Origin of the sequence: Nonomuraea terrae, from assembly GCF_044465245.1 — a bacterium.
GTDB classification, from domain to species: Bacteria; Actinomycetota; Actinomycetes; order Streptosporangiales; family Streptosporangiaceae; genus Nonomuraea; species Nonomuraea terrae.
In genome coordinates, this window is sequence record NZ_JBITLL010000004.1 from 1 (window position 1) to 110,386 (window position 110,386).

Annotated in this window: 113 protein-coding genes, 1 pseudogene and 2 riboswitches (1 of these 116 cut by a window edge); of the genes and pseudogenes, 43 read left to right on the top strand and 71 right to left on the bottom strand. The window is 71.8% G+C overall.

Going from position 1 to position 110,386, the window contains the following annotated elements; translation table 11 throughout:
• Positions 1–798: 798 nt before the first annotated feature.
• Positions 799–1,521: an SAV_6107 family HEPN domain-containing protein gene (locus ACIBP6_RS18045; protein WP_397053435.1), complete on the bottom strand. Its 723-nt coding sequence runs from the start codon at positions 1,519–1,521 to the stop codon at positions 799–801.
• Between the two features lie 565 nt (positions 1,522–2,086).
• Between ACIBP6_RS18045 and ACIBP6_RS18050 the strand changes: the two genes are divergently transcribed.
• Entirely contained in the window at positions 2,087–2,620 is a 534-nt protein-coding gene (locus tag ACIBP6_RS18050; protein ID WP_397053437.1) for a hypothetical protein, read from the top strand.
• A 509-nt stretch (positions 2,621–3,129) separates the two neighbouring features.
• Here ACIBP6_RS18050 and ACIBP6_RS18055 read toward each other — a convergent pair.
• Positions 3,130–3,321, bottom strand: a complete 192-nt coding sequence (locus ACIBP6_RS18055) for a ferredoxin (RefSeq protein ID WP_397053439.1) — start codon at positions 3,319–3,321, stop codon at positions 3,130–3,132.
• 6 nt (positions 3,322–3,327) lie between these two features.
• Positions 3,328–4,518 (bottom strand): cytochrome P450, encoded by a 1,191-nt coding sequence (locus ACIBP6_RS18060; RefSeq protein WP_397053441.1) that lies wholly within the window; start codon positions 4,516–4,518, stop codon positions 3,328–3,330.
• 95 nt (positions 4,519–4,613) lie between these two features.
• Here ACIBP6_RS18060 and ACIBP6_RS18065 point away from each other — a divergent pair, with 95 nt between their 5' ends.
• Positions 4,614–5,243, top strand: coding sequence for a TetR/AcrR family transcriptional regulator (locus tag ACIBP6_RS18065; protein WP_397053443.1), 630 nt, complete (start codon positions 4,614–4,616; stop codon positions 5,241–5,243).
• 68 nt (positions 5,244–5,311) lie between these two features.
• Complete coding sequence (locus ACIBP6_RS18070) at positions 5,312–5,836, top strand: hypothetical protein (protein ID WP_397053445.1); 525 nt, start codon at positions 5,312–5,314, stop codon at positions 5,834–5,836.
• Positions 5,837–5,878: 42 nt separating this feature from the next.
• Here ACIBP6_RS18070 and ACIBP6_RS18075 read toward each other — a convergent pair whose 3' ends face one another.
• Positions 5,879–6,739 (bottom strand): L,D-transpeptidase family protein, encoded by an 861-nt coding sequence (locus ACIBP6_RS18075; protein ID WP_397053447.1) that lies wholly within the window; start codon positions 6,737–6,739, stop codon positions 5,879–5,881.
• Between the two features lie 91 nt (positions 6,740–6,830).
• Here ACIBP6_RS18075 and ACIBP6_RS18080 point away from each other — a divergent pair, with 91 nt between their 5' ends.
• Together ACIBP6_RS18080 and ACIBP6_RS18085 are read left to right on the top strand one after the other, a co-directional pair.
• Positions 6,831–7,307, top strand: coding sequence for a YbaK/EbsC family protein (locus ACIBP6_RS18080; protein WP_397053449.1), 477 nt, complete (start codon positions 6,831–6,833; stop codon positions 7,305–7,307).
• A gap of 10 nt (positions 7,308–7,317) precedes the next feature.
• Entirely contained in the window at positions 7,318–7,890 is a 573-nt protein-coding gene (locus tag ACIBP6_RS18085) for a GNAT family N-acetyltransferase (RefSeq protein WP_397053451.1), read from the top strand.
• A 155-nt stretch (positions 7,891–8,045) separates the two neighbouring features.
• Here ACIBP6_RS18085 and metF read toward each other — a convergent pair whose 3' ends face one another.
• Positions 8,046–8,966 carry a methylenetetrahydrofolate reductase [NAD(P)H] gene (gene metF / locus ACIBP6_RS18090; RefSeq protein ID WP_397053453.1) on the bottom strand — a complete coding sequence of 307 codons (921 nt, stop codon included), beginning with the start codon at positions 8,964–8,966 and terminating at the stop codon, positions 8,046–8,048.
• 93 nt (positions 8,967–9,059) lie between these two features.
• Here metF and ACIBP6_RS18095 point away from each other — a divergent pair, with 93 nt between their 5' ends.
• A complete protein-coding gene (locus ACIBP6_RS18095) occupies positions 9,060–10,127 on the top strand; it encodes a polyprenyl synthetase family protein (RefSeq protein WP_397053455.1) in 1,068 nt (355 codons plus the stop codon).
• A 52-nt stretch (positions 10,128–10,179) separates the two neighbouring features.
• Here the strand turns inward: ACIBP6_RS18095 and thiE are convergent, their stop codons facing one another.
• The 3 genes from thiE to ACIBP6_RS18110 are packed head-to-tail and all read right to left on the bottom strand — an operon-like array spanning position 10,180 to position 12,364.
• On the bottom strand, positions 10,180–10,818 hold the full coding sequence (thiE, locus tag ACIBP6_RS18100; RefSeq protein ID WP_132609492.1) for a thiamine phosphate synthase: 639 nt from the start codon (positions 10,816–10,818) through the stop codon (positions 10,180–10,182).
• On the bottom strand, positions 10,796–11,170 hold the full coding sequence (locus ACIBP6_RS18105; protein WP_132609494.1) for an Rv2175c family DNA-binding protein: 375 nt from the start codon (positions 11,168–11,170) through the stop codon (positions 10,796–10,798). The genes thiE and ACIBP6_RS18105 overlap by 23 nt, the downstream gene beginning before the upstream one ends.
• Positions 11,171–11,200: 30 nt before the next feature.
• Complete coding sequence (locus tag ACIBP6_RS18110; protein WP_397053458.1) at positions 11,201–12,364, bottom strand: NAD(P)/FAD-dependent oxidoreductase; 1,164 nt, start codon at positions 12,362–12,364, stop codon at positions 11,201–11,203.
• A gap of 59 nt (positions 12,365–12,423) precedes the next feature.
• Positions 12,424–12,539: riboswitch (TPP riboswitch) on the top strand.
• Between ACIBP6_RS18110 and ACIBP6_RS18115 the strand changes: the two genes are divergently transcribed.
• The 4 genes from ACIBP6_RS18115 to pknB all read left to right on the top strand — a co-directional run bounded on the left by ACIBP6_RS18115 (position 12,508) and on the right by pknB (position 16,710).
• Positions 12,508–13,713, top strand: coding sequence for an FAD-dependent oxidoreductase (locus ACIBP6_RS18115; RefSeq protein WP_449594577.1), 1,206 nt, complete (start codon positions 12,508–12,510; stop codon positions 13,711–13,713). It overlaps the preceding riboswitch by 32 nt.
• Positions 13,710–13,910, top strand: a complete 201-nt coding sequence (thiS, locus tag ACIBP6_RS18120; protein ID WP_397053462.1) for a sulfur carrier protein ThiS — start codon at positions 13,710–13,712, stop codon at positions 13,908–13,910. The genes ACIBP6_RS18115 and thiS overlap by 4 nt, the downstream gene beginning before the upstream one ends.
• On the top strand, positions 13,903–14,658 hold the full coding sequence (locus tag ACIBP6_RS18125; RefSeq protein WP_111177076.1) for a thiazole synthase: 756 nt from the start codon (positions 13,903–13,905) through the stop codon (positions 14,656–14,658). Before thiS ends, ACIBP6_RS18125 begins: the two co-directional genes overlap by 8 nt.
• A 126-nt stretch (positions 14,659–14,784) precedes the next feature.
• A complete protein-coding gene (gene pknB / locus ACIBP6_RS18130; RefSeq protein ID WP_397053464.1) occupies positions 14,785–16,710 on the top strand; it encodes a Stk1 family PASTA domain-containing Ser/Thr kinase in 1,926 nt (641 codons plus the stop codon).
• 27 nt (positions 16,711–16,737) lie between these two features.
• Here pknB and alc read toward each other — a convergent pair whose 3' ends face one another.
• The 3 genes from alc to ACIBP6_RS18145 are packed head-to-tail and all read right to left on the bottom strand — an operon-like array spanning position 16,738 to position 20,150.
• Positions 16,738–17,682: an allantoicase gene (alc, locus tag ACIBP6_RS18135; RefSeq protein WP_397053466.1), complete on the bottom strand. Its 945-nt coding sequence runs from the start codon at positions 17,680–17,682 to the stop codon at positions 16,738–16,740.
• A complete protein-coding gene (allB, locus tag ACIBP6_RS18140) occupies positions 17,683–18,993 on the bottom strand; it encodes an allantoinase AllB (protein ID WP_397053468.1) in 1,311 nt (436 codons plus the stop codon). It lies immediately after the preceding gene.
• Entirely contained in the window at positions 18,990–20,150 is a 1,161-nt protein-coding gene (locus ACIBP6_RS18145; RefSeq protein WP_397053470.1) for a glycerate kinase, read from the bottom strand. Before ACIBP6_RS18145 ends, allB begins: the two co-directional genes overlap by 4 nt.
• Positions 20,151–20,291: 141 nt before the next feature.
• Here ACIBP6_RS18145 and ACIBP6_RS18150 point away from each other — a divergent pair, with 141 nt between their 5' ends.
• Positions 20,292–21,452: a winged helix DNA-binding domain-containing protein gene (locus ACIBP6_RS18150; RefSeq protein WP_397053472.1), complete on the top strand. Its 1,161-nt coding sequence runs from the start codon at positions 20,292–20,294 to the stop codon at positions 21,450–21,452.
• 27 nt (positions 21,453–21,479) lie between these two features.
• On the opposite strand, the gene ACIBP6_RS18155 is transcribed toward ACIBP6_RS18150, so the two are convergent.
• From ACIBP6_RS18155 to ACIBP6_RS18195, 9 genes are all read right to left on the bottom strand, one after another.
• The gene (locus ACIBP6_RS18155) at positions 21,480–21,722 is read right to left on the bottom strand and encodes an EF-hand domain-containing protein (RefSeq protein ID WP_246075660.1); all 243 of its coding nucleotides are present in this window, start codon (positions 21,720–21,722) and stop codon (positions 21,480–21,482) included.
• 24 nt (positions 21,723–21,746) lie between these two features.
• On the bottom strand, positions 21,747–23,138 hold the full coding sequence (locus tag ACIBP6_RS18160) for an 8-oxoguanine deaminase (RefSeq protein WP_397053474.1): 1,392 nt from the start codon (positions 23,136–23,138) through the stop codon (positions 21,747–21,749).
• Positions 23,131–23,613, bottom strand: coding sequence for a (2Fe-2S)-binding protein (locus ACIBP6_RS18165; protein ID WP_397055358.1), 483 nt, complete (start codon positions 23,611–23,613; stop codon positions 23,131–23,133). The genes ACIBP6_RS18160 and ACIBP6_RS18165 overlap by 8 nt, the downstream gene beginning before the upstream one ends.
• Positions 23,613–24,467 carry an FAD binding domain-containing protein gene (locus ACIBP6_RS18170; RefSeq protein WP_397053476.1) on the bottom strand — a complete coding sequence of 285 codons (855 nt, stop codon included), beginning with the start codon at positions 24,465–24,467 and terminating at the stop codon, positions 23,613–23,615. Before ACIBP6_RS18170 ends, ACIBP6_RS18165 begins: the two co-directional genes overlap by 1 nt.
• A 3-nt stretch (positions 24,468–24,470) precedes the next feature.
• A complete protein-coding gene (gene pucL, locus ACIBP6_RS18175; RefSeq protein ID WP_397053478.1) occupies positions 24,471–25,331 on the bottom strand; it encodes a factor-independent urate hydroxylase in 861 nt (286 codons plus the stop codon).
• Positions 25,332–25,631 carry a hydroxyisourate hydrolase gene (gene uraH / locus ACIBP6_RS18180; protein ID WP_132622637.1) on the bottom strand — a complete coding sequence of 100 codons (300 nt, stop codon included), beginning with the start codon at positions 25,629–25,631 and terminating at the stop codon, positions 25,332–25,334.
• Complete coding sequence (uraD, locus tag ACIBP6_RS18185; RefSeq protein WP_397053481.1) at positions 25,628–26,128, bottom strand: 2-oxo-4-hydroxy-4-carboxy-5-ureidoimidazoline decarboxylase; 501 nt, start codon at positions 26,126–26,128, stop codon at positions 25,628–25,630. The genes uraH and uraD overlap by 4 nt, the downstream gene beginning before the upstream one ends.
• 104 nt (positions 26,129–26,232) lie before the next feature.
• Entirely contained in the window at positions 26,233–26,868 is a 636-nt protein-coding gene (locus ACIBP6_RS18190; protein ID WP_397053483.1) for a zinc-binding dehydrogenase, read from the bottom strand.
• Positions 26,823–27,176 (bottom strand): alcohol dehydrogenase catalytic domain-containing protein, encoded by a 354-nt coding sequence (locus tag ACIBP6_RS18195; RefSeq protein ID WP_397053485.1) that lies wholly within the window; start codon positions 27,174–27,176, stop codon positions 26,823–26,825. The genes ACIBP6_RS18190 and ACIBP6_RS18195 overlap by 46 nt, the downstream gene beginning before the upstream one ends.
• Positions 27,177–27,343: 167 nt before the next feature.
• Here ACIBP6_RS18195 and ACIBP6_RS18200 point away from each other — a divergent pair, with 167 nt between their 5' ends.
• Positions 27,344–28,183 carry a deoxyribonuclease IV gene (locus ACIBP6_RS18200; RefSeq protein ID WP_397053487.1) on the top strand — a complete coding sequence of 280 codons (840 nt, stop codon included), beginning with the start codon at positions 27,344–27,346 and terminating at the stop codon, positions 28,181–28,183.
• A 734-nt stretch (positions 28,184–28,917) separates the two neighbouring features.
• On the opposite strand, the pseudogene ACIBP6_RS18205 reads toward ACIBP6_RS18200, so the two are convergent.
• The 4 genes and pseudogenes from ACIBP6_RS18205 to ACIBP6_RS18220 form a co-directional block, all read right to left on the bottom strand.
• Positions 28,918–29,762 (bottom strand): annotated as a pseudogene (locus tag ACIBP6_RS18205) (IS5 family transposase).
• Positions 29,763–30,368: 606 nt separating this feature from the next.
• Entirely contained in the window at positions 30,369–31,109 is a 741-nt protein-coding gene (locus ACIBP6_RS18210) for a LytR/AlgR family response regulator transcription factor (protein WP_132612910.1), read from the bottom strand.
• A gap of 69 nt (positions 31,110–31,178) precedes the next feature.
• The gene (locus ACIBP6_RS18215) at positions 31,179–32,330 is read right to left on the bottom strand and encodes a sensor histidine kinase (RefSeq protein WP_397053489.1); all 1,152 of its coding nucleotides are present in this window, start codon (positions 32,328–32,330) and stop codon (positions 31,179–31,181) included.
• Between the two features lie 55 nt (positions 32,331–32,385).
• Positions 32,386–32,997 (bottom strand): sulfite oxidase-like oxidoreductase, encoded by a 612-nt coding sequence (locus ACIBP6_RS18220; RefSeq protein ID WP_246074876.1) that lies wholly within the window; start codon positions 32,995–32,997, stop codon positions 32,386–32,388.
• Positions 32,998–33,236: 239 nt separating this feature from the next.
• Here ACIBP6_RS18220 and aroF point away from each other — a divergent pair, with 239 nt between their 5' ends.
• Positions 33,237–34,268 (top strand): 3-deoxy-7-phosphoheptulonate synthase, encoded by a 1,032-nt coding sequence (aroF, locus tag ACIBP6_RS18225; RefSeq protein WP_397053492.1) that lies wholly within the window; start codon positions 33,237–33,239, stop codon positions 34,266–34,268.
• Positions 34,269–34,271: 3 nt separating this feature from the next.
• On the opposite strand, the gene thiI is transcribed toward aroF, so the two are convergent.
• Positions 34,272–35,468 carry a tRNA uracil 4-sulfurtransferase ThiI gene (thiI, locus tag ACIBP6_RS18230; protein WP_132612890.1) on the bottom strand — a complete coding sequence of 399 codons (1,197 nt, stop codon included), beginning with the start codon at positions 35,466–35,468 and terminating at the stop codon, positions 34,272–34,274.
• Between the two features lie 217 nt (positions 35,469–35,685).
• On the opposite strand from thiI, the gene ACIBP6_RS18235 reads away from it, so the two are divergent.
• Positions 35,686–36,540, top strand: a complete 855-nt coding sequence (locus tag ACIBP6_RS18235) for an MHYT domain-containing protein (RefSeq protein ID WP_165969740.1) — start codon at positions 35,686–35,688, stop codon at positions 36,538–36,540.
• A 130-nt stretch (positions 36,541–36,670) separates the two neighbouring features.
• On the opposite strand, the gene ACIBP6_RS18240 is transcribed toward ACIBP6_RS18235, so the two are convergent.
• Entirely contained in the window at positions 36,671–37,696 is a 1,026-nt protein-coding gene (locus tag ACIBP6_RS18240; protein ID WP_132612888.1) for a 6-phosphofructokinase, read from the bottom strand.
• 131 nt (positions 37,697–37,827) lie between these two features.
• On the opposite strand from ACIBP6_RS18240, the gene ACIBP6_RS18245 reads away from it, so the two are divergent.
• Positions 37,828–39,300: an FGGY family carbohydrate kinase gene (locus ACIBP6_RS18245; protein WP_397053495.1), complete on the top strand. Its 1,473-nt coding sequence runs from the start codon at positions 37,828–37,830 to the stop codon at positions 39,298–39,300.
• Here ACIBP6_RS18245 and ACIBP6_RS18250 read toward each other — a convergent pair.
• Positions 39,293–40,195 (bottom strand): lactonase family protein, encoded by a 903-nt coding sequence (locus ACIBP6_RS18250; RefSeq protein ID WP_397053497.1) that lies wholly within the window; start codon positions 40,193–40,195, stop codon positions 39,293–39,295. The two genes, ACIBP6_RS18245 and ACIBP6_RS18250, sit on opposite strands and share 8 nt — an antisense overlap.
• A 31-nt stretch (positions 40,196–40,226) precedes the next feature.
• Here ACIBP6_RS18250 and ACIBP6_RS18255 point away from each other — a divergent pair, with 31 nt between their 5' ends.
• The gene (locus tag ACIBP6_RS18255; protein ID WP_397053499.1) at positions 40,227–41,150 is read left to right on the top strand and encodes a bifunctional helix-turn-helix transcriptional regulator/GNAT family N-acetyltransferase; all 924 of its coding nucleotides are present in this window, start codon (positions 40,227–40,229) and stop codon (positions 41,148–41,150) included.
• On the opposite strand, the gene ACIBP6_RS18260 is transcribed toward ACIBP6_RS18255, so the two are convergent.
• Positions 41,107–43,281, bottom strand: coding sequence for an MMPL family transporter (locus ACIBP6_RS18260; RefSeq protein ID WP_397053501.1), 2,175 nt, complete (start codon positions 43,279–43,281; stop codon positions 41,107–41,109). The two genes, ACIBP6_RS18255 and ACIBP6_RS18260, sit on opposite strands and share 44 nt — an antisense overlap.
• A gap of 127 nt (positions 43,282–43,408) precedes the next feature.
• Here ACIBP6_RS18260 and ACIBP6_RS18265 point away from each other — a divergent pair, with 127 nt between their 5' ends.
• Positions 43,409–44,002: a TetR/AcrR family transcriptional regulator gene (locus tag ACIBP6_RS18265; RefSeq protein ID WP_397053503.1), complete on the top strand. Its 594-nt coding sequence runs from the start codon at positions 43,409–43,411 to the stop codon at positions 44,000–44,002.
• Positions 44,003–44,034: 32 nt separating this feature from the next.
• Here ACIBP6_RS18265 and ACIBP6_RS18270 read toward each other — a convergent pair whose 3' ends face one another.
• From ACIBP6_RS18270 to ACIBP6_RS18285, 4 genes are all read right to left on the bottom strand, one after another.
• The gene (locus tag ACIBP6_RS18270) at positions 44,035–45,057 is read right to left on the bottom strand and encodes an alkaline phosphatase PhoX (protein ID WP_397053505.1); all 1,023 of its coding nucleotides are present in this window, start codon (positions 45,055–45,057) and stop codon (positions 44,035–44,037) included.
• A gap of 185 nt (positions 45,058–45,242) precedes the next feature.
• On the bottom strand, positions 45,243–45,869 hold the full coding sequence (locus ACIBP6_RS18275; protein ID WP_397053507.1) for a class I SAM-dependent methyltransferase: 627 nt from the start codon (positions 45,867–45,869) through the stop codon (positions 45,243–45,245).
• Positions 45,866–46,522 carry a TIGR04282 family arsenosugar biosynthesis glycosyltransferase gene (locus ACIBP6_RS18280; protein WP_397053509.1) on the bottom strand — a complete coding sequence of 219 codons (657 nt, stop codon included), beginning with the start codon at positions 46,520–46,522 and terminating at the stop codon, positions 45,866–45,868. Before ACIBP6_RS18280 ends, ACIBP6_RS18275 begins: the two co-directional genes overlap by 4 nt.
• A gap of 189 nt (positions 46,523–46,711) precedes the next feature.
• Positions 46,712–47,179, bottom strand: coding sequence for a Dps family protein (locus ACIBP6_RS18285; RefSeq protein WP_397053511.1), 468 nt, complete (start codon positions 47,177–47,179; stop codon positions 46,712–46,714).
• A gap of 111 nt (positions 47,180–47,290) precedes the next feature.
• Here ACIBP6_RS18285 and ACIBP6_RS18290 point away from each other — a divergent pair, with 111 nt between their 5' ends.
• Positions 47,291–48,079, top strand: coding sequence for a helix-turn-helix domain-containing protein (locus tag ACIBP6_RS18290; protein ID WP_397053513.1), 789 nt, complete (start codon positions 47,291–47,293; stop codon positions 48,077–48,079).
• On the top strand, positions 48,076–50,481 hold the full coding sequence (locus ACIBP6_RS18295; protein WP_397053515.1) for a VIT domain-containing protein: 2,406 nt from the start codon (positions 48,076–48,078) through the stop codon (positions 50,479–50,481). Before ACIBP6_RS18290 ends, ACIBP6_RS18295 begins: the two co-directional genes overlap by 4 nt.
• Positions 50,482–50,491: 10 nt before the next feature.
• On the opposite strand, the gene ACIBP6_RS18300 is transcribed toward ACIBP6_RS18295, so the two are convergent.
• Positions 50,492–50,755, bottom strand: coding sequence for a YciI family protein (locus ACIBP6_RS18300; protein WP_132612868.1), 264 nt, complete (start codon positions 50,753–50,755; stop codon positions 50,492–50,494).
• A 74-nt stretch (positions 50,756–50,829) separates the two neighbouring features.
• On the opposite strand from ACIBP6_RS18300, the gene ACIBP6_RS18305 reads away from it, so the two are divergent.
• Both ACIBP6_RS18305 and mmuM read left to right on the top strand, forming a co-directional pair.
• The gene (locus ACIBP6_RS18305) at positions 50,830–51,489 is read left to right on the top strand and encodes a Crp/Fnr family transcriptional regulator (protein ID WP_397053517.1); all 660 of its coding nucleotides are present in this window, start codon (positions 50,830–50,832) and stop codon (positions 51,487–51,489) included.
• A gap of 44 nt (positions 51,490–51,533) precedes the next feature.
• On the top strand, positions 51,534–52,400 hold the full coding sequence (gene mmuM / locus ACIBP6_RS18310; RefSeq protein WP_397053519.1) for a homocysteine S-methyltransferase: 867 nt from the start codon (positions 51,534–51,536) through the stop codon (positions 52,398–52,400).
• A gap of 12 nt (positions 52,401–52,412) precedes the next feature.
• Here the strand turns inward: mmuM and ACIBP6_RS18315 are convergent, their stop codons facing one another.
• Entirely contained in the window at positions 52,413–52,841 is a 429-nt protein-coding gene (locus ACIBP6_RS18315) for a DoxX family protein (RefSeq protein ID WP_397053521.1), read from the bottom strand.
• Positions 52,842–52,924: 83 nt separating this feature from the next.
• Here ACIBP6_RS18315 and ACIBP6_RS18320 point away from each other — a divergent pair, with 83 nt between their 5' ends.
• Positions 52,925–53,383 (top strand): MarR family winged helix-turn-helix transcriptional regulator, encoded by a 459-nt coding sequence (locus ACIBP6_RS18320; RefSeq protein WP_397053523.1) that lies wholly within the window; start codon positions 52,925–52,927, stop codon positions 53,381–53,383.
• Positions 53,384–53,386: 3 nt separating this feature from the next.
• On the opposite strand, the gene ACIBP6_RS18325 is transcribed toward ACIBP6_RS18320, so the two are convergent.
• Entirely contained in the window at positions 53,387–54,094 is a 708-nt protein-coding gene (locus ACIBP6_RS18325; protein ID WP_397055360.1) for a lysophospholipid acyltransferase family protein, read from the bottom strand.
• A 159-nt stretch (positions 54,095–54,253) separates the two neighbouring features.
• On the opposite strand from ACIBP6_RS18325, the gene ACIBP6_RS18330 reads away from it, so the two are divergent.
• The gene (locus tag ACIBP6_RS18330; RefSeq protein WP_132612858.1) at positions 54,254–55,012 is read left to right on the top strand and encodes an alpha/beta hydrolase; all 759 of its coding nucleotides are present in this window, start codon (positions 54,254–54,256) and stop codon (positions 55,010–55,012) included.
• A 46-nt stretch (positions 55,013–55,058) separates the two neighbouring features.
• Positions 55,059–55,565 (top strand): hypothetical protein, encoded by a 507-nt coding sequence (locus tag ACIBP6_RS18335; RefSeq protein WP_397053525.1) that lies wholly within the window; start codon positions 55,059–55,061, stop codon positions 55,563–55,565.
• Between the two features lie 4 nt (positions 55,566–55,569).
• On the opposite strand, the gene ACIBP6_RS18340 is transcribed toward ACIBP6_RS18335, so the two are convergent.
• The 7 genes from ACIBP6_RS18340 to ACIBP6_RS18370 all read right to left on the bottom strand — a co-directional run bounded on the left by ACIBP6_RS18340 (position 55,570) and on the right by ACIBP6_RS18370 (position 61,349).
• Entirely contained in the window at positions 55,570–56,679 is a 1,110-nt protein-coding gene (locus ACIBP6_RS18340; RefSeq protein WP_397053527.1) for a hypothetical protein, read from the bottom strand.
• Between the two features lie 37 nt (positions 56,680–56,716).
• The gene (locus ACIBP6_RS18345; RefSeq protein ID WP_397053529.1) at positions 56,717–57,412 is read right to left on the bottom strand and encodes an endonuclease/exonuclease/phosphatase family protein; all 696 of its coding nucleotides are present in this window, start codon (positions 57,410–57,412) and stop codon (positions 56,717–56,719) included.
• Positions 57,413–57,424: 12 nt separating this feature from the next.
• Positions 57,425–58,357, bottom strand: coding sequence for an ROK family glucokinase (locus ACIBP6_RS18350; RefSeq protein WP_397053531.1), 933 nt, complete (start codon positions 58,355–58,357; stop codon positions 57,425–57,427).
• A 14-nt stretch (positions 58,358–58,371) separates the two neighbouring features.
• A complete protein-coding gene (locus tag ACIBP6_RS18355; protein ID WP_397053533.1) occupies positions 58,372–58,824 on the bottom strand; it encodes a DUF5304 family protein in 453 nt (150 codons plus the stop codon).
• Between the two features lie 42 nt (positions 58,825–58,866).
• Complete coding sequence (locus ACIBP6_RS18360; protein ID WP_132612848.1) at positions 58,867–60,072, bottom strand: ArsA family ATPase; 1,206 nt, start codon at positions 60,070–60,072, stop codon at positions 58,867–58,869.
• The gene (locus ACIBP6_RS18365; protein WP_397053535.1) at positions 60,069–60,512 is read right to left on the bottom strand and encodes an SRPBCC family protein; all 444 of its coding nucleotides are present in this window, start codon (positions 60,510–60,512) and stop codon (positions 60,069–60,071) included. Before ACIBP6_RS18365 ends, ACIBP6_RS18360 begins: the two co-directional genes overlap by 4 nt.
• Positions 60,513–60,581: 69 nt before the next feature.
• Positions 60,582–61,349 carry a metallophosphoesterase family protein gene (locus ACIBP6_RS18370; protein ID WP_397053537.1) on the bottom strand — a complete coding sequence of 256 codons (768 nt, stop codon included), beginning with the start codon at positions 61,347–61,349 and terminating at the stop codon, positions 60,582–60,584.
• Between the two features lie 128 nt (positions 61,350–61,477).
• Here ACIBP6_RS18370 and ACIBP6_RS18375 point away from each other — a divergent pair, with 128 nt between their 5' ends.
• From ACIBP6_RS18375 to ACIBP6_RS18385, 3 genes are all read left to right on the top strand, one after another.
• Positions 61,478–63,220 (top strand): AMP-dependent synthetase/ligase, encoded by a 1,743-nt coding sequence (locus ACIBP6_RS18375; RefSeq protein WP_397053539.1) that lies wholly within the window; start codon positions 61,478–61,480, stop codon positions 63,218–63,220.
• 125 nt (positions 63,221–63,345) lie between these two features.
• Positions 63,346–63,615, top strand: coding sequence for a hypothetical protein (locus tag ACIBP6_RS18380; protein ID WP_397053541.1), 270 nt, complete (start codon positions 63,346–63,348; stop codon positions 63,613–63,615).
• Between the two features lie 451 nt (positions 63,616–64,066).
• The gene (locus ACIBP6_RS18385) at positions 64,067–64,387 is read left to right on the top strand and encodes a hypothetical protein (protein ID WP_397053543.1); all 321 of its coding nucleotides are present in this window, start codon (positions 64,067–64,069) and stop codon (positions 64,385–64,387) included.
• Between the two features lie 53 nt (positions 64,388–64,440).
• Here the strand turns inward: ACIBP6_RS18385 and ACIBP6_RS18390 are convergent, their stop codons facing one another.
• Positions 64,441–65,484: an aldo/keto reductase gene (locus tag ACIBP6_RS18390; protein ID WP_397053545.1), complete on the bottom strand. Its 1,044-nt coding sequence runs from the start codon at positions 65,482–65,484 to the stop codon at positions 64,441–64,443.
• A gap of 165 nt (positions 65,485–65,649) precedes the next feature.
• Here ACIBP6_RS18390 and ACIBP6_RS18395 point away from each other — a divergent pair, with 165 nt between their 5' ends.
• Positions 65,650–66,333, top strand: a complete 684-nt coding sequence (locus ACIBP6_RS18395) for a TetR/AcrR family transcriptional regulator (RefSeq protein ID WP_397053547.1) — start codon at positions 65,650–65,652, stop codon at positions 66,331–66,333.
• Here ACIBP6_RS18395 and ACIBP6_RS18400 read toward each other — a convergent pair.
• Both ACIBP6_RS18400 and ACIBP6_RS18405 read right to left on the bottom strand, forming a co-directional pair.
• A complete protein-coding gene (locus ACIBP6_RS18400; RefSeq protein WP_397053549.1) occupies positions 66,307–66,531 on the bottom strand; it encodes a hypothetical protein in 225 nt (74 codons plus the stop codon). The genes ACIBP6_RS18395 and ACIBP6_RS18400 overlap by 27 nt on opposite strands.
• A complete protein-coding gene (locus ACIBP6_RS18405; RefSeq protein ID WP_397055392.1) occupies positions 66,471–66,641 on the bottom strand; it encodes a hypothetical protein in 171 nt (56 codons plus the stop codon). The genes ACIBP6_RS18400 and ACIBP6_RS18405 overlap by 61 nt, the downstream gene beginning before the upstream one ends.
• Positions 66,642–66,848: 207 nt before the next feature.
• Between ACIBP6_RS18405 and ACIBP6_RS18410 the strand changes: the two genes are divergently transcribed.
• The 3 genes from ACIBP6_RS18410 to ACIBP6_RS18420 are packed head-to-tail and all read left to right on the top strand — an operon-like array spanning position 66,849 to position 69,888.
• Positions 66,849–68,126 (top strand): ABC transporter substrate-binding protein, encoded by a 1,278-nt coding sequence (locus ACIBP6_RS18410; protein ID WP_397053551.1) that lies wholly within the window; start codon positions 66,849–66,851, stop codon positions 68,124–68,126.
• The gene (locus tag ACIBP6_RS18415; protein ID WP_397053553.1) at positions 68,126–68,998 is read left to right on the top strand and encodes a carbohydrate ABC transporter permease; all 873 of its coding nucleotides are present in this window, start codon (positions 68,126–68,128) and stop codon (positions 68,996–68,998) included. The genes ACIBP6_RS18410 and ACIBP6_RS18415 overlap by 1 nt, the downstream gene beginning before the upstream one ends.
• Entirely contained in the window at positions 68,995–69,888 is an 894-nt protein-coding gene (locus tag ACIBP6_RS18420) for a carbohydrate ABC transporter permease (protein ID WP_397053555.1), read from the top strand. The genes ACIBP6_RS18415 and ACIBP6_RS18420 overlap by 4 nt, the downstream gene beginning before the upstream one ends.
• Positions 69,889–69,895: 7 nt before the next feature.
• Here the strand turns inward: ACIBP6_RS18420 and ACIBP6_RS18425 are convergent, their stop codons facing one another.
• The 4 genes from ACIBP6_RS18425 to ACIBP6_RS18440 all read right to left on the bottom strand — a co-directional run bounded on the left by ACIBP6_RS18425 (position 69,896) and on the right by ACIBP6_RS18440 (position 73,854).
• Positions 69,896–70,981: a glycosyltransferase family 4 protein gene (locus ACIBP6_RS18425; protein WP_397053557.1), complete on the bottom strand. Its 1,086-nt coding sequence runs from the start codon at positions 70,979–70,981 to the stop codon at positions 69,896–69,898.
• Positions 70,982–71,001: 20 nt separating this feature from the next.
• A complete protein-coding gene (locus ACIBP6_RS18430) occupies positions 71,002–72,282 on the bottom strand; it encodes a M48 family metallopeptidase (RefSeq protein ID WP_397053559.1) in 1,281 nt (426 codons plus the stop codon).
• Positions 72,283–72,434: 152 nt separating this feature from the next.
• The gene (locus ACIBP6_RS18435) at positions 72,435–73,253 is read right to left on the bottom strand and encodes a hypothetical protein (protein ID WP_397053561.1); all 819 of its coding nucleotides are present in this window, start codon (positions 73,251–73,253) and stop codon (positions 72,435–72,437) included.
• 85 nt (positions 73,254–73,338) lie between these two features.
• Entirely contained in the window at positions 73,339–73,854 is a 516-nt protein-coding gene (locus ACIBP6_RS18440; protein WP_397053563.1) for a C40 family peptidase, read from the bottom strand.
• 79 nt (positions 73,855–73,933) lie between these two features.
• Positions 73,934–74,098: riboswitch (cyclic di-AMP (ydaO/yuaA leader) on the bottom strand.
• Between the two features lie 544 nt (positions 74,099–74,642).
• Between ACIBP6_RS18440 and ACIBP6_RS18445 the strand changes: the two genes are divergently transcribed.
• The gene (locus tag ACIBP6_RS18445; RefSeq protein ID WP_397053565.1) at positions 74,643–75,416 is read left to right on the top strand and encodes an NAD(P)-binding domain-containing protein; all 774 of its coding nucleotides are present in this window, start codon (positions 74,643–74,645) and stop codon (positions 75,414–75,416) included.
• Between the two features lie 188 nt (positions 75,417–75,604).
• On the opposite strand, the gene ACIBP6_RS18450 is transcribed toward ACIBP6_RS18445, so the two are convergent.
• Positions 75,605–76,531 (bottom strand): C40 family peptidase, encoded by a 927-nt coding sequence (locus ACIBP6_RS18450; protein WP_397053567.1) that lies wholly within the window; start codon positions 76,529–76,531, stop codon positions 75,605–75,607.
• Positions 76,532–76,662: 131 nt separating this feature from the next.
• Entirely contained in the window at positions 76,663–77,985 is a 1,323-nt protein-coding gene (locus tag ACIBP6_RS18455) for an NYN domain-containing protein (RefSeq protein ID WP_132612820.1), read from the bottom strand.
• A 154-nt stretch (positions 77,986–78,139) separates the two neighbouring features.
• Between ACIBP6_RS18455 and ACIBP6_RS18460 the strand changes: the two genes are divergently transcribed.
• Positions 78,140–79,201, top strand: coding sequence for a phosphotransferase family protein (locus tag ACIBP6_RS18460; protein ID WP_397053569.1), 1,062 nt, complete (start codon positions 78,140–78,142; stop codon positions 79,199–79,201).
• A 4-nt stretch (positions 79,202–79,205) separates the two neighbouring features.
• Here the strand turns inward: ACIBP6_RS18460 and ACIBP6_RS18465 are convergent, their stop codons facing one another.
• Together ACIBP6_RS18465 and ACIBP6_RS18470 are read right to left on the bottom strand one after the other, a co-directional pair.
• Positions 79,206–79,871: a response regulator gene (locus ACIBP6_RS18465; protein ID WP_397053571.1), complete on the bottom strand. Its 666-nt coding sequence runs from the start codon at positions 79,869–79,871 to the stop codon at positions 79,206–79,208.
• Positions 79,868–81,091 (bottom strand): sensor histidine kinase, encoded by a 1,224-nt coding sequence (locus ACIBP6_RS18470; RefSeq protein WP_397053573.1) that lies wholly within the window; start codon positions 81,089–81,091, stop codon positions 79,868–79,870. The genes ACIBP6_RS18465 and ACIBP6_RS18470 overlap by 4 nt, the downstream gene beginning before the upstream one ends.
• 110 nt (positions 81,092–81,201) lie before the next feature.
• On the opposite strand from ACIBP6_RS18470, the gene ACIBP6_RS18475 reads away from it, so the two are divergent.
• The 3 genes from ACIBP6_RS18475 to ACIBP6_RS18485 are packed head-to-tail and all read left to right on the top strand — an operon-like array spanning position 81,202 to position 83,575.
• Positions 81,202–81,429 (top strand): hypothetical protein, encoded by a 228-nt coding sequence (locus ACIBP6_RS18475; RefSeq protein ID WP_397053575.1) that lies wholly within the window; start codon positions 81,202–81,204, stop codon positions 81,427–81,429.
• Positions 81,426–81,917: a PH domain-containing protein gene (locus tag ACIBP6_RS18480; protein WP_397053577.1), complete on the top strand. Its 492-nt coding sequence runs from the start codon at positions 81,426–81,428 to the stop codon at positions 81,915–81,917. Before ACIBP6_RS18475 ends, ACIBP6_RS18480 begins: the two co-directional genes overlap by 4 nt.
• Positions 81,914–83,575 carry a PH domain-containing protein gene (locus tag ACIBP6_RS18485; RefSeq protein ID WP_397053579.1) on the top strand — a complete coding sequence of 554 codons (1,662 nt, stop codon included), beginning with the start codon at positions 81,914–81,916 and terminating at the stop codon, positions 83,573–83,575. The genes ACIBP6_RS18480 and ACIBP6_RS18485 overlap by 4 nt, the downstream gene beginning before the upstream one ends.
• Positions 83,576–84,018: 443 nt before the next feature.
• Here the strand turns inward: ACIBP6_RS18485 and ACIBP6_RS18490 are convergent, their stop codons facing one another.
• The 6 genes from ACIBP6_RS18490 to ACIBP6_RS18515 all read right to left on the bottom strand — a co-directional run bounded on the left by ACIBP6_RS18490 (position 84,019) and on the right by ACIBP6_RS18515 (position 89,318).
• Positions 84,019–84,648: a cysteine hydrolase gene (locus tag ACIBP6_RS18490; protein ID WP_397053581.1), complete on the bottom strand. Its 630-nt coding sequence runs from the start codon at positions 84,646–84,648 to the stop codon at positions 84,019–84,021.
• A 307-nt stretch (positions 84,649–84,955) separates the two neighbouring features.
• The gene (locus ACIBP6_RS18495) at positions 84,956–85,654 is read right to left on the bottom strand and encodes an SDR family oxidoreductase (RefSeq protein ID WP_397053583.1); all 699 of its coding nucleotides are present in this window, start codon (positions 85,652–85,654) and stop codon (positions 84,956–84,958) included.
• 154 nt (positions 85,655–85,808) lie between these two features.
• The gene (locus ACIBP6_RS18500) at positions 85,809–86,579 is read right to left on the bottom strand and encodes an NADPH-dependent F420 reductase (RefSeq protein WP_397053585.1); all 771 of its coding nucleotides are present in this window, start codon (positions 86,577–86,579) and stop codon (positions 85,809–85,811) included.
• Positions 86,580–86,617: 38 nt separating this feature from the next.
• Positions 86,618–87,682 (bottom strand): LLM class flavin-dependent oxidoreductase, encoded by a 1,065-nt coding sequence (locus ACIBP6_RS18505; protein WP_397053587.1) that lies wholly within the window; start codon positions 87,680–87,682, stop codon positions 86,618–86,620.
• Between the two features lie 138 nt (positions 87,683–87,820).
• Complete coding sequence (locus ACIBP6_RS18510; protein ID WP_397053589.1) at positions 87,821–88,384, bottom strand: NADPH-dependent FMN reductase; 564 nt, start codon at positions 88,382–88,384, stop codon at positions 87,821–87,823.
• A 511-nt stretch (positions 88,385–88,895) separates the two neighbouring features.
• Positions 88,896–89,318, bottom strand: a complete 423-nt coding sequence (locus ACIBP6_RS18515) for a winged helix-turn-helix transcriptional regulator (RefSeq protein ID WP_132616410.1) — start codon at positions 89,316–89,318, stop codon at positions 88,896–88,898.
• A gap of 185 nt (positions 89,319–89,503) precedes the next feature.
• On the opposite strand from ACIBP6_RS18515, the gene ACIBP6_RS18520 reads away from it, so the two are divergent.
• Positions 89,504–90,616, top strand: a complete 1,113-nt coding sequence (locus ACIBP6_RS18520) for a serine/threonine-protein kinase (protein WP_397053591.1) — start codon at positions 89,504–89,506, stop codon at positions 90,614–90,616.
• A 242-nt stretch (positions 90,617–90,858) separates the two neighbouring features.
• On the opposite strand, the gene ACIBP6_RS18525 is transcribed toward ACIBP6_RS18520, so the two are convergent.
• From ACIBP6_RS18525 to ACIBP6_RS18545, 5 genes are all read right to left on the bottom strand, one after another.
• Complete coding sequence (locus tag ACIBP6_RS18525) at positions 90,859–91,731, bottom strand: aldo/keto reductase (protein ID WP_397053593.1); 873 nt, start codon at positions 91,729–91,731, stop codon at positions 90,859–90,861.
• A gap of 409 nt (positions 91,732–92,140) precedes the next feature.
• Positions 92,141–92,602, bottom strand: coding sequence for a winged helix-turn-helix transcriptional regulator (locus ACIBP6_RS18530; RefSeq protein ID WP_397053595.1), 462 nt, complete (start codon positions 92,600–92,602; stop codon positions 92,141–92,143).
• 429 nt (positions 92,603–93,031) lie between these two features.
• The gene (locus ACIBP6_RS18535) at positions 93,032–95,020 is read right to left on the bottom strand and encodes a proline-rich domain-containing protein (protein ID WP_397053597.1); all 1,989 of its coding nucleotides are present in this window, start codon (positions 95,018–95,020) and stop codon (positions 93,032–93,034) included.
• Between the two features lie 71 nt (positions 95,021–95,091).
• A complete protein-coding gene (locus tag ACIBP6_RS18540) occupies positions 95,092–96,549 on the bottom strand; it encodes a serine/threonine-protein kinase (protein WP_397053598.1) in 1,458 nt (485 codons plus the stop codon).
• Positions 96,539–98,038: a serine/threonine-protein kinase gene (locus ACIBP6_RS18545; RefSeq protein WP_397053599.1), complete on the bottom strand. Its 1,500-nt coding sequence runs from the start codon at positions 98,036–98,038 to the stop codon at positions 96,539–96,541. The genes ACIBP6_RS18540 and ACIBP6_RS18545 overlap by 11 nt, the downstream gene beginning before the upstream one ends.
• A gap of 75 nt (positions 98,039–98,113) precedes the next feature.
• Between ACIBP6_RS18545 and ACIBP6_RS18550 the strand changes: the two genes are divergently transcribed.
• From ACIBP6_RS18550 to ACIBP6_RS18560, 3 genes are all read left to right on the top strand, one after another.
• The gene (locus ACIBP6_RS18550; RefSeq protein WP_397053600.1) at positions 98,114–99,838 is read left to right on the top strand and encodes a DEDD exonuclease domain-containing protein; all 1,725 of its coding nucleotides are present in this window, start codon (positions 98,114–98,116) and stop codon (positions 99,836–99,838) included.
• Between the two features lie 17 nt (positions 99,839–99,855).
• Entirely contained in the window at positions 99,856–100,143 is a 288-nt protein-coding gene (locus tag ACIBP6_RS18555) for an Lrp/AsnC family transcriptional regulator (RefSeq protein WP_111184801.1), read from the top strand.
• 125 nt (positions 100,144–100,268) lie between these two features.
• Positions 100,269–100,406 (top strand): hypothetical protein, encoded by a 138-nt coding sequence (locus ACIBP6_RS18560; RefSeq protein ID WP_397053603.1) that lies wholly within the window; start codon positions 100,269–100,271, stop codon positions 100,404–100,406.
• A 1,310-nt stretch (positions 100,407–101,716) separates the two neighbouring features.
• Here the strand turns inward: ACIBP6_RS18560 and ACIBP6_RS18565 are convergent.
• The gene (locus ACIBP6_RS18565; protein WP_397053605.1) at positions 101,717–102,205 is read right to left on the bottom strand and encodes a MarR family winged helix-turn-helix transcriptional regulator; all 489 of its coding nucleotides are present in this window, start codon (positions 102,203–102,205) and stop codon (positions 101,717–101,719) included.
• A gap of 90 nt (positions 102,206–102,295) precedes the next feature.
• Here ACIBP6_RS18565 and ACIBP6_RS18570 point away from each other — a divergent pair, with 90 nt between their 5' ends.
• Entirely contained in the window at positions 102,296–102,841 is a 546-nt protein-coding gene (locus ACIBP6_RS18570; RefSeq protein WP_397053607.1) for a YceI family protein, read from the top strand.
• 60 nt (positions 102,842–102,901) lie between these two features.
• Here ACIBP6_RS18570 and qcrB read toward each other — a convergent pair whose 3' ends face one another.
• Genes qcrB through ctaE form a run of 4 tightly spaced genes read right to left on the bottom strand, consistent with a single transcriptional unit; the run spans position 102,902 to position 107,167 of the window.
• Positions 102,902–104,581, bottom strand: coding sequence for a cytochrome bc1 complex cytochrome b subunit (qcrB, locus tag ACIBP6_RS18575; protein ID WP_397053609.1), 1,680 nt, complete (start codon positions 104,579–104,581; stop codon positions 102,902–102,904).
• Entirely contained in the window at positions 104,578–105,690 is a 1,113-nt protein-coding gene (gene qcrA, locus ACIBP6_RS18580; protein ID WP_397053611.1) for a cytochrome bc1 complex Rieske iron-sulfur subunit, read from the bottom strand. The genes qcrB and qcrA overlap by 4 nt, the downstream gene beginning before the upstream one ends.
• A complete protein-coding gene (gene qcrC / locus ACIBP6_RS18585; RefSeq protein ID WP_132616432.1) occupies positions 105,687–106,496 on the bottom strand; it encodes a cytochrome bc1 complex diheme cytochrome c subunit in 810 nt (269 codons plus the stop codon). The genes qcrA and qcrC overlap by 4 nt, the downstream gene beginning before the upstream one ends.
• Before the next feature lie 14 nt (positions 106,497–106,510).
• Positions 106,511–107,167, bottom strand: coding sequence for an aa3-type cytochrome oxidase subunit III (ctaE, locus tag ACIBP6_RS18590; RefSeq protein WP_397053613.1), 657 nt, complete (start codon positions 107,165–107,167; stop codon positions 106,511–106,513).
• 179 nt (positions 107,168–107,346) lie between these two features.
• On the opposite strand from ctaE, the gene ACIBP6_RS18595 reads away from it, so the two are divergent.
• Positions 107,347–107,772: a hypothetical protein gene (locus tag ACIBP6_RS18595; RefSeq protein WP_132616436.1), complete on the top strand. Its 426-nt coding sequence runs from the start codon at positions 107,347–107,349 to the stop codon at positions 107,770–107,772.
• Positions 107,773–107,778: 6 nt separating this feature from the next.
• Positions 107,779–108,825 (top strand): anthranilate phosphoribosyltransferase, encoded by a 1,047-nt coding sequence (trpD, locus tag ACIBP6_RS18600; protein ID WP_397053615.1) that lies wholly within the window; start codon positions 107,779–107,781, stop codon positions 108,823–108,825.
• Between the two features lie 157 nt (positions 108,826–108,982).
• On the opposite strand, the gene ACIBP6_RS18605 is transcribed toward trpD, so the two are convergent.
• The gene (locus tag ACIBP6_RS18605) at positions 108,983–110,194 is read right to left on the bottom strand and encodes a L,D-transpeptidase (protein ID WP_397053617.1); all 1,212 of its coding nucleotides are present in this window, start codon (positions 110,192–110,194) and stop codon (positions 108,983–108,985) included.
• 141 nt (positions 110,195–110,335) lie between these two features.
• Positions 110,336–110,386 carry the end of a cytochrome c oxidase subunit 4 gene (locus tag ACIBP6_RS18610; protein ID WP_132616442.1) on the bottom strand. The gene runs 363 nt beyond the window's last position, so the window shows 51 of its 414 coding nt (coding positions 364–414); its start codon lies beyond the right edge, outside the window; its stop codon occupies positions 110,336–110,338.

Genomic DNA, 110,386 nt, shown 5'->3' on the forward strand with positions numbered 1-110,386 from the left:
TCCCTTCCGGGGGTGGGGGTGCCGGGGTGTGCCCCCGCGCCGTGTCCGCGCCCGGGCGCGCTCGCCCGGGGGCTGTTCTGGTGGGGGGCCCCCCCCCGGGGCGGGGGCCCCCCCCCCCGCGCCCCCACGGCCACGTGCGACCCCTCATCGGCATGCCTGCGCCCCATGGGCGCCGAAGGCGGCGCCAAGGACCACACCGCGCGTGCACGCTGCGCCCAGCCGACCTGCCGTCGCCTCCTCCGGCGACATCCCGCACAAAGCCTGCGTAGGACGTCGACACAAGACGACGGGTGACAACCGACGCCGCACAGCAGCCCGACTGCGCCGCCGCGGGCTGACGTGCCCTTGAGGAAGAAGAACGCGTCCGGGGTGGAGAACGCCCCCGTGGGCCCCGCCTCTCGGCGGCTGGGCGCCCTGATCCGGTCCAGGGCCGACTATGGGCGTCGACGTAGAGCTCCGCACGACCCACCATGGCGATGTGGCGGACGGCAGCGTCACCCTGGCCGCCACGCAGACAACCGCCCCGGCCTCACGCAGGCATCGCCGTCGCGGCCTCACGCGGACCTCGCCGTCGCGGCCGGCGCGAGGCGTTTCGATCCGGGCCGCTCGAAGGTTTCCGCCGCTCTGGCGGAACGCGACCGGCGCACCGATCTGGTGCCCTGTGCTCATCCCTGACATGCGCTCGCCTCAGGCCGCGGCCTGTCCGAGGCGCGCGATCAGCCGGACTCTCGTACGGGATGTCCAGGCTCTCGGGGTGGTCCGGACTTGTGCGGCGAGGGTCGGGCGCTCCCGGCGAGGTCAGCCCGCGAGGGGGACGTTCGCCGGGAGCTGTGGCTGTGAGGGGACGCCCAGGAGGTCTTCGATGGTCTCCACGAACGTCTCCGCCTCGACCAGGATCTCCTCGGCCTCGGCGGCGCTGATGCGGCGCACCATGCCGGCCTCGGCGGCCGCGCGCTTGGCAGCGGTCGTCGAGAAATAGGCGGCCCACTCCGCCAGGCTCGGCTCGGCCTCGGGGAGCAGCTCCCACGCGCTGCGCAGCCGGCGCCGGCGACCCTCCAGAGGACGGGGACGTGCGGCCAGGAGCGCCGCGGCCGCACGCAGCGCCGCCAAGTGAGCGGCGACATATCGGGATGCCGGGGTGCGAGCGCCGGTCGCCTCCGCCAGGCACGAACGTGAATCGGTCAGATGTGCCCGAACCGCAGGCGACAGCCGGGGCCCGGGTGTGTCTCTAGGCCGTGGTGCCATCATGCGCGCCTCCTTGGAGTCGTGGGCGGCTGGCCGACGTCTCCGCCGGTGGAGCCAACAATCGCAGACCCCACCGACATTTCCGCCGGGCCGGCCGGACGAGGAGCTTCCCCTCTCCCCGTCCGGCCAGGACACGCCCGTTCGTCTCCGCCGACGACGAGGACATGCCCTTCGCCCGTGGAGCCTGGCCGCGGGTGTCGCTGGGGAAGCGAACGGCCCGCGACCAGGTCCTTGGTGACGCTGAGCCGCGAGCCTCACCGTCACTAGGTCGAACATAATTTCGATCACGCGCGGTGTCAACCAGTTCCACGAACACAGGTTCGATGACCATGAACGGAAACGCCCGCCTCACGCCGTACCGACCGACAAGAAGGCCCCGCACACGAACAGAAAGGACATACGAAACCCCGCCACCGCGAAAGCGTCCCGCCTCGGCGGCGAGAACGACACGCCGGGCGGCACCCCGAACACGCATGCTCGGGACACCACTCGGAACGCCTCACCCGCGACACCCTCGGACCCGTGATCGGGACGGGAGCACGCATGAAGCGGAGGAACGAAGAGCCGCGCCACGGCACGGGCTCGCGACGAAGGCGACCATGACGCACCGGGTGCCACCCCGGAACGCGCTCGCCCTGGGAGCCCCCGGAACGCCCTGCCCAGGCAACACCCGGAATCCCTCGCCGAACGTTCATCCCGGACGCCTCGCCCACGACGGCCTGGCGCATCCAACGGCTTGTCAGGGCGATAGCGGGCGGCACCGCACCGCGCCGGGTGGCATGCCCGTTCGGCGCGGGCCACGCGGGCGTCAAGCCTTGATTGAATGATCTAGGCCAGCTTCGTGGGGATCTACGGGGGCGTGATGGGGATATGGGATGTCAGGAAGGACGGGGATCGGGCGCAGTGGACATGCACTCCGCTCGTCAGCGTCGGGCCGCTGCGGTTGGGGATGAGCGCAGGTGAAGTCGTCGTAGCGCTCGACCATGCCGGGCCGGTGAGCGGCATTGGATACCCCGATACGCCCAGTGTGCAGTGGTTTCAGGAGCTAGGTGTGACGGCCTACTACGAGGGCGCCGGTCGCCTGGCAGGTGTTGCGGTTGACGCGCTGAACGGTCCCCAGGTCATGCTGGACGGCACGGCGCTGGTCGGACGCGTGCCGTCCGCCTTGGAAGCCTGGATTCACGATTACACGCAGGCGTACGGACTTGACCTGCACTACGTCCACGAAGGAAATCCGGGATCGGCGGACGTCGGCCTCCTCGTGCGCGCACAACGGGCAGGGGATGTCGTCCTCAGCCGGCCACTTTTCCTCATCCGCGAGTGGGCGATGGCAGAGTGGGACCACGTCCCCGCATCCGAGTGGAAGAAATTCTGATGCAACCGCCTGAGCCGCGGTGAGCAAGCTGACGACAACAGTGACGACGCAGTGACGACGACGTCGGCCACCATGAACGCGCACCGCCAGCCGTCCACGCCCGTCCGACCAGCGAGTGTCCGCCCCGGCGAGGGTGATTCCGCCGCGAGAAGCGACGATCAGTTCGTAGCCTCTGCCGGCGGACGGCAGGCGGGAGCCACCGAACCGGTGGCCTCCCACACACCCCTGGATACCTAGAGACCGCGGCGCCACCGCCCATTGCGGCCGTCGAGCCGGGCGGGCACAGACCGCCAGGACCTCCACGCTTCGGCATGTTTCCCATAAGCGGTGTCCACAGGGCCAGGGCCGTTCTCAGGCGTGTCCCGGCCGGCGCGGCCCACGGGGACAGCGCGTTCCCCAGGAGGTGCCGCCCGCGAAGGCGGCCTCTCCTGAAGGTGCGTTCGACGGCCGGCAACGGCCCGGGCGCTCAGTGGTGTTCCGGAGCGGCCCCCGTGGGATCCGCCGGGTGGTTACTCGAGTGACAGGGCGCCTGAGGGGCACAAAGTGACGGCGCGGCGGGAGGCCTCCTCCACATCCTCGGGTGGCGACTCCTGCAGGAGCACCACCGTGCCGTCCTCCTCACTCTGGTCGAACACCTCCGGGGCCGTCAGCGCGCACATGCCCGCGCCGATGCACACCGACGTATCTGCCTTGATCTTCATGGCGACCTACCAAGTGACAGGGAGGCGGTGCACTCCGTAAATGCTCATGTCGGATCGCATCGGCACCTCCTCCGGTGATACGGCCAAGCGTAGGCCAGGCAGCCGGCGCAGCAGCGCGGGGAAGGCGATGCGCATCTCGGCGCGGGCGAGCTGCTGGCCGAGGCACTGGTGGATGCCGTGGCCGAACGTCAGGTGCCCGCCGGCGGGCCTGGTGACGTCGAGGCGGTCCCCGTCGGGGAAGCGTTCGGGATCGCGGTTGGCGACCGGCAGGTGGACGGCCACCGTCTCGCCGGCCTTGATCACCTTGCCCTCGATCTCGACGTCCTCCAGCGCCGAGCGCAGCGGGCCGAGGTGGATGATCGTGAGGTAGCGCAGCAGCTCCTCGACGCCGTTCTCCGCCACCGACGGGTCGTCGCGCATGGCGGCGAGCTGGTCAGGGTTGGTGAGCAGCGCGTACGTCCCGAGCCCCAGCATGTTGGCGGTCGTCTCGTGCCCAGCTACCAGCAGCAGGAAGGCGACCCCGGTGAGCTCCTCGTCGTCGAGCTCGCCGCCCTCGACGAGCCCGCTGAGCAGGTCGTCGGCGGGCTCCTCGGGCTTGCGCCGGATGAGCTCGTACAGGTAGGCGGAGATGCGGCCCATCGCGGCCAGCGCCTTGTCTGCCTCGGTCTCCAGGTTCAGCAGGATCTCGGAGTCGGCCTGGAACTGCGCGCGGTCCTCGTACGGCACCCCGAGCAGCTCGCAGATCACCAGCGACGGGATCGGCAGCGCGAACGACTCGACGAGGTCGAGCGGCCCGCCGGCGGCCTCCATCTCGTCCAGGCAGGCGTCGGCGATCTCCGCGATCCTCGGCTCCAGCATCTTCATCCGGCGCACGGTGAACTGCCCGGTCAGCAGCTTGCGGTAGCGCGTGTGGCCGGGCGGGTCCATCCGCAGGAAGAAGCCGCGCGGCACCGGCATCTTCCCCCGCTTGGCCAGCTCCACCCGGTTCGGCACGAGCGGGTGCAACCGGTCGGGCCGGTTGCTGAAGTGCGGGTGCGCCAGCACCGCGCGGGCCGCCGCATACCCCGTCACCAGCCAGCCGAGGTGGCCGTCGGCGAACGTCATGCGGTGCATCGCGCCCTGTTGCCGCAGGCCGGAGACTTCGTCAGGCGGATCGAGTGGCCGCTGACGGGTGATGGGCAGGGACAGATGGGACATGTTCGGCTTCTTTCCTCGCTCCTCCCCCAGAAAACCTCAACGATTGCAAAATTTCAATGGACGAAAAAAATAAGGCGGTGCAGTATAGTTCCGGCATGGTCGGACTGCGGGAGCGCAAGAAGCAGCGCACGCGCCAGGCGCTGATCGAGGCCGCCCTCCGGTTGTTCAGCGAGAAGGGCTTCGAGGAGACGACGCTCGCGGAGATCGCGGCGGCGGCCGACGTCTCGACGCGGACGTTCTTCAGCTACTTCGCCGGCAAGGAGGACGTCGTCTTCCACGACTCGGCGAAGCGGCTGGACCTGGCCACGGCCATCCTGGCGGGCCGGCAGCCCGGCGACACGGTGACCGGCCTGCTGGTGCGGATCATCGACGAGAGCCTGCTCTGGGCGACCTCCGAGGAGAACATGACGTTCGAGGGCGCCCGGTTGCGGCTGCGGCTCGTCCTGGAGGAGCCGGCGCTGCAGGCACGGGCGCTGCTGGTGCTGTTCGACACCCAGCTGAAGCTGGCCAAGGCGCTGCACGAGGCGTTCCCCGAGGAGCTGACGCCGGTGGACGCGGCGGCCGCGGTCGGGGCGATGGTCGGCGCGGTCCAGGTGGCGGTCGTGGCCAACCTGGAGGAGGAGCGTTCGCAGCAGGCGATGTACGAGACCGGCCGCCGCGCGGCCGAGGTGGCTCTTTCCGGCCTGCGCTCCCCCGGCGGCGTCGAGAAGGACCCTGCGGGGTGATCCACCGCCGCCGATCATGGCAGCATGTGTCGTGACCATGCCGCGCAAGGCGGGCGGGAGGAGTGCGGATGGCGGGGAGCGATCGCGGCCGGCCGGCCGGGCTCGTCCTGCTGGCCCTGGGGCCGGTCCTGGCGGCGGCGTACGCGGGCGCCGGCCACGTGGCCGTCCAGGCGGCGGTGCGGGCGCAGATCTCGGGCCCCGGGTGGGAGGGCGGCCGCATCGACGCCGACGGGATGACGTCGCTGGGCCTCGACGCCTGGCGGGTGACCTGGTGGACGGCCCTGCTCGTGGGCGTGGTGGCGCTGGCCTACGTGGTGATCGGCCTCCTGCTGCGGCGCCACGGCCGAGGGCGAGCGTTCCTCCTGGTGCTCTCGGGCACCCTGATCGTCCCGTACGTGCTGGGCTTCGCCGTCGCGCTGGTCAACCCCGTGAAGCTGCTGGCGAGCCTGTACGACGTGCCCGACTTCGCCGCTGGCCTGCCCGCCTGGCATTCGGCCACGGCCTTCCTCCTGCTGGCCGCCGGGCTGGCCCAGGCCGTGGGCCTGCCGCTGGCGGCCGCCCAGGGCCGGCGGGCGGACTCGTCCCGCGCCTGAGACGTCGGCGAGCGCCCGGCCGGGCCTGGTGCGAGCGCGGCGTCAGGCGCCGCGGAACTTGCCTCTGACGTGGACCGGGACGCCCTTGCCGAGCTTGCCGGGGAGCTCCTCCGCGACGTTCATCGGCAGGCGTACGCAGCCGTGCGAGGCCGGGTGGAGCGGGACCGACAGCGCCCCGTGGAAGGCGATGCCGCCGTTGAAGAAGATCGGGTTGTACAGCTCGCCCAGGTAGGACCGGTGCCAGCCGCTCACCCGCCACGTCGTGCGGTAGTTGCCGGTGGGGGTACTGGCCGAACCGCAGAACTCCTGCTCACTGCCCTGCCAGGTGGCGGTCTCGCAGTAGGGGATGCCGCTGCCGGAGGAGATGTGGCTGATCAGCTCCACCTCGCCGCCGACGTACAGGACCATGATCTGCCGGGTGAGGTCGACCTCGGCGCGGGTCTCCCGGCCGCGCGGGGCCAGCACGCGCGGCGTCTTCGGGGTCTCCAGGGCCTCCCACGTGCGGCGGGCGACGGTGCTGGTCGGCTTGATGCCGTTGACCTTCTGGAACGCCCACACGGCCGCGAGCGTGGTGGGACCGTACTGGCCGTCGGCCTCGCCCGGGCGGTAGCCCAGCCCGATGAGGCGCTTCTGCAGCCAGGTGACGGCCTGCCCGTCGGCGCCCAGCCGTAACGTCCTGCGCGGCGCGGTGACCGGCGGGGGTGTGTCGCGCCCGGCGGCGCCGTCAGAGGCCGCGGACGGCGCGGGGAAGCCGTCAGGGGTTACGGACGGCGCGGCGGGGCCGAGCCGCATCGCGGCCGGTGACGCATCGGGGCGGTGCCCGGCCTGCGCCCCGCAGGCCGGGAGGGCGAGCAGGCCCGCCGCCAGGAGTGCGGCCACCCGGGGCAGCAGTCGAGCCACCATGCGCACCACCATCCATCACGAACAGATCAAATGACCTTACATCACTCACCATGAACCGGTAAGGCGTCGCCAATCCCTTTAGAGTGGCTCCATGTCTGAGAAGTTGCCGGCGAACGCCGTCCTCGTGGAGTCCGCGCTGCGTGAACGCGGAGCCAACGGCGAGATCGTGGTGCTGCCGGAGAAGGCGCCCACGGCCGCGGCCGCGGCGGCCCAGCTCGGATGCGAGGTCGGGGCCATCGCCAACAGCCTGATCTTCGACGCCGACGGCGAGCCGCTGCTGGTGCCCACCAGCGGCGCCCACCGCGTCGACGTCGAGCTGATCGCCCGCACGGCGGGCGTCCAGCGGGTACGCCGGGCGACGCCGGAGTTCGTCCGCGCCGCCACCGGGCAGCCCATCGGCGGCGTCGCCCCGGTCGGGCATCCCGCGCCCGTGCGCACCCTGGTGGACAACTGGCTGAGCAAGCACGACGTGGTCTGGGCGGCGGGCGGGCATCCGTCGACGGTGTTCCCCACGACGTTCGACGAGCTCGTGGGCATCACCGGGGGAACGCCGGTGGACGTCGAGTAGTGTGCGACGCGTGATCGAGTTTCGGGGTGCCGGCCCTGAGGAGTTCGCCGAGCGGCTGGAAACGGTGATCGGCATTTACGCGGCGGCGATGAGGCCGCCGGCCGAGCAGATCGCCGGCCGGATGAGCATCATGCGCAATCACGGAACATATCCCCGTTTCCAGTGCTATTTCGCGGAATTGCGTGAGTCATCCACCGACTGGCCGGCCCCGGAGCCCAAGGTCGTCGGCTTCGCGTACGGCTTCAGGGGCGAGCCCGGCCAGTGGTGGCACGACGTGGTCCACCGCGGGCTGGTCGACAAGATGGGCCGGGAGGCCGCCGACGCCTGGCTCGGGTACGCGTTCGAGCTGGCCGAGATCCACGTGCACCCCGACTACCAGGGCAAGGGCATCGGCCGCGCGATGATCCGCACGCTGTGCGCCGGCCGCCCCGAGCGCTCCGCCGTGCTGTCGACGCACGACCAGCCGACGGCCGCCCGCCACCTCTACGCCAGCATGGGCTTCACGGACCTGCTGACCAAGTTCGTCTTCCCGGGCGGCCACGAGGAGTACGTGATCGCGGGCCGTCCGCTCCCGCTCTCTTGAGCGTTTCCTGAGCAAGCTGTGACCGGCGGGTTTGCCGAGCGTGACCGAGGGGCACCATCCATGACAGATAGTGACCGCCCCTTTACCGAGAGGCTACGCTCCCTGCTCGTCACCCGCCCGGTCCCCCTGCGGGCGGGTGACGAGCACCCCAAGGCTCACGCCGACAGCGGCACGCGCTCCAGCCGCTGGAAGACCTCTCGCGAGGCGCTCGACCGGTTGAACGTGATGAAGTGGATCCCCGGCGCGCCCTCGTCGAGCAGCCGCTGGCACATCGCGGCGCCGTGGTCGATGCCGAGCCGCCGCACCGCCGCCGGGTCGTCCTCGACCTCCTCGAACCGGGCCGCCAGGCGGGCCGGGAACGGAGCCCCCGACAACTGCTCGGAGCGGGCGATCGTGCTCATCTGGGTGACCGGCATGATGCACGGGATGATCGGCGTCTCGCAGCCCCTGGCCGCCACCCGGTCGCGCAGCCGCAGGTAGTCGTCGGCCTCGAAGAACATCTGGGTGATCGCGTAGTCGGCCCCCGCCTCGCACTTGCGCACGAAGTATTCGGTGTCGGACTCGATGGACGGCGATCGCGGATGCTTGTAGGGGAAGGCCGCCACGCCCACGCAGAAGTCGCCGGCCTGCCTGATCAGCCGTACCAGCTCCTCGGCGTAGAGCACGCCCTCGGGGTGGGGCACCCACTCGCCCATCGGGTCCTCGGGCGGGTCGCCGCGCACGGCGAGCATGTTGCGCACCCCGGCGTCGGCGAAGCGGCCCACGAGGTGGCGCAGCTCGCGAACGGAGTGGTTGACCGCGGTGAAGTGAGCCACGGGGGTGAGCGTGGTGTCGTGGGCGATCCGCTCGACGATGTCGACCGTGCGGTCGCGCGTGGAACCGCCGGCGCCGTACGTCACCGAGACGAACGTGGGCCGCAGCGACTCCAGCTCCCTGATCGCGCGCCAGAGCTGGCGCTCGCCCTCGTCGGTCTTCGGCGGGAAGAACTCGAACGAGAACGAACGCCCACCGGAGGCGAGCAGCTCGCGGACGGTGGGAACCCGATCGGGCCGGATGGAAGGTCGACCAAGCGCCATGGGGCAAGGGTACAGGTACGTTCTCGCGGTGCACCGGGGCAAGGGGCCCGCTGTGGAGATCCCAATCCGGGATCCGACCATTAGTCTCAATACATGACCAACGACGCCGCCGGCATGGGCACCCTGCGCACGCACGTGGAACAGGTTCTCGGAGAGTTCGTCGAACGACAGCTGCCCTCGGGTGGCGAGCCGGAGTTCCGGCCCCTTCGTACCGCCGCGGACGAGCTGCTCGCGGGCGGCAAGCGGCTGCGGCCCGCGTTCTGCTACTGGGGCTGGCGCGGCGCCGGGGGCACGGACGAGCCCGGCATCTTCACCGCCGCCGCCTCGCTGGAGCTGCTGCAGGCCAGCGCTTTGGTGCACGACGACGTGATGGACAAGAGCGACCTGCGCCGCGGCATGCCGTCCGCGCACCGCCGCTTCCAGGCGATGCACGAGAAGTCCGGCTGGCACGGCTCCTCCGCGCAGTTCGGCGAGGGCGCGGCGATCCTGCTGGGCAACCTGCTGCTCATCTGGTCGGCCGACATGTGGCGGGCCAGCGGCCTGCCGCGTGAGGTGCTGGAGGCGGCCCAGCCGCTGCACGACCACATGCGCACCGAGCTGATGTGCGGCCAGTACCTCGACCTGCTGGAGCAGGCGCACGGCGAGAACACGTTCGAGTCGGCGCTGCGGGTGGCGCTGTACAAGAGCGGCAAGTACTCGGTGGAGCATCCGCTCCGCCTCGGGCTGGCGCTCGCCGGCCGCGGGCTGGAGCCGTGGATGGACGAGCTGTGCACCGGCTACGGGCAGCGGGTCGGGATCGCGTTCCAGCTGCGCGACGACATCCTGGGCGTGTTCGGCGACCCGGCGCAGACCGGCAAGCCGGCGGGCGACGACCTGCGCGAGGGCAAGCGCACGATGCTGGTGGCCCGCACCCTGGCGGCGGCCTCCGCCGAGGACGCGGCGACGGTGCGGCGGCTGCTCGGCGATCCCGCGCTGGACGAGAGCGGGGTGGAGACGCTGCGGCGGATCATCGGGGACACCGGGGCGCTGCGGGAGTGCGAGGAGCTGATCGGCGAGTATCTGGGCGAGGCGCTGGCGGCGCTGGAGGCGGCCCCGGTCACGCCGGAGGCGCGTACGGCGCTCAAGGAGCTCGCCATCGCCGCCACCTCGCGCACCATGTGACGGGAAAGCGGAAGGCGCCCGCCCGGATCGCCGGGCGGGCGCCTTCTCATGGTCAGCGGGACGAAAGGCGTTTGGCGAACTCCGCCGCGGCCGCCCCGGGGTCGTCGGCCTCGGTGATGGCCCGGACCACCACCACCCGGCTCGCTCCGCGGGCCATGACCTCGTCGAGGGTGTCGAGGTCGATGCCGCCGATGGCGAACCAGGGCCGGGTGGCCTCCAGCGCCGCCGCGTGGTCGAGCAGCGGCAGGCCGGGGGCCGGGCGGCCGGGCTTGGTGGGCGTGGGCCACACGGGGCCGCAGCAGAAGTAGTCGACGCCCTCCTCCACGGCCGCGGCGGAGGCCTCGGCGGCGGAGTGGGTGGACCGTCCGATGACGATGTCGTCGCCGAGTATCTCTCGCGCGACCGTCACGGGAAGGTCGTCCTGCCCCAGATGGAGCACGTCGGGTCGGGCGGCGTAGGCGATGTCCGCCCGGTCGTTGACGGCGAGCAGCTTGCCGTGCCGGTCGCAGGCGTCGCGGAAGACCTCGAGGAGCGCGAGTTCGTCGCGTGCCTCCAGGCCCTTCTCCCGCAGCTGGATGATGTCCACTCCGCCGGCCAGCACCGCGTCGAGGAACTCTGCCAGGTCGCCGCGGTCGCGGCGGCCGTCTGTGCAGAGATAGAGGCGGGCCTCAGAAAGCGAGGGCTTGGGCACGCCGCTTGACCTCTGTGTGGCGGCCGGCCTTGATCGCCTCGATGGGCGAGCCGGGCAGCGAGTCGTCGGGGGTGAAGAGCCAGCGCAACGCGGCGGCGTCGTCGTAACCGGCGTCCTGGAGCACGGTGAGCGTGCCAGGCAGGCCCTTCATCACGTCCTTTCCCTGGAGGAACACCGCGGGCACCTGTGGCCCGCCGCTGCCCCGGCGGACGCCGAGGAGCTTGTGATCCTTGAGCAGTTGTTTGGCCCGGCCGATCGAGAGATCGAGGCGCTGGGCCACTTCGGGGAGCGTGAGCCACTCGTCGACGAGTGCCTCGGTCTCCCGGTCGATCTGTGCAACAGAAAGCGTCACGGTCCCACAACTACCACATGCCGTGCTTGCTCAAACAACACAATCTCGTAGGGATACCTGTGGATCTACCAGGCGTTCCGTGTCCACGCGATGACCGGCTTCGATGATCCGGCGCCCCTGGACGACGTCGCGCGGCCGGTCGACGGCGAGAACCGCGGCGATGGTGTCGCCGGCGGTGAGCCAGACGGCCGACCATTTGCCCTCGGGCCCGCCCCGGTGGACGAGCCGCCGGCCGGCGGGGTGGTGGCCGGCGTACTGGACCATGTGGCCGAACTGCTCCGACCAGAAGTAGGGGACGGGGTCGTAGACGGCCTGCTCACCCAGCAGCGTCGCGGCGGCCACGTCGGGGGCGTTGAGGGCGGTGTCCCAGTGTTCGACCCTGAGCCTGGTCTGCCAGCGCCGTGACCACCACGCCGCGCAGTCGCCCACGGCCACCACCCCGGGCAGCGAGGTGCGCAGGTGCTCGTCGGCGACCACGCCGTTGTGCAGGTCGATGTCGGCGTCGGCCAGCCACTCGACGGCCGGGCGCACGCCGATGCCGGTGACGACGGCGTGGGCCTCGACGAACCCGCCGCCGACCAGGCGCACGCCGCCCTCCTCGACGGACTCGACCATCGTGCGGAGCCGCAGGTCGATGCCGTCGTACCAGCGCTCGGTGCGGGCGCCGACCTCCGTGCCGACGGCCGTGGCGAGCGGGGCCTCGGCGGCCTCGATGACCGTGACCTCGCAGCCGGCGCGGCGGGCGGCGGTGGCCACCTCCGCGCCGATCCAGCCGGCGCCGATGACGGCGACGCGGGCGCCGGGGACGAGCATGGCGCGCAGCTCGTGGGCGTCGTCGAGGGTGCGCAGGACGTGCTGGGGGCCGTCGCCCGGCAGCCGGATCGGGTCCGCTCCGGTCGCGATGACCAGGCCGTCGTAGCCGAGCTCGCCCTCGGTGGTCTCGACGACGCCCTCGCGCAGCGACTTGGCCTCGACGCCTGGGCGGAACTCGACGCCGAGCGCGGCGAGGTCGGTCTCGACGTAGCTGGTGTCGGCCTTGCCGGACAGCACCGCCTTGGACAGGGGCGGGCGGTCGTAGGGGCGGTGGCGTTCGCGCCCGATGAGGGTGATGCGGCCGGCGTGGCCGCGCGCGCGCAGGGCCTCCACCGTCCGCAGTCCGGCCAGGCCCGCTCCCACCACGACGACATGCTCCACGGTGATGACCTTAACGGGGGGCTTGCCCGGACGCCGTACCGAGGCCGTAGGCTGGGGGCGGTAAGACGCGCGGGAGTCCGGCCGGTACCGGGCTGAGAGGAAGGCTGCACGGGCCTTCGACCGCAAGACACCTGATCCGGATCATGCCGGCGAAGGGAGCGCAGGTGGATGTGATCGTGGGTGGCGGGGTCGTCGGGCTGTCCGTGGCCTGGCGGCTGGCGCGCGAGGGGCGGCCGGTCACCGTGATCGACCCGGCGCCCGGCTCGGGCGCCTCCTACGCGGCGGCGGGGATGCTGGCGCCGGTCAGCGAGGTGACGTACACCGAGGCGCCGCTGTTGCGGCTCGGGGTGGCCTCGCTGCGCCGCTGGCCGGCCTTCGCCGCCGAGCTGGCCGCCGACGCGGGGCTGGGCACGACCGGCCTGGACGCCGGAGGCCGGCAGAGCGTGGGACACGCGGTGGGGCTCCGGCCGGCGCAGGGCGGTCCCGCTGGGCGTGGGCTGGACCTGCGGGCCGAGGGCACGCTCGACGTGGCTTTCGGCGCCGACGACCTGGCCGCGCTGGAGGAGCTGGCGGCGTTCATGGACAAGCTCGGGCTGCCGGTGGAGCGGCTGACCGGGCGGGAGTGCCGCCGTCTGGAGCCGATGCTGGCGCCGTCCGTACGGGGCGGGCTGCTGGCGCCGGACGACGCCTGGGTCAACCCGCGCCGCGTCACGGCGGCGCTGCTGACCGCCCTGGAGCGGCGCGGAGTCCCGCTGGTGCGGGCCCGCGCCAGCGGCCTGCTGCACGAGGGCGACGCCGTCGTCGGCGTACGGCTGGAGCCGGGCGGTGACGTGCCCGCCGAGGTGCGTGGGGAGCGGGTGGTGCTGGCCGCCGGGGCCTGGAGTGCCGGGCTGGCCGACGTGCCGGTGCGGCCCGTGAAGGGGCAGATCATTCGGTTGCGGTCGCCTCAGCCGCTGCTCGGCCGGTGCGTACGCGGCACCGTCCACGGTTCCTCCGTCTACCTCGTCCCCCGGGGTGACGGCGAGCTGGTGGTCGGGGCCACGCAGGAGGAGATGGGGTTCGACACGAAGGTGACCGCCGGTGGGCTCTACGAGCTGCTGCGCGACGCCAGGGAGCTGGTGCCGGGCGTCACCGAGCTGGAGGTCGCCGACGTGGTGGCGGGGCTGCGGCCGGGCACCCCGGACAACCTGCCCGTCATCGGGCCGAGCGGGACGCCGGGCCTGGTGTACGCGACCGGGCACCACCGGGGCGGCGTGCTGCTGGCGCCGCTCACGACGGCGATTTTGCTGGGCGAGGAGAGCGAGCTGGCGGCCCTGTGCGCGCCTGGGAGATTTCGGGAATTTTCATGATTGTTACCATCAACGGGTCCGCGCACGAGGTGGCCGACGGCATCACCGTGGCGCAGGCCGTACGCACGCTGACCTCGGCCACCACCGGAGTGGCCGTGGCCGTGAACGACGAGGTGGTCACGCGCGGCGCCTGGGAGACGACGGCGCTGCGCGAACGTGACCGCATGGAGGTGCTGACGGCGGTGCAAGGTGGATGATCTGATCATCGCCGGGGAGAAGTTCTCCTCCCGGCTCATCATGGGGACCGGCGGCGCGCCCTCCCTGGAGGTGCTCGACCAGGCGCTGGCGGCGTCCGGCACCGAGCTGACCACGGTGGCGATGCGGCGGCTCGACCCGGCCGCGCGCGGCTCCGTGCTCGACGTGCTGCGCCGGCGCGACATCAAGGTGCTGCCCAACACGGCGGGCTGCTTCACCGCGGGCGAGGCCGTGCTGACGGCCCGGCTGGCGCGCGAGGCGCTCGGCACCGACTGGGTCAAGCTGGAGGTCATCGCCGACGAGCGGACCCTGCTGCCCGATCCGATCGAGACGTTCGACGCGGCCGAGCGGCTGGTGGCCGACGGGTTCGTGGTGCTGCCGTACATCGGCGACGACCCGGCGCTGGCGCGGCGGCTGGAGCAGGCCGGCTGCGCGGCCGTGATGCCCCTGGGCGCGCCGATCGGCTCGGGCCTGGGCATCCGCAACCCGCACAACATCGAGCTGATCGTGGAGGCCGCCTCGGTCCCCGTGATCCTCGACGCCGGCATCGGCACGGCCAGCGACGCGGCGCTCGCGATGGAGCTGGGCTGCGACGCCGTCCTGCTGGCCACGGCGGTCACCCGGGCGCAGCGGCCCGACCTCATGGCGGCGGCCATGAAGGAGGCCGTCAGGGCGGGCCGGCTGGCCCGGCAGGCGGGGCGCATCCCGCGCCGCCGCTACGCCGAGGCGTCGTCGCCGATGACGCCGTGACGCGATCCCGTCCGAGGCGGAGACCGACGCCGGAACCGGTGCGGGGACACGCCGAGAGGCACGTCTCCGCATCGGTTTCGGGCGGTGGGGCCCTGCCAGTGGCAAAACGCCCGTAAACTCAGCGGGGTGGATACGACGACTGCGGACCCGCTGGTCGGTCGACTCCTCGATGGGCGTTACCGCATCGAGAGCCGGATCGCCCAGGGCGGTATGGCTACCGTCTACCTGGCGCTCGACATCCGTCTCGACCGGACGGTGGCGCTGAAGGTCATGCACCGCTCGCTGGCCGCCGACCCTGCGTTCGTCCGGAGGTTCATCGGCGAGGCCAAGTCGGTCGCCAGTCTTTCCCATCCCAATGTCGTGCACGTCTTCGACCAGGGCACCGACAACGACGTCGTCTACCTGTCGATGGAGTACGTCCCCGGCCGCACCCTGCGCGACATCCTGCGCCAGCGCGGCCGGCTGCCCGCCCGCGAGGCGCTGGAGATCCTGATCCCGGTGCTCGCCGCGCTGGGCGCCGCCCACCAGGCCGGGATGGTGCACCGCGACGTCAAGCCGGAGAACGTCCTGATGACCGACGACGGCCGCGTCAAGGTCGTCGACTTCGGCCTGGCCAGGGCGATCGAGGCGACCAACCAGACCCGTACCGGCATGATGATCGGCACGATCGGCTACATGGCGCCCGAGCAGGTGATGACCGGCGCCGCCGACGTGCGCAGCGACGTCTACGCCGCGGGCATCATGCTGTTCGAGCTGGTGACCGGGGAGCAGCCGTACGACGGCGAGACGCCGATGTCGGTGGCCTACCGGCACGTCCACGACACCGTGCCGGCGCCGTCGTCGCTGGTGCCCGAGGTGCCGCAGCTGGTCGACGCGCTGGTGGCGCACGCGACCGCGCGTGAGCCGGCCGACCGCCCGAAGGACGCGACCGCGATGCTCGTGCGGGCGGTGGAGTCCCATCGGGCGCTGCCGCGCACGACGACCCCGCCCGTGTCCGGCGCGCACTCGCTGCCGCCGCAGCACTTCGCCGTGTCCGGCGCCGCCTCCGTGCCGCAGGCCCCGCCGGGCCACACCCTCATCCAGCCGCGCGCCGAGGTGCCGCAGCGGCGCGGGTTCCGTCCCCACTGGCTCCTGGTGACGCTGGCGGCCGTGATGGTGGTCGCGGTCGGGTTCACGGGCTGGTTCTTCTCGCGGCCCGAGCTCGTCGGCGTGCCCAACGTCGCGGGCCAGAACCTCGCGGTGGCCGAGAAGAACATCGCCGCGCTGGGCCTGCAGGCGCGCAAGGGCGAGAGCGAGTACAGCGAGAAGGTGGCCGAGGGCCTGGTGATCGCCACCGACCCGGCGGCCGAGGTGCAGCTGGAGAAGGGCTCCACGGTCACGCTGACGCTCTCGCTCGGGCCTGAGCGCATCGTCGTCCCCAACGTCGCCAACATGAACGGCAACGACGCGCGCGCCGCGATCGCCGCCGCCGGGCTGACCGTGGGCTCGGTCAAGCGCCTGGCCAACAACGAGGTGGAGCGCGACAAGGTCATCCGCACGTCCCCGCAGGTGGGCGAGAAGGTGAAGAAGGGCGCGAAGGTCGACATCTTCGTCAGCGCCGGTCTGGTCATGCCCGACGTGTCCGGCATGCCGAAGGACGAGGCGGCCGGCTACCTCGGCGCCCAGGGCTTCCAGGTGCAGGTCAACGAGGTCGACGACGACGCCGAGCCGTGCACCGTCATCGCCCAGTCGCCCAAGGCCAAGACCGAGGTCGACCAGGGCGCGCCGGTCATGGTCACGGTGTCGCGCTGTCAGGTCGACTTCTGGCAGTGGTTCCGCGGCGGCGACCGCGACGGTGACGGCGACGACGACTCCGAGGCCCGCGACGACCAGCAGTTCGCCCTGGTGCCCGGGGTGATCGGCAAGGACGTGCGCGACGCCAAGGCCGAGCTGGAGGCGCTCGGCTTCAAGGTACGCGTGCAGCGGCTGGGCAACGGCGGCGTGGTGCAGTTCCAGCGGCCGCTGCCCAACAGCGAGCGCCCGCCGGGCACGACGGTCTACCTCTGGCAGTAGCCCCCGGGAGCGCCCTCAGGGGCCCTCTCAGGCCAGATGGCCGTGAAGGCGCACCCTGGCCAGCCCCCCGTCGGGATGGATGTCCACCCGTACGTGGGTGACCGGGTCGCGGTGGGCCAGGCGGAAGCGGTGCGGCGTGTCGGGCTGCAGGCGCGTGCGGGGCAGCAGCGGCACCTCGCGCTCGCCGTCCAGGCCGGTCAGCGCCACCGCGCCCGGCGCGTTGTACAGCAGGTTGGTGGTGTCGATCTCGGCCAGCCTGATGACCCCGCGCCCGGCCAGCCGGATGACCAGCCAGTCGTTGCCGCCCTCGCGCCGTCGCGCGGTCTCCCAGCCCTCCGCCTGATGCCGGGCCAGGCCGGGCGCGATGACGTTGTTGGGCGCGGAGTAGAACGCGTTGGAGCAGTCGGTGACCAGGCCGCCGTTGGCGAGCGCGGCCAGGTCGAGGCCGAGCCCGTCGTGGACGGACAGGTCGGGGCGGGCCTCGCCGTGCACGCGCAGGCGCGCCACGCCCCCGTCGGGATGGATGTTCAGCCGTACGTGGGTGTAGCGGGTCTCGTCGGCCACCTCGAAGCGGTGCTCGGCGTCGCCCTTGAGCGCGGACAGCGGGACGATCTCCGTCCAGCGGGCCTCCAGCAGCTCGGCCGGTGACGGGTGTCCCTCGACCGAGGCCGCCTCGACGGAGGCGTGCGGCGGGTAGTTGCCCGTGAACCAGGCCGTGTCGACGACCACGCCGCGGATCACGCCCGGCACGCCGAGCCGGACGAGGGCCCAGTCGTGGCCGGGTTCGCGGCGGCGGCGGGTCTCCCAGCCGTCGTACACCTGGCCCTTGCTGCCGAACGTCTCCGGGCTGAAGCCGGGGCGTCCGGGCCTGATCAGGCTCTCCTTCTCGGCGAACGACTCGTCGCTGGCGGCCACGACCGCACCGCCGAAGGTGCGCAGGGCGAGGTCGGGCAGGGCGGTGAATCCGGGCATCTAGTGAGCCCTCCAGAGGAATCGTCCGTGCGGTTCGCCGTCCACGGGCCGGCCGCGCAGCCAGGTGGTCAGGACGACGCCCGTGAGGGTGCGGCCGTCGTACGGGGTGACGGGGTTCTTGTGGTGGAGGCGGGTGGCGTCGACCACGTGGGCCGCCGCGGGGTCGAAGGCGACGAGATCAGCATCATTGCCCACCCTTATCCCCCCTTTTCGCGAAATACCAGCCATTGCGGCGGGATTGGCGGACATCCAGCGGACGACGTCCTCCAGCCCGAAACCCCTGCGCGCGGCCTCCGTCCAGACCGCGGACAGGCCGAGCTGCAGCGAGGCGATGCCGCCCCAGGCGGCGGCGAAGTCCGGCACCTTCAGGTCGGCCGGCGACGGCGAGTGGTCGGAGACGACGCAGCTCAGCACTCCTCTGGCCAGCCCGTCCCACAGCAGGTCACGGTTGGCTTCCGAACGGATCGGCGGGCAGCACTTGTACGCCGTGCGCCCCTCGGGCACCTGCTCGGCCGCCAGCGTCAGGTAGTGGGGGCAGGTCTCGGCGGTGACCGCCGCGCCCCGCGCCCGCGCGTCCTCCAGGACGTCGAGGCAGGCGGCGCTGGAGACGTGCAGGACGTGCACCCGGGCGCCGGTCTCCGCGGCCAGCGCGACCAGCCGCTCGACCGCGCCGCGCTCGGCCTCCCCGGGCCGCGAGGCCAGGAACTCCGCGTACGTCGGCCCGCCCGGCTCGCGCAGGAGCGCCGGATCCTCGGCGTGCACGACCATCGTCCCGCCGAACCCGGCGATCTCCTCCAGGGCTCCGCGCAGCTCCCCGGCGCCGAGCGGCGGGAACTCCTCCACCCCCGACGGCGCCATGAAGCACTTGAACCCGAAGACCCCGCGCTCGTGCAGGGGCGCCAACTCCTTGACGTTGCCCGGCACGGCCCCGCCCCAGAACCCGACGTCCACGTGGCACCTCCCCTCGGCCGCCCGCAGCTTGGCGTCGAGCGCCCCGGTGCTGACGGTGGGCGGCAGCGCGTTGAGCGGCATGTCGAGGAGCGAGGTGACGCCTCCGGCGGCGGCCGCCCTGGTGGCCGAGGCGAAACCCTCCCAGTGGGCCCGGCCCGGCTCGTTGACGTGCACGTGGGTGTCGACCAGGCCGGGCAGCAGGGCCAGGTCGCGCAGGTCGACGTCCTCGGCGGCGGGCAGCGGGTCGGCGTATCCGGCCACGGCCGCGATCGTCTCCCCGCGCACGGCGACCGCGGCGGGCCCCTCCCCTTCGGGCGTGACGGTCCTGCGCGAGCGGACGACGAGGTCGTACGCGCTCACGCGGCGCCCTCCGCGAGGCGGCGGTCGGCGGCGAGGCGGGCGGCGAGGCGTTCGAGCAGCGGGCCGGCCTCGGCCATGCACCGCTCGGGGTCGGGCTCGAGGTCCGTCAGCGCGTACGCGGCCTCGATGCCGGCCGCCTTCAGCTCGGCGTCGGTGAGCGTACGGCGGCCGCACACGGCCACGACGGGCACGCCGGCCCGGGCGGCGGCCTGCGCGACGCCGACGGGGGCCTTGCCGCGCAGCGACTGGGCGTCCAGCGAGCCCTCCCCCGTGACGACCAGCCGCGCGCCGAGCACCACCTCGCCGAAGCCGAGCAGGTCGAGCAGGTAGTCGATGCCGGGCCGGATCTCGGCGTGCAGGAACGCCAGCGCCGCGAACCCGACCCCGCCGGCCGCCCCCGCCCCCGGCGCCCCGGCCACGCCCATCGTGCGCGGCACGCCGTCGTGCTCCACGGCTCCCATGAGGCCGTGGGTCGTGGTCGCGACGGCGGCCAGGCGGGCCAGCGCCGCCTCCAGCGTCGTGACGTCCTCGGGGGTGGCGCCCTTCTGGGGGCCGTAGACGGCGGCGGCGCCGTGCGGGCCGAGCAGCGGGTTGTCCACGTCGCTGGCGACGACGAACTCGACGCCGGAGATGTCGAGGAAGCCTGACAGGTCGATGCGCGCGAGGTCCTTCAGCGCGGCCCCGCCCCGCGGCAGGTCGCGGCCCTCGGCGTCGAGCAGCCGGGCGCCGAGGGCCTGGGCCATGCCCGCTCCCCCGTCGGTGCAGGCGCTGCCGCCGAGGCCGAGGACGACCCGCCCGGCCCCGCGGCGCACGGCGTCGGCGATCAGCTCGCCGGTGCCGTAGCTGGTGGCCGTCAGCGGCTCGTGCCCGCCGGGCAGGCGGCGCAGCCCGGAGGCCTCCGCGAGCTCGATCACGGCCGTTCCGGTGGACTGCCAGGCGTACGAGGCGGGCACGCGCTCGCCGGTCGGCCCGGTGACCTCGATCGTGATCCGGCCGAACCCGCCCGCGACGGCGGCGTCGACGGTGCCGTCGCCGCCGTCGGCGACCGGCAGCTCCACGGTGGGCACGCCGAGTCCGGCCGAGACCCGGGAGGCCACCTCGGCCGCCGTCAGCGACCCCTTGAACTTGTCAGGGGCAACCAGAACGTGCTGAACCACTACGAACTCCCACCTGATGATGAACAATGTCCTGACACGCCTTCCTGCCCGGTGCGAGCGGGCAGGAAGGCGTGACTCATCATCACATCCCGGGCCGTTACCCTCACTCCCTGGGAGGGGCCCGCCGGAGAGGAGACGTCGTTGCGGATCTCGGCGCGGCAGCGGCAGGCGCGGCTGGCCCGGCGGCACCGGCTGGCCGTCAAGGCGGCCACACCGGAGGAGGCCGCGGCGTCCGTGGTGGCGCTGCACGGCACCGACCCGGCGACCGTGTTCCTGTCGGCGGGCGCGCGCCTGTCCGCCCCCGGCCCCGAGCCGGTCGAGCGGGCCCTGTACGCCGACCGCACGCTCGTGCGCATGACCGGGATGCGGCGCACGGTGTTCGTGGTGCCCGCGGAGCTGGTGCCGGTCGTCCACCACTCCTCGGCGGTGGCGATCGCCCGCAGGGAGCGCGCGTCGGTGCTGAAGCTGTTCGCCGAGGGCGGCTGGGACGAGGCCCGGGTCAAGGACGTCGAGGCGTCGGTGCGGCGGCTGCTGGCCGAGCACGGCGACGCCACGGCCGCCGAGCTGGGGGCGCTGGAGCCGCGGCTGCGTGAGAAGTTCCTGGTGGCCGCCGGCAAGCCGTACGAGGCCGAGGTGAGCGTGGGCTCGCGGCTGCTCGCCCTGATGGCGATGGACGGCCTGCTCGTCCGGGGCGCGCGCCCGTCCGGCACGTGGCTCAGCGGGCAGCACCGCTGGGGCCTGGCGCCCGAGATGGCGGAGCTGGCCGTGCACGAGGCGCAGGCGCGGCTCGTGAGCCGGTGGCTGGCGGCGTTCGGGCCGGGCACGGAGGCCGACCTCAAGTGGTGGACCGGCTGGACGCTCAAGCAGGTGCGCGCCGCGCTGGCCGCCGTCGGCGCGGTCGCGGTGGAGCTGGCCGAGGGCACCGGGTACGTGCTGCCCGGCGACCTCGATGACGTGGCCGGGTCCGGGGCGTCGGAGCCGTGGGCCGCGCTGCTGCCCGCGCTCGACCCCACGCCGATGGGCTGGCAGGCGCGCGAGTGGTACCTGCCGCAGGAGCACCGCGCCGAGCTGTTCGACCGCAGCGGCAACGTGGGGCCCACGGTGTGGTGGGACGGCCGGGTCGTGGGCGGCTGGGCGCAGCGTCCCGGCGGTGAGATCGTGTGGCGGCTGCTCGAGGACGTGGGCGCCGATGCCCGGTCTGCCGTCGAGACCGAGGCGGCCGCCCTGGCCTCCTGGCTCGGCGGCGTCACGGTCACGCCCCGTTTCCGCACCCCGCTCGAACGCGCCCTGTCCGCCCGCTGAGCGGGCAGCTCTAGGAAGCGGGCAGCTCTAGGAAACCGTGCGGATGAACTCCTCCAGGGAGTAGCGGCCGTCCTGGTCGGAGTCGGCCTCCTGGCTCAGCGCGCCCAGGGCCTCCGCCGGGAGGTCGGGGAAGTGCCGCTTCAGCTCGGCCTCGCTGATGTAACCGTCGCCGTCGGTGTCGATCGCGGCGAAGGTGCTCTTGAGCCGCGCCAGCCGCTCCTCTGTCAGATCTCCCGCCACGGGACCGCCCTTCTTCCTCGTTCCGGACATTTCACACCATAGTGCGGGCGGTCGCTAGTGCGGCGCGGCGGTGACGCCCTGTTCCTCGGCCAGGCGCAGCAGGCGACGGCGGGCGGCGGCGCCCGCGCGCCCGGCGGCGTCCTGGGAGAGGGTCCTCAGCTCGCCGTCCGCCACCACCGTACGCCCGCCGACCAGGACGCGGGCGAGCGGCGGCGGGGGCCCGAAGACCAGCGCGCAGACCGGGTCGGCGACGGCGGCGGTGAAAGGCCCGTCGACCCGCCACAGGGCGATGTCGGCCAGCTTGCCGGGCTCCAGAGTGCCGAGCTCGGAGTCGCGGCCGAGGTTGCGGGCGCCGCCGAGCGTGGCGAGTTCCAGGGCCTGGCGGGCGGTGAGCGCCCTGGGGCCGTAGCGGGCGCGCTGGAACAGCAGGGCCTGGCGCATCTCGCCGGCCAGCGGCGTCAGCTCGGAGGAGGCGCTGCCGTCGACGCCGAGGCCGACGGGCGCGCCGCGGCGCAGCAGCTCCGACACGCGCGCGATCCCGGCCCCGAGCCGCCCGTTGGAGGACGGGCAGTGCGCGGTGCCGGTGCCGGTGGCGGCCAGCTTGCCGACGTCGGCGTCGCTCAGGTGCACGGCGTGCGCGAACCAGACGTCCGGCCCGAGCCAGCCGAGCTTGTCCATGTAGTCGACCGGGCGCATCCCGAACTGCTCCAGGCAGTGCTCGTCCTCGTCGAGGGTCTCGGCGATGTGCGTGTGCAGGCGTACGCCCCTGGCCCTGGCCAGGGCGGCCGACTCGGTCATCAGCTCGGCGCTGGCCGAGAACGGCGAGCACGGCGCGACCACCACGCGCAGCATCGAGGACGGCGACGGGTCGTGGTAGGCGTCCACGGCCTCGGCGGTGGCGGCCAGGATGTCGTCCAGCTCCTCGACCACGGAGTCCGGCGGCAGGCCGCCCTTCGACCGTCCCCGGTCCATCGAGCCACGCGCCGGGTGGAAGCGCACGCCGACCTCGCGGGCGGCCTCGATCTCGGCCGCGAGCAGGTCGCCCCGGCCCTTGGGGAAGACGTAGTGGTGATCGCTGGTGGTGGTGCAGCCCGACAGGGCGAGCCAGCTCAGCCCGGCGGTGGCGGCGCCGTTGACCACCTCGGCGTCCATGGCGGCCCACACCGGGTAGAGGGCGACCAGCCACTCGAACAGCGTGGCCTCCTGGACGAGGCCCTGGCAGGCCCACTGGTACAGGTGGTGGTGGGTGTTGACCAGGCCGGGCGTGGCCAGGCAGCCGGCGCCGTCGATGCGGGCGGCGCCGGGGACGTCGGGGGCGGGCCCGGGACCCAGCTCGTCGATGCGGTCACCCTCGATCCTGATATATCCGGATCTGATCTCGGGGCCGGCGACCGGGGCGATCGCCACGTCCGTGATCAGCACCGTCTGATCCGTGGCATCACGCATCGCCCGCTCCCTTCGCCTTGCGGGCGGCGGCGAGCCGTACCGCGTCGAGGATCTTCTCGTAACCGGTGCACCGGCACAGGTTGCCCGCCAGCGCCTCCCTGATCTCCGCGTCCGACGGGCCCGGCACGCGTGCCAGCAGGTCGTGGGTCTGCACCACCAGGCCCGGCGTGCAGAAGCCGCACTGCACGGCCCCGCACTCCGCGAACGCCTCCTGCACCGGGTCGAGGGCGCCCCCGTCGGCCAGGCCCTCGACCGTGCGCACCTCGCGCCCCTCGGCCTGCCCGGCCGCGACCAGGCAGGCGCAGACCGGCACGCCGTCCAGGTACACCGTGCACGAGCCGCACTCGCCCTGCTCGCAGGCGTTCTTCGAGCCGGGCAGGCCGAGGCGCTCGCGCAGTACGTAGAGCAGGCTCTCGCCCTCCCAGACGTCGTCCGCGCTCTGCTCGCGGCCGTTGACGGTGAACGTGACGCGCATCACGCGGCCCTCCGGTAGTCGTTCCAGGCCCAGGTGAGGGTCCGGCGGGCCAGCACGCCGAGGGCGTGCGCCCGGTACGCGGCGCTGCCCCGTACGTCGTCGATCGGCGCGGCGGCCCGCGCGCACAGCTCGCCGAAGCGGTGGGCCAGCGCCGGGTCCAGCGGCGCTGACCAGTCCAGCTCCCGGGCCAGCAGGTCCTCGGCCTCCCGGGCGCGGCGCGGGGTGGGCGCGGCCGAGCCGATGCCCGTCCCGACCCGCCTTTCCCGCGGGTGCAGGGCGATCGCGAACGAGCACACCGCGATCACCATGGCGTTGCGGGTGCCGACCTTGGAGAAGTACTGGGGGCCGGTGGCGGGCGGCACGTGCACGGCCCTGATCAGCTCGTCCGGCTCCAGCGCGCTGCGCTTGACCCCTAGGTAGAACTCGGCGGCGGGGATCATCCTGACCCCGCGCTCGCGCGACTCCACCTCGACCACCGCCCCGGCCGCCAGCAGCGGCGGGTGGCTGTCGCCGGCGGGCGAGGCCGCGCCGAGGTTCCCGCCGACGCTGCCGCGGTTGCGGATCTGCGGCGAGCCGACCGTGCGCGCCGCCTGCGCCAGCCCCGGCAGCGACCCGGACAGCTCGTCGATGACCGTCGCGTACGACACCCCCGCCCCCACCCGGCAGTACCCGCCGGTCATCTCCCATGCGCGCAGCTCCGGCACCCGGGTGAGGTCGAGCAGCGCCGCCGGCCTGCGCACGTCGAAGTTGAGCTCGACCATCACGTCGGTGCCACCCTGCAGGGGCACCGCGTCGGGCCGGTCCGCCTTGGCGGCCAGCGCCTCGTGCCACGTCGTGGGCCGCAAGAAGTCCATCGGCTACTCCCAGGCGAATCGGGGGTCGGGCGCGTCCTCACGCAGCACACTGCCCTCGATCAGCCCGTACGGGCGGTCGGCGGCGTGGAACACCTCGTTGTCGTTGTCCAGCCCGAACGGCGACAGGTCCACGACGAGGTGGTGCTTGTTCGGCAGCGCGAGCCTGACCTCGCAGATCTCGGGGCAGACGGTCAGGGCGCGCTCCCCCATGGCGTACAGGGTCTGCTGGAGGGAGCGGCTGTGGGTGCCGGCGAACGCGTCGAGCAGGGCCTGCCGGGTCCGCTCGTACGACTGGGCGTACGACGCCGTCTCGCCGGTGTGCCGCCACCGGGCGGTCACGGCGGTGGCGAGGACGCGGTCGCGGGTGGGCGGCAGCGTCGTGTACTCGTCCACGATGTAGCCGTGGAACTCCGAGCCCGTCGTGTTGAGCACCACCAGGTCCTTCAGCCCCGACACGACGGTGCTGTCGCCCCGCCTGTCGTGGTGGACGACGCAGGTCCGCACCTCGCCGCCGTCGCGGACGAACGAGTGCGGCCCGGCGCGGTTCCAGCCGTACTCCTCGATCTCCACGCGGGCGTGGTGGATCGACGGGTGCGAGGTGACGAAGTGCCGGGCCAGCAGCAGGGCGAACTCCTCGATCTGGCCGACGCCGTGCTTCCTGGCGAACGCGTACGCCGTGTTCTTCTGCGTGTCGGTCGGCAGGACGGCGGCGTTGTCGCCGGTGAGGTGGACGGCCTCCGTGTCGCCGGACAACGACGTGCTGACGTTGACGTCCTTGATGCGGTGGACGGGGCCTTCCCTGGCCACGTGGACGAGCCTGGTCTCCGCCTTGCCGTATCGGTTGGGGCCGAGCTTGACGGACATCTAGCTCCCTCGGTAGGTGGAGTAGGCGTACGGGCTGAGCAGCAGCGGCACGTGGTAGTGCTGCGCCGGGTCGGTCACGGTGAAGGTGACGACGACCTCCGGGTAGAACGTGTCGGCCAGGTAGGCCCCCGTGTCGAAGACGACGCGGTGCACCCCGGCCTCCGGCTGCCACCCCTTGAGCCGGCCGTCGGCGTCGGTGCGGCCCTCGGCCACGACGCCGCCCTCGTGTTCGAGGCGGACCCGCAGGCCGGCGGCCGGGCGGCCGGTCACCGCGTCCAGCACGTGCGTGGAGAAGCTCATCCGCCCGCCCCCATGAGCTTGGCCAGCCGCAGCCGCACGATGGCGGCCAGCTCGCCGCGTACGACGTCGCGCTCGCTTTCCTCGTCGTTGCGCAGCCGCTCGCGGAGCCGGGCCAGCATCTCGGCGCCGGTCAGCCCGGTGGCGCAGACGAGGTAGACGTGCCCGAACCGTCCCTCGTAGTCCCGGTTGCCCTCGGCGAGCGCCGCGCGCAGCCGCTCCTCGACGCCGGACTGCTCCTGGCGCGACCACGTCGCCTCCCTGCCGTCCCCGCCCGCGCGCTCGCCGATGCGGGGATGCGCCTTCAGCGCCTCCAGCACGTCGCCCCACTCCAGCTCCCGCACGACCTTTCCCGCCGTCTCCAGCAGCCCGTCCAGGTTTCCGTACGGCCTGAGCGAGGCGACCAGGCCGGCGAAGGCGGGGCTGGCGCAGCAGGCGAGCAGCTCCCGCTCGGCCTCGGCCGTGGGCAGGGCGTTGAAGGCTTCCAGCGTGTCGGGCATGTCAGAAGTACACACATGCGTTCCGTGCCCGGTCCATCCGCGAGAACTCCGAACTGACCGCCCGGATGGCCCGTACTTTTCGTGCCATGCTCCAACAGCCGCTCTCACATGGTGAACACGGTCTTGCCGCGGGCGTGGCCCGCGGCGATGTCGGCCAGCACGGCGGGCACCCGTTCCAGCGGGATCTGCGCCTGCACCTGGACGCGCAGCTCGCCGCTGTCGATGAGGTCGGCCAGCTCGCTCAGCGCCGGGCCGGTGACCGTGTTGACCACGTTGATGCCGCGCAGCTCCCTGGCGGCCAGCGCGTCGGGGTCGACGGCGCGCAGGACGCTGCAGATCACGCCGCCGGGGCGCAGCAGGCCCTCCAGCGGCGCCGTGCCGCCGGCGGTGGAGACCAGGTCGAAGACCGCGTCGATCCCGTCGGGGTGGGCGGCGAGCACCTGGTCGGCGACCGGGCCGCCGCGGTGGTCCACCGTCTCGGCGGCGCCCAGGCGGCGCATGGTGTCGGCCGCGTCGGGGGCGGCTGTCGCGATGACGCGAGCGCCGCGCAGCGCGGCGAGCTGCGTCGCCGCCTGGCCCACGCCGCCGGTCGCCCCGACGATCAGCACCGTCTGGCCCTCGTCCAGGCGGGACTCCTCGACCAGCGCCCGCGCGGTCGCGGTGGCGGTGGGGACGGCCGCGGCCTGCTCCAGGATCATGCCCTTGGGGATCGAGGCCACCGGGCCGTCCGCCGCCACCACGCCGTACTCGGCGTAGCTGCCCAGGCCCGCGAGGGGTCGGTGAAGCGGCCGTACACCTCCTCGCCGAGCCGGAAGCCGGTCACGCCCTCGCCGAGCGCGGCCACGCTGCCGGCGCCGTCCTGGCCCAGGACGAACGGGAACGACGGTGACATGCGGTCCCTCATGGCGCCGTCGGCGATCTTGGTGTCGACGGGGTTGTAGCCGGCGGCGCGCAGGCGTACGAGGAGCTCGCCGGGGCGTGGCTGCGGTTCGGGCAGCTCGACGAGCTCCGGGTCGGCCCCGAAGGCGGAAATGGCGACGGCACGCATGGGCTCTCCCCGTCTGGACGGACGTGTTCCGGACGCAGCGGATCGTTCCCCGAGGCGGGGCGCGCCAGGGGGGTCCGACGGGGTCTTGGCGCAAGCTTTGTCCGTCGCACCGCGTACGATCACGCAGGTCAGAGGTCCTGCCGGCGGGGCCTAGACTGGGAGGCATCATGACCCCGACTTCTCTGATCGGCGGACACGTGTCCGTGGCGGGCGGCCTCGCGACGGGCGGCCTGAAATACATGGCCGACATCGGCGCCGAAATGATCCAGGTGTTCGTCACCAACCCGCGCGGCTGGGCGCTCAACGACGGCAAGCCCGACGAGGACGCCAAGCTGGCCGAGTCGGGTGTGCCGGCGTTCATCCACGTGCCCTACCTCGTCAACTTCGGCTCGCCGAATGCCGAGACGCTGGCCAACTCCATCGCCGTCGTGCGCCACGCGCTGCGACGCGGGGTGGAGACCGGCGCCAAGGGCGTCGTCGTGCACACCGGCTCCGCGGTCACCCAGGGCCGTGACGCGGCGCTGCGGCAGCTGCACGACAACCTGCTGCCGCTGCTCGACACGATCCCCGACGACGGGCCCGACCTGCTGCTGGAGCCGATGGCCGGTCAGGGCGCCATGCTGTGCGCGACCGTCCAGGACCTGGAGCCGTACCTCGACGCGCTCGACCGGCACCCGCGGGCCTGCGTCTGCCTCGACACCTGCCACGCCTTCGCCGCCGGGCACGACCTGGCCGCCGAGGGCGGGGTGAAAGAGACGTTCGACGCCCTGCACGCGATCGCTCCCGGGCGGCTCAAGCTCATCCACGCCAACGACTCCAAGGACGTGTGCGGGGCGAAGAAGGACCGCCACGAGAACATCGGGGCCGGCCACATCGGCGCCGGTGCGTTCGCCGAGCTGATGCGCCATCCGGCGGTGGCGGGTGTGCCCATCTGCATCGAGACCCCCGGCAAGGCGCCCCAACACGCCGAGGACATCACGCTGCTGAAGAAGCTCCGCGACGGCTGACCGCTGGCGCCGCCGGGCCCGCGGCGAAGGCGGATAAGACCGGTAACCCAGTAGGAATCGTGATAGGGGCGCCTGCTCACGCGATCCGACCGCCCCCGAGGGCCGGATCGCGGGGCCTCTTCCATGGCCGCGCAGACGCCCCTTCACAGATCCGGCTTGGCGGGCCCCACCCCCCGGTCAAGGGCCCGACAGCCGTGGCGACGTGCGTGTCGCCGGTGAAGCCGGCGCATCAGTCCTGTTGTGAGCCTTGCGGCTCGTCCCCCCGATGCGCCGGAGTGGCTTCCCGATGCCGAAACACTACGGTTGCGATCTTGTGGGCGAAACCCCGTTTACGGACAGCTCGTTGAGCGGTCTGTAGTCATCGACATACGGAGAGTGGCCAGACGACGAGCGGTCACCCGTACGCGACGAGCGGTAGGTTGCAGGGGTTGCACGCGCCCATCGCATGCCCCCTCACCGACCAGCGGTTCCACCACCCCCACCGCCCCCTGCTCCCCCACCTGAGGCGCGACGCGCCATCCTGCTCCGGCACCCACAACGGCCACCAACCTGCACCACCCCGCCGCACACCCCCCTTTCACGCCCCCCGCACCGACTTCCTGACGCCCCGCGGCGGCGTCACGCGCGCGCCACAGGCCTGCAGTGCACGACCAGGGCGGTGTTACGCGGACGCCGCACCACGCAGGCAGCCACGTCGCCGCGCGACCCTGTCGCTAGGCCGTGTCTTCAAATGATCACAGCCAGAGCATCAGGCACGCGATAGTGACGACCGCGGTGTAGGACGTCGCGGTCTTGTCGTAGCGGGTGGCCAGAGCGCGGAACTGCTTGAGCCGGTTGAAGCAGCGCTCGACGACGTTGCGGCGCCGGTAGAGGGCTCGGTCGAAGCGTGGTGGCCGGCCACCACGGCGCCCGAGCCGCTTCCGGGCTGCGATCTGGTCGCTGCGCTCAGGGATGGTGTGCCCGATGCCCCGCCGGCGCAGGTACGCCCTGATCTTCCGGGTGCTGTAACCCTTGTCCGCCACCACCTGATCAGGGCGGGTGCGGGGACGGCCGCCGGCGGGGCGGGGGACACGGATGGCGGCCAGGACCTGCTCCAGCTGGGTACAGTCATTGACGTTGCCGCCGGTCAGGCAGAACGCCAGCGGTCGTCCGGCGCCCTCGCAGGCCAGGTGGATCTTGCTGGTCAGGCCGCCGCGGGATCGGCCGAGGGCGTGATCCTCCTGCGCGCCGAGACTGAGCCCCCTTTTCGGGCGCCGGCCGCGTGCTGGTGCGCACGCACGATGGTCGAGTCCACCGCCACCAGCCAATCGATGTCGCCACGGGCATCGGCCTCGGCCTGCACCGCCTGCAGCATCGTGGTGAACGTGCCGTCCTTGGCCCAGCGCCGAAACCGTGTGTACAGGCTCTGCCAGGGCCCGTACCGGGGCGGTACATCGCGCCATGCCACACCGGTACGGATCTTCCACACGATGCCGTTCAATACCCGCCGGTCATCCTCACGTGGACGACCTAACCGCGAGACGGGCAGAAACGGCCGCAGCCTGTCCCACTCCTCATCAATGAGCTCATGACGCCGGATCACCACACCATGATCCACCACCTAGATCACTTTGAAAACACGACCTAGGAGGCGCGCTCGCGACGGCGAGGCGGAGTCTGCGCGGATCCATCCTCTCCCCACCGGCCCCGCGACGCTCGCCGGAGGGGTGGCGGCAAGCGCGGCCCGGCCGGCAGGGCGACCGCATCGCCGCGCCACAAGGCCGTACCCGGACGGCCGGGCGCCGACTCGCACGGGAGGCTCGCCACACGAGCAGCGCCGCCGCGCAGAGGGCCTCTCACGGGCGGGCTGGCGCGTGTCGCCGGATCGCCACCCCGCGGACAGGCGCGCAGCCGGGTAGGCGGGAGCGACGCTCACGGGTGTTCGCCCCACGCGGGGAGGCCGGAGGTCGGGCGTGGCCGTCGCTGGGCGGACGAGGCGGTGCCGGCATCGCGAAGTCACGCGGGATCATGGGCGGCACGTCGGCGAGGCGCGCGAAATCGAGGTGCCGGGGGCGCGCGTCAGCGGCAAGGTGGAGGCGCGCGGGACCACGCGCCCGGCGGCGCGCGTCAGCGGCAAGGTGGAGGCGCGCGGAATCGAGGTGCCGGGGGCGCGCGTCAGCGGCGAGGTGGAGGCGGGCGGGAGAGGTCAGGAGAGGGCGTTGCGGTGTTGGCGGACCAGCTGTTCGCGGACTTGGCGGCTGTGGCGGCGGCTCACCTGGAGGGTTTCGGTGCCGACGGTGAGGCTGACGCGCCCGCCTTCGAACCTGAGCTCGCTGACGTGCCGCGCCGACACGAGCGTGCTGCGGTGGATGCGCAGGAACCCCGCCTCCGACCAGCGGCGTTCCAGCGCGGCCAGCGACATGCGGACGAGATAGCTGCCGTCGACGGTGTGCAGGCGCACGTAGTCGCCCTTGGCCTCGGCGAACCAGACGGCCTGCTGCGGCACGAACCGCGTGCGCCCGCCCAGCTCGACCGGGATCACGTCGTCCTGGCCCGGCTCGGGGGCTGGGCAGGCGGCGGCCTCCAGCCGGCGTACGGCCTCCGACAGCCGTTCGGCCCTGACGGGCTTGAGGAGGTAGTCGACCGCCTCCAACTCGAACGCCTGCACCGCGCACTCCTCGTGCGCCGTGACGAACACCAGCCGGGGCGGGCAGGGGAAGCCGCCCACCAGGCGGGCGAGGTCGAGACCGTCGAGCCCGGGCATGCGGATGTCGAGGAACACCCCGTCGAGCCGCTCGCCGCAGCCGATCATCTGGACCATGTCCTGCAGGGCCGTGACGCCGTCGGCCGCGGTCGTGACGTGCGCGATCCGCTCGTCCTGACGCAACAGGTAGGCGAGCTCCTCCAGAGCGGGAACTTCGTCGTCCACGGCCAGAACTCTCAGCATGTCCACGCTGCCGTATGAAAGCAAAGCCCGGCTGGGACACGCAAGCGTAGCGTAATCATTCAGCCACGTTCAGCTGAATCGCCTCTTGGGTACGCGCAGCCGCACCTTGGTCCCCTCCCCCAGCGCCGTCTCCACGACGAGCCCGTAGGCGTCGCCGTAGATCTGGCGCATGCGCAGGTCCACGTTGGCCAGCCCGATGCCGCTGCCCTCGCGTGAGGGGTCGTCGTCGAGCATGCGGCGCGCGCACTCGGGGTCCATGCCGGCGCCGTCGTCCTCCACCGAGATGTGCGCCTCGGGGCCGGCGTCGCGGACCACGACCCGCACCTCGCCGCCGCCGCCCCGGCCGCGCATGCCGTGTTTGATGGCGTTCTCGACCAGCGGCTGCAGGCAGAGGAACGGCACCGGCACGGGCAGCACCTCGGGCGCCACCTGCATGCTGAAGCGCAGCTTGTCGCCGAAGCGGGCGCGTTCCAGGAGCAGGTAGCGGTCGACGCAGGTGAGCTCGTCGGCCAGCGTGGTGAAGTCGTGCGCCCGGCGCAGCGCGTACCGGGAGAAGTCGGCGAAGTCGAGCAGCAGCTCGCGGGCGCGTTTGGGGTTCGTACGGACGAACGAGGCGATCGTGGTGAGCGCGTTGTAGACGAAGTGCGGCGAGATCTGGGCGCGCAGGGCGCGCATCTCGGCCTCCAGCGCACGCCGCCGCAGGGCGTCGAGCTCGGCCAGCTCCAGCTGGCCGGACACCCAGCGGCCGAGCTCCACGACGGCCCGCACGAGCGCGGCGCTCACCGCGTCGTGGTAGGCGGCCAGTGTGCCGACCACCGCGCCGTCCACGGTCAGCGGCACCACGACCGCCCCGTGCGGCTCGCCGGGGAAGACCTGGGCGCTCCCGGCGGCCACCGTGGCCCTGGCGTAGACGAGGACGTCGTCCGTGCAGGGGCCGTCCCAGGCCAGCGCGGCCTCCGCCGAGGTGATCGCCACGCCGCGGGTGCCGAGCAGGGCGCGCAGATGGTGCACGGCCCCGCGGGCGGAGTCGCGGTCGAGCCCGGCGCGCAGGGCGGGGGCGGCCAGCGCGGCGGCGTGCAAGGTCGTATAGGTGGCGGACGTCGCGTCGCCGCCCCCGCCACGCTCCCCGGAGCGAGCGGGACGGCGCCACGGGGCCCGGGCGGCCACGTAACCGAGCAGGAAGGCAAGGGGGGACAGCGCCACCCATGCGGTGGTCAGCATGCGGGCAACCGTAGCCAAGAACGCTGCGTGCCCGGGGGAAAACGTACGGTTGCGATCAGGCCGGGCCGTCGCCCGGTTCTTCCTGGTAGGAGTAGCGCTGCTCGTGCCAGGGGTCGCCGATGTTGTGGTAGCCGCGTTCCTCCCAGAAGCCCCGCCGGTCTTCCAGCAGGTATTCGATGCCACGCACCCATTTGACGCTCTTCCAGGCGTACAGGTGGGGCACCACGATCCGCAGGGGGAAGCCGCGGTCGGGGTTGAGCGGCTTCTCGTCGAGCTCCAGGGCGAACAGCGTGCCGGGGGCGGTGAAGTCGGACATGCGCAGGTTGGCGCTGTAGCCGTACTCGGCCCAGATCATCACGTGCCGCACGCCGGGGTCGGGCGGGGCGGCGGCCATGATCGTGGCCGGGGAGACGCCGCCCCACTCGTTGGCCATGAGGGAGAACTTCGTGACGCAGTGGAAGTCGGCGATGCGCGTGACGCGCGGCAGGGCGGCGAACTCGTCCCAGGTGAAGCGGTGCTCCTCTCCCGAGGCGGTGGCCCCGAAGACGCGGAAATCCCAGCTGTCGGGCTTGAACGCCGGCACCCTGCCGTAGTGGATCACGGGCCGGCCGCGTGGGACGTACTGGCCTGGAGGCAGGCGCGACTCCTCCACGATCACTCTCCTCACCGGTCTCGCATCTTGAGCCATCCTGCCACCGGACCTCGCGTGGTTCGCGAGCGGGTTGGGTGCGCTACGATGAACGCACTATGCGCACCGCGTTCATTTTTTGGTATGGCGACGGACCCGAGTCCGTTCGCCACCTGACGCTGCGCTAGCAGACAAGGCGAACGAAAGGCCCCGGGTCCTCCAGGACCCGGGGCCTTTCGTGTTCCCTGGAGACTTTCCGACGAGGAAGAGAGCAGCAGATGGTGATCGTGATGGGGCCCGAGGCCACCGCGGAGGATCTGGCGTCGATCGTGGCCGTCGTCCAGGCGGCGGGCGTCGAGGCGTTCGTGAGCAAGGGCGTGCGCCGTACGATCGTCGGCCTGGTCGGCGACGTGACGCAGCTCGACGCGGCCGCCCTGCGCGGGATGGGCGGGGTGCGCGACGTGATGCGGGTGTCGACGCCGTACAAGCTGGTCAGCAGGGAGAACCATCCGGAACGCTCCACCGTCCACGTGGGAGGCGTGCCGATCGGCCCCGACACCGTGACGCTGATCGCGGGGCCGTGCGCGGTGGAGACCCACCAGCAGACGCTGGAGGCGGCCAGGATGGCGCAGGCCGCCGGTGCGGTGCTGCTGCGCGGCGGGGCGTTCAAGCCCCGCACGTCGCCGTACGCGTTCCAGGGGCTGGGCGAGAAGGGCCTGCGCATCCTCGCGGACGTGCGTGAGGAGACGGGCCTGCCGATCGTGACGGAGATCGTGGACGCCCAGGACGTCGAGCTGGTGGCGTCGTACGCCGACATGCTGCAGGTCGGCACCCGCAACATGCAGAACTTCGCGCTGCTGCAGGCGGTCGGCGCGGCGGGCCGGCCGGTGATGCTCAAGCGCGGCATGAACGCCACGATCGAGGAGTGGCTCATGGCCGCCGAGTACATCGCCCAGCGCGGCAACCTCGACATCGTGTTGTGCGAGCGCGGCATCAGGACGTTCGAGACGGCCACCCGCAACACGCTCGACGTCTCGGCGGTGCCGGTGGCCCAGCGGCTGTCGCACCTGCCGGTGATCGTCGACCCGTCGCACTCGGGCGGCCGGCGCGAGCTGGTGCTGCCGCTGACCCGCGCGGCCGTCGCGGTGGGCGCCGACGGTGTGATCATCGACGTGCACCCGCACCCTGAGCAGGCGCTCTGCGACGGCCCGCAGGCTCTGGTCGGCGCCGACCTGGGCGAGCTGGCCCAGGTGATGAACGACTTCCCGGCGCTGCTCGGCAAGACCGCCGCCGCGGCCCTCACCGTGTGACGCCTACAGCGTGTACTCCTGGATCGAGTCGGCGAGCTGGACGCAGAGCTCCTCCGCGTCGAGCCGCCGCTCGATCTGCTTCAGGTCTTCGATCTTGGCCCGGGTCTCGGCGCGCTTGGGCGCCAGCAGGGAGCAGCAGTCTTCGTCGGGCAGCTCCGAGATCGCGAGCGTGTCGATGCGCCGGGCCTCGGCCATGATCTCGGTCTTGTCCCAGCCGACCAGCGGGCGCAGGATCGGCAGCTCGACGGCGTTGTCCTGGGCGGTGATGTTGGCCAGGGTCTGGGAGGAGACCTGACCGAGCGCGTCGCCGGTGACCAGCGCGGCGGCGTGGATGCGGTGGGCGACCTCCTCGGCCGTCTTGAGCATGAGCCGCCGCTGCGCGATCACGGCCAGGCGGTCCTGGCCGGAGTTGCGGATCGACTGCTGGGCCTTGCCGAACGGCACCACCCACAGCCGTGACCGGCCCTGGAACCGGTCGAGCTTCCTGACCAGCGCGTACGCCTTGTAGATCGACTCGGACGTGGTGAACGGGATGCCCGAGAAGTGCAGGAAGTCGACGTGGAGGCCGCGCCGCATCATCCGGTAGGCGGCCACCGGCGAGTCGATGCCGCCCGACATGAGCACGAGCGCCCGGCCGCTGCTGCCGACGGGCAGGCCGCCCTGGCCGGGGATGCCGCCGGTGAAGACGAACACCTCGTCGCGGTCGACCTCGATGGACACCGTCAGCTCGGGCTTGGACAGGTCGACGGGCAGGCCGTACTCGTCGTTGATGGCGCCGCCGACGAAGCGGTCGAGCTCGTTGGAGGTCATCGGGAAGCGCTTGTCGCGGCGGCGGGACCGCACGGCGAAGCGGGCGCCCCGCTTGACCTCCTCGCTCTCGCCGACCAGCTCGACGGCGGCCTTCAGCACGCTGTCGGGGTCTTTGGCGACGCGCCAGGCGCGGTGGATCCAGACCAGGCCGGGCACGTCGGCGACGCGCCGCGCGACGGCGTCGGCCTGCTCGGCGGTGGCGCCCTGCGGCAGGAAGATCGCGATCACGCCGTGCCGCTTGCGCACGTCGACCTTGATGTCGACGCTCTGGAGCGCCTCGCGGATGTTGCTGATCAGGCGGCGTTCGAACAGCTCGCGGTTCTTGCCCTTGAGGACGATCTCGCCCAGCTTGAGCAGAACGCATGGCTCGCCCAGGGCGGTCATCGTCATGGTGGAACCTCCGGAAGACGGGGAGAAGCGCGCCTAGATGGCAACGTCGCGACGCATCGAGTTTAGTCCGCCCCCCGCACCCGCTCGATCGCACGCCGAAGGCGTGAATGACCTTCATGTTTTCGGACAGTCCAGTTGACAGATAGTTGCGTTATCCATGCGAAAGGGACATCTCGGATGCCAGAATCCTCGGACCCCTAAGGCAAGGAACCGATCGATGACCTCTGCTGTGAATCACTTCACCTACGGACTGCTCACGCCCGTGCTGGCGTACGTGATGTCCTGCATCGGGTCGATGCTCGGGCTGCGCCTCACCGCGCAGGCCCACGCCTCGCGCGGCGGCGCGCGGGTGCGCTGGCTGCTCGGCGCCGCCGTCTCCATCGGCGGCACCGGCATCTGGGTCATGCACTTCATCGCGATGATGGGTTTCCAGGTGAACGGCACCCAGATCAAGTACGACGTCTGGCTCACCGCGGCCTCCGCGGTCGTGGCCATCGTGGTCGTCGGCACCGGTCTGCTGCTGGTCTCGTACGGCCAGGGCCGCCTGCCGTCGCTGCTCGGCGGCGGCCTGCTCACCGGCCTCGGCGTGGCCTCGATGCACTACCTGGGCATGTACGCGATGAACATGTCGGCCCACGTCTCCTACGACCGGCTGCTGGTGGGCGCCTCGGTGGGCATCGCCGTGGTGGCCGCCACCGTGGCGCTGTGGTTCACCCTCCGCGTCAAGAAGACCCTCTGGATCACCGCCGCCTCCCTCGTCATGGGCGCGGCCGTGGCCGGGATGCACTACACCGGCATGTACGCCATGCAGGTCGCCGTGCACCCCGAGCCCGGCGAGGTCGGCGGGGCGGACGCGCTGGACTTCCTCGTCCCGCTCATGACCGTGATCAGCCTGATCACGCTGACCATGCTGCTCATGGTGATCCTGTCGCCGTCGGAGGAGGAGGAGCGGGAGGACGCCGAGCTCGTGGCCAAGCTGCAGTTGCGCCGGCGCGCCACCCAGCACCAGCAGGAGCTGCTCTACAACGGCACCGCCCCGCGCCCCGCGCAGCAGGCGCCGAGGCGGAGGTAGCCTCCCCCGGGCACGGCTCGCGACGCGTGTGGTGGGCCGCCGACTCGCTGCGGCGCGGGCCGTACCCTGAGGGGATGCAGCGGAGGAACCGCTGTGCCCGAGGGTACGGCCGGCCGCTTGCAAACCGCTTTCAGCCGAAGAACACCTCGGCTTCCTCGTAGCGGGAGACCGGCACGGTCTTCAGCTCGGCGGTGGCCTCGTCGAGCCCGACGCGGACGATGTCGGTGCCGCGCAGCGCGACCATGATGCCGTAGTCGCCCTCGTGCGCCGCGTCGATCGCCTGCAGCCCGAACCGGGTGGCCAGCACGCGGTCGTAGGCCGTCGGGGTGCCGCCGCGCTGGATGTGGCCGAGCACCGTGGTGCGGGCCTCCTTGCCGGTGCGCTTCTCGATCTCCTTGGCCAGCGCCTCGCCGATGCCGCCGAGCCGTACGTGGCCGAACGCGTCGAGCGTGCCGGCCTGCAGCTCCATCTGGCCCTCGATCGGATGGGCGCCCTCGGCGACCACGATGATCGGCGAGTAACGGGTGCGGAAGCGCGACTCGACGTACTCGCAGACCCGGTCGATGTCGAACGGCTTCTCCGGGATGAGGATGACGTTGGCGCCGCCCGCCATGCCCGCGTGCAGGGCGATCCAGCCGGCGTGGCGGCCCATGACCTCGCAGATGAGCGCCCGGTGGTGGGACTCGGCCGTGGTGTGCAGCCGGTCGATGGCCTCCGTCGCGATGTTGACGGCGGTGTCGAAGCCGAAGGTGTAGTCGGTGCCCGACAGGTCGTTGTCGATGGTCTTGGGCACGCCCACGACGTTGACGTCGCGTTCGTAGAGCTGCCGGGCGACGCCGAGGGTGTCCTCGCCGCCGATGGCGATCAGCGCGTCGACTCCGGCGGCTGACAGGTTCTCCTTGATCCGGTCGACGCCGCCCTCCATCTTGATGGGGTTGGTGCGGGAGGAGCCGAGGATCGTGCCGCCACGCGGCAGGATGCCCCGCACGGCCTGGATGTCGAGCGGCATCGTGTCGCCTTCGAGGGGGCCGCGCCAGCCGTCACGGAAACCCACGAACTCGTGGCCGTGGACGCTCACCCCCTTACGCACCACTGCCCTGATGACGGCGTTGAGCCCGGGGCAGTCGCCGCCTCCGGTGAGCACTCCAATACGCATGGCGGGTTCCTCCCGATGAGGGTCACGAACCAGTGCTGATGACAGACTCGCATTGTGCCCTCCATCACAGCCAGTGGTCTAGACCAAACGCCAGGGCACACCGGCCGAACCTCGAACGGGAGGAAATATCGATGAGCGTCTTGGCCATCGACGCCGGGACGACGGGGGTCACAGCAGTCGTCGTCACCGATAACGGACATATCGAATCCAAGGGATACGAGGAATTCGCTCAGCACTTCCCGCGGCCCGGCTGGGTCGAGCACAATCCCGAGGACATCTGGCAGGCGACGCTGGCGTCCTGCGCCGCCGCGCTGAGCGGCGCCGCGGCGTCGCCGGCCTGCGTCGGCATCACCAACCAGCGCGAGACCGCGGTGCTGTGGGACCGCCGGACGCTGGCCGCGCCGCGCCGCGCCGTCGTCTGGCAGGACCGCCGCACGGCCGAGCAGTGCGTACGGCTGCGCGAGGCGGGCTACGAGCCGCGTATATCGGAGCTGACCGGGCTGCGGCTCGACCCGTACTTCACGGCGACCAAACTCGGCTGGCTGGCCGAGAACGACCCTGGACTGTGGGAAGGGGTCGAGTCCGGAAATGTGGCGATTGGGACGGTGGATTCGTACCTGATCGCCCGGATGACGGCGGGCGCGCGGCACGTGACCGACCCGTCCAACGCCTCCCGGACGCTGCTGTACGGCCTGGAGTCCGGCGCCTGGGAGCCGGAGTTGTGCGAGCTGTTCGGCGTGCCGGAGTCGGCCCTGCCGGAGATCGTGCCCAACTACGGCCCGCTGGGGCGTACGGATCCGGGGGCCTTCCTGGGGCTCGACCTGCCGATCAGCGGGGTGGCCGGCGACCAGCAGGCGGCGCTGTTCGGGCGGACCTGCTTCGACGTGGGCGACGTGAAGTGCACCTACGGCACGGGCTCGTTCGTCCTGACCAACCTGGGCGGCGAGATCGCGCGCTCGGAGTCGGGGCTGCTGACCACGGTGGCCTGGCAGACGCCGTCCGGCGAGCGCACGTTCGCCCTGGAGGGGTCGATCTTCGTGACGGGGGCGGCCGTGCAGTGGCTGCGCGACGGGCTCGGGGTGCTCGGCACCGCGGCGGAGTCGGAGGCGCTGGCCCGCACGGTGCCCGACACCGGCGGCGTGGTGTTCGTACCGGCGCTGACCGGGCTGGGCGCCCCGCACTGGGAGCCGGACGCGCGCGGCCTGATCACCGGCATCACGCGCGGCACGACGCGGGCGCACCTGGTCAGGGCCACCCTGGAGGCGATCGCGTACGAGGTGCGCGACGTGGTGGAGGCGATGACCGCGGGCTCGGCGCCGGTGCTCAAGGCCGACGGCGGGGCCAGCGTCAACAACCTGCTCATGCAGTTGCAGGCCGACCAGCTCGGCACACCGGTGGAGCGGCCGGCGATCCAGGAGACGACCGCGCTGGGCGCGGCGTTCCTGGCGGGGCTGGGCGCCGGCGTGTGGGGGTCGAAGGCCGAGCTGCGCCAGACCTGGCGCCTCGACCGGCGCTTCGAGCCCGAGCAGGCCGACGACGCCGGATACAAGCGGTGGCGGGCGGCGGTGGGACTGACCACGGCCGCCGCCCGGCCGCTCAGCTGATCAGCACGCAGGCGGGGCTGTCGACGTCGTACGCCTCCCCGGTCGGCTCGGGGAGGCCGTCGCGCAGCGCGAAGACGGTCACCTGGTCGGAGTGCTGGTTGGCCACGTACATGCGGTCGCCGTCGATGGCGAAGTGGCGCGGCCAGTCGCCGCCGGAGGGCACCTCGCCCACCGGCGACAGGTCGGCGGCGCGCAGCACCGAGATGGTGTCGGGGCCGCGGTTGGCGACATAGACGAGGTCGCCCTCCAGCTGCAGGTGCGAGGGGGCGTTCTCGCCCGGGCGGCGGCTGGCGTGGACGACCGTGCGGCGCTCGCCGTCGATGAGGGTGACCGAGCCGTCGAGCTCGCCCGCGACGTACAGGCGGGAGCCGGAGAAGGCGAAGTGGCGCGGGCCGGTGCCCGGCGACAGCCTGATCGGCTCCACCGGGGTGCCGTCGTAGCGGTAGCGGCGGATCTCGTCGGTGCCGAGGTCGGAGATGTGCAGCAGGCCGTCGTGGAAGACGGCCTGGTGGGCGTGGGGGCCCTCCTGGCGCTCGGCGTTCGGGCCGGAGCCCTCGTGACGCAGCACGATCGGATCGCCCGCGAACGCGCCGCGCTCGTCGAGCCGGTAGAGGGTGGCCGTGCCGTCGCCGTAGTTGGCCACCGCCAGCAGCGCTCCCTCGGGGTCCACGGCGACGTGACAGGGGCTGTCGCCCTCGCTCGGCCGCTCGTCCAGAGGCGCGAGACTCCGCTCCACCTCGTAGGCGGTGAGCCAGCCGCGTTCGAGCTCACCCACGGCGTACAGCACCCGCTGGGTGGGATGGACGGCCAGGAACGACGGTGAGGCGACTCTGGTGAGGCCGCCGCCGATCATGACGATGCCCGGGCCGTAGCCGCCGATGAACACGCTCTTCACAGCGGGGATCCTCCTATGGTTGACTGGAGCAATGAGTTCGTTGACAGAGTCAAATGTCTCTGAGGTCAGGGCCTTCAACCGGTTCTATACGAAGGTGATCGGCGCGCTCCAGGCGGGGATGCTCGACTCGCCGTACTCACTGACCGAAGTGAGGGTGCTCTTCGAGCTGGCCCGGACCGGCTCGATGGAGACCGGCGAGCTGCGCGGGCTGCTCGGCCTGGACGCGGGCTACCTCAGCCGCATCCTCACCCGCTTCGAGGGCGACGGGCTGGTGGCACGGGAGCGGTCGGCGTCCGACGCGCGCCGGCAGCTCGTCATGCTTACCCCGGCGGGTGCCGAGGTCTTCGCCGGGCTGGACCGGCGCCAGAGCGAGGAGATCGACCGGCTGCTGGCCGGGCTGCCCGGGCCCGACCAGGAGCGGCTGGTCTCCAGCATGGCGGCGATCAGGCGGCTGCTCGGCGCGCAGGAGAAGCGGGAGGCAGTGGTGATCAGGCCGCCGCGTCCTGGCGATCTCGGCTGGGTGGTCTTCCGCCACGGCGAGCTCTACAGCTCCGAGTACGGCTGGGGCATCGACTTCGAGCAGCTCGTCGCCCGCATCGTCGGCGAGCTGGACCTCTCGCGCGACGCCGGCTGGATCGCCGAGGTCGACGGCGAACGCGCCGGCTGCGTGTTCTGCGTGCGGCAGGACGACACGACGGCCAAGCTGCGGATGTTGCTGGTCGAGCCGTCCGCCCGCGGGCACGGCATCGGGCGGCGGCTCGTCGACGAGTGCCTGCGCCACGCCCGCGCCATGGGCTGCAAGCGCATCACCCTGTGGACACGCGACAACCTGGTGAGCGCGCGGCGCATCTACCAGGCGGCCGGGTTCACGCTGGAGTCGGAGGAGAAGGGCGTCGAGAACGGCGTCGAGGTCACCGACCAGGTGTGGTCGCGCGACCTTTCGGCCACCAGTTGAGCGGACCCGCCAGGCGCATGAGGCTCGGCACCAGCACCGCCCTGATCACCGTGGCGTCCACCAGCACGGCCACCGCCATGCCGACGCCCAGCATCTGCACGAACATCACCTCCGCCGTGGCGTACGCGGCGAACGTGAGGGCCAGGATGCCGCCCGCCGCGGTGATCAGCGGCGCGCCGCGCTGCAGCCCGGCGGCGACCGCCCGCTCGGTGTCGCCGGTCCTGTCGTACTCCTCCTTGATGCGGGAGAGCAGGAAGACCTCGTAGTCCATGGACAAGCCGTAGGCGACGCAGAGCATGAGGATCGGGATGCTGGGGTCGAGCGTGCCCGTCGCGGTGAAACCGAGCAGGCCCGACAGGTTGCCGTCCTGGAAGACCCAGACGAGGACGCCGGACATGACGGCGAGGCTGAGGACGTTCAGCAGGGTCGCCTTGAGCGGGATGAGCACACTCCTCGTCATGACGTACAGCACCGCGAACGTGATGACGAGCATGAGCCCGATCACCAGCGGGAGCCGGTCGACCACGGAGGCGCGGTAGTCGGCCAGCTCGGCCGGGTAGCCGCCGACCAGCACCGGGAACGGCGGCTCGACCGCGCGTACGGCCCCGACCAGGCGGACGGGGTCGTCGGCGAGGACGGCGGCGGAGGGCACCACGGACAACCACGTGCCCTCGCCCCGGAACCTCGCGGGGTCACCGCCGCCCATGCGCGCGCCGCCCGCGAACGAGCCCGCCGCCGTGTCCACCTGGGCGACGCCGGGCAGCCTGGACAGGGCAGTGGCGTACGGGGTGACGTCGGCGGTCACGGCGTCCCGCGAGACGAGCTGGATGGCGTCGGTCTCCTCGGCGGGGAACGTCTGCCGGATCACCTCCTGGGTCTGCCGCGACGACGCCTGCGGCGGCAGGACGCGGTCGTCGGCCACGCCGAAGCGCAGGCCGAGGAACGGCGAGGCGAGCACCAGCAGCAGCGCCGTGGCCACGCCCCCAAACACCAGCGGCCGGCGCATCACCCGGGTGGCCAGGCCGTGCCAGAGGCCGTTCTCGCGCTCAGGCCGCTCGCGCCCGGGCAACATCGTGCCGCCGATCGAGGCGAGCACGGCGGGCAGCACGAGGACCGCCGCGACCAGGCCGCCGATGACCACGGCGACGCCCGCGTACGCGAAGGAGCGCAGGAAGTCGAAGGGCAGCACGAACAGCACCGCGAGTGAGGCCGCCACGGTGAGCCCGCTGAACAGCACGGTCCTGCCCGCGTGCTCGACGGCACCGGCGACCGCCGCCGCCCGGTCGGCGCCGCGCCGGACCTCCTCGCGGAAACGATGGACGACGAACAGGCAGTAGTCGATGCCGAGACCGAGGCCCATGGCCAGGGTCAGGTTGAGGGCGAAGGTCGAGATCTCGGCGAACGCCAGCACGCCGGCCAGCAGCGCCAGGCCGATCACCATGGCGTACACGCCGGCCAGGATCGGCACCAGCGCGGCCATGACGCGCCGCTGGTAGAGCCAGAGCAGCACGAACGCCAGCGGGAAGATGATCAGCTCGGCCCGGACGAAGTCCTGCCGCGACAGGGGCACGGTCTCGCGGAAGACCTCCTCCCCTCCCCCGGCCCGCACCTGGAGCAGCTCGGTGCCCTCGGTGATCTCGGGGACGAGCCGGGGCAGGACGCCGGCGCGCACGTGGTCGGCGTCGCCGGGGACGCGGACGAGGATGAGCGCGTGCCGGCCGTCCTCGCTGCGCAGGGTGACGGGCCGGCCACGGGTCCAGTAGGAGGCGGCCTCGGCGACGCCGTCAGCGCGGGCGACGCGGGCGGTCAGCTCGCGGCCCGCCGCCTCGATCGCGGGATCGTCGACAGTGCCGGTCCTGGCGGTCACCAGGAAGATCATGTCGGGGCTGCCGGTGCCGAAGCGCGCCTGCAGCTCGGCCTGCGCGCGATCCGACTCCGAGCCCGGGGCCTCGAACCTGGCCAGGGACAGCCGCGGCACCGCCCCGGCCGCCAGGACTCCGGCGGCGACCAGCAGGGCCAGGGCCAAGGAGAGGACGAGCCTGCGGTGGCGGACGAGGAGGAACCCGAGCCGGCGCAGAGGCGGGCCGGCGGTCGCCGGGCCGGGCGCCCGGGTGCGGGTGTTCACCGCCATCGCGCCACCGCCGTCCTGGTCATCACGCTCTTCATGGGGGAACTCCCGATAAATCGGTAAACTACTCGTGTTTGTTGGCCTTACCAGAAATACAAGTCAAAGCTCGCATTTGTCAACGAGGGGACGCATGACTGAACGCACGGTCCGCCGGCAGGCGCGCGGCCTGAAGCGCATGGCCGAGATCCTCGACGCCGCCGAAGCGGTGATCGCCGAGCTCGGCTATCCGGACATGACGACCAACCAGGTCGCCGCGCGGGCGGGGGTGTCGCCGGGGACGCTGTACCAGTTCTTCCGGAACAAGGAGGAGATCCTGGACGGGCTGGTGGCCCGCTACACCGTCGACCGGGCCGAGCACTGGTCCGCGCGGCTGGCCGCCGTCACCCCCGGCATCCCGCTGGAGGCGCTGGTCGGACAGCTGGTGGACGAGAGCGTGCGGTTCAAGAGCGAGTCGCCGGCGTACTGGTCGCTGCTGTACGGCACGGCGACGGGCGACCGGTTCGCCGCGGCGTCGCAGCGGCTGCACGACGACGTCGCGCTGCGGATCGCGGACATGCTGCGGCGCCGCTCCCCCGGGCTCCCCGAGGAACGCGCCCGGCTCATGGGGACCATGGCGCTGGCCATGGTGAAGGCGGTGATGCCGATGGTCACCTCGTCACCGCCGCAACGCTCGGCCGAGCTGGTGGCCGAGCTGAAGCACCTGCTGGTCCGCTACCTCGGCTGAGACCCGCGCGGACCGGGCCCGCAACCTCGCCGTCAGGCGCGGAACGGTCCTGAGACCTCGAAGGTCAGGCCCTCGGTCCGGCCGCTCCTGAGCGAGAAGTAGAGACGGTCGCCGCGCGGCGAGAACGCCAGACCCGTCAGCTCGGCCCCGTCGTGACCCTGCAGCCGCAGGAACGGGGTCACCGCGCGGTCCGGGGCGATGAGGTCGATCCGGGTGCCGGGGCCGGCCGCGTGCAGGTCGCCCGAGGGGGCGGCGGTGACGGCGCGCACGCCCCCGCCGAGCCGCTCCAGCGTGCCGGTCTCGGCGTCGTACGCCCACAGGCCGCAGTCGCCCCTCGTGGTGAAGTAGCAGACGCCGCCCGCGTAATGGCAGCCGTTGCCGCGGTCGAAGTGGCGGGCGTCCTCGACCTGGTGGCGGGCCTCCTTCAGGAGCGCGGCCGGTGACGGCACCGGCCGCCAGCGGCCCGAGGAGCACAGCACCTCCAGCGTGCCCTCCGTCAGGTCGCCCCAGTCGCCGGGCCGGAACCGGTAGAAACAGCCGTCGGGCTCGTCCTCGGTCATGTAGATCACGCCCCGCTCGGGGTCGCAGGCGGCGGCCTCGTGCTTGAAGCGGCCCATGGCCAGGCGGGGGCGGGCGGCACGGGCGCCGTAGGGGTCGCATTCGAAGACGCGGCCGCGGTGGCCGAGCTCGCACGACAGCCAGGTGTTCCACGGCGTGGCCCCGCCGGCGCCGTTGAGGTCGGTGCCGGACAGGATGCGGTAGGCGTCGGCGATGCCGCCGTCGGCGCGAAAACGCACGGCCGAGGCCCCTCCGAGCAGGGGGAGCTCGGAGTTGGACACGTAGATCCAGCCGCTCCCGTCGGGGAAACAGGCGCCGCCGTCGGGGGCCGCGTGCCAGGTCAGACCGGCCAGCTTGGCGCCCGAGCGGGCCACGACCCGGCCGGTGAAGTGCGGGGGCAGCGCGAGGCCGCCCTCGCCCGGCAGGCCGATCGGGCCGTACGGGCTGACGCCGCCCGGCACGAGCGGGCCCGTGCGGAGGAGAGTCTTGTGGGACATCGTGGGCCTCCCTCTGGATGCCACGCTAGTCGACCGCACGGACATGAATGGCAGAGACTCGCGACACCAAACTCTGCGCAAACCCCACCCAGCCGCACCCGCTCACCCACGCACGGTGCGGCCCGCGCCTGCCCTGACCCGCCGAGCGCTTCCCCTTTCCGCGGACCTGCCGCATGGCGGCCCGTTCAGGCTCGGCGGGTCCGTCGGAGGCAGGCGAACCAGCGGCCGGACGCCTCCTCGCAGGTCGTCACCGTGAAGCCGGTGTCGTGGGCGAGACGGGACACGTCCGAGACCGACACGTCGGCCCAGCGGAACCAGGGGCCGGTGACCGTGCCGCGGCGCAGGCGCACCCGTTCGGCACGGGTGGGGGCGCCTGGAGGGGCGAGCTCGGCGATCACCTCGCCGCCCGGCCGGACGAGTTCCCGCATGCGGCGCAGGAGCGCGGGCGGGTCGCCGCCGATGCCGATGTTGCCGTCGGCCAGCAGCGCGGTCGTCCAGCGGCCGGCCCCCGGTACGGGCCCGAAGACGTCCCGGCACAGGGCCATGCCGCCCGCGAGCCTGGTCAGCCGGACGGCGTGCGGGGTGACGTCGATGCCGAGCGCCACCACACCGCGCCGGGCGAGCGCGACCGTCAGCCGGCCGGGCCCCGAGCCGACGTCGAGGGTGGGGCCCGAGCAGCGCGACAGCATGACCTCGTCGCCGTCGATGGGTTCGAGCCAGCGCGTGGCGTGGAGCGGGCGGCGGCGGCCGTCCTCGTACTCGATGTCGGTCTCGGCTCCGGTCAGGGAGTCGGCGTACAGCTCGCCGATCACGGGGTGGCCCCGGCGGAGAGGCGGGCGAGGGCGGCGGCGAAGCGGGTGCGCGGGGCGCGGGCGGCGACCTCGCGGGCGGAGGCGGCGTCGTCCACGTCGGTGAGCACGGGCAGCGTGGCGACGGACAGTCCGTCCAGGCGGCGCAACTGGGCCGCACCGGTGTCGGGCCGGGACATGGGGACGCCGAGCAGCCGGGCGGGGTCGGCGCGGCGCAGGCCGAGCAGCCAGAACCCGCCGTCGGCGGCCGGCCCGAAGACGGCGTCGCGCCCGTCCAGCGCCGCCGCGGCCAGGGAGAGCAGCTCGGGGGTCACCTGCGGGGTGTCCATGCCGACGAGGAGCACGGGGACGGGGCAGCGGGCGTACGCGTCGCCGAACGCCCCGGCCAGACGCTCGTCCAGCCCGCCACCCCGCTGCCCGATCACCGCGAAACCGGCACCGCCGCCGAAGCGGGGGTCGGCGTGGAAGCCGCGTACGTCGTCGACGGCGAGCACGCGGGCGGCGGCGGGGGTGGCGGCGACGGCGTCCAGGGTGTCGCGCAGCGCGCAGGCGGCCAGCGCGGCCGCCTCCTCCGGCGTGTACGGCGGCGTCAGCCGGGTCTTCACGAAACCGGGGCGCGGGCGCTTGGCGAGCACGACGATCTGCGTGTTGCTCATAGACCCGCACGCTAGATCGGCAAGGGCCGCTCACCTCTTACGTGCCGCTTACGGCATGCGCGGGCCCGAGCACACCAGCACGACGTCCCGGCGGATTCGCCTGCGGCAGGCGAAAGCCCGGGCGCTCGGCCCGGGCCTCCCGCGGCGCACCACCGGCACCGCCCTTCGGCGATGCCTGTGCTGGGCCTGTCAGCGCTGTGCCTGGAACATCCAGTGCTGCTTGTCGATGTCCTGGGCCACCGCGATCAGCAGGTCCTGGGTGACCGGGTCGGGCTCCTCGACAGCGCGGATGCGTTCGTACATGCGCTTGCTGATGCCGTCGAGGATGTCGGTGACGGTCGCCACGACCTTGCCGTCCTCGATCCAGCCGCCGTCCGGCTGCGCCAGCTTGGTGGAACGGGCGACGGTGGCGGAGCGGCCGTCGGGGTTGACGCCGATGGCGACGGCGCGTTCCGCGATGGCGTCCATGTGCTGCCGGGCGAGGTCGGTCAGTTCGTCGAGTTGGAGATGGATCGGGCGGAAGTGGGAACCGATGAGGTTCCAGTGAGCCTGCTTGGCGACCAGAGACAGATCAATGAGGTCGACCAGCGTGCCCTGGAGTACTTCCGCGACGGTGTTCCTGGCATCACCCGAAAGCGGGCCGGTGATCGTAGCCATGAGTAGTTCCTCCCCGTCGGTCGGACTTTCCCTAGTGACAACGAAATCAGGAAGGCCGTTCTTCCGATTGCATCATTGACACTGTAATGGTGACAGTGTCATCGTGAAGGTATGAGCGACACCTGGACCATCGGTGAGCTGGCCGAGCACGCGGCGCGCGCGCTGCGCTCCGACGCTCCCCCGCCCGCCAGCGGCCGGGTCCGCGACGTGCCCGGCGAGCGGCTGATCCGGTGGTACACGACGATCGGCCTGGTCGACCCGCCGCTCGCCCGGCGCGGCCGGGTCGCCCGCTACGGCCGCCGTCACCTGCTGCAACTCGTGGCCGTGAAGCGCCTGCAGGCGGCCGGCCACTCGATCGCCGAGATCCAGACCGCCCTGGCCGGCGCGACCGACCGCATGCTGGAGACCGCGGCCCGGCTCCCCCTCACGGACCAGGTCCCGCCGGTCCTCATGGAGCAGGCCCGGCCGGCCGTCTCACCGTCACCCGGGCGCGCGCCGTCCGCGAGCTCCCCGCCCGGCCCGCCGCCCACCGGCGGCGCCGCGGAGGGTCCTGCCGGTGACGGCCAGTCCCGCGGCCGCTTCTGGGCCGAACGCCCGGAGACTCGCCCCGCTCCGCGCACCCCCACGGCGGGCACCCCTGCGGCGGGCACGGCGCCGGACGCGCTCAAGACCCGCCGTGCCCCGGCCCAGGCCGGGGACGCCTGGCGTCCGCCGCGCTCCGCCACGGTCCCGGCCCACCGCCCGACCGGCGCCGGGCAGACGGTCACCGGGATCAGGGTGGGCGAACGGGTGCGGATCGTGCTGGACACGGCCAGGGCCCCGTCCGAGGAAGACGTACAGGCGGTGCTGGCCGCGGCCGGGCCGCTGCTCGCGGTGCTCGAAGAGAGGAAACTCCTATGAACATCACTTCGCTGGAGCCCGCACGGTGCCTGCCGGTGCCCGACGCCGGGTTCGGCGCGCTGCGGACGGGCCGCGGCAACCTGCCGCTCGAAAGCGTCGACGTGCACGCCGCCATCTCCGGGCTCGTCGCCGGGGTCGAGGTCACCCAGGACTTCACCAACCCGTTCGACGTCACGCTGGAGGCCACGTACGTCTTCCCGCTGCCCGACCGGGCGGCCGTGACCGGGTTCCGGATGGAGGCCGACGACCGGGTGGTCGAGGGCGTGCTCAAGGAACGCGGCCAGGCCAGGCAGGACTACGACCGGGCGCTGCGCGAGGGGAAACGGGCCGCCATCGCCGAGGAGGACCGGCCCGACGTGTTCACGATCCGGGTGGGCAACATCCTGCCGGGCGAGCGCGTCTCGGTCCGCCTCACGATGAGCCAGCCGCTCCCGTACGAGGACGGCGCGGCCACGTTCCGCTTCCCGCTGGTCGTGGCCCCGCGTTACATCCCGGGCAGCCCGGTCGACGGCGAGCCGGCCGGCGACGGCACGGCCCCCGACACCGACGCGGTGCCCGACGCCTCCAGGATCAGCCCACCCGTGCTGCTGCCCGGCTTCCCCGACCCGGTCCGGCTGTCGGTGAGCGCCGACGTGGACGCCGCCGGCCTGGAACTGCGCGAGCTGGCCTCCAGCCTGCACGTCGTGGAGGAGGAGGGCGGCACCGTACGACTGCGCCCCGGCGAGCGGCTCGACCGCGACTTCATCCTGCGGCTGACGTTCGACGCGTCCACGTCGTTGCAGCTCGACGGGCGGGGCACGTTCGCGCTGACCCTGCTCCCGCCGCCGCTGCAGACCCAGCGGACGCCCCGCGACCTGGTGCTGGTGCTCGACCGTTCCGGCAGCATGAGCGGCTGGAAGATGGTCTGCGCCCGCCGGGCCGCCGCGCGCATCGTCGACACGCTGACGCCGCAGGACAGGTTCGCGGTGCTGACCTTCGACTCCGTGGTGGAGCAGGCGTTCGAGGGGCTGGTGGAGGCGTCCGACCGCAACCGTTACCGCGCGGTCGAGCACCTGTCGCGGGTCGACGCCCGCGGCGGCACCGAGCTGCTCACGCCGCTGCGCCAGGCCGTGGCGCTGCTCGGCGCGCAGGGCGAACGCGAACGCGTCGTGGTACTGGTGACCGACGGCCAGGTGGGCAACGAGGACCAGATCCTGGAGCAGGCCGGCGGCGCGCTGTCGGCGATGCGGGTGCACACCGTCGGCATCGACCGGGCGGTGAACGCCGGCTTCCTCGGCCGGCTGGCCGGGCTGGGCGCGGGCCGATGCGAGCTGGTCGAGTCGGAGGACCGGCTGGACGCCGCGATGGATCACATCCACCGCCGGATCGGCGCTCCCCTGGTCACCGACCTGTCGCTGAAGGGTCTCGACGTCGAGCCGGAGACGGTCACGCATCTCGGCTCGATCTTCCCTGGCGTCCCCCTGCGGGTGTACGGGCGTTGCCGCGAGGGCTCCACCGTCACCGTGCGCGGGATGGCGGCCGGCGGGCCGTGGGAGGAGCACGTCCAAGGCGTGACCGTGGACAACCCGGCCCTGCGCGCCGTCTGGGCCCGCGCCCACCTGCGGGAGCTGGAGGACCGGTACGCCATGGGCGAGCACGATCTGGAGTCCAGGATCGTGCGGACGTCCCTGGAGCACGGCGTGTTGTGCCGCTTCACCGCGTACGTGGCGGTGGACACCCGCGAGGTCGCCGGCGGCGAGCCGGAGCACCGCGTGATCCAGCCGGTCGAGCCGCCGAGCGGGTGGGAGATGCCGCAGGCGCCGATGGCGGGCGGGTTCGGCGCGATGCTGGCCGCCGCGCCTGCCGCCGGGCCCGCCGCCGCACCGCGGGCCGCCTCGCGCATGGGGCTGCCGCGTCCTGGCCTCGGCTCCGCCCGGCCGGAGTTCCTCGCCGGTGGCCCGGCCGGTGGCGCTGACGTGTCCGTTCCCGACTTCGGCGGGCCGGACGCCGGTGTGCGGCCGTACCCGCCGGGTCAGCCGCCGATCTCCCCGGCGCCCACGCCGGGTCGCCGGCGTGGCCGCGGCGGGCACCGCCCGGAGTCGGTCAGGCCCCAGCTCGTCGCCGAGCTGGACCGCCTGCGGGCGCTTCCGGCGCCCGACCTGCTGTACCTGGCCGACCTCGGCACCCGCCTGGCCGCCCTGGCGGCCTACCTCGGCGGGAACGAGGACCTGGAGCGCCTGGCCCGCGACCTGGAGGCCGCCGAACGCCCCGGCGCGAACGCGCGAGCCCTCCACGACCACGCCGTCGCCGTCCTGACCAGGCTGGCGAGCGACGAGCGGCCGCCCGCCCCAGGCGGCGGCGCCTCCGGCGGACCGGGCGCCCCCGGCGGCGGACCGCGCGCGCCCTTCTGGAAGCGCACCTGAGCGGCGGTGGCTACAGGATCGGGGTCCACTCCTTCAGGAGCACGATCTCGTAGCCGTCCACCGCCGTGTACGGGTCCTCGCGCAGGATGTCGCGGAGCTCTGCCTCGTCCGCCACCTCGTAGACGTGCAGGGCTCCGCTGTCGTCCGCCCAGGGCCCGGCGGTGAGCAGCCGTCCCTCCTCCTTCAGCCGCCGCAGGTGGTCGCGGTGCGCGGGGCGGGCGGCCAGCCGCCGGGGGTCGCCGTCGAAGGCCAGGTGCAACACGTATCTCGCCATGGCACCGCACGCTAGGCCCCGGCGCCCGCCGGGCTCAGCATCGCGGGGCACGCGGGTGGTGTATAGCGGGATACATGACATTCGCACTGGCCGACCTGCCGATGTTCGCCGCGCTCACCGAGGAGCGGATGGGCGCGCTGGCGGGCCTGGCACGGTGGCGGCGCTACCCGGCCGGGCAGGTCCTGTGCACCGAGGGCGACCCGGCCGACCAGCTCGTCGTGCTGCTCGCGGGGCGGGTGAAGGCCGCCAGGGTGAGCGCCGAGGGCAGGGAGGTGGTGCTCGCCGTGGAGGAGGCGCCGGTGGCGTTCGACAAGACGGCCCTCCTCGTGGACGGCCCTCACCGGGCCACGCGGACGGCCATGACGGCCGTGCGGGTCGCCTATCTGCCGCGGGCGGCCGTGCTGGAGCTGGTCGAGGCGGAGCCGTCCGTGGCGGTGCGCTTGCTGCGCACGCTGGCCGCCACCGTGCGCGACCTGGACGAGCGGCTGCTCGACGCGGCGGTCCGCGACGTGCCCGCGCGGGTGGCCTCCTGGCTGGTACGCCGGTGCGCCGGCGGCCGGGTCGCGCTCCACGGCGGCCAGGCGGGTCTGGGGGCCGAGATCGGCGCGACGAGGGTGAGCGTCAACCGCGCGCTGCGCGGGTTCGAGCGCCGCGGGATCATCGCGATCGGCCCCGGCGAGGTGATCGTGCTGGATCGTCCGGCTCTGACGCGTATCGCCGCCATCCCCGGGTGAGGAGCACGGACGAAAGCGCGCTGGAACGCTCTTACCCTGGATAAGTGACGACACTTGTCCTGGACGGGGGGCTGGCCACCCAGCTCGAACGGCTCGGCGCCGACCTGCGCGACGAGCTGTGGTCGGCGCGGCTGCTGCTGGAGGAGCCCGAGCTGATCAGGCGCGTGCACGCCGCCTACTTCGCGGCGGGCGCCGACGTGGCCACGACCGCCAGCTACCAGGCCACGCTGCCCGGCTTCGCGCGGCGCGGGCTCGACGGCGCGCAGGCCGAGCGGCTGATCAGGTTGTCGGTGCAGCTGGCGGGGCAGGCCCGCGACGAGGCGGGCCGAGGGCTGGTGGCCGCCTCGGTCGGCCCGTACGGCGCCTTCCTGGCCAACGGCGCCGAGTACACCGGCGACTACGACCTCGACGAGGACGGCCTGTACGCCTGGCACCTGCCGCGCTGGGAGATCCTGGTCGCGGCCGAGCCCGACCTGCTGGCCTGCGAGACCATCCCGTCCTACGCCGAGGCGCGGGCGCTGGCCAGGCTGCTGGAGGGCACGCCGGGGGTGAAGGCGTGGGTGAGCTTCTCGTGCCGTGACGGCGAGCACATCAGCGACGGCACCCCCATCCGCGAGGCGGCCGCCCTGTTCGGCGGCAATCCGCGCGTGGTGGCGGTGGGCGCCAACTGCACGGCGCCGCGCCACATGACCGGGCTGATCGGCGCGCTGTCGGGCGGGCTGCCCGTGGTGGTCTACCCCAACTCGGGCGAGACGTGGGACGCCGGAAACCGGCGCTGGCTGGGCCTGACCGACCCGGTGGAGTTCGGCCAGGCCGCCAAGGAGTGGCAGCAGGCGGGCGCGTCGCTGATCGGCGGCTGCTGCCGTACGACGCCGGAGCACATCAGGCAGATCCGCGCGCACCTGTCCTGACCGGCGCGGGAGTCAGGCGGTCGCGGTGGCGGGGCCGCGGCGGCGCAGCAGCACGCGGTCGAGCGCGAACGCGCCGCCGCCGGAGAAGCCGACCGCGAGGCTGGCCGCGGCCAGCGCCAGGACGAACTCGTAGCCGCCGTCCTCGGCGCCGAAGCCGTTGGGGGCGTGCACGAAGACGATCGCGCCGGCCATCGTGAGGGCCAGCAGCGTGCCGGCGAGCGGCAGCGCCGCACCCAGGATCAGCGCCAGGCCCCCGGCCACCTCCAGCATGGCCACGGCCGGGGCGGCGAGGGCGGCCAGCGGGATGCCGACGGACTGGAAGAACTCGATCGTGCCTCCGATCCCCGTGGTCACGAACTTGTGGTAGCCGTGCACCAGGAAGATCACCCCGATGGCGATCCTGGCCAGCAGCAGGACGACGGGACGCGCCTGGTCGACCATGCGGACTCCTCGATGATTGTTCAGATTTGAACGGCAACTCTAACAGTGAACGTTCAAATCTGAACGAGAAGTAGACTGACCCGATGACGCAGCCCCGTTGGCTCGACCGGACCGAGATGGCGGCGTGGCGCGCCTTCCTGACGACCTCCCACCTGCTGGAGCGCCGGATCGAGGAGCAGCTCAAGGCCTCCGCCGGCCTCACCCACCCGCAGTACGAGATCCTCGTGCGGCTCGCCGGCGCCACCGGGCGGCGGCTGCGCATGACGGAGCTGGCCAAGGGCGTCGTGGCGTCGAAGAGCGCGCTGACGTATCAGGTGGGCCGGCTGGAGGAGGCCGGGCTGGTGGAGCGGACGACGTGCCCGTCCGACGACCGCGGCGTGCTGGCCGTGCTCACCCCGGCCGGCGCCCGGCTGCTGGAGAAGGTGGCGCCGGGCCATCTCGAGATCGTGCGCGAATACCTCATCGACCGGCTCAGCCGCGAGGAGCTGCGCGCGATGACGTCGGCCATGCGCAAGACGGAAGAGGCCTTACGGTCGGGGTGACCGTCAGCTTCCGGTCGCCGCGGCGCGCCGCGCGCGCTCCATCTCCACCTTGGCGCTGGCGGCGTACTTGTCGACGTATTCCTGGCCCGACAGCTCCATCAGCGCGTACATGATCTCGTCGGTCACCGCGCGCAACACCAGCCGGTCGTCCTCCATGCCGTAGTAGCGGGAGAAGTCGAGCGGCTTGCCGAACCGCACGCCCGGCCGGATGCCGAGCTTGGGCAGCGGGCGCCCGGGCGGCATCATGTCGTACGTGTCGATCATCGCCCACGGGATCACCGGGACCCGCGCCTCCAGAGCGAGCCGGGCGACGCCGGTCTTGCCCTTGTAGAGACGTCCGTCGGGCGAACGCGTCCCTTCGGGGTAGATGCCCAGGATGTGACCCTCACGCAGGACGCGCAGACCCGTACGCAGCGCCGCCTCGCTGGCCTTGCCTCCGGAGCGGTCGATGGGCACGGTGCCGACGCCGCTGAAGAACAGGCGGGTGAAGAAACCCTTGATGCCGCGGCCGGTGAAATAGTCGGCCTTGCCCAGGGAGATGACCTTGCGCCTGATCTGCAATGGGCCGAAGAAATGGTCGGCGAACGACAGATGGTTGCCCGCCAGAATCGCTGGGCCCTGCTTGGGCACATTGTCCGCGCCCTCGGTCCACGGCCGGAACACAAGGTGGAGGAACGGCCCCAAGATGGCCTTGACCACCCAGTAGAACACCTGGCACCTCTTCCTCAGCGCAGTGGGGGCGAGCAGTGCCATCTTCCCATCTCGACGGCGATGCTCCTACACCAGCTCTCGCACAAACACCCCGGAACATGCGACGATCGGGCCGTTCTGGAGGAAATCGCCGGAATGAAACAGCACGGAGGAGCTGTTATGCCGCTCATGCCAGGCGCGGAACCGTACCATCACGAGGCGGGCGAGATCGGTGTGCTGCTCTGTCACGGGTTCACCGGCACACCCCAGTCTCTGCGGCCGTGGGGCGAGTATCTGGCCGCTCACGGGCTGAGCGTCTCACTGCCGCGCCAGCCGGGTCACGGCACGAAGTGGCAGGAGATGAACCGCACGCGGTGGGAGGACTGGTACGCCGAGCTGGAGAAGGCGTACGAGGACCTGCGGGGGCGCTGCGCGGAGGTGTTCGTGGGCGGGCTGTCGCTGGGCGGCTGCCTGGCGCTGCGGCTGGCCGAGGTGCACGGCCCGGCCATCAGGGGCCTGATCGTGGTCAACCCGTCGATCGCCAACGACGTGCCGCTGCTGAGGCTCGCTCCGCTGCTGAAGTGGTTCGTGCCGTCCGTGGCCGGCGTCGCCAACGACGTCAAGAAGCCCGGCGTGACCGAGCTGGGCTACAGCCGCACCCCGGTGAAGGCCGCCGCCTCGTTGCCGGGGCTGTGGTCCCTGGTGCAGGCCGACCTGGCGAAGGTGAGACAACCGCTGCTGGTCTTCCACAGCGTCGAGGACCACGTGGTCAAGCCCACGAGTGTCGCGATCATCCGTGAGAAGGTCCCGCAGGCCACGATCGAGGAGCTTACCGATAGCTACCATGTTGCGACGCTGGACAACGATGCCCACAGGATCTTTGCCGGTAGCCTCGACTTCATCCGGACACATGCCTCGGTACCCTTGCAGAGGGACTGATCGCCCCCGGGGGGAAGTCGCGATCGCTGCGGAGAGGCCCATCTAGGTGACGCCCCAGAGTGACGAGGACGAGGTCTGGCGGCAGATCGTCGCGTCCTTCAACGACACAGCCGAGCGCGACTCGGCCGACCAGCCATGGCCGGACAGCGAGAACCTCCCGGCGGAGCCGACCCGCCGGGTCGTCAAACCCTCGGAGGAACGCCTCGACGACGACCCGCTCGTCGATGATCTCGAGGCCGTCCGGACCGACGACACGGACGACGAGAACGACGCGGACGACGCGGACGAGACCGACGAGACCGACGAGGGCCACTTCGAGCCCCCGCCGCCGCCTCCGCTGCCCAAGGTCGACCTGCCGACCAAGGTGGCATGGGTGGCGCTGTTCGGCGGCCCGGCCTACCTGCTGGTCGCGGCGCTGGCGGGCTGGCGCATCGAGGGCTGGGCGCTGTTCACGGCAGTGGCGGCGTTCATCGGCGGGTTCGTGGCGCTGGTGGTGCGCATGGGCGACGGCCCGCCCAACGACTCCGGCTGGGACGACGGCGCCGTCGTCTAGAAGATCAGGACTTCGCGGTGGGGGTCTTCGGCGCGAACGACTCGACGACGTCGGTGTAGCGGTCGTCCTCGTCGACCTGGTGCCCGACGGCCCACACCGTGCCCTTGCCCGGCAGGTACGTCACCGCCTGCAGACGCACGCTGCGCCGGCCGTCCTGGGCGCCCCCGCGGATGGCGGCGCACTCGTCCTTCTCGCAGCGCAGCAGGAACGGCTCGGCCGCCCGCGCCGGGTCGTAGCCGGTGATCCAGTAACGGCCCTTGCCGTCGCCGGTCACGCCGTAGAGCCTCGCCTCGGAGCCGGGCAGCCGCAACTCACGCCAGCGCTTGCCGTTCCAGGTGAGCACGAGCGGCTCGATGTCGCCGGGCCCGTGGTAGACGCCGCCGACGGCCATCGCCCGCTTGGCGCTGTCGACCTGCACGTCGCGCAGGTAGCCGCCGCGGATGGACGGCACCTCCATCGCCTTCCACGAGCCGCCGGACTGGTGGACGATCAGCGGCTCGGTGCCGGTGTCGCCGACGGCGAAGCCCCCGTCGACCGCGTAGAGGGTGCCCTTCTCCTTGGTCTCCTGCACCGTCCAGGTGGTGCCGTCGCCGGTGAGGACGAGCCCGTTGCGGTCGCGGCCGCCGACCGCGACGACGCGGCCGGGTTTGGCGTCGACGCCGCCCAGCCAGTCTCCGGCGCGCAGCCCCTGCGGCCGGACGCGGTCGAAGCCGGCCGGGTCGCCGTGGGCGATGTACGGCAGGCCGTCGTGGCCGTCGCCGACCGCCCACACCTGTGACGGCGAGGCGGCGGCCAGCCCGCGCAGGTTTCCGGCGGAGGTGTCGTCGCGCATGCCCACCTCCGCCCATCTGCTGCCGTTCCAGTGGCGGATGGCGCCGCGAGTCTTCCAGACGTCCCAGATCTCCTGCTGGCCGACCGCCCACACATCGCTTGAGGAGAGCGCGAGCACGTCGGACAATGAGCCGTCGGCCTGGAGACGCACGCTGGTCGACTGCTGCCACGCCTCGATCGAGCGCGGGCGGGGATCGGCATGCGCGGCGGGCGTGACCTGCGTCGAGGCCACGAACGTCGCCAAGATCAAGGAGAGCGCACGCCGCTGAGAGCGACGGGTCATGAACAAATGCTACGGGCTGACCGGCCCCTCTTGCCCTTTAGTGCCCAAGTCGCAACTCTGCCACGACCGGGAGATGGTCACTGGCCGCGCCGAGGTCGGCGATCTCCGCGTCCACTCCCCCGCAGGACACCACCCGCGCCTCGCGGGCGGCGAACACGCCGTCGATCCGTACGGACGGCCGCCGGGCGGAGAAGGTCGGGCCGTCGCCCTTGGGCGCCGCGGCGTAGCAGTCGGCCAGCCGGGCGGCGAGATAGCGCCAGGCCGGCTGGTGCGGCTGCTCGTTGAGGTCGCCGGCGAGCACGACGGCCGCGCCGAACCGGGCGGACACGCGTTCCATCAGCGCCACCGCCTCGGCGGCGTGGTGCATCCTGGCCGGGCCGCTGAGGTCGAGGTGGAGTGAGCCGACCGCCAGGCGCGTCCCGCCCGCCTGCACCACGGCGACGGCCAGCCCGCGCCGCTCCAGCCCGAGGAAGCCGCGCAGCCGGTGGCTCTCGGCGTGCACCACGCGGGCTCGCCGCCCGGTCAGCACGGCCACGCCGCCCACCCGGCCCGGCGTCGCCACCGCCAGGCCCGCCGCCGCGGCCAGCGCCGCGCGCCTGGCCCGCCAGCGGCCGAACCTGGGCGCCTCCTGCACGCACAGCACGTCGGCGCGCATGGCGGTGATGACCCTGGTGAGCGCGGGCACGCTGTCGCGCATCCCGTGCAGGTTGTAGGTCGCGACCCTGATCGTCACGTACGGCGGGCCCTAACGCCGGCGGGCGAGGTCGGCGGCGCCCACCATGCCGGCGGAGGCGCCCAGCTCGGCCAGCCGGATGTCGGCCAGCGGGCGGTGGCCGCGGCCGGTGAGCCGTTCGGCGAAGGCCCTTCTGGCCCGGTCGAGGAACAGGTCGGCGGCCCTGGAGACGCCGCCGCCGATGATGAAGCAGCCGGGATCGAGGATGGCCGCCAGATCGGCCATGCCCTGCCCGAGCCAGTCGGCGAAGACGTCGAACGCCGCCAGCGAGGCCTCGTCGCCGCGCTGCGCGGCCTCGGTGACCTCCTCGCCCTCGATCTTGCCGCCGGCCAGGCCGAGCAGCGTGCGGGCGCGGCCGGGGTCGGCGGCGGCGATCTCCCTGGCCTCCTTGACCAGGGCCTGGCCGCTGGCGTACTGCTCCCAGCAGCCGACGTTGCCGCAGCCGCACGGGCGGCCGCCGGGGAGCACCTGCATGTGGCCCAGCTCGGCGCCCATGCCCCAGCGCCCGCGGTAGAGGGCGCCGTCGAAGACCAGGCCGCCGCCGATGCCGGTGCCGAGTGTCAGGCAGACCACGTGGGACTGCCCCCGCCCGGCGCCGAACCGGGTCTCGCCCCAGGCCATGGCGTTGGCGTCGTTCTCGATCACGACGGGCAGGCCGACAAGGCCGCTGATCTTCTTCTGCAGCGGCTCCTCGCGCCAGGCGAGGTTGGGGGCGAAGCGCACCATCGACCGGGTCTCGTCGACGAACCCGGCCGCGCCCACCCCGACGGCCTCGATCTCCCTGCCGGCGGACAGCTCGCGAACGACGTCGGCCACCGTCTCCGCCACCAGGTCGGGGCGGTCGGCGGCGGTGGGCCTGAGCGTGTTTGCGACGATCTCGCCGTTGTCGTCGACCACGCCGGCGGCCACCTTCGTCCCGCCGATGTCGACACCGATCGTGAGCATGCCCCGTGTCTCCTCTATCCCAGATCTATGCGTTCCACGTTGTCGCGCTCGCCGTGACCGTCACTGTGACCGTCACTGTGACCGTCGCTGTGGCCGTCGCTGCCGCGCTCGCCGGCCGGCCTGCGGGGGGCGGGCCTGTTCAGCGCGTCGAGCGCGCCGCGGAACGCCGCGAACAGCTCACCGCCCGCGGCCACGAGGTGGCCCGTCACGTCGTGGCCCGACTCACGCTGCGCGGCGATCGCACGGCAGAGGGGGCAGGCGCGGCAGACGTACTCGTCGTGGGTGTCGGAGACCGCCTCCTCCCACACGTCGCGCTCACGCCGGCCGCCTCCGGTGAAGGAGTCGGTGAACGAGTTGACCACGCTCCTGCCGACCTGGCGGGTGGCCCGCCCCTGAATCGATTCGAACAGTTTGCGTGCCTCGTCGGCGACGGTGCCGATGGGGTCTCTGTCGTTGCTCTCGGTCATGTGGTCCTCCATGCGTCCGGGGTCGCTCATCTCTTCAACTCATCAGGTTGCGGATTCGCTCCCCGAATTGGACGGTAGTCCAGATGGGGACCCCGTGGGCGGGCCCGACGGCGCCCACCGCACGCGGAGCACGCCGTCGCGGAGCGCCGCCCCGCTGATCTTCCTGCGGGCCAGCGCCGCGGGCAGCGCCAGGATCCTGCGGTACGGGCCCGCCGTGACGATCAGCTCGTCACCCTTGCGAGCCAGGTCGACGTCGTCGCGGTCGGCGCCCGGCAACGCCAGCTCCAGCTCGTCGGAGCTGAGCCGCAACGGCGGCTCGACCTCGTGGGGCGCGAACGGGTCGGACGCGCCGTACATCTTGGCGCCCACCTCGGCCAGGGCGTCCACGCCGACCGGCTCGGCGGCCAGGTACGGCACGACATGGACCGGCAGCGGCGCGAACGACTCCTCCGCCTCGGCCAGCAGCCGGGCCTGCGCCGCCACCCAGCCGGCCCGCCAGCCGTCGGCGCCCTCCGCGGGGAAGACCCGGTTGGCCACGACGGCGTCGACGCGGTAGCCGTACAGGCTGAGGGAGGTCAGGGTGCGCCGGGCCTCGGCGAGCACCACCGTCTCGGGCGTGAGCACGAGCCGCACGGAGGCGTGGTCGCCGGTGAGCAACTCGCGCACCTCCATCAGTCCGCGGTGGAAACGCTCGCCGGCGCTCATGACGTCCTGGCCGGGCGCGCTGACGTGGGCCACGCTGCGCATGAACGGCGACACCAGCCGGACGAGCCTGCGGCCGACCGGCAGCAGCCGGTTGACGTGCCAGTCGAGCGCCTCGGGCAGGGCCAGCAGCCGCAGTGTCTCGGCGGTGGGCGCGCAGTCGACGACGATGACGTCCCAGCGGTCCTCGCGGGCCCGCTCGCGCAGCTCCAGCAGCGCGATGACCTCCTCGGCGCCGGGCAGCACCGTGATCTCCTCGGAGGTGATCTCGTCGAGGCCCAGCTCGACCAGGGCGTTCCTGGCGTAGTCCTGCAGCTCGCCCCAGTGGCGCTCCAGCGACTTCTGGGTGTCGACCTGGTGCAGGTGCAGGCCCGGCGCGATCTCACCGGGCTCGACGGCGAGCGCGTCGGCCAGCGAGTGGGCGGTGTCGGTGGACACGATCAGCGTCTTGAGCCCGCGGCGCGCGGCGAGCGTGGCCGTCGCGGCGGCGGCCGTGGTCTTGCCGACGCCGCCCTTGCCGGTGAAGAGCAGGACGCGCGGGCTCAACTGGCGCGGCTCTCGGCGCGCTTCTTCAGGCCTTTGAGCGCGGTGTCCACGATCACCTTCTCCGCCTTGCGCTTGATCAGGCCGATCATGGGGACGCTGAGATCGACCGCCAGCTCGTACGTCACCTCGGTGCTCCTGCCCGCATCGGAGAGCCGGTAACTCCCCCGCAGATCGGAGACCATCGTGCCGGGCTCGACGACCTTCCAGCTGACGCCGTCGTCGCCGTCCCAGGTGTAGCCGAGGGTGTAGGTGTCGCTGATCGGGCCGGCGTCCAGCTTGAACCGCACCGTCAGCGCCCGGCCGTCGGAGCCGGTGTCGACGACCTCGGCGGTCTTGACCTGCCCGGCCCATTCCGGGTAGCTGGGAAAGTCCGCGATGACCGCCATGACCTCGGCGCGGCCGGCTCCGATGGTGATGCTCGAAGTGGTGCGATCAGGCATGCGACCACCGTAGTGCACAACCCGCAACTTGCGGTGGACCGGCCGACGCAGCACCGCGAAGCGGTCAGGTCACCACTCCAGCACGTACGGCACACCCTTCCCCCGGAAATGCCCCACGTTCACGCATTCGGTACGGCCGATGCGGACGCGGGGGCGGAGGGGGTTGTGCACGTGGCCGAACAGGGCGTAGCGCGGCTGGGTGCGGCGGATGGCCTCGAGCGTGGCCTCGCTGCCGCGTTCGAAGCGCCGGGCCACCACGTCGTAGAGCAGCTCCGGCACCGCGGGCGGGATGTGGCAGCACAGCACGTCCACCTCGCCGACGGCCTCGACCTTGGCGGCGTACTCCTCGTCGCTGATCTCGTGCGGGGTGCGGTAGCGCGTCTGGAGCCCGCCGCCCACGAACCCGAACCGCAGCCCGCCGATCTCGGCCACCTGCCCGTCGAGCACCTGGTGGCCGGGCCTGAGGTAGTCGGCCCACAGGCGCGGCAGGTCGACGTTGCCGTACGTCAGGTAGGCCGGGACGGGCATGGCGGCGAAGAGGGCCGCGTACTGGGCGCGCACGTTGCGTTCGATGTGCTCGCGGGGGTCGCCGTCGAGCGTGGCCCACAGCCGCGCCGACATGGCCCGGGCCTCGTCGAAGCGTTTGGCGGTGCGCAGGGCGATGAACTCGGCGGCGTTGTCGGCCCCGAACAGGGCGGGGAAGATGCCCTGGGCGTGGTCGTCGTAGTCGACGAACAGGATCAGGTCGCCGAGGCAGATCAGCGCGTCCGCGCCGTCACCGGCCCTGGCCAGCGCGTCTGCTCTGCCGTGGACGTCGCTGACGACATGGACCCTCATGAGGGAAATCCTACGAGTGTCGGCTGCTAGCGTGTTGAACGCCGTTCATAACGCCTCTATGACAAACCTACCCGTGCGTAACTTGACGCGGTAACGTCCTGGCGGTCACCAAAGAGGAGAGTTGATCCGTGCGCGAGTACAGCGTGCCCATTCTGGTCGATGTGCCCGGCTCCGCCAGCCTGACCGACACCGTGTTCGAGCGGGCCGAGCGGGAGCCCGGCACCGTGGTCCTGCGGCGCAAGACCGACGCGGGATGGCCGGCGGTCACCGCGGCCGAGTTCCGCGACCAGGTGGTCGAGCTGGCCAGGGGGCTGATCGCGGCGGGCGTCGAGCACGGCGACCGCGTCGCCCTGATGTCGCGCACGCGTTACGAGTGGACGCTCATCGACTACGCCGTCTGGTCGATCGGCGCGGTCACCGTGCCGATCTACGAAACCTCCTCGGCCGAGCAGGTCCGCTGGATCCTGGAGGACAGCGGGGCCACGGCCGTGTTCGTCGAGCTGGACGGGCACGACGAGACCGTCATGCAGGCGGCGCCCGGCATCAAGAGCGTCTGGCGGGTCGACCAGCCGCTGGAGACCGGCGAGGTCACCGCGTTCGACGTCGCCGAGCGCAGGAAGCAGGTCGTCGCGGCCGACCTGGCCACGATCGTCTACACCTCCGGCACCACCGGCCGGCCCAAGGGCTGCCGGATCACCCACGACAACCTGCTGTTCACCGCGCTCAACACGCTGCGGGGGCCGCTGGAGCCGCTGTTCGCCGGCAAGAGCCCGTCCGCGCTGCTGTTCCTGCCGCTGGCGCACATCTTCGCCCGGATCATCCAGGTGGCGATCGTCGAGGCGGGCGCGGTGCTCGCGCACACGCCCAACATGAAGAACGTCGCCCCCGACCTGCAGGACTTCCAGCCCACGTTCCTGCTGGGCGTGCCCCGCGTGTTCGAGAAGGTCTACAACGCCGCCGAGCAGAAGGCCATCGCGGGCGGCAAGGGCAAGATCTTCGCCCGCGCCGTGGACGTGGCCGTGGCCTGGAGCAAGGCGGAGAGCACGGGCGGGGCGAGCCTCGGCGTGCGCCTGCAGCGCGCCGTCTTCGACAAGCTGGTGTACGCCAAGCTGCGCGCCGCCACCGGCGGCCGGCTCTCGGCGGCGGTGTGCGGCGGCTCGGCGCTCGGCGACCGGCTCGGCCACTTCTTCCGCGGCGTCGGCATCGAGGTGTTCGAGGGCTACGGGCTGACCGAGACCACCGCGCCGTGCTCGGTCAACCTGCCGGGCGCCAACAAGATCGGCACGGTCGGCAAGCCGCTGCCGGGCGTCGCGCTGCGCATCGCCGACGACGGCGAGATCCTGGCCAAGGGCCGCAACGTCTTCCAGGGCTACTGGAAGAACGACGAGGCCACCGGCGACGTGATCGACGCCGAGGGCTGGTTCCACACGGGCGACGCCGGCGAGATCGACGCCGACGGCTACCTGCGCATCACCGGGCGCAAGAAGGAGATCCTGGTGACGGCGGCGGGCAAGAACGTCGCGCCCGGCCCGCTGGAGGACGCGCTGCGCGCCCATCCGCTGATCTCCCAGGCGATGCTCGTGGGCGACGGCCGGCCCTACGTCGCCGCGCTCATCACCCTCGACCCCGAGGCCCTGCCGCCGGGCGCCTCCGTGGCGGAGCTGCGCGCCGACCCGAAGACGCGGGCGGAGATCCAGGCGGCCGTGGACCGGGCGAACCTCATGGTGTCGAAGGCCGAGCAGATCAAGAAGTACACGATCCTCGGCAACGACCTCACCGAGGACAGCGGTCACCTGACGCCCACCCTCAAGGTCAAGCGCAACATCGTGATGCGCGACTTCGCCAAGGAGATCGACGAGCTGTACGCCTGAGCGTTCAACCGAGCGTCTCGCCGACGCCGCGCCCTCGATCTGGCCGGAACGGCTCATGACCGGCTCGCCGCGGCCGGTGGCCGGGGCCGAAGACGGTCACTCCGCGGCACGCCGAACACCGTCCCATGGAATGCGACCGGCCGGTTGCCGCCGGGCAGCGCCGGGGCGACCAGGTCGCGCCCGCAATCCTGGGCGACATGACCGGCGCCGAGTCGCCCGCGCCACCACGAGGCGGCCGTCCGGCCGAGGGGCGCCGAGGCGGTGGCGCACGCCAGGACGAGGAGTCGGCCACCTCGGTCGCGGACCTCGACAAGCCCGTGGTGCCGGGCCGTGATCGCCCGTCGACTGCCAGGCAGGTGGGCGGCGGCGTCGCCGTACGCGCAGCCGGAGCTTGACCGCCCCGATCGCCCGCCTTTACGTTGTAGATCACCGCACGGCTTGATGTCCTGTGCACCGCCGCGCGGAACGTGGACCGCGCCCGCGGACCCACCCTGACCGACCACCTCCGCGTACGGCGCGCCGACGAGATCGGCGGCGGCCGGCGTCGCCGAGCCCGTCCTCTGCGAAGTCTCGCGCTCTCCGGGCTTCGAGATGGGGCGCTGAATTCGGAGCTCCTGATTCGCATCCGGAAAGGACGAGAAGGAACACCAGGGCCGCCGGAAATCGTCGCCGCAACATATGCGGATTATTCCGAATTTGCCCGACCCATTGGCTACCTGAACAGGGGAATCTCCATTCGATCCCTCCTTGCCGCCCGGACGTCGCGGAGTATTCTCGGGGCAAAGAAAACGGGACCGGAGATCCTTACCATCCCCGGTCCCTTGCCCAAAGGTAAGGGAGAATGCCGTGAGCATCAAGGAAGCGGGTATCGAGTTCGTCAGCAAGATCCACAACGAACTCATCAAGATCCGTGCAGACCAGCTCGAGCTCGGCCAGGACCTCACCGAACGCATCAACGGCGTCGCCAACGCCGTGAAGCGCCTGGACGCCAAGTTCGAGAAGAAGTTCGACGCGGTGGAGCAGCGGTTCGACGGGGTCGAGAAGAGGCTCGACGGGCTGGAGGGCAGCCACCAGTCCATGCTGGCGACTCAGCAGTCCATGCTGGACACCCAGACGGAGATGATGCGGATCCTCCTCGGCATCCAGCGCAAGCTCGACGTCAACTAGCTCCTGCGTGAAGGGCGGGTCCGCGCAGCAGGCGGGCCCGCCTTCCAGGTGACTCACCGGCTCGCATGCTCGCCGGCTCCACGGGGGCGGACGTTGAGCGCGCCGTACTGGCCGCCGCGCACCCGGGCGGGGTCGAACAGCTGCGCCAGGTAGGCGACGTCGTCCGCGCTGAGCGGGACGGCCGTGGCGGCGGCGTTCTGGCGTGCGTACGCCGCCCGCTTCGTGCCGGGGATGGGCGCGATGTCGTACGGCTGGGCGAGCAGCCAGGCCAGGGCGATCTGCCCCGGGGAGTGGGCCCGCTCGTCGGCGAACGCCTTCAGCTCCTCCACGAGGCGCAGGTTCGCCGTGAAGTTCTCCCCCTGGAACTTGGGCAGAGTGGCGCGGAAGTCGTCACCGGAGAACGCGGTGTCGCCGGTGAAGCGGCCGGCGAGCGCGGCGCGCCCCAGCGGGCTGTACGGGACGAAGGTGATGCCCAGCTCCCGGCAGGTGGGCAGGATCTCCTGCTCCACCTCCCGCGCCCAGAGCGAGTATTCGCTCTGCAGGGCCGACAGAGGCGCCACCGAGGCGGCCCGGCGGAGCAGGTCGGGCCCGACCGAGCTGAGCCCGATCGCCCGTACCTTCCCCGCGGCCACGAGCTCCGCCATCGCGCCGACGGTGTCCTCGATCGGCACGGCGGCGTCGAGGCGATGCGCGTAGTAGAGGTCGATGTGGTCGACGCCGAGGCGGCGCAGGCTGGCCTCGCAGGCTTGGGCGACGTAATCCGGGCGGCCGTCGACGGCCACCGAGCCGTCCGGGCCGAGCCGCGCACCGAATTTGGTGGCCAGGACCACCTGGTCGCGCATGCCCCGCACGGCGCGGCCGAGCAGTTCCTCGTTGTGGCCGAACCCCCTGACGGGCTGGCCGGTGGCCGCGCCGCCCGCGCCGTAGATGTCGGAGGTGTCGAAGAAGTCGATGCCGGCGTCGATGGCGGCGTGGATCGCGGCGACGGACTCCTCCTCGTCGGCGTCGCCGTAGAACTGGGACATCCCCATGCAGCCCAGGCCGATCGGCCGGATGGAGATGCCGGTGTGTCCGAGGGTGACACGGGCTTCCCTCACGGTGGTCCTCCTCCGGACTCTCAGGCGCCGTTGGTCTTGCCGGCGGGCAGGAGACGTCCTTACTAAGTAGGTGTCCAGTGGACCGTTACAGGATGACGCTAGCGGTCCACCGGACACTTAGCAAGTGGCCGATGGACCGCTATCCTGAAGTCCCTAGGAGGTGCGATGGACGACGTGGAAGCGCCGGCCTTCCAGCGGGCCCGGCGCCCCGAGCACCGTGAGCTCCGCCGGCGGGAGATCCTGGACGCCGCGGAGGCGCTGCTGGCGGAGATGCCGGTGGAGGAGATCAGCCTCCGGGAGCTCGGGCGGCGGCTGGGCGTGTCGAAGACGCATGTGGTGCGTTACTTCGAGAGCCGCGAGGGCGTCTTCCTGGAGCTCCTCAGCCGGTTGCGGCGCTCCTGGCTCGAGGCGCTGGCGAGCGAGTGGCCGGCCCCGCCGTGCGAGGCCGGCCAGGTGATGCGGGCGTGGGCCGGCTCGCTGGCCGCCCGGCCCATGTTGTGCCAGCTGTGGAGTCTGCTGCCGACCGTTCTGGAGCGGAACGTCTCCGCCGAGGCCGTACGCGCCTACAAGCTCACCGACCTGGACGACCGCACCGCGCTGGCGCGCCTGGTCAGCGACCGCGTGCCGGGGCTCGGCGTGGACGACGCGCTCGCGCTCACACGGTACGCCGTCGTCGCGCTGGTGGGCCTGTGGCCGCTCAGCAACCCGACCCCGACCATCGTGGCGGCCACGGCCGACCCCCGGCTGGCCGGCTCCCGGGTGGACTTCGCCACCATGTACGGCGAGATCCTGCAGACCACGCTCGCGGGCCTCCTGGCCCGTTCATCCCCCACGCGTGGATCCTTCTGAGGCGAGAACCGCTGCTGCCGGCGTTCGCCGGCACGATCGTCCACACTCCGTCATGTTGGGGGTGGCGAATCCGGCCCTGAACGTCATGCCGTGCACCCCGAGGAACAGCACGTCCACGTTGAGGCGGCGGATGGCGGTCACCGCGACCGGGCCGACCAGCGCGTCGGAGGGCGTGCGTACGCCGCCGACCAGCACCACCGTCCGGTCGCGGCGGAGACGCCGAACGCGCGCGCCGGCTCGACCACGCGTACGCCGCCGTTCAGCCGGACGAGCTCCAGAATCGCCCGTTGACGCTGAGGGGCGAGCATCGCATCACCAGATCCCGACAGGTTCCGACACGGTCCCCAAGGGCTCAAAGTGGATTTCTTTTCGCATCATGACATGGCGGCACGGCCAATACTCCGCGTGATTCGTCATGGAATTGTGCGTTGACAGTCCGAAATGTTCGCTTTTCGATGAATGGAAGTGCGCGAACTCGGGGGAACGTGAAGGGTCCGGCAAGGAGGAGCCCCACCATGGACCAACGTCTGCCGATCTCCCGCCGTCATCTCCTGCTCGGTGCCGCCGCCACGTTCGGCGTCCCCGCCGTCCTCGCCGGGTGCGGCTCCGACAGCCCGGCGAGCGGGCCGGGCGGCAACCTGGGCACGGTCACCATCGGCTCCAACGCCTCCGACGAGATCCCGAAGAAGACCCTGGACACCGTGGTCAAGGGCTTCACCCAGGCCACGACGCGGATCAACACGGTCGACCACAACACGTTCCAGGAGAACATCAACCGCTACCTGAGGGGCACGCCCGAGGACGTGTTCACCTGGTTCGCGGGCTATCGCATGCAGTTCTTCGCCGAGCAGGGGCTGGCCGTCGACATCTCCGACGTCTGGCAGGAGATCGGCGCCGACTACACGCAGGCGTTCAAGGACCAGTCGACCGGCGTGGACGGCAAGCAGTACTTCGTGCCGTTCAGCTACTACCCGTGGGCGGTCTTCTACCGCAAGAGCGTGTGGGAGGAGAACGGCTACGAGGTCCCGGCCACGCTGGACGAGCTCACCGCGCTGGCCAGGAGGATGCAGGGCGACGACATCATCCCGATCGCGTTCGCCGACAAGGACGGCTGGCCGGCGATGGGCACGTTCGACATCATCAACATGCGGATGAACGGCTACGACTTCCACGTCTCCCTCATGCAGGGCAAGCAGTCGTGGACCGACCCGAAGGTGCGGCAGGTGTTCGACACCTGGCGGGGCCTGATGGAGTTCCACCAGCCGGCGGCACTGGGCCGTACGTGGCAGGAGGCCGCGCAGTCGCTGGCGCAGAAGCAGACCGGGATGTACGTGCTCGGGATGTTCGTCGCCCAGCAGTTCCCGGAGGCGGACCGCGACGACCTCGACTTCTTCACCTTCCCCGAGATCAACCCGGCGTACGGGACGGACTCCATCGACGCCCCCATCGACGGCTACATGATCTCCGCCAAGGCCAGGAACGTGGAGGGCGCCAAGGCCCTGCTCAAGCACCTCGCCCAGGCCTCGTCGCAGAACATCGCCACCGAGCTGGACCCGGGCACCCTGGCCGCCAGCTCCAAGGCCGACACCTCCGGCTACAGCGCCCTGCAGAAGCGCGGCGCCGAGCTGGTGTCGAAGGCCACGCACATCGCGCAGTTCCTCGACCGCGACACCCGTCCCGACTTCGCCTCCACCGTGATGATCCCGTCACTGCAGTCGTTCGTCAGCGAACCGGACGAGATCGACTCATTGCTGGCGAGCATCGAGCAGCAGAAGGCCAACATCTTCCGCTGATGGCCGCCAAGACCCGTCGCTACTCCGCCCGCGACATGGCCGCCCTGGTCATCGGGCTGGGGGTGGCCATCGTCGTCAACGTGGGCGTCATCTGGGGGCCCGCGCTGGCTTCCATCGGGCTGTCCGGCACCGACTGGAGCGGCATCGGGCCCATCGAGTGGGTGGGCGGCCAGAACTACCATGACCTGGCGGCCGAATATCCGCCGTTCTGGTCGGCCGTCCGCAACAACGTGCTCTGGCTGGGCTTCCTGGCCCTGGTGGCGACGCCGTTCGGGCTGTTCTGCGCGGTGCTGCTGGACCGGCGGCTGCGGTTGTCGCGGTTCTACCAGAGCGCGCTCTACATGCCGGTCGTGCTGTCGCTGGCCGTGGTCGGCTTCATCGCGCAGCTCGTCTACTCCTCCGACTACGGCGTGCTCAACTCGGTGACCGGGCTGAGCGTGGACTGGCTGGGCGACAGCTCCGTCAACATCTGGGTGGTGATGGTGGCGGCCGCCTGGCGGCACGTCGGCTACGTCATGGTGATCTACCTGGCCGGGCTGAAGGCGGTGGATCCGGCGCTGAAGGAGGCCGCGGCCATCGACGGGGCCAGCGAGCGGCAGGCGTTCTTCCGGGTGGTGTTCCCGACGCTGCGGCCGGTCAACGTGATCGTGCTGGTCATCACGGTGATCGAGGCGCTGCGGGCCTTCGACATCGTGTACGCGATCAACCGCGGCAGGAACGGGCTGGAGCTGCTGTCGGTGCTGGTCACCGAGAACATCGTGGGCGAGGCGAGCCGGATCGGGTTCGGCTCGGCGATCGCGGTGATCCTGCTGGCGATCTCGGTGGGGTTCATCGCCACGTACCTGTCGCAGATGTTCCGGGAGGAGCGATGACCGTCACCGCCTCCGCTCCCCCGGCTCCGTCGCGGCGGGTCCGGCCGCTGCGGATCCTGCTGCACGTCTTCCTCACGCTGGTGGCGCTCGGGTGGCTGCTGCCGCTCGCCCTGGCGGTGTACGCCTCGCTGCGGCCGTACGACGAGACGGCGCGCCTGGGCTACTTCTCGCTGCCCGAGCAGCTCACGCTCGACTACTACACGCAGGCGTGGAGCCAGGCCGAGCTGCCCCGCTACTACCTCAACACGCTGATCATCGTGATCCCCGGCGTGGTGCTGACGCTCCTGCTGGCGTCGTTCACCGCGTTCGCGATCGCGCGGCTGCGCATCCCGGGCCGCAGGACGCTGCTGATCGTCTTCACCGCGGGCAACCTGCTGCCGCCGCAGGTGCTCATCACGCCGCTCTACACCGTCTACACGATGATCCCGCTGCCCGCGTGGCTGTCGGACTCGATGTCGCTGTACGACTCCTACCTCGGGCTCATCCTCGTCCACGTGGCGTTCCAGTTCGGCTTCTGCGTGTTCGTCATGGCGAACTTCATGCGCACGATCCCCGAGGAGATCGACGAGGCGGCGCTGGTCGACGGGGCGGGGGTGTGGACACGCTACTGGCGGCTGACCATGCCGCTGTGCCGGCCGGTGCTGGCGGCCTTGTCGACGCTGCAGTTCACCTGGATGTACAACGACTTCCTGTGGGCGCTGGTGCTGATGTCGTCGGGCGACAAGCTGCCCGTCACCTCGGCGCTGAACAACCTGCGCGGTCAGTTCTTCACCGACTACAACCTGCTGGCCGCCGGCTCGATGCTGGTGGCGCTGCCGACCCTGATCGTCTTCCAGCTGCTGCACAAGCAGTTCGTCGCCGGGCTCACGCTCGGCTCCACGAAAGGTTAGAGGCCGGTCAGAGAAGGGCGTGGAATCGGGCGGCGACGCGCTCCCACGCCCACTCGCCGGTGATCCACTCGCGGCCGGCCGCGCCCATCTTGCGGGCCTTCGCCGGGTCGGTGAGCAGCTCGACGACGGCCTGGGCGATCTCGTCCGCGTCCTCGCCGTCGACCACGAGCCCGGTCTCGCCGGGCCGCACCGCGTCGGGCGCGCCGCCGGAGGCGCCCGCCACCACCGGCAGCCCGGACGCGGACGCCTCCAGGAACACGATCCCGAGCCCTTCCACGTCGACCCCGCGCCACCGGGTACGGCACGGCATCGCGAACACGTCGGCCGCCGCGTAGTAGCCCGGCAGCGCGGCCGCCGGGACGGTGCCGGTGAACCTGATCGACTCCCGCCCGCCGGCCAGCCGCTCCAGGCTCCCGCGGTACGGGCCGCCGCCCACGAGCAGCAGCACGGCGTCCGGCACCGAGCGCAGCACCCGCGGCCAGGCCTGGATGAGCCGGTCCTGGCCCTTGCGCGGCACCAGGCGCGAGACGCACAGCACCACGGGCCGGCCGTCCAGGCCCAGCTCGGCCTTGGCCGCGCCCGGGTGGAACTGCCCGGCGTCCACGCCGGGCGCGAGACGGACGAGCTTGGCGGGCGGGATCACCGCCGCCAGGCGCGCGCGGGTGTATTCCCCCAGGTACGTCACCACGTCGGCGTGCCCGCCGATCCGGCGCAGCACGGCGCGGAAGCCGGGGGCGCTCGCCCATGACGCCTCGTGGCCGTGGGTGAGCATCACCACGCGCCGCGCGCCCGCCCGGCGCAGCGCCGGCGCCAGCAGGCCGAGCGGCGCTGCCGCGCCGAACACCACGGTCCCGGCGCGGTGCTCGGCCACCAGCCCGGCCGCCGTCCGGGCGACGGCCGGGGTGGGCAGCATGAGCCGCGTCGGATGACGCACGATCCGGTACGGCTGGCGCCGGTCGAACTCGGCGCAGCCCGGCCAGGCGGGGGCGTAGACGGCCACGCCGGGCGTGCGCAGCGCGAGCCCGTGCACGAACGACTGGATGCCGCCCGGGCGGGGCGGGAAGTCGTTCGTGACGATGAGCACGTTCGACATGGCAGCCGGCACTGGCCCTGTCACGGCACTGGGACGCCGTTCAGCTTCGCCCAGGCGCGGGCCATCGCGATGCGTTCCGGGCTGGACGGATGGGAGGCATAGAGCAGATATTCCATCGCATCCGGCGACAAATCCGAAATGTTGGTGACGGCCAGGCGTCTCTGCATGGCGACGAACGTGGCCGGGTCGCGGGTCAGGTCGAGCGCGTGCACGTCGGCCCTGGCCTCGATGTGGCGGCTGAGCAGGTTCTGGGCAGGGCTCATGAGCAGCGAGCCGAGGGTCATCAGGCCCATGACGGCGCCGACCGCCCGGGGGTCGGCGACCGAGGTGACGCCGGTACGCCGCCGCAGGGCGCCGAAGACGAGGTACAGCAGGATCGCGCCGAGCGCCGCGCCGAGGCCGCCGATCAGCGTGCCGTGCAGCACGTCGTCCTTCTTGGCGTGGCCCAGCTCGTGGGCGACGACGAGCTCGATCTCGGGCTGCGGGGCGCGCAGCAGCGTGTCGTAGACGACGATCCTGCGGGTGGCGCCGAAGCCGGACACGTACGCGTTGAGCGCCGTCGTCCGGCGGGAGGCGTCGGCCACGAGGACGTCCTCGACGGGCACGCCGTCGCGCTCGGCCATGGCCATGAGGTTCGTCCGCAGCGGGCCCTGCCGCATGGAGGTGAAGTCGTTGAACAGCGGCTCGAACACCACCGGGTACACGAACGACGCCGCCACCGTCAGCGCGAACGCGCCCGCCGCGGCCGGGATCCACCACCGCCGCACCTTGCGGGCCAGCGCCACGAGCGCGACCAGCATCAGGGAGGTCAGGAACACCTCCACGGCGAGGTTCTTGAGCCGGTCGGCCGTCCAGCTCCCCCAGTCTTGGGTGGACAGGCCGTAGTCGCGCATCAGTGTCTCGGCCCAGACGCCCAGGGGCCAGCGGAGCAGCTCCACGATCGCCGTGAGCACGACGACGCCCAGGATCACCCGCAGCCACCAGGGGCCCTTCAGCCGGGCCAGCACGTGGGCGCCGAAGGGGGTGGCGACGAGGACGCCGGCGAAGACGAGGGTGATCGCCAGCGACAGGTAGCTCGACAGGCTGACGGCGGCGTCGAACGCCTGCGCCCTGGTGATCTGGGCGACCGTGAAGTCGCGGTCCGGATCGGGCGGGCCTCCGGTCAGCACCCGCCAGGGCGTCGTGAGGGCCGCCGCGGCCACGGTCACGAGGCCGAGCAGGACCAGCGCCACGGCCGCCTGGCGCCTCAAACGCCCGTCGTACGGGTCGGCGCCGCCGGCCCGCAGGTCGTCTTCCGCCACGGACACCTCCCCACCATCTCGCGACGCCCCCTGGGCAGGTCCATCCCGATCCGGTCTACTTTGATCAGATGCATCCTGGTTCGAAGCCCCCGCCGGTTCAGCGGCGTCCACGGTGCGGTCACCGTCCTGTCGTTCGCTCATCTGCCTCCCCTTCATACGAGCAGGTCCCGTACGTACGCGCGCCACCGTTCCGTCAGTGTGGCGACGGACAGACCCACCGCGGCGAGCGCCGGACCGACGCCGGCCGCGCGGGCCTCACGGTAGAGCCTCACCAGGGTGGCCTCACCGAACCTGTCGGCGAGGAAGCGACACGCCAGCCAGGCCTCCTGGTACGCCCGCGCGAGACGGCCGGGGTCACGCCCGTCGGCGGCGAATGCCGCAGGCTCGGGCAAAGCGTTCGGGAGGCGTCCGGCGCGGACCTCGGCCGCCAGTTCGGCGGCGGCCGTCGCCACGGGGAGCCCGGCGTCGCGGTAGCCCACGTAGTCGGCGAATCCTTCCCTGAGCCAGGGCGGCACGCCGTCCGTTCCGGCGACGACGTGGGTGAGCTCGTGGGCGAGGACGACGTCCTTGCCGATGGGGTTGAGGGTGGCGAACGCCTCGGGCACGACGATCACGCGCCGGCCGTCGGCGACCGCCGCGAGCCCGTCGAGGCGGGCCGCTCCGGCCAGCGCGGCGGCCTCGCGGGCGGAGGCCGGCACGGCGACCAGGGGGCGTACGGGCCCGCCGAGCACGGCCGAGACGCGCTGCGCCGCCGTGTCGGCCCTGCGGGCCACCTCGGCCAGCACGGCTGGGTCTGTGCGGTGGCCGGCGACGGTGGAGCGGATGCCGCGGCTCACGACCGCGGTGTCCGGCCACAGGCCGCGCAGCTCGGGGGGAAGGATCGGGGTGTCGGCGGCCGGGGCGCCGCCGGAGGCGAAGACGAGGAGCAGGAGGCCCGTCATCGCGGCCCGCCGGCTCACCTGCTCGGACATGATGCCCGATGGTAACCCCCGTGGACGTGCAAGAGCCCCGCCCGGCTCCGGGGAGGGGGACTCCCAGAATCCGGGCGGGGCTTCCTCACAGGCCGGGACGGACCGCGCCGACGAACGACGACTTGCGCCATCCGCCCAGCTTGTCGATGCGCACCCGTTCGCCTGTCCGAGGCGAGTGGATCATCTTGCCCTTGCCGACGTACATGCCCACGTGGCCGAGCCCGCTGAAGAACATCAGGTCACCGGGCTTCAGATCGCGCCACGAGACCTTCGTCCTGACGCGGGCGAACTGGGTGTTCGTCACGCGCGGGAGCTTCACTCCGGCCTTCTTCCAGGCGTACTGGACGAGACCGGAGCAGTCGAACGAACCAGGCCCTGTGCCGCCGTACCGATACGGGTCACCGATCTGGCTCTTCGCCACTGCCACGGCCCTGTGGGCCTTCGCCTGCTGCCGGGCCATCCTGACCGCCTTGCGGGCGGCCGTGGCCGACTTCGCGGTACGGGCGGTCGTCGCCGCCCGGGCCGAGGAGTCAGCCGATTCACTCGTCGCCGTCGCCGCCTGGGCCGCCGGGGCATGGAGGACCAGACCTCCGGCCGCCACGGACACCGTGAGCGCAGCGCCACTCAGGACGAGACGGGACAGGCGGGGGTTCTGCAGGGTTGTAGACAGGATTTCTCCTTGGGTCTTCCACGAACGCCTACCGGGTTAGCTGACGGATTCGGGCCTGGAAGATCGCCCTACGGCGTGATGGCACGCCGATTCACCCCTGATCCCTAGGGGACGTGGGATCGCTGGTTCCCCGGCTCCGTGCCTCCTGGCTGCACGGATTCGGCAGGCCGCCGCCCGATCTTCGAGATGGGGATACCGGGGGCGACCGGCGGAGGGTTCTTCTCTCACATCGGGAGGGACCGATGCGGATTCGCGGCGACATGGCTTGTCCACCGCGACGACGCCAGAAGCTACTTCGCAGGTCAAAAATCGGCAAAGGGTCAGTCAGCTTGTAAAGATCAATCAATGGGGTCAGTAAGGTGCGAAACCCCTGCTGGAGCCCCAGGCTCTGTTACCTAAATGTGACCCTTCTCACACTTCCGAACGAGACCTTTTGTCAGGTACCAATTGTCACTCAAGTCACATCTGTCACAAGGCTTGCCCTCGGCGATCCGGGACCGCTCCAACCGGGCCGATCACTCGCAGCGATCGGTTTCCGCGACCCGGATTCCCATCGGCCTCACTGCCCCGCCTCCACGTGACCGTGATCACACATAAGACCGAAGGAACGGTCCGAAGCCGCCCTTTTGGGCGCTGTTCAGCGGGTCACCTGCCGAGCGGCTCGGTCGCGGCCTGGACCACAATGGCTCAGGACACCACGCAGCATGGAGGCAGCCGCAGTGAAGCGCATCGGCGTCATCGGGGTGGGCGAGATCGGCCGGGCCATCGTGACGGGCCTGTGCGACGGGGGTGACAAGCCACCAGAGGTCTTCCTCTCCCCCCGGGGAGCCCGCACGGCCGCGGAGCTGTCGGCGCGCCACGAGGGCGTACAGGTGTGCGCCGACAACCAGGAGGTGGTGGACCGCTCGGAGGTGGTGATCATCGCCGTGCGCCGCCAGGACCGGCACGAAGCACTCGCCGGCTTGCGGGTGGACGGCGACAAGGTGGTGGTCAACGTGATGGCCGGCGTCGGCAACGACGACCTGCGCCGGACACTGGCCACCGACGCCCCGCTGGTACGGGCCATCCCCTTGCCCGCCGTACGCGAACGGCGCTCCGTCACGGTGACGTGCCCGTCGCACCCGGTGGTGAGCTCTGTCTTCGAACACCTGGGCGGGGTGCTCCCCGTCGAGGACGAGGCGGCCTTCAACGTCTTCTCCGCGCTGACGGGGACGCTGACCACCCACTACTCGTACCTCGCCGCGCTCACGTCGTGGGCCGTCGGGCACGGCATCGCCTCCGGCGACGCGGACGCCTACGTCCGCGGTCTCTTCCAGGGCGTCGGGCGCTCCCTGAGCGACGAGAGCCGTTCCCTGCACCGGCTCGCGGCCGACCACGAGACCCCGGGCGGAAGCAACGAACGCATCCGGACCACCTGGTTCACCCCGGCCAACTCCGCAGCCCTCGGGAAGGCCCTCGACGACCTCCTCGCCGATCTCGACGGCCACGGGTAGCGGAAGGGGCGGGGCAAGGAGGCGTGCGTCACGGCGGTGCGCCGGTGAGGCGGAGGTGCGTCTCCCTGGAGGGTCCTCAGGGTGGCGACGGCGGGCGGGGCCCACTTGGCGCAGCCGTGTAGGAAAGAAGACGGCACCGGTGAGAGAGGCGAGGTCGCCTCGCGGCCGAGGCCGCGAGGCGAGCGGGGTTACGGGCGGACGGCGCCGTAGAGGGAGCGGCCGTAGTCGGAGAGATTGACGACCTTGACGACGTCGCCCGTCTGCGGCGCGTGGACGATCTTCCCGTTGCCCGCATAGATGCTGACGTGCCCGAGCCCCTCGCTGAAGATCAGGTCCCCGGGCTGGAGGGCGTCCAGGGAGACTCGGCGGCTGGCGCCCCACGACCACTGCTGCCACGTCGTACGCGGCAGCGAGACCCCCGCCGCCGCCCACGCCTTCTGGGTCAGCCCTGAGCAGTCGTAGCCGCCCGGCCCCGTCCCGCCGTAGACGTACGGCTTGCCCACCTGCGCGTACGCGAACCGCAGCACCGCGGCCGCGCTCCCCGACGCCGGGCCGGTGTACTTGATCCCGGTGCTGTTGGGGTTGCCGGGGTTGTAGGCCCCGAGCCGATCCAGGAGCTTCTTCTGCTCCTTGATCAGGCTGAGGATCTCCTTGCGCTCCTTCTCGACCGCGTCCCGCTCCTTGTCGGCCTCCTGGAGCGCGTCCTCCGCCTTGTCGCGCTCGATCTTCAGCCCGCGGTTCTCGCGGTCGAACGCCGCCAGCTTCTGCGCCCGCTCCTGGGCCAGCTGCCCGGCCACCGCGAGGCCGTTCAGCACCGCGTCGGGGTTGTCGGCCCCGACCAGGCCCGGCCAGGACGTGACGTCGTTACCGAGTTTGTAGCTGTCGACGGCCATGCCGACCACCTGGGCGCGCAGGTCGGCGACCGTCTCCAGCTTGCGCTTGTAGCTGTCGTTCAGCTTGGAGTAGCCGGTCTTGGCCTTCTTGTAGCGCTCGTTGGCGGTGTTGAACCGGTCGACCACCTTGTCGGCCCGCTCGTTGAGCTTGTCGAGTTTGGCCTTGGCCTGACTGAGGGTGGGTCTGGGATCGGCGACGGCCACTCCCATCGGGGTCACCACCAGCCCGAACGCTAGACCCGCGGCAACCGGCACCCGGCCAAACCTCACTGTTTCGCCTCCCAGGGATTACATCTGGGGCGAATAGTACAGAAGTGGCACGTGAGGCTCAGCCGAACGTACCAATTCGCAATCTAGGCGCGGCCGAGCCTGCGCAGCAGCAAACCCGACGGAACGGGTCTGGCTCCCATGCGCCGGACCGACTCGGCCACCTCCCGGTCGGACGACACCACGGCGATGGCCCTGCCCGGCGGCTCGGCGCGGACGAGCTGACGGATGAGATCGTCGGCGGTCTCCCCCGGCTCGCTGAACAACACGCGCACCCCTCGGGGCTTCACCACCTGCACGGGGGCGTTCAGCTCGGCGCCGTCGAAGACGGCCGTGACCTCGACCCCGGTCTGCGCCACCAGCCCGCCGAGCGAGGTCATCAGCCGGTTGCGCTGGTCGGCGAGGGTGAGCGTGCCGTAGCCGGACTTGGTGACGTTGTAGCCGTCGATGATCAGGTGCACCTGGGGCAGCGCCAGAAGCTGGTCGAGCAGCTGCGGATCGTCGTCGGCCAGCGCCCGGGCCGGGACCCCGCGCACGCCGGGACGCTCGCCGGTGACCGCCACGACGGAGTCGGCCGGCCGGCTGATCGTCGTGGGCAGGGCCAGCTCGCGGCGGAGCCCGGCCGAGGCGTCCTGCAGGGCGTCGAGCAGCACGCGGATGCGGGCGTCCTCGATGGACCTGCCCTCACGCGCGGCCCGGCGCGAGGCCTCCAGCTGCCGCTCCACGTCCGCCAGCCGCTCGCGCAGGCGGCGCAGCTCTGACTCGCCGGCACTGCCCGCGGCCGAGGCGGCCGACCTGGCCTCCTCCGCCGCCTGCTCCATCTCCTCGGCCCGGCGCACGGCGGCCTTCGCTCGCTCGCGGGCCTCGTGCAGCTTGCGGCGCAGCTCGGAGTTCTCCGCGCGGGCCACCTTGAGCTGCTCGCGCAGCCGGTCGGACTCCTCCTTCGCGGCGCTCTTCTGGGCGGCGAGCTGCTCGCGCAGCCGCGTGACGGCCTCCTCGCGCTCGGAGCCCTCGGCGGCCACGGCCGACCGCTCCAGGTCGGCGCGGGCCATCTCGATCATCTCGGCCCAGCCCGGCGGCCGGGTGAGGTAGGCGGCCGCGGCCACGAGCACCGGGTCGGCGGCGGGCGGGACGTTGCCCTCCGCCAGGGACGCGACCAGCTCGGGCCAGCCGGACTCCACCGACTCGGCGACCAGCTCGCGGAACTTCTTGTCGTTCTCCAGTTGCGCCGCTATCGGGGCGCTGCCCAGCTTGGCGCGCTTGCGGGGGTCGAACTTGGCGATGCCGCGCAAGGGCGGCGGGATGAGGGCCGCCGGCATCGAGCTGAGGACCTGGGACGCCAGGTCGACGACGTTGAGCCGGACCGGCTCGGGAAGCGGGCGAGCCAGGCCTTCACCCGCTGAACTCATCCCACTTGTCCCTTCGTGACATGCCCTTTCAGACAAGGGTACGGCTGTTGCGTACCTGACCGTAACGGTCACTCCGGTCTGGACAAGCGCTTGATCGCTTTCCTTCGCCGATGTACGACTGTCGAAGGACGGATGTCCAGCCGGGAGACATGAAGTGACGGAACAGATGCGTACCTCCACCCGCGACCTGGATGAACTGCGCGGGCGCACCGCAGCGTGGCTCCGTGCCCAGGTGGGCGGCGATGCCGTGGTGTCCGAGATGTCCAGGCCGTCGGGAAACGGGTTGTCCAGCGAGACCCTCTTCTTCACCGCCGCCTGGGGCGGGCGGGAAACCCGCTGCGTGGCCCGGCTCGCGCCGGCGCTGGAGGCCGTCCCCATGTTCCCCTCGTACGACCTGCGGGCGCAGTTCGAGATCATGCGGCTGGCCCGGGAAAAAGCTGGGATCCCAGCACCACGGGCCCTCTGGTTCGAGCCCGACCCCGCGCCGCTCGGCACGCCGTTCCTGGTCATGGAGTGCGTGGACGGCGAGGTGCCGCCGGACGTGGCGCCGTACACGATGGGGGGCTGGCTGCACGACGCCTCCCCTGAGGACCGGCGGCGGCTGCAGGACGCGAGCGTGGAGATCGTGGCGGCGCTGCACCAGACGGCGTTCGCGCGGCCGGAGCTGGCCCCGTTCGGGCCCGCCGGTCTGCGCGCGCACGTCGAGGCGCAGCGCGCCTACTACGCCTGGGCGCACGGCGACCTGCGCGTTCCGGTGCTGGAGCGGGCCTTCGACTGGCTGGCGGCGCACTGGCCGGACGACCCCGGGCCCGACGTGCTCACCTGGGGCGACGCCCGGATCGGCAACATCGTGTTCCGCGACTTCTCCCCGGTCGCGGTGCTCGACTGGGAGATGGCCGCCGTGGGGCCGCGCGAGCTGGACCTGTCCTGGATGATCTTCATGCACCGGTTCTTCCAGGACTTCGCCGTCAGCATGGGACTTCCTGGCATGCCCGACTTCATGCAGCGCGACGCCGTTTGCGCGAAATATCGCGAATTAACGGGCTACGAGCCGCGAGACATGGATTTTTACGAGATGTACGCCGCCCTCCGGCACGGCGTCATCATGGCCCGCCTGTGGCGGCGCAGGATCCACTTCGGCGAACAGCCCATGCCGGCCGACCCCGACGACCTCGTGCTGCACCGGGCCGCTCTGGAGGAGCTGCTCGCCCGCTGACGGGCTATGAGGCGGCGTCGTAGACGAGCAGCGCCACCTGCACCCGGTTGTTCAGATCGAGCTTGGTGAGGATCCCGGAGACGTGCGCCTTGACCGTGGGCACGCTCATGAACAGCTCCTGCCCGATCTCGGCGTTCGACCTGCCCCGGCCCACGGCCATCGCGACCTCCCGCTCGCGCTCGCTGAGCCGCGCGAGGAGCCTGCGCGCGCGCTGGGCGCGATCGTCGGCCCCGCCGTCGGACACGTGCGCGATGAGCTGCCGCGTCACCGCCGGCGACAGGATCGGCTCGCCACCCGCCACCCTCCTGATGGCCCGCACCAGGTCGCCCGGCGCGATGTCCTTCAGCAGGAAGCCCGCCGCACCGGCGCGCAGCGCCCGCAGCACCTGCGCGTCGGCGTGGAACGTGGTCAGCACCACCACCTCGGGCGGCGCGGACGTGCGGCGCAGGGTCTCGGTGGCGGTGAGCCCGTCGATGCCGGGCATGCGGATGTCCATCAGCACCACGTCGGGCCGGTGCGCGGCCACCAGGGGCGGCACCTCGGCACCGTCGCCGGCCTCGGCCACGATCTCGATGTCGGCCACGGCCCCGAGGATCATCGACAGCCCGGCGCGCACCATCGCGTCGTCGTCCACGATCAGCAGCCTGATCGGGCCCTCCGGGGTCGTCATGCGTCGCCCTCCCCGCTCGTCTGCGCCGGCCACGGCAGCCGGGCGCGTACCACGAAGTCTCCGTCGGGGGCGGGGCCGTGCTCCAGCCGCCCGCCCGCCAGCTCGGCGCGTTCGGTCAGCCCGATGAGCCCGGCGCCGGCCCCCGGCAGGCGCGCGCCGTGGCGGACCCCGAGAGGGTTGCGCACCTCGGCCGACAGCCCTTCGCCGGGCCCGCCCGTGACGGAGACGGTCACCGGCGCGCCGTCGGCGTGCTTGCGCGCGTTGGTGAGCGCCTCCTGCACGATGCGGTAGACGTTGCGGCCCAGGCTCTCCGGGGCGCCGCCGGCCCGCAGGTCCAGGCGTACGTCCATGCCGGCCTGCCGGCACTCCTCGACGAGCGCGGGCAGGTCGGCGAGCGTCGGCTGCGGCCGGTCGGGCACCGGGTCGCCCTCGGCGGGGTCCGCGTGGCGCAGCACGCCGATGACCTCGCGCAGGTCCTGCAGCGCCAGGTGGGCGTTGGTCCTGATGGCCCCGGCCGCCCTCGCGATGTCGTCCGGCGGCGCGTCGGGCCGGAACTCCAGGGCGCCGGCGTGCAGGCTCAGCATCGAGATGCGGTGCGCCAGCACGTCGTGCATCTCCCTGGCGATGCGCTCGCGTTCGAGCCGCTTGGCCTCCTCGGCGGCGCTGTCGGCGCGCTGCCGCAGCGACCAGACGAGCTGCCGCCTGGCCCGGACCACGATGCCCCACGCGAACGCCAGCAGCACGAAGGTCACGCCGAGCGCGAGCGCCCACATGCGCTCGTCGTCGGTGCCGGCCCGCAGCATGACGTACGGGGCCAGCGTGAAGAGATTGAGCAGCGTCACCGGCCCCGAGATCTTGAACGGCCGGTGCACGGCCACCGTGAACAGCGCCACCACCGAGGCCCCGCCCACCAACTCCAGGTACGACGACAACAGCCCGGTCACCAGCGAGAGCGCGACCGGCCAGCGCCGCCGCAGCCACACCGCCACGCACGCCAGCGCGCCCGTCACCTGCTCCACCGCGAGCAGCGGCTCAGGCTGAGGCTTCATCTCCACCAGCGACAGGAACGTGATGCCGCAGGCCACGAGGAACATGGCGACGTCGACGATCCAGTCGCGCGTGGAGCGCCGCACAGGACGGCCCTCCAGCCCGTCGCCGAGCAGCACGGACGGCAGCGCCCACCGGTATTCCTGGCCACCGCCCGCCCGCAGCTCCGTCACATCCACCGAGGTTAGGCCCTGCCGAGGGTGCCGCGACAGCGACCAAAGTCGGTCCCGGCCGATACCAGGGACCGACGCGGGCGGCCCGCCGGGGCGGCGAGGCTCGGGACATGCAAGCGGTTCTGACGGCGTTCGGCTGGCTGCTGCTCCTGCAAGGAGCAGGAGGGCTGGCGAACACGCTGTTCGGATGGTGGCGGTGGGCGGACGACCTGCTCGTGGTCAACCACCTGCCGTTCCTGAAGGGATACGAGGTGTTCGGCGCCATCGTGATCGGCGTGCTGGGGTTCGTCCTGCTCGCCATGGTGGAGTCGGCGAAGAAGGCGAAGGAGGGGGCTTGAGCGCGACCACGCTGCGTCCGCCGCGCAACCAGGCCGACCCGCGGGCGATCCCGTGGTGGACGGTGCAGTGGCTGATCCTCATGGTGCCGGTGGCCGGGGCCGCGGTGGCGGCGTACTGGATCTTCACGGACCGGCCGCTCTGGCTGGGGGTGGTCGTCGCGGTGTCGGCGGCGGGCTGCCTGGCGCTGGCGCTGGTGGCGCCGCGGGCCGCGTACCGGGTGGAACGATGGGAGGTCACCGATCAGGCGGTCTACACGCGCAAGGGGTGGGTGACGCACACCTGGCGGGTGGCGCCGATGTCGCGCATCCAGCGGGTCGACACCGCGCGGGGGCCGGTGCAGCGGCTGTTCGGGCTGGCGGACGTCACGGTGACCACGGCCTCGTCCGCGGGGGCGGTGAAGATCGAGGCTCTGGACCACGAGCTGGCCGCCGAACTGGCCGAACGCCTCACCGCGATCACCCAGGCCACCCCGGGGGACGCCACATGAGCACGTCCGCGGGGGAACGCGTGGCGGACGGGGAGCACGGATGGCGGCGGCTGTCCCGGCGGAGCCTGTGGGCGTCCGCGGTCAAGTCGCTGGCGATCGTGGCGGGCGCGACGGCCGGTCTCGTCCGTTTCCTCACGGAACAGGACTGGACGTTCGCCGGCATCGCGGCCGCCTGCGCCGGGGCGGCGGTGCTGATCGTGCTGGCCGTGGTGGCGTACGACGCGGCGCGGCTGCGCGCGTCCCGCTGGCGGCTCACCCCCGAGCGGCTGGAGCTGCTCTCGGGCGTCACCACCCGGCGTCACCGCTCGATCCCGCGCGAGCGGGTACGCAGCGTGGACCTGCGCGCCGACCCGGTGAACCGGATGTTCGGGCTGACCGTCGTCAAGGTGGGCACCGGTGAGCACGCGGGCGACGACACCGAGCTGGCGCTCGACCCGCTGGCCAGGCACGAGGCCGAGGCGCTGCGCCGGACGCTGCTGCGCCAGGAGGAGGACGCGCCGGAGCGCGGGCCGCTGGCGGAGCTGCGCTGGTCGTGGCTGCGGTACGCGCCGCTGTCGGTGTGGACCTTCACGGGGGCGGCGGTGGTGCTCGGGGCGCTGTACAAGGTGTTCACGTCGTTCGGCGCCAAGAGCCTGGCCACCCGCGCGGCGACCGCGCTGTGGGAGTGGATCGCCGCGCAGCCGCTGCTGGCCGTGCCGCTGCTGCTCGTGGTCAACACGGCGGTGGGCGTGCTGGGCGCGGCGCTGCTGTTCGCGGAGTCGTGGGGCCGCTACCGCCTCGACCGGGAGCCGGGACGGCTCCGGCTGCGCCGTGGCCTGCTCACCACGCGTTCGCTGACGCTGGAGGAGCGCCGCCTGCGCGGGGTGGAGGTCGGCGAGCCGCTGCTGCTGCGGCTGGGCGGCGCGGCCCGCGTCAGGGCGATCGCGACGGGCCTGGGCGAGGCCGCCGAGGGCGAGACCGAGGACGTCGCCGCCCTCGCCCCACCCCTCCCCCGCCCTCTGGCCGCCCGACTGGCCACCGCCATCGCCGGCGAGCCCCTACCAGGCCTGACACCCGGGTCACCACCGCCCGCTCCCGCCGTCCCGCATGGCCGGACGCAACCACCTCCGGCCACCCGGATGGCGTCGGATCCGGCTTCCCGTCACGGGCGGGGAGAACCGCGTCCGTCCGTCCGGCATGCGCCGGAGGCGGTCATGGTGCCGCATCCGCCGGCGGCGCGGCGCAGGCGGATGAGCCGCGCGGTGGTGGGCACGGCGCTGACGGCCGTGGCGGCCGGGGTCGCCTGGTGGGCCCTCCCGTGGCAGGACGTGCGGACGTGGGTGTGGCTGGTCCCGGCCGCGGTGCTGGTGGCGGGGCTGTGGGCGGCCGTGACGAGCGCGGCGAGCCTCGGTCACGCGCTGGGCGTCCGTCACCTCGTGACCCGCCGCGGCGCCGTGGTCCGCCGTACGGTGGCGCTCGAGCGCCGGGGCATCTCCGGATGGACGTTCACGGAGTCGTACTTCCAGCGCCGTTCCGGCCTGCTGACCGTCAGCGCGACGACGGCGGCCGGGCGCGGCCACTACGAGGTGGTGGACGTGGGCCGCGGCGACGGCCTCGACCTGGCCGCGCGGGCGGTCCCCGGGCTGCTCGACCCGTTCGTGCTCCGCCCGGAGCGCTGAGCCGCTCCTGGTCCGCCCGGAGCGGCTCAGCCAGGCGAAACAGCCCTGACAGCACTGAGCCGCGTGATCCCCCTTCGCTTGCCCATGCCCCTGTACTGGACAAACCCGATCGCGCGGCTCAGATACTTACGGACATAACCGTATTTGCCGCACTTGCAGAGCGGTTGCAGCTCCATTGACCAGTGACGCCACTCACCGTCCCGGCAGCCGATCCACGCCCTGGACCGGCCGGTTCGAGCCCACGTCGACATCTCAGAGAACCGGCCGGGCAAGTTCACTCGTGGCTACGTCCGCGCTCTCACAGGCGACAGCGAGTTCCTGATGAAGGCCTTCTCCCCCACGGCCTCATCGCCGTGCTCGGATGCGTAACCCCGGACGAGGAGCTCCGTCAACGCGACGCAGAGGCATGGAAGGCGGCCTTCGCAGCCGACGGACTCGCCATCTCACGCGTGGGCCCCCGCGAACGCGGCGGTCAGCTTGTCCGTGGTGGTGATGGCGTGGGCGAAGGTGGGGCCGTTCAGCTCGTGCGCGGCGTGCATCATCTCGGGGAGGAACGCCGCGGTGGCGTCACGCACCAGCGTGACGTGGTAGCCGAGCTCCATGGCGAATCGGCCGGTGGACTCGATGCAGGTGTTGGCGAGCAGGCCGATGAGCACGACATGGGAGATGCCGTGCTGCTTGAGCTGGAAGTCCAGGTCGGTGTTGGCGAACCCGCTCTGTGCCCAGTGCTCCCGGGCCACGATGTCGCCGGGCTGGGGCTGGAAGTCGGGGTGGAACTCCCCACCCCACGTCCCGCGGGCGAAACTGTGCCGGTCCATGACGGCGCGCTGGGTGGGGTTGGGGTGATCCCATGTCTCGTAGTCGCCAGGCTCCCAGCGACGGTGCGGAACGATCGTCACACGCATGCTCGCCTCTCGGGCGGACGCGATCACGGAGCGCAGGTGGTCCAGCAGTCCGACCTGCTCCGCCACGGGCTGCACGCGCGGCCAGATCTTGCCGCCCTCTGACAGGAAGTCGTTGTAGGGGTCGACCAGAAGCACGGCCGTGTGGCGGGGGTCATACGCCTGTGACATGGCTTCTGCTCCTTGCCGCAAGTGATGGAAAATACCCAAACAAGAATTGTTCTCATCATTCAAAGAGTCAAGAAGCGCCAGGTCAAATGCTCTTTCGTGCGCATGTGGATGATGCTTGTCATCCACATGCACGATAATTCCACTGCGCCGCCCCCAGAAAAAAAAGCAGGGCCGACATGGGGCCACTCGCAGGCGGACAAAGCGGCGACCCGCAAGATCCATGCAGGGGGCGCCGTCCCGCCATCGCGGATCCAGCAGCTCGAACAGGTCCAGGAGAAGCAGGCCCCCGCGTACCCGGAGTCGATCGTCAGAGGCCGGGCGGCACGCCGACCGGCTCCGACAGCGCGGCCTTGACGGCGCGGCTCTGCTCGTCGGCCAGGACCTCGGACCGGTCACGGATCAGAGCGTCCATGGTCAGCTCGGCCACGGTGCCGGGGCTGATCTTCGGCGCATCGGTCCAGGCGCTGAGATCCGTGTCCACGAAACCCGCATGCACCCCGACCACCAGCGTTCCCTGCCCGCGCAGCGCCTTGCGCAGGGCGTCCGTCAGCGACCACTGCGCGGCCTTCGAAGCCGCATACCCGGGGAACTCCGGCTGACCGGCCCAGGACGCCACCGACAGCATGTTGACCAGGGCTCCCCCGCCGTTACGGGCCAGGACGGGAGCGAAGGCCCGAGACACCGCCCAGGTGCCGAAATAGTTGACCTCCATCGCCTGGCGAGCACCGTCGAAAGGACCCTGCATCAGCTTGGTGCTCGCACCGCCGACCCCCGCGTTGTTGATCACGATGGAGACGTCGCCTGCGGTGGCCGCGGCCGCCGCGACGCTCTCCTCGTCGGTGACGTCCAGACGTACAGGAACGACGTCGGCATCCGGCACGCTCGCCGGGTCACGGACGCCGACGTAGACCTTCGCCGCGCCGTGATTGACGAGTGCGCGGGCGAACGCGCGGCCGATACCGCGATTTCCGCCCGTCACCAGGGCGACTGATCCCTTGATCTCCATGGTTCTTCCTCATCGTGCGCGCGTCATGCCCAGGATGTCGGCCGGAACGGCATGCCATGCGGGCCGGCTCAGGCACGCCCGAGCCGTTGGCTCGGCTCGACGCCGGGAGTCCACCCTATCCCCTGAGTTTAGATTCACAACTCAGGCCGGGATGTCAGCGCTCCACCGCCCGGGGACGTGCCCGCCGCGCGCGCAGCACCTCGCGCCCGCGCGGCGACTCCGGGAAACGTTCCAGCATGGCGCGCAGCTCGGCCGCGCCGACGTTCGCGCCGAAGGGCTCCGTCCCCGGCTCCAGGCGGACGCCCTCGGCGAGCGGGCCCGCGATCACCGGGTCGAAGCCGAGCGCGTCCACGATCGAGGCGACGACCTCGACGTCGGCCGGATCATCGCCGGCGACGGCGATCGCGCTGCGGCCGGCGGCGCCGGCGGGACGGGCGCCGTCTTCGAGGTCGTGGTAGCCCAGGTGATTGAAGGCCTTGACGACCCGGGCTCCGGAAAGGAACGCCTGGACGATCTCGCTGGAGGACGTACGCGGGTCGGTGAGGTCGTCGCGCACCCCGTCGATCTCCCACCAGTAGTTCATCGCGTCGACCACCAGCTTGCCCCGCAGCGCCCCGGCCGGGACGTCGCGATGCTTACCGAGTGGCAGGGCGAGCACCACGACGTCCGCCTCGGACGCGGCCCGCGCCGCGGTCACCGCCGTCGCGCCGGGCGTGACGACCTCGACGATCAACGAGATCCGCGCGGCCTCGCCGGAGCCCGCGATCAGGACGCGGTAGCCGGCCGCGACCGCGAGGCGGGCCAGGACGGTGCCGACCTTGCCGGCGCCGAGGATGCCGATGGTGCGAACGTCGCCGGGTTTCATGGTCGCTCCACGTCGCTGCCGGGTGGCGTCATCGTCCTGCCCGGAGGGGAAGTCGCTCATCTGGGTTTCCTCCTCGAGGTGTGATGAGGGATCGGGCGTCAGGAGCCGACCGTGTCCGAGGCGAGCAGCTCGCGTACGCGCGGGGCGACCTCGCGGCCGAGCAGTTCGATCGTGCGGGCACGGGCGTCGCGAGGAAGGTGCATGATGTCGTACTTGAGATCGAAGCGGCTCAGGTGGAGGTCGCGGGCCATCCGGACGATCTTCCGGGCGACCGTCTCGGGCGATCCCACGAGGAGCGCGCCGTGCTCGAGCTCGGCTTCGTACCGCTCCCGGCTTGGCGCGTAGAAGCCGCGCTCGGCCGCCAGCGCCGCGACGACGGGCTGCCAGTACGACCACCAGGTCTCGACGGCCTCCTCGTCGGTGTCCGCGACGAGGCCGAGCGAGTGCTGGCCGATCGGCAACTCGGCATGGCCGAAGCGCTCGAGCGCCTTGAGGTACAGCGCGACGTTCCTCGCGAAGCGCCCAGGCCGTCCGCCGATGACGGCCATCATGAGGGGCAGGCCGTGGCGGGCGGCGCGCAGCACGGAGTCGGGGCTGCCGCCCACGCCGATCCAGGTGGGGATGCCTCCCGGCCGCATACGGGGGTGCAGCCGCTGCCCGGTGAGAGGCGGTCTCACCGTCCCCGACCAGGTCACCTGCTCCTCGCGTTCGAGCCGCAGGAAGAGGTCGAGCTTCTCCTCGAACAGCCGCTCGTAGTCCGCCAGGTCGTAGCCGAACAGCGAGAACGACTCCGTCGCGGAGGCACGGCCGAGCACGATCTGGGCGCGGCCGCCGGACACCGCGTCGAGGGTGGAGAACTCGTGGTACAGCCGGACCGGGTCGTTCGTGCTCAGCACGGTCACCGACGTGCCGAGCCTGATGCGCCGCGTGGCGGTGGCGATCGCGGCGAGGAGCACCGGGGTGGCGGAGTCGTTGTGCCCGTCCCGGTAGTGCTCGCCGACGCTGAAGACGTCCAGCCCCACCGCCTCGGCGAGCCGGGCCTCCGCCACGAGCAGGCGCACGGTCTCGGCGTCGCTGAGCACGCGCCCGCCGTCCGTCGCGACCTCTCCGAACGAGTTGAGCCCCAGCTCGAATGGTGGGCGTTCAGTCCTGGCGACGCTCATGGTTCCTCCTGCTCTGTGGCGTTCCGAAGGGATCGGCACCGACGCCGACATGGGCGGCGCGGTACACCCGGTCTCCGCGGGCGGGTGGTCGCCGTGCCGGCCGGGGCGTGTGCGGGAAGACCCCGGCCGGCACGGGGTTCAGGCGGCCTGGCGGAGCGGAGCCAGGGCTCGGCTCCAGGCGACCACCTCATCGAGCATGGTGGCGAGGGCGGCCACCTGGTGCTCGCCGGCCGCGAGCTTGCTGAAGTCCTGGAAGTCGGTGAACAGCGACAGGGCCACGTTGGTGCGCACGGCGGCGAGCTTGAGCTCGCCGCCGATCAGCCGCAGATGCTCCGCCGCCCGGGCACCGCCGACGCTCCCGTAGGACACGATGCCGAACGCCTTGTGGTTCCACTCGGCGAACAGGTAGTCAATGGCGTTCTTCAGCACACCCGAGGTGGAGTGGTTGTACTCGGGCGTCACCATGACAAAGCCGTCGTAGGAGCCGATCTTGGCGGACCACGCCTTGGTGTGCTCGTTCTGGTACTGGCCGTAGGCCGGCGGCATGGGCTCGTCCAGGTGCGGGAGCGGGTAGTCCAGCAGGTCCACGAGCTCGAAGGCGGCGTCCGTGCGCCGGGAGGCGTGCTCCAGCACCCAGTGCGCCACCTGTTCGCCGCTGCGACCGGGGCGGGTGCTGCCGAGGATGATGCCGATGCGGGTCATCGGGGTCCTTTCACAGGGATGTGTTCATGGTGGTGAAGAGGGGTGAGACGGCAGGCGACCCGTGATGTGGGGTCGCCAAGGAAGCCCTGGGGCGGTCCAGGGCGAGGACGTGGAGCATCACGCGGCGAGCTGCGCGGGCACGACGCCGCCACCGTGGGACGGCGGCGGCCGGCTCGCGCGTCCGCGGCGAGCGCCTGAAGTCGCCGGTTCCGGGAGAGGCCCGATCGCCCCGGGTGTTCGGGGCGGTTCCAGCGGGACCTCGCCGGGTTCCTGATCCGCCGTGAGGGCACGGCCGGCCGGAACTTCGGGTCACCTGCCCGGTCGGCAGGTCATCGCTGAACCGTCGATCGGCTCAGGGGGCGGGCGAAAGCATGGCGATCATCTCCCGTACGTGCGCCGACGGTCCGAGCAGGGCTCGCCGTCGACCTCAGTGGCTTCCGAGTACTGAGTACACGCCGCTGATCGGTAACTTCAACTGAACCGTGGTCACATGCGGTATACCGGCCAGGGCTCAGTCGAGATCGTCGGTGTCGTGACCGGCCGCCTTGTCGAAGGCCCGGCGGTTGGCGCGGATCGTGTCCTGGTTGTCGGCCGTCCACCGGGCGAGCGCCAGGACGGGCTCGGACAGGGTGCGTCCGAACGGGGTGACCTCGTACTCGACCCGGGGCGGGATCTCCGGATAGACCACCCGCTTGACGAACCCGTCACGCTCCAGGCCGCGCAGCGTCAGCGTCAGCATGCGGCGGGAGATGCCGGGCGCCGTCCGCAGCAGCTCGGTGAAGCGCATCGGCACCTCGCCGAGCAAACCGATGAGGATCAGGCTCCACTTGTCACCGACCCGGTCCAGAACGGACCGGAGAACATCCGGGTCGTGCTCAAGGCACGTCCTGTCCAACGAACGCAGCACCCTGTCCGCCTCGGCCTGGTGCGACATGGGGCCCCCGCTTCCTCCGTCACCTGAAGGTGACCAGGTCACGTTGCTGTTACCGGTTATCGAAGAGTACATCAGTGACCAAAAGTAACTCCCGGAGGAGCCCCGCCATGACCGCGCCCGACACCCAGGCCGGGGGCATCCGCCGGGACCGTGCAGCACGGCACGATCAGGAGAGGTGACGTCCCATGCAGGATCTTCCTGTGCCGGGCCCCGGAGACCCGGCACACGTCGGCGGCTACCACGTGGTGAGACAGCTGGGCCACGGTGGCCAGGGCGCGGTCTTCCTCGGCGAGTCGCCCGGTGGGCGGCAGGTGGCGATCAAGATGCTGCACCCGTGCTTCGCGGCCGACTCCCCCGCCGGGGAACGGTTCCGCCGCGAGGCGGAGATCGCCCAGCGGTTGGCCGCCTTCTCCACGGCCCGCGTGCTGGAGACCGGCTTCACCGGGATGCGTCCGTACATCATCAGCGAATACGTCCCGGGACCGTCGTTGGAGGCCCTGGTCAAGGAGGCCGGGCCGCGGAGCGGCAGCGGGCTGGAGCGGCTGGCGGTCACCACGCTGACCGCTCTGACCTCGATCCACGCGGCCGGGATCGTGCACCACGACGTCAAGCCGAGCAACGTGATCATGGGCCCGGAGGGGCCCGTGATGATCGACTTCGGGATCGCGTTGGCGCTGGACGCGGCCACCGGCTCCGCCGAGCCGGCGGGCACGCCGGCGTACATGGCACCGGAGCAGCTCGACGACCAGCCGCTCACCCCCGCCTCCGACATGTTCTCGTGGGCGGGCACGATGGTCTTCGCGGCGACCGGCCGACCGGCCTTCGCGGGCGGTACCGTGCCGGCGACGCTCAACGCCGTCCTGCACGCCGAGCCCGACCTGTCCGGCCTGCCCGACGCGCTGCGCCGGCTGGTGGCGGCCTGCCTGGCCAAGAATCCGGCGGTCCGTCCAGCGGCCGTGGACGTGCTGTGCGATCTCGTCGGCGGGGACCACCGGCCGTCATCCGCCGTCAGCGCCGCGGCGCCCGCGCGCGATGCCCAGCCTGCCGGCCGGCACCGGCATCACGCCACCGCGCCCGCCCGCGAGGCTGGGCGGGGCCGGGCGATGGGCAGGCATGCGGCACCGCCGGCTTTCGCGACCACGGCGCTCACCTCTCCCACGTCCTGGAGGGCCGATCGCCGGCGTCGGGTTCGTGGCCGCCGGCGCGGCTGTGGCCGCGACGGCCGGCACGCTGCTGTTCCCATCAGTGTTCGGCAGCCCGGCGGGATCGCTGGACGCGTGGTTCCGCCACGCCGCTGACCTGCGTGACCGGCGGTCCTGCCACGCATCCGCGTCGGCGGCCCCCGGCGGCCCATGACGGTGCCTCGGCCGGCTGCGCCGAGTAGACCGGCGGCCCGGGTGACCTGGCGCCGTGGGCTCCATGAGGCCATGGGGTGCAATGCCCGCTCTTTCGGCCCCTTGGAAGGAATCCGATCTCAGAGCTGTCGCCCGCCCGGTGAACGACCGGTGCCCGTCAGGCGCCCTCACCGGGGGATCGCCGGTCAGCTTGGCGACGTGACGGCCGCGCTCAACGCGGTGATGTCGTCATCGGTCAGCTGCAGGCCTGCGGCGGCCACGTTCTGCTCCAGATGCTCGACCGACGAGGTGCCGGGAATGGGCAACATGACCGGTGAGCGGTGGAGCAGCCACGCGAGCGCGAGTTGTGACGGCGTGGCCGACAGCCGGGAGGCGATGGCTTCGAGCGGTCCACCGGACTTCACCAGGCCGCCGGTGGCCAGCGGAAACCACGGGATGAAGGCGATGTGGTGGCGTTCGCAGTGGTCGAGCACGTTCTCGGCCGTGCGGTCGGCCAGGTTGTACAGGTTCTGCACGGAAGCGATCGGCGCGATGGCGCGGGCCTGCTCGATCTGGTCGACGCTCACCTCCGACAGGCCGATGTGCGCGATCTTCCCTTCGTCCTTCAGCGCTTTGAGCTCGCCGACCTGGTCTTCGAGGGGCACTTCCGGATCGACGCGGTGCAACTGGAGCAGCGCGATCCGGTCGACTCCGAGGATGCGCAGGCTCATCTCGCACTGCTGGCGCAGGTAGGCCGGCCTGCCGAGCGGTGTCCACCTGTCGGGGCCCTGCCGGGTGAACCCCGCCTTGGTGGCGATGACGATGTCCTCGTCGTACGGGGCGAGAGCACGCCGTAGCAGCGGCTCGGCGACCAACGGGCCGTAGGAGTCGGCGGTGTCGAAGAGAGTCACACCGAGTTCCGCCGCCCGGCGCAGCACCCGCACAGCCCCGTCCGGATCGGCGGGCGGCCCCCACACGCCGGGGCCGGTCAGCTGCATGGTTCCGTAGCCGAGGCGGTTGACGGGGAGAGCATCGTCGATGACGAATCGGCCGGACGCGTCGGCCCTCACAGAAGTCATCACGGATTCCTTTCTCTGCTTGCCGGGCAAGGCCGGGCGTGCGGGTGACGGAGGACCGGGGTCCACCGGCCGGGGTGTCGCCGCGGCCGACCAGGGCCCGCGTCACCGGCGTATCCGGCCGGCCGGCGCGACCCCGCCGCACACGTCGGCGCCGGCGCGGGTGACCGGGCACGACCGCGCCTGCCCGATTGCCCTGCGCCCTACCTCAACATCCGGCAAAGCCGTGCCGCCGAGCACGCCGGGCGATCAGCGACCCGGACAGGGCGGCCCTGGCACGAGCTCCTCGGCCCATGGCCGGATTGCCCGTCCCGCTTGAGCGCGTCGGCGAGCCCTTGCCGGGTGACGGTCGGGGGCCAGGGTCAGCGGCACCACGACCGCCCCGTGCAGCTCGCCGGGGAACGCACCGGCCTCAGGGCAGAACGTCGAGAAGGACGTCCGCACCGGACACCTCACGGCCGGCGCTGTCGACGAACGCGACCCGCACCGGCTCGCCGGTGGAGCGCGCCCTGCGCAGGGTGGAGGGCCCGGCCGGTCGGGCGCGGTGGACGTCGCCCCACTGCTGCAAGGCACCCAGAACCAGCTGCAAGTCCGCGCCGGCCTTGGTGAGGTGGTAGCTCTCCCGTTGCCTGCTGCCGGGCTCCCTGTAGCTGAGGGTCCGCAGCACGCCGGCATCGACAAGGGTCTTCAGCCGAGCGCTCAAGAGATTGGGAGCGACGCCCAGGGCATCCCTGATCTCCGCGAACTTGTGCCTCCCCCGGAAGATCTCGCGCAGGATCAGGAACGTCCATCGCTCCCCCAGGACCTGCAGGCTCCGTTCGATCGAGCAGGCCGGCTCGTCCGCCGGGGATGAGCCCTTCCGATGGACGGCCATCGTGCCCCCTTCAACCGATGAATATTGTTAATGTACTCAGACGTCCGGCGCGAGCACACCGCCGCCTCTGCGACGGCGCTGACGGCCGGCTCCGCATCAGAACCCGTAGCACTCCGGCGGCCTGGAAGGGCCCAGCACCCACCTGCCAGGGCGCACGTCCCGCTGGCGATGGCGCCGCACCGCCGGGGCGGCCACGAGGTCTTCGGGCATGTCCCAGCAGGACATGCCGGGCGCCTTTCGGCTTTGCCTCGACGAGGTACGCGAGGTCACCATGCCGCGGCCACCGCCCGTCCCGAACACCGCGATCGCCCGCACCGCTTCGGGGCCCGTCGTGACCGTAGCCGGCGCTGCCCCTGCCGGCCGGCCTGTTGGTCGCCGTGGTGGCGTCGAAACCGCTGTCGCGGGGGTCCGCGTCGACGGCCTGTGCGTTCAGCTGCCGGTCGGTTGCGCGTTCAGCACTCTCTGGTACGCCGACGCCAGGCTGTGCGCCCCCGCCAACGCCTCCTTCTCGGTCATGAGCTCGACCTTGGGCGAGTCGGTCGCCTCCCCCTCGGGCCGCTGGTGGCCGCTGTAGTCGATCTGGACGACCACCGCGCCCTTGCGCATGACCACGCTGCCGCTGGAGGCGGAGACCTCTCCCTGCCTGATCTGCGTGAACTGCCGGTACGCCTGGTCGCCCAGCCCGTCGACCTCGGTCAGCTTGCCCCAGACGACGCGGCCGATCGAGGACTCGGCGGTGGTCTTGGCACTGCCGAACTGACTGGTGTAGAACGCCTTGGCCGCGGGCTCGTCGATCGCGCCCGCCCGGTTGGTGAACCGGTGCACGGTGATCAGCGCGCTGCGGATCTTCGTGATGCCGGGGCCGCCGGAAAGCTCCCGGTTGAGCCAGCGGCACTCGGTCTGGTTGTCGTTCCCTACGGCGGTGCCGCGCGCCCGGGTGGTGGCCTTTGGCACGAGCCGGATGGCCGTCTCCGACATGGCCGCGCATTCGGCGGGGAACGACGCCAGCACGGTCGGCGACGGCGTCGCCCGCGGGGTCGGCGAGGTGGTCGCGCTGGGCGTGGCCTCCGGCTTGGCCAGCACGTTCGGGTTGCGCGCCTGCCAGTCGGCCGCACCCTTGGCGAAGTGCTTCACCAGGCCGCTCACCTCGCGGATCGCGTTGGCCTCGGTGATCGCCTGGGTGGTCTCGTTGGACAGGATCTCGGCGTCCTTGCGCTGCTGTCCCGCCTGGAACTTGACCTCCATCGTCATGTCGCCCACCCGCGCGTACGCCGTGCCGAAGGCGTACCAGAGCATGTCGTCGCGGCGCCAGGTGTACTGGGCGAACGCGCCGTCGCCGACGCCCGGGATCTCCTTGACCTGGGAGATCTGCTCCTTCTCGTCGGGGTCGAGCGACGGCTTGGCGGTCGCGCCGTACCGGGCGCCGCCGTAGTCGATCTCGTACGAGTTCTGCGCCATCGCCCGGCCGGTCTTGGCCCCGTCGCCCTTGTGCTGCGCGATCTTGACGTCGATCTCCCTGTCACGCCAGTACTCGCCGAACGAGATGCGGCGGTTCAGCCAGTTGCAGGAGAAGTCGACCGTGTTCTCGTTCTCGCGGGACGACCTCGATACGGTCGCGTCGGGCACCAGGCGGTCGGCCTCGTCCTTCGGCAGCATGGCGCACACGTCGGGCCCCGCCGCCGCGGTCGCCGCCGGCCGTGCGGGCGCGGGATCGCCGTCGGCGGCCGGGGGCGAGTCGGAGGGGGCGTCGCCGCCGGACAGGAGATAAGCCCCCACGCCGGCGGCGGCGATCAGCACGACGAACAGCGCGGCCAGCGAAGGCAGCAGCCAGGTGGGCCGAGCCTTGGGGGCGTCCGTCTGCTCGCCCATGGACATGCGCAGCGTCGACGGCGGGTTCGGCGGCGCGTGGTGCTGGACGGGCGGCTGCCCGTACTGCGGCCCCTGGGGCGGGGGCGGCATGCCGGGCCCAACCCCTGGCGGCCCGCCCGGCGGCCTACCTGGCGGCCCGCCCGGCGGCCTACCTGGCGGCCCGCCCGGCGGCATGCCGGGAGGCCCGCCCGGCGGCATGTTCTGCGGCCACCCAGGGGGCGCGTTCTGCGGCCCGCTGGGCGGCACGTTCCGCGGCCCGCCCATAGGCATGCTCCACGGCCCGTGCGGCGGCATGCCCTGCGGCCCGCTCGGCGGCAGGTTATGGGGCCCGCCGGGCGGCATCTGCTGCGGCCCGCTCGGCGGCATGTTGTGGGGCATCTGCGGCGGCCCGTCAGGGGGCGTGTTCCCGGGGACGTTCGGCGGCGTTCTCGGCGGAGTGTTCTGCGGTACGTCCGGCGGCACGCGGGGCGGCATGTTCGGCGGCCCGAACGGCGCGCCCGGCCCCTGCGGAGGCGTGGTGGGCTGCTCGTACTCGCTACCGGGGTTCACGGGGACTCCTGAGGTTGCCGTGACGTCGGGGGGACATGCTAGTCAGAACCCTTGCAAAGTGCCTACAACGGTCATTTCGCCAGAGCCGCGAAGACCAGGCGCGCGGCGGCGATGGCCGTTTCCTCGTCCCCTTCGGCCTTGACGGGCACGTCCTCACGATGCCAGATCACTTCGCCCAGCAGATTACTCGTTCGGAAAAGCAGCGTGCTGTCTGCTTTGCCGGAATCAGCGGACGTCATATAGAACACGAAGCTGTTCTGCACGACCGCCGCGTCCCCGATGCCGGACACGTCCCGGAGAGCCCCGTACATCTGGCGCATCGCCGTGCCCTCGGCGGCGGAGCGCGTGCTGTGCTCGCTGGCGAAGCGGCGTTCGGCCACCTGGGGGCCGGCCAGCTCGCTCGTGGGACGCTCGGCCCAGACCCGCACGATGACGCGGTTGTCCTGCCCCGTGCGGCGGGAGACGGTCCACTGGCACTCGCCCGTGCGGGTGGCGGACCGCCGCGGGGTGCCGTCCGTGAGCTCCGCGACCTGGGCGTCGGTCAGCAGCCGGCACGGGTCGGGCGCGGTGGCGTAGCGGCCGGGCTCCTTCGTCCGCTCGCCCAGGGCGCCGGTGGCGTACCAGCCGCCCGCGCCCAGCGCCACGACGGCGGCGAGCACCGCCGGCGGCAGCCACCGGCGCCGGGCAGGGGTCCGCCGGGGGCGGGGCGCGGTGGCGGGGTCGGTCTGCCGGGTGAGCACCTGCCGGATCTGGGCCGCGGTGGGCCGGGTGGCCGGGTCCTTGGCGAGCATGGCCATCAGCAGGCCGCCCAGCTCGCGCCCCGCCCGCGACGGGAACGGCGGCTCGTGCAGCAGCACCGCCGCCGCCACCGCGGCGGGCAGCGCCCGCTCGAACGGCGCCTGCCCCTCCACCGCCGTGTAGAGGCTGGCGCCGAGCGACCACAGGTCGGCTGACGGGCCGGAGAGCTGCTCGTTGAGCCGCTCGGGCGCCATGTAGCCGGGCGAGCCGGCGCTGCCGTACCGGTCGCCCCGCCCGTTCATGGACGCGGCGATGCCGAAGTCGGTGAGCATGGCGGAGCCGTCGGCGTCGAGCAGGATGTTGCCCGGCTTGACGTCCTGGTGCAGGATGCCGTGCGCGTGGGCCACCTCCAGCGCCGACAGCACGCGTAACCCGATCGCGGCCACGAACGCGGGCGGGAGCGGCCCCTGATCCTTGATCACCTTGTCGAGGGAGCGCCCCGTGACGAGGTCCATGATGATCCACGGCTGGCCGCCCTCGAGGACGACGTCGTGCACGAGCACGATGCCCGGGTCACGCAGCCGCCCGGCCGACCTGGCCTCGTGGATGGCCCGGTCGGCGAACTCGGCGTGCTCGCGCGGGCTCATCTCCTCCGGCACGCGCACCTGCTTGACGGCGACCTGGCGGTCGAGGATCTCGTCGATGGCCCGCCACACCGTGCCGGCGCCGCCCTGGCCGAGCCGCTCGATCAGGCGGTAGCGGCCGGCCAGCAGATAGAGCTCACCCTGCATCGCGCAACGCCTGCTCGCTCGCCCGCGCGGCCCTCAGCGCCGCCTGCTTGACGTCCTCGTCGGTGGGCCGCTCGGCGAGCGTGGTGTACTCGATGTTCACCACGAGGTTGGCCACCCGGTAGAAGATGTGGGCGGAGTGCACCCGGCCCGTGGACCCCGTCAGCTCGTACGCGAACGCCTCCTCGCCGAGACCCTTGATGTCGCGCATCGGCGTGCGCTTGGCCTTCTGGCTCTTGGTCACGCCGATCTCGGGCCACGTCCAGTCGAGGTCGTCGTAGCGGCTCCAGTAGCGCTTCTGGTTCTCGAAGAGCGTGTGGGCCGTGACGGGGGTCATCGACCACGGGTCGACGGTGTCGGAGTCCTTCTGCACCTGCACGCCGATGCCGGTCTGGGGCATCGCCCACTCGCACGTGGGGCCCACCTCGTCGGAGCCGGGCTTCGCCTTGGGCGGGCTCTGCGTCTTCAAGATCCCGCGCACCTCCTCGGAGCTGATCAGCGTGCAGACGTCCATGGGCACCGTATAGGCCTCCGGCGTCCCGCCGCTCTCGCGCAGCAGGAGGAAGCCCCCCGCGGCCACCACCACGGCCGCCGCCGTCGCCACCGCGACCCAGAGCACGGTACGGCCGCGCCGCCGGACGCGGCGCGGGGCGGTGGGGGCCTGGCTGTCCGGCAACGGCGGCAGCGGCCCGCCGGCGGCCACCTGCCGGAGCGCGTCGACGACCACGCGCGCCTCGGGACGGGCCGCCGGGTGGGGCGCCATCATGGCGGCGACCAGCGGACCGAGCGGCCCCGGCACGACCGGCACCGGCTGCGTCAGCGTGGCGCGCACCCGGTCGGCCGCCGAGCCCTCGAAGGCCGGGCGGCCGGCCAGCGCGACGTACAGCGTGGCGCCGAGCGACCACAGGTCGCCGGCCGGGCCGCCGGGCTGGCCCTCGAGCCGCTCGGGCGCGATGAACCCGGGCGACCCGATCATCATGCCCTGCTCGGTGATGGTGGCCTGGCCCTCCTGCCGCGCGATGCCGAAGTCGGTGAGGACGACCCGGCCGCTCTCGGTCAGGAACACGTTGGCCGGCTTGACGTCGCGGTGCTGCATGCCCTGCCGGTGAGCCTCGGTCAGCGCTTCCAGCACGTCGGCGCCGACCTTCGCGGCGTACGCGGGCGGCATGGGGCCGAACTCCCGCACGGTGTCGGCGAGCGTACGGCCCCGCAGCAGCTCCATGACCAGCCACGGGCGGTCCTGCTCGACGACGACGTCGTGCAGCGCCACGATGCCGGGGTGGCGCAGCCGCGCGGTGGCCTGGGCCTCGCGCACGGCCCTGGTCACCGAGTCGGCCCGTTCCTTGGGCGCCATGCCCTCGGGCAGCGTGAGCTCCTTGACCGCGACGTCGCGATCGAGCATCTCGTCCCGTGCCAGCCACACCTTTCCCATGCCGCCCGCCCCGAGGGGGCGAATCAGGGAATAGCGGCCGGCCAGTCTTCCCGCCGACATAAAGGGAAGGGTAACTAAGGATCAAGAGGGGTGGTTACTCGTTCCTGTCGGTGGGCCTCTCTATGGTCTTGGTTCGTGGAACCGGTTCAAGGAACTCTCGACGAGCTCGGCACGCCGCTGAGCCAGGTCACGTTCGTCGTGTTCGACCTCGAGACGACCGGCGGCGCGCCCGCCGAAGACGCGATCACCGAGATCGGCGCGGTCAAGGTGCGGGCGGGCGAGGTGCTCGGCGAGCTCTCCACGCTGGTCGACCCCGGTGGGCCGATCCCGCCGTTCATCTCCGTGCTGACGGGCATCACCGACGCCATGGTCATGGCCGCGCCGAAGATCGAGTCGGTGCTGCCGAGCTTTCTCGAGTTCATCCGCGGCGCCACGCTGGTGGCCCACAACGCCGGTTTCGACACCCGTTTCGTCAAGGCCGCCTGCGCCGCGCTCGGCTATCCCCCGCCGTCCAACCCGGTCGTCGACACCGTCGACCTGGCCCGGCGGGTGCTGACCCGCGACGAGGTCCCCAACGCCAAGCTCGCCACCCTGGCGCGCTTCTTCCGCAGCCCCGTCGAGCCGTGCCACCGCGCCCTGCAGGACGCCAGGGCCACCGTCGACGTGCTCCACGGGCTGATCGAGCGGGCCGGGTCGTTCCAGGTCCACACGCTCGAAGAGCTCAAGTCGTTCGTCCGCGCGCCCACGCCCGAGCAGCAGCGCAAGCGTCACCTGGCCGAGTCCGTGCCGCACGCCCCGGGCGTCTACATGTTCGAGGACGCCCGCGGCGAGGTCCTCTACATCGGCAAGAGCACCAACCTGCGCAACCGCGTGCGCTCCTACTTCACCGCCGGAGAGACCCGCCCGCGCATCCGCGAGATGATCGGCATCGCCGAGCAGGTGCGCCACATCGTCTGCTCGACCGCGCTGGAGGCCGAGGTCAGGGAGTTGCGCCTGATCGGCGGCGCCAAGCCGCGCTACAACCGCCGCTCCCGCTTCCCCGAGAAGATGCTCTGGCTCAAGCTCACCACCGACGCCTTCCCCCGCCTGTCGATCGTCCGCGAGCTGAAGGACGACGGCGCCACCTACCTCGGCCCGTTCTCCAGCGCGCGGCTGGCCGACGAGGCCCGCATCGCCCTGCACGAGGCCGTGCCGCTGCGTCAGTGCACCCAGCCGATCTCGCTGCGCACCCGGCGCGCGGCCTGCGTCCTGCACGAGATGGGCCGCTGCGGCGCGCCCTGCGAGGGCAAGCAGACCCCGGAGGAATACGCGATCCACGTCGAGAGCACCCGCCGCGCCATGACGCTCGACGCCTCCCCCGTCTTCTCCGCCGTCTCGGCCCGCATGGAGCGGCTGTCGGTGGAGCAGCGCTACGAGGAGGCGTCCGTCGACCGCGACAGGCTGGCCTCCTTCGTCCGTACGGCGGCCCGCATGCAGCGCCTCAGCTCCATCACCCGCATCCCGGAGCTGGTGGCGGCCAGCCCGGCGTTCGGCGGCGGATGGGACATCCACGTCGTCCGCTACGGCCGGCTCGCGGCGGCCGGGGTGATGCCGAAGGGCGTCCATCCGACGCCCTTCGTGGCCTCGCTGAAGGCCACCGCGGAAGCGGTGATCCCCGGCCCCGGCCCCGTGCACGCCGCGAGCGCCGAGGAGACCGAGTGCATCCTGCGCTGGCTGGAGTCGCCCGGGGTGCGGCTGGTGGAGGTCGACGGCGAGTGGTCCCTGCCTGCCCGCGGAGCGGCCCGCCACAAGGCCCGCATCGACCTCGCCTACCGCCTCCCCGACCGGCAGCCCAGGCGAGAGGGACGACCTTTGGGGTGAAACGATAGAGTAGATCCATGGTCACGGCTATCGTCCACATCAACGCAGAGGTAGACCGGATCCCGGAGGTCGCCCAGACGATCGCCGAGATCGAGGGGGTCAGCGAGGTCTACTCCATCACCGGCGAGTACGACCTGCTGGCCATGGTCAGGGTGGCCGCGTACGAGGAGATCGCCGAGGTGATCCCGGGGCGGATCAACAAGGTGCCCGGCGTGCTGCACACGGAGACCCACATCGCCTTCCGCACCTACTCCCGGCACGACCTCGAGTCCGCCTTCTCCATCGGCTTCCCCGAAGCCGACTGACCGCGTCCCCTCGACCCCACCTCAAGCCTCAGACCCGCAAGCCTCAGGCCCGCGCGCCCGAGGCCCCCACGCACGCACTCGCCTGCGCGCGAAGCCTTCCGCACGCCGACACAGCCCGGGCACACGTGCACCCACCCACCACGAACGTGCACGCGCTCACCACGAATGTGCACGCGCTCACCACGAACGTGCACGAGGCCACCATGAACGTGCGCGAGCCCATCCCCGGTGACGCAACCGCACACCCACGCCCGGCCGGCTGACGCCCCGCACGAGGATCCGGCCCCAGCCCGAGACCCGCATGAGAGTGAGGCCAGGGCGCCTCCCCCCGGGCTGCCCGCTCGTCCGGCTCCGCACGCAGCCGGACGATGTGTCCCGCCGCCACCGGGATCGCCGGCACCAGCGCGATGGACAGGCCCATGGCCACCGACTCCCACGAGACCGCGGGTGATGAGCGCGCCAGCGGGCACGGACAACGCCGCCACGACGGCCCAGTCACGGCCCACGCTGCACAGAGCGATCACCATGGCGCTGACCGGCGCGCCGTACTCCGGCGGCTGAGCACCCACCACGTAGAGAACCGCGACCGACACCGTCACGACAACCGGATTCCGCCGGCGCAACGGCATGAGGGCCGCACCGGCCAACGCCGGCGACACCACTTTGCCGGTGAGCCCCCACGACGTCATGCCGACCTCACACCCCAGCACCACCGCGACATCCCACCCACGGGGAACGCCACCCCCACCCAGGCCAACCCCCTCCAAGCTCCAACCACCCGCCCCACCGACGGAGACTCCCCGTCCCGGACGGCACAGGTCCTTCTGAAAGGGAGGTGGTGAAGGGCCCACCCGGAGCTGTGCCGTCCCTCACAGGTACTCCGGCGAAGGTACGCGGCCCCTTTGAACGCCCACGGACAACGAGCCGCATCGACGCCGGGCCGGACGCGGGCACGCACTCTAGGACGATCACAACCGTCCGACCCTCCGCCGGCACCGCTCATCACCGGCACGACTTGCCGACCGGCACCGCTTGTGGAGCGCGGACGGTGAGCCGTCCCGCATCCTGTGGGCGCGCACGCTTCCTGGCGAGGCGACACCACTCCCCCCACGGGCGGATGACTGGTCGGGGAGAAGCAGTCATCGCGGCGGCCGGCCCGGAGGGGTGCCGCGGGTCGCCAAGCTGGACACCGAACCACCCCTCGGCGGCCGAATTACCCCTGGGCATCGAACCACCCCCGAGCGACCATCGAATCCCCTAGGGGCAGAGCAGGTGGCGTTTCGACCCCGGGATGGGCGAGGAACCGATGCATGGCGAACTCCCGGCCGCAGGACCCCGGGTACGGGAAGACGACCAGGTCACCCGCGCCGACGCGGTCCATCCGGACGTCGCGCAGCAGGGTGTCCTCGGGTGTGCACGTTCGCCGACCACGGCGACCTCGGTGTGAACCATCTGGCACCGATCCACCCCTGGACGCCCCGCAGCCCTTGGTATCGGCGTCCCTGGACACCAGGTCAGGTGCTGGGCGGTTCGCGGTGAGCGCTGGGCCGACGTCCGGGGCGGGCGCCTGGGATCACCCCGTGGGGCGGTCTGGGTCGCTGGGGCGAGAGGCCGGGGCGCACAGGTGGTCGAGGAGGGTGCGGCTGATGTCCTCCAGGTGCCGGAGTTGCTCCCGCGTCAGCAGGTCGATCAGGTGCTCGCGGACGCTGGCCACGTGCGGCGGAGCCGCCGCCTGCAGCGCGGCGAGCCCCTCGTCCGTCAGGACGGCCAGCCAGCCCCGCCGGTCGCCGGCGAAGTGCTCCCGGCGCACCCATCCCTTCTGCTCGAGCTTGCCGACCGCGTGGGAGATGCGGCTGGGCTTGGAGTTGGTCCAGTGCGCCAGCTCGCTCATCCGCATGGTCCGCTCGGGCGCCTCCGACAGCAGGACGAGCAGCTCGTAGTAGGTGGGCGGCATGTCGGCCGCAGCCAGCAGGTCACGCTCCAGCCGGTCGTGGAGCAGCCGGCTCGCCATCGTGAAGGCGCGCCAGGCGCGTTGTTCGTCGTCGTCCAGCCATCGCGTCACCTCGGCATCGTACTGGATAGTTGCGCGCTGAAATAAAGCAGATGTATTGTCCTGCTGAATCTTCCAGTGCTGAACTAATTGGAGTCAGACGTGTACCCCAGCGAACTCACCGGCGACTACACCATCGACCCCGCCCACAGCCGCTTCGGCTTCATGGCCCGCCACGCGATGATCACCAAGGTCCGTGGCAGCATCCCCCTCAAGGAGGCCCCCGCCCACCTGGACGCCGCCAACCCGGGCGCCTCCAGCGTTCGCGTGACCCTCGACGTGGCCGGCATCGAGACCGGCAACGGCATGCGCGACGACCACCTGCGCACCGGCGACTTCCTGGACGTCGCCAACTACCCGCACATCACCTTCGTCTCCACCGATGTCAAGCACGTCGGCGGTGACAGCTTCGAGGTGACCGGCGATCTGACGATCCGCGGCGTGACCAGGCAGATCACGATCCCGCTCGACTACACCGGCACCTCGGTCGACGCCCAGGGCGCCACCCGCGTCGGCTTCGAGGGCGGCCTCGCGATCAACCGCAGCGACTACGGCATGACGACCAACGCCGTCCTGGAGACCGGCGGCGTGATGGTCTCGGACAAGATCACCCTCGAGTTCGACCTGTCACTCGTCAAGAACGCCTGAAGACGCCGACGGGCCCGGACGACAAGCTCGTCCGGGCCCGTGCGGTTGTGGCGGCAGGAATCAGTGCGTGAGGCTGCGGTCGTCGTCGCTCGACCCGACGGCGGCGTGCTCCTCCTCGCCACCATGACCGATGGCGGCGTGCTCCTCGTGCCCGTGCGGGTCCTCCAGCGGGATCTTCTCCCCGCCGTACGCCTTGGACATCCGGGCGCGCAGCCTGCCGAGCGGCCCGCGCATGCCCTTCGGCGGGATGCCGGCGGCGTCCTCGGCCACCGGCAGCATCGGCACCGGCTGCTTGCCCCGCATGTGAGCCTCGATGTCCTCCGCCGGCGGCGTGTGGACCTCGATGAACTCACCGTGCGGCAGCCGCTTGATCACGCCCGACTCGACGCCGTGCGAGATGACCGCCTGGTCGGAGCGCTGCAGGCCCAGGCACATGCGGTAGGTGATCAGGTACGCCAGCGCCGGCCCCAGGAAGATCAGCACCCGACCGGCGTACGTCGTCCAGTTGAGGCTGATGTGGAAGAAGGCGGAGATCTCGTCGTTGGCGCCGAGCAGCCACAGCACACCGTAGAACGTCATCGCGGAGACGCCGATCGAGGTGCGGTGCGGGTTGTTGCGCGGACGGTCGGCGACGTGGTGCTCGCGGTGGTCGCCCGTCACCCAGCGTTCGAGGAACGGATAGAGCGCCAGGCCCGTCATGATGATGCCCATCGGCACCAGCGCCGGGATGATGACGCTCAGCGGCAGGGTGCCCGCGTGGGCCGTGCCGAAGAGGTTGATCTCCCACGGTGGCATGATGCGCAGCGCGCCTTCGAGGAAGCCCATGTAGAAGTCGGGCTGCGAGCCCGCCGACACGTCGGCCGGTGTGTACGGGCCGAAGATCCAGATCGGGTTGATCTGCGCGAACGTTCCCAGACCGGCGATCACGCCGAGCGTGAACAGGAAGTACGCTCCCGCCTTCGCCATGAAGGCCGGGTAGAACGGCGCGCCCACCACGTTCTGGTTGGTCCGGCCCTTGCCCGGCATCTGCGTGTGCTTCTGCACCCACATGAGCACCATGTGGGCCGAGATCAGCGCCAGCAGGATGCCCGGGATGAGCAGGATGTGCAACGAGTAGAACCGGGAGATGACATCGTGACCCGGATACTCCCCGCCGAACAGGAAGAACGTGATGTACGTCCCCACCAGCGGCAGCGAGATCGCCACACCCTCGGTGATCCGCAGACCGGCGCCGGAGAGCAGGTCGTCGGGGAGGGAGTAGCCGGTCAGGCCCTCGGCCAGCGCCAGCGTCAGCAGCAGCACGCCGATGATCCAGTTGATCTCACGCGGCTTGCGGTAGGCGCCGGTGAAGAACACGCGCAGCGCGTGGACCATCATGCCGGCCACGAAGAGCAGGGCCGCCCAGTGGTGCATCTGCCGGATGAGCAGACCACCCCGGACGTCGAAGCTGATCTCCAGCGACGACGCGTAGGCCTCGGACATCATGACGCCCCTGAGCGGCGCGTACGAGCCGTCGTAGGCGACCTCCATCATGCTCGGCTTGTACCAGAACGTCAGGAACGTACCGGTCAGCAGCAGGATGACGAAGGAGTAGAGCGCGATCTCACCCAGCAGGAACGACCAGTGGTCGGGGAAGATCTTGCGCAGGTTGCGCTTGAGGAAATTGGCCCCACCGAGGCGCTCGTCGAGGAAGTTCGACGGCCCGGTGATGGCCTGGGGGACGGTCTTCAGCTCGCTCACGCCTGGCCTCCCTTGGCCCGGGCCTCGGCCTCGGCGTCACCGCGCTCCCAGTAGCTGGGCCCGACGGGCACCTCGAAGTCGCCCTGGGCGACGAGGTAACCCTCGGAGTCGACGGTGATCGGCAGCTGCGGCAGCGGCCGGGCGGCCGGGCCGAAGATGACCTTCGCACCGTCGGCGGCGTCGAACGTCGACTGGTGGCACGGGCAGAGGATGTGGTGGGTGTTCTGCTCGTACAGGGCCGCGGGGCAGCCCACGTGGGTGCAGATCTTCGAGTACGCCACGATGCCGTCGTGCGTCCAGTTCTGCCTGACGCCGCTCTTGAGCTCCTCGGGACGGAACTTGATCAGGATCAGCGTGGCCTTGGCCAGGGCGGTGAGGTCGTGCTCGTAGCCCTCGGGGACGACCGACAGGATGCCGCCGGGCGAGTTGAAGTCGGCCGCCCTGATGGGCTGGCCGGTGCCCTCGACGACGAGCCGCAGCGGCTTGCCCTCCTTGGTCTTCTCGCCCCAGACCGTGTGCCGCAGCAGCTTGTTGAACTGCGAGCCCGGCATCTTGGTGTTGTCGAGGTCACGCAGCAGCACCAGCGGGATGAGGCCCAGCGGGGCCGCACCCAGCAGCAGCGTGCGGCGCAGCAGCTTGCGCTTGACGAAGCCGCTCTCGTTGGCGCCCTGGACGAACGTCCGGCCCACGACCCCGCGGTCCTCCTCGTCGGAGACCATCGGGTGGCGCTCCTGGACGAGGGAGTACTTCGGCATGATCTGGCGGACCCAGATCACGATGCCGATCGCGAGGCTGAGGATCGCCACCGTCAGCGACGAGCCCAGCGCGAGGTTGGACGCTCCCGTCGCCTCGGGGCTGCCGACCTGGAACACCACGTAGGAGATGATGAACGCGATGGCCGCCAGGAACGTGATCACGAAGCAGAGCGCGACGATCTTCTCGGCCTTACGGGCCTTGGCCTCGTCCTGCAGCGTGACGCCCGGGACCTCCTCCTCGGCCCGGGGCGCTTCCACGGTGCCGAGCATCGAGGTGCCCGGTGGGGGGGTGCCGATGACGCGCTTGGGAACGCGCTCGTCCGGCTGCTCGATCTCGTGCTCGTTGTCTGTCATGACTTCTGTCGCTTCTTCGCGGTGATCCAGATGGCGGCGAGTGCGAGGGCGCTGAGTCCCACGATCCACGCTACGAGACCCTCGGTGACCGGGCCGATGCGTCCCAGACCGAAGCCACCCGGGTCCTTCTGCTCACGGACCTGGGTGATGTAGGCGATCATGCTGCGCTTCTCTTCGGGCGTGATCGTCGTGTCGTTGAAGACCGGCATGGCCTGCGGGCCGGTGATCATCGCCTCGTAGATCTGCGTGGGGGTCGCCGAGTTGAGGTTGGGCGCGTACTTGCCCTGGGTCAGGGCGCCACCGGCGCCGGCCCAGTTGTGGCACTGGATGCAGTTGGCGCGGAAGAGCTCGCCGCCCTTGCCGGCGTCGCCGAGCTTGGGGTCGACGTGCTCGGCGGCGGGCACCTGCGGGCCGCCGCCCAGCGACTGCACGTACGCCGCGATCTGGCGGGTCGTCGTCTCGTTGACCCACGGGGCCAAAGGCTTACGGGGCGCCTGCGGCCCTGGAGCGCCGGCCGGCATGCGGCCGGTGCTCATCTGGAAGTCGACGGCGGCAGCGCCCACGCCGATGAGCGTGGGTGCCGTGGTGGTGCCCTCGGCGTTCATCCCATGGCAGCTCGAGCAGTGCTGGACGAACAGGCTCTTGCCCTCGGCCACATCGTCGACCTTGCCTGCCGCCAGTGCCGCGTCGGCAGGCTTACCCGCCTGGACAAAGGCGGCGTATACCATCCCGACCAGCGCCAACGCCAAAATCAGGACGGCGTATCTCGCGAGGGGATGCCGCCGCCAAGCGGTGATCCTAATCACAGAGATCCCGTTCCTTAACGAATGATGTAAATGGTCGCGAAAAGACCGATCCAGACGACGTCTACGAAGTGCCAGTAGTACGACACCACGATCGCGCTGGTGGCCTGCTCATGCGTGAAGCGCTTCGCGGCGTACGTGCGTCCCAGCATGAACAGGAACGCGATCAGGCCACCGGTCACGTGCAGGCCGTGGAAGCCCGTCGTCAGGTAGAACACCGAGGTGTAGGCGTTGGCGGACAGGGTCGCGCCCTCTGACGCCAGCTCCATGTACTCGTACAGCTGGCCGGCGATGAAGACCGCGCCCATGAGGAAGCTGACGATGTACCAGAAGCGGAGCTTACCGACCTGCCCCTTCTCCGCGGCCCACACGCCCAGCTGGCACGTCACACTCGACAGAACCAGGATGATCGTGTTGGCCGTCGCGAACGGGATGTTCAGGTGAGCGACGCCCTCGGCCGCTTGCGTGCCTGCGGGAAGAAGCGCGGGCCCCCACTCGAGGCCCTTGCCCTCGCTCACCGACCGGATGGTGAAGTACATCGCGAACAGCGCCGCGAAGAACATGAGCTCAGAGGACAGCCAGACGATCGTCCCGACACTGACCAGGTTGGGTCTGCGGTACGACTGTGCTGTCGTCGTCGAAGTTATTGCGGATGCTGTCGCCACGGGCAGCATTATTGCGGCTCCGGTGGTCGGTCCGGCGCACGACCCCCCGTTAGCAGGTACGAACCACCGACCAACCTGGGATAATCGGTATAAACCACCCACCAGGCATGGTGGCCTGGGCCAGCACACCGACACACCGGTACGATCCCAGGTGACCATACCGCTTCGACTGATAGTGAGCGCGAGCGATGTCCACTGGGAGCACCGACGACAAGATGAGGGTCCTCGTCTACAGCGACGACGCGGCGACCAGGGCCGAGGTGATCCGGGCCATCGGCAGGCGGCCCGCCGCCGACGTCCCCCTCGTCGAGATCGTGGAGTGCGCCACCGAGCCCAAGGTGCACCAGTGGCTGGGCTCCGGCGAGATCGACGTGGCCGTCCTCGACGGCGAGACGCAGCCCGCGGGCGGCATGGGGGTCTCCCGCCAGGCCAAGGACGAGGTCTACGACTGCCCGCCCATCTGCCTGATCATCGCCAGGCGCGACGACCGCTGGCTGGCCGAGTGGTCGAAGGCCGACGCGGTCGTGTCGCAGCCCCTTGAGCCGATCGTGCTGGCCGACACCGTGGCCGACCTGATGCGCCGTCGTTCCGCCACCCGCCTCAACGCCAAGTAGGTGCCCATGGACTCCCGTACGACCTGGCCCACGCTGCTTTCCGCTCTCCTCGCCGGAGAGCACCTCACCTCCGACGAGACGGCCTGGGCGATGCGGGAGATCATGTCCGGCGCCGCGACGCCCGCTCAGATCGCCGGCTTCGCGATCGCGCTGCGCGCCAAGGGCGAGACCGTGGCCGAGGTGGTCGGCCTGGCCCGCACCATGCTCGACCTGGCCACGCCGCTGAGCGTGGAGGGGCCCGTGGTCGACGTCGTCGGCACGGGCGGCGACCGCGCCCACACCGTCAACGTCTCCACGATGGCCGCCATCGTGACCGCCGCGGCCGGCGCCCGCGTCGTCAAGCACGGCAACCGCGCCGCGTCGTCCTCGTGCGGCGCCGCCGACGTCCTGGAGCACCTCGGCGTCCGGCTCGACCTCACGCCGGCGCAGACCGCGCAGGTGGCGCGCGAGGCCGGCATCGCGTTCTGCTTCGCCCCGGTCTACCACCCCGCGCTGCGGTTCGCCGGACCGGTGCGCAAGGAGATCGGCATCCCCACGTTCTTCAACTTCCTGGGCCCGCTCACCAACCCGGCCCGCCCCTCGGCGCAGGCCATCGGCGTCTACGACCCCAAGATGCTGCCCGTGCTGGCCGGCGTCTTCGCCGAGCGCGGCGTGTCGGCGCTGGTGTTCCGCGGCGACGACGGGCTCGACGAGCTGACCATCGCCGGCACCTCCACCGTCTGGGTGGTCAAGGACGGCGCCGCGACGCAGACCACGTTCGACCCGTCGGTCCTCGGCATCCCGCGCGCCGACGTGGGCGCGCTGCGCGGCGGCGACGTGGCGTTCAACGCCCAGGCCGTGCACGAGCTGGTGGGCGGCAAGACCGGGCCGGTGCGCGACGCCGTGCTGCTCAACGCGGCCGCGGCGCTGGTGGCGCTCGACGGCCCCGGCGACGACCTCGACCAGGCCATGACCGACGCCTATGCCCGCGCGTCCCAGGCGGTCGACTCGGGCGCCGCGGCGGCCACCCTCGAGCGCTGGGTCGAAGCCAGCGCCTCCTTCACCCGCGCCTGACTCCCCCACGCGAGGCCCTGAGAGCGCCGTACCAGCCCTGCCGCCCGCGGGGCGTCCCCTGGACGCCCGCCGGCGCGCACGGTCCGCACACCGCAGGTACACGACCGCGGGCCCGGGTCTCCGGAGAGACTCGGGCCCGCGTCGTCCTGCTGCCGGGTCAGACCAGGCTGTTGGTGGGGCCGTCCTTCAGCGAGCTCCACTGGAGCCACTGCTTCCAGTTCTCCTGCCAGTGCCCCCACCCGTTGGTCGGCTCCAGCGGCCTGGGCGAGCCCGTGAGCACGATCGGGTCGCCGATCAGGGTGTTCTTGATGAACCACCGCGCGTTCTCCGGGCTGACGTTCACGCAGCCGTGGCTGACGTTCGCGTTGCCCTGGGAGCCCACCGACCACGGCGCGCTGTGCACGTACTCGCCGCTGTTGGAGATGCGGACGTTGTTGTAGGTGGTCGTCCGGTAGTAGCCGGACTGGCCGGGCCCGACCCCGGGCGAGGTCATGACCGTGACGGGCTCTCGCGACATCGCCAGGTGGATGCCGGAGGTCGTGTGGTACTTCCACACGCCGCCCTTGCCGGCGCTCATGGGCATGGTGCGGATCTTCTTGCCGTCGCGCCGCACCGTGAGCATGTGGGTCTTCATGCTGCCCTTGGTGATCTGCTCCCGGCCGATCTTGAAGTCGAGCTTGACGTCGCGCTTGCCGTACATGCCGGCCGCGCCGCGCACGCCGGCCAGTTTGGCCTCCACCCGCACCTTCGTGTGCGCGGGCCAGTACTTGCGCGGCCGGAAGTCCACGTGCTGGTCGTCGAACCAGTGCCAGGCGCCTTCCACCGGCTTGGAGCTGCGGACGATGAGGTTGCGCTCCACCGAGACCCGGTCGGTGACCGGCTGGTCGAAGGCGATCATGACGGGCATGCCGACTCCGACGGTCAGCCCGGTCATCTCCTTGTTCGGGGTGATCGACTCGATGTCGAACGTCTTGTTGGCCTTCACCGTGGAGAACCTGGTGGTCGTCTCGGTCTGCTTGCCGGCGGCGTCCACGGAGACGGCGGTGACCGTGTATTCGCTGCTGGGCCGGGCGGTGCCGAGGCTGCGCCACCGGGTGGCGTCGGCGCTCAGGACGCCCTTGAGCGGGCCTGACTTGCCGCCGTCGACCCGCACGCTCTTGAGCGTGCCCCCCTGGGCCGACACGACCACGGGCTGGTCGGTCGGCACGTTCGCGGTCTTGTTCGCCGGAGAGACCCCCACCGAGACACTCCGGGCGCCGCCTGCCATGGCGGCCCCTTTGTCAGGGTCCACGGCCGGGCCGCCCGCTGAGCACGCCGTCAGCAGCGCCATGGCCAGCAGGCCGGCCGGTCGATACGCTACGCGCCCCACGAGTACTCCCTCGTCCAAGATCGATCCGTCTGCCTCCTTTATTACCCGGAGTGAGCAGTTCACCACATCCGCAGACCGTTAAGGAACGCCAAAAAGCGGACACCCTTCCCCAAGGGAAGAATGTCCGCTTCAGGACGGATCTCAGTGCGAGAAGTGGCCTCGGTAGTACTGGAAGACGAACCCGATCATGGC

Bases quoted from the DNA above. Each gene is read 5' to 3' on its own strand.
- ACIBP6_RS18285 (WP_397053511.1), bottom strand. From the start codon at position 47,179: ATGGCTACGATCACCGGCCCGCTTTCGGGTGATGCCAGGAACACCGTC.
- ACIBP6_RS18075 (WP_397053447.1), bottom strand. From the start codon at position 6,739: ATGGTGGCTCGACTGCTGCCCCGGGTGGCCGCACTCCTGGCGGCGGGC.
- uraH (WP_132622637.1), bottom strand. From the start codon at position 25,631: ATGAGCTTCTCCACGCACGTGCTGGACGCGGTGACCGGCCGCCCGGCC.
- ACIBP6_RS18290 (WP_397053513.1), top strand. From the start codon at position 47,291: ATGAGCGACACCTGGACCATCGGTGAGCTGGCCGAGCACGCGGCGCGC.
- thiI (WP_132612890.1), bottom strand. From the start codon at position 35,468: ATGACGATGACCGCCCTGGGCGAGCCATGCGTTCTGCTCAAGCTGGGC.
- ctaE (WP_397053613.1), bottom strand. From the start codon at position 107,167: ATGCTGCCCGTGGCGACAGCATCCGCAATAACTTCGACGACGACAGCA.
- ACIBP6_RS18155 (WP_246075660.1), bottom strand. From the start codon at position 21,722: ATGTCCGGAACGAGGAAGAAGGGCGGTCCCGTGGCGGGAGATCTGACA.
- ACIBP6_RS18490 (WP_397053581.1), bottom strand. From the start codon at position 84,648: ATGTCACAGGCGTATGACCCCCGCCACACGGCCGTGCTTCTGGTCGAC.
- ACIBP6_RS18235 (WP_165969740.1), top strand. From the start codon at position 35,686: ATGACCTCTGCTGTGAATCACTTCACCTACGGACTGCTCACGCCCGTG.
- trpD (WP_397053615.1), top strand. From the start codon at position 107,779: ATGGACTCCCGTACGACCTGGCCCACGCTGCTTTCCGCTCTCCTCGCC.
- ACIBP6_RS18525 (WP_397053593.1), bottom strand. From the start codon at position 91,731: ATGACTTCTGTGAGGGCCGACGCGTCCGGCCGATTCGTCATCGACGAT.
- metF (WP_397053453.1), bottom strand. From the start codon at position 8,966: ATGGCGCTTGGTCGACCTTCCATCCGGCCCGATCGGGTTCCCACCGTC.
- ACIBP6_RS18595 (WP_132616436.1), top strand. From the start codon at position 107,347: ATGTCCACTGGGAGCACCGACGACAAGATGAGGGTCCTCGTCTACAGC.
- ACIBP6_RS18495 (WP_397053583.1), bottom strand. From the start codon at position 85,654: ATGGAGATCAAGGGATCAGTCGCCCTGGTGACGGGCGGAAATCGCGGT.
- ACIBP6_RS18505 (WP_397053587.1), bottom strand. From the start codon at position 87,682: ATGAGCGTCGCCAGGACTGAACGCCCACCATTCGAGCTGGGGCTCAAC.
- ACIBP6_RS18260 (WP_397053501.1), bottom strand. From the start codon at position 43,281: ATGGCGGTGAACACCCGCACCCGGGCGCCCGGCCCGGCGACCGCCGGC.
- ACIBP6_RS18520 (WP_397053591.1), top strand. From the start codon at position 89,504: ATGCAGGATCTTCCTGTGCCGGGCCCCGGAGACCCGGCACACGTCGGC.
- qcrA (WP_397053611.1), bottom strand. From the start codon at position 105,690: ATGACAGACAACGAGCACGAGATCGAGCAGCCGGACGAGCGCGTTCCC.
- ACIBP6_RS18060 (WP_397053441.1), bottom strand. From the start codon at position 4,518: ATGTCCCATCTGTCCCTGCCCATCACCCGTCAGCGGCCACTCGATCCG.
- ACIBP6_RS18380 (WP_397053541.1), top strand. From the start codon at position 63,346: ATGGAATGCGACCGGCCGGTTGCCGCCGGGCAGCGCCGGGGCGACCAG.
- ACIBP6_RS18340 (WP_397053527.1), bottom strand. From the start codon at position 56,679: ATGACCCGTCGCTCTCAGCGGCGTGCGCTCTCCTTGATCTTGGCGACG.
- ACIBP6_RS18115 (WP_449594577.1), top strand. From the start codon at position 12,508: ATGCCGGCGAAGGGAGCGCAGGTGGATGTGATCGTGGGTGGCGGGGTC.
- ACIBP6_RS18410 (WP_397053551.1), top strand. From the start codon at position 66,849: ATGGACCAACGTCTGCCGATCTCCCGCCGTCATCTCCTGCTCGGTGCC.
- ACIBP6_RS18545 (WP_397053599.1), bottom strand. From the start codon at position 98,038: ATGTCGGCGGGAAGACTGGCCGGCCGCTATTCCCTGATTCGCCCCCTC.
- ACIBP6_RS18045 (WP_397053435.1), bottom strand. From the start codon at position 1,521: ATGTTCGACCTAGTGACGGTGAGGCTCGCGGCTCAGCGTCACCAAGGA.
- ACIBP6_RS18510 (WP_397053589.1), bottom strand. From the start codon at position 88,384: ATGACCCGCATCGGCATCATCCTCGGCAGCACCCGCCCCGGTCGCAGC.
- ACIBP6_RS18315 (WP_397053521.1), bottom strand. From the start codon at position 52,841: ATGGTCGACCAGGCGCGTCCCGTCGTCCTGCTGCTGGCCAGGATCGCC.
- ACIBP6_RS18265 (WP_397053503.1), top strand. From the start codon at position 43,409: ATGACTGAACGCACGGTCCGCCGGCAGGCGCGCGGCCTGAAGCGCATG.
- ACIBP6_RS18245 (WP_397053495.1), top strand. From the start codon at position 37,828: ATGAGCGTCTTGGCCATCGACGCCGGGACGACGGGGGTCACAGCAGTC.
- ACIBP6_RS18200 (WP_397053487.1), top strand. From the start codon at position 27,344: ATGACCCCGACTTCTCTGATCGGCGGACACGTGTCCGTGGCGGGCGGC.
- ACIBP6_RS18295 (WP_397053515.1), top strand. From the start codon at position 48,076: ATGAACATCACTTCGCTGGAGCCCGCACGGTGCCTGCCGGTGCCCGAC.
- ACIBP6_RS18070 (WP_397053445.1), top strand. From the start codon at position 5,312: ATGGCGGGGAGCGATCGCGGCCGGCCGGCCGGGCTCGTCCTGCTGGCC.
- ACIBP6_RS18240 (WP_132612888.1), bottom strand. From the start codon at position 37,696: ATGCGTATTGGAGTGCTCACCGGAGGCGGCGACTGCCCCGGGCTCAAC.
- ACIBP6_RS18300 (WP_132612868.1), bottom strand. From the start codon at position 50,755: ATGGCGAGATACGTGTTGCACCTGGCCTTCGACGGCGACCCCCGGCGG.
- ACIBP6_RS18170 (WP_397053476.1), bottom strand. From the start codon at position 24,467: ATGGACTTCTTGCGGCCCACGACGTGGCACGAGGCGCTGGCCGCCAAG.
- ACIBP6_RS18465 (WP_397053571.1), bottom strand. From the start codon at position 79,871: ATGACGACCCCGGAGGGCCCGATCAGGCTGCTGATCGTGGACGACGAC.
- ACIBP6_RS18055 (WP_397053439.1), bottom strand. From the start codon at position 3,321: ATGAAGATCAAGGCAGATACGTCGGTGTGCATCGGCGCGGGCATGTGC.
- ACIBP6_RS18195 (WP_397053485.1), bottom strand. From the start codon at position 27,176: ATGCGTGCCGTCGCCATTTCCGCCTTCGGGGCCGACCCGGAGCTCGTC.
- ACIBP6_RS18370 (WP_397053537.1), bottom strand. From the start codon at position 61,349: ATGAGGGTCCATGTCGTCAGCGACGTCCACGGCAGAGCAGACGCGCTG.
- alc (WP_397053466.1), bottom strand. From the start codon at position 17,682: ATGCCCGGATTCACCGCCCTGCCCGACCTCGCCCTGCGCACCTTCGGC.
- ACIBP6_RS18095 (WP_397053455.1), top strand. From the start codon at position 9,060: ATGACCAACGACGCCGCCGGCATGGGCACCCTGCGCACGCACGTGGAA.
- aroF (WP_397053492.1), top strand. From the start codon at position 33,237: ATGGTGATCGTGATGGGGCCCGAGGCCACCGCGGAGGATCTGGCGTCG.
- ACIBP6_RS18365 (WP_397053535.1), bottom strand. From the start codon at position 60,512: ATGCCTGATCGCACCACTTCGAGCATCACCATCGGAGCCGGCCGCGCC.
- ACIBP6_RS18210 (WP_132612910.1), bottom strand. From the start codon at position 31,109: ATGCTGAGAGTTCTGGCCGTGGACGACGAAGTTCCCGCTCTGGAGGAG.
- ACIBP6_RS18165 (WP_397055358.1), bottom strand. From the start codon at position 23,613: ATGCGCGTCACGTTCACCGTCAACGGCCGCGAGCAGAGCGCGGACGAC.
- ACIBP6_RS18555 (WP_111184801.1), top strand. From the start codon at position 99,856: ATGGTCACGGCTATCGTCCACATCAACGCAGAGGTAGACCGGATCCCG.
- ACIBP6_RS18255 (WP_397053499.1), top strand. From the start codon at position 40,227: ATGAGTTCGTTGACAGAGTCAAATGTCTCTGAGGTCAGGGCCTTCAAC.
- ACIBP6_RS18530 (WP_397053595.1), bottom strand. From the start codon at position 92,602: ATGGCCGTCCATCGGAAGGGCTCATCCCCGGCGGACGAGCCGGCCTGC.
- ACIBP6_RS18435 (WP_397053561.1), bottom strand. From the start codon at position 73,253: ATGTCCGAGCAGGTGAGCCGGCGGGCCGCGATGACGGGCCTCCTGCTC.
- thiS (WP_397053462.1), top strand. From the start codon at position 13,710: ATGATTGTTACCATCAACGGGTCCGCGCACGAGGTGGCCGACGGCATC.
- ACIBP6_RS18305 (WP_397053517.1), top strand. From the start codon at position 50,830: ATGACATTCGCACTGGCCGACCTGCCGATGTTCGCCGCGCTCACCGAG.
- ACIBP6_RS18280 (WP_397053509.1), bottom strand. From the start codon at position 46,522: ATGAGCAACACGCAGATCGTCGTGCTCGCCAAGCGCCCGCGCCCCGGT.
- pucL (WP_397053478.1), bottom strand. From the start codon at position 25,331: ATGTCCGTCAAGCTCGGCCCCAACCGATACGGCAAGGCGGAGACCAGG.
- ACIBP6_RS18485 (WP_397053579.1), top strand. From the start codon at position 81,914: ATGAGCACGTCCGCGGGGGAACGCGTGGCGGACGGGGAGCACGGATGG.
- ACIBP6_RS18080 (WP_397053449.1), top strand. From the start codon at position 6,831: ATGTCTGAGAAGTTGCCGGCGAACGCCGTCCTCGTGGAGTCCGCGCTG.
- ACIBP6_RS18475 (WP_397053575.1), top strand. From the start codon at position 81,202: ATGCAAGCGGTTCTGACGGCGTTCGGCTGGCTGCTGCTCCTGCAAGGA.
- ACIBP6_RS18420 (WP_397053555.1), top strand. From the start codon at position 68,995: ATGACCGTCACCGCCTCCGCTCCCCCGGCTCCGTCGCGGCGGGTCCGG.
- ACIBP6_RS18455 (WP_132612820.1), bottom strand. From the start codon at position 77,985: ATGAGTTCAGCGGGTGAAGGCCTGGCTCGCCCGCTTCCCGAGCCGGTC.
- ACIBP6_RS18540 (WP_397053598.1), bottom strand. From the start codon at position 96,549: ATGCAGGGTGAGCTCTATCTGCTGGCCGGCCGCTACCGCCTGATCGAG.
- ACIBP6_RS18350 (WP_397053531.1), bottom strand. From the start codon at position 58,357: ATGCTCACGATCGGTGTCGACATCGGCGGGACGAAGGTGGCCGCCGGC.
- ACIBP6_RS18425 (WP_397053557.1), bottom strand. From the start codon at position 70,981: ATGTCGAACGTGCTCATCGTCACGAACGACTTCCCGCCCCGCCCGGGC.
- ACIBP6_RS18215 (WP_397053489.1), bottom strand. From the start codon at position 32,330: ATGCTGACCACCGCATGGGTGGCGCTGTCCCCCCTTGCCTTCCTGCTC.
- ACIBP6_RS18515 (WP_132616410.1), bottom strand. From the start codon at position 89,318: ATGTCGCACCAGGCCGAGGCGGACAGGGTGCTGCGTTCGTTGGACAGG.
- ACIBP6_RS18320 (WP_397053523.1), top strand. From the start codon at position 52,925: ATGACGCAGCCCCGTTGGCTCGACCGGACCGAGATGGCGGCGTGGCGC.
- ACIBP6_RS18270 (WP_397053505.1), bottom strand. From the start codon at position 45,057: ATGTCCCACAAGACTCTCCTCCGCACGGGCCCGCTCGTGCCGGGCGGC.
- ACIBP6_RS18405 (WP_397055392.1), bottom strand. From the start codon at position 66,641: ATGCTCGCCCCTCAGCGTCAACGGGCGATTCTGGAGCTCGTCCGGCTG.
- ACIBP6_RS18395 (WP_397053547.1), top strand. From the start codon at position 65,650: ATGGACGACGTGGAAGCGCCGGCCTTCCAGCGGGCCCGGCGCCCCGAG.
- ACIBP6_RS18160 (WP_397053474.1), bottom strand. From the start codon at position 23,138: ATGCGTGATGCCACGGATCAGACGGTGCTGATCACGGACGTGGCGATC.
- ACIBP6_RS18500 (WP_397053585.1), bottom strand. From the start codon at position 86,579: ATGAGCGACTTCCCCTCCGGGCAGGACGATGACGCCACCCGGCAGCGA.
- ACIBP6_RS18330 (WP_132612858.1), top strand. From the start codon at position 54,254: ATGCCGCTCATGCCAGGCGCGGAACCGTACCATCACGAGGCGGGCGAG.
- ACIBP6_RS18355 (WP_397053533.1), bottom strand. From the start codon at position 58,824: ATGACCGAGAGCAACGACAGAGACCCCATCGGCACCGTCGCCGACGAG.
- ACIBP6_RS18415 (WP_397053553.1), top strand. From the start codon at position 68,126: ATGGCCGCCAAGACCCGTCGCTACTCCGCCCGCGACATGGCCGCCCTG.
- ACIBP6_RS18065 (WP_397053443.1), top strand. From the start codon at position 4,614: ATGGTCGGACTGCGGGAGCGCAAGAAGCAGCGCACGCGCCAGGCGCTG.
- uraD (WP_397053481.1), bottom strand. From the start codon at position 26,128: ATGCCCGACACGCTGGAAGCCTTCAACGCCCTGCCCACGGCCGAGGCC.